Below are 113,099 nucleotides of genomic sequence, written 5' to 3'. Positions count from 1 at the left end.
GCACAGGATGATCCCGGACGCGGCGCAGTACAACGCCTTCAGCAAGATCGTCGAGCACGAGAGCGGCTGGAACCCCAGCGCCACCAACGGCTCCTCCGGCGCCTACGGCCTGGTGCAGGCCCTGCCCGGTTCGAAGATGGCCTCCGCCGGCTCCGACTGGAAGACCAACCCGGCCACCCAGATCAAGTGGGGGCTGGACTACATGAACTCCCGCTACGGCAGCCCGGTCGAGGCCTGGAGCTTCTGGCAGGCCAACGGCTGGTACTGAGCCGCCCGCGCTCCCCGCACCGCACCCGCGTCCGCACCCTCGCCCCGCCCGGCGAGGGTGCGCGCGTATGTCCGCGTGCTGCGCGGCGCCTCACGCGGGGCGCCGGGCCGGGGGAACATGGTGGGCCTGGCACCAGCCCCGTCCGTCCGGCCCACCGGAGGAAGCATGACCACGCCGTCACCGCCCGCGCCGGAGCCGGAGACGCGAGGGGTGCGGCTGGTGACCGTGCTGCTGGCGCTGACCGTGGTGAGCGGCCTGATCGACGCGGTCAGCTATCTGGGCCTGGGCCGGGTGTTCACGGCCAACATGACGGGCAACGTGGTCGTCCTGGGCTTCGCCGCCGCGGGCGCCCCCGGCTTCTCGGTCCCGCTGACGGCGACGTCGCTGGCCTGCTTCCTGCTGGGCGCGGTGGCCGGCGGCCGGGCGGCGGCCCGTTTCGGCGGGCGCTCGCGGCGCGGGTGGGCCCGCCGGATCCTGGCGACGGAGGCGGTGCTGCTCGGCGGCTCGGCCGCGGTCGCCTTCGCCTGGCCGGACACGACCGCCACCCGGTACGCCCTGATCGCGCTGACCGCCTTCGCGCTGGGCCTGCGCAACGCGACCGTCCGCAAGCTGGGCATCGCCGACCTGACCACCACGGTCCTGACGATGACCTTGACCGGCCTGGCCTCCGAGTCCCGCCTCGGCGACGCCACCGGCCACCGCTCCCCGCGCCGCACGGCGGCGGTGGTCGCCATGGTCGCGGGCGCCTGCCTCGGCGCCTGGCTGGTCCTCCACCAGGGACTCGGCCTCCCCCTGCTGGTCGCGGCGGCGGCTTCGGGGGTGCTGGCGGTCGTGGCGTCGGGGCGGGAGTGAGCACTCCCGGGAGCCCGGAACGACCTTCGGAACCCCGGAAACGACCTTCGGAACCCCCGGAAACGACCTTCGGGACCCCCGAAACGACCTTCGGTTGCCCCGATCCGGCGCGACAAGGATCACAACGACAGGTATGCATGACCCGGCCCGAGCGGGCAGGAGTACCTGCATACGCGCCCTTTAGCTGCACTATGCATCGACCCGCGTACGTGACGTAAGCAGGCGAAGTCCGCCTATCGTCGCTTTTCGGCCTGCTGTCCGACACCGCCGTCGCCCGGGCCCTGTCCCCGTCCCCGTCGAGAGGTAGGCGAGTTCCGTTTTGGCGACCGCCACTGCAGTCACCCCGCACCTGAAGACCCCGCGGGCCTCGAAGGCCCACGCCGACGTCACCGTCACCGACTCCGCCATGGTGAAGCGCGCCGTGAAGGCGGCCGCGCTCGGCAACGCCATGGAATGGTTCGACTTCGGTGTCTACAGCTACATCGCGGTCACCCTGGGCAAGGTCTTCTTCCCGTCAGGCAACCCGACCGCACAGCTGCTCTCGACGTTCGGCGCCTTCGCCGCGGCCTTCCTGGTCCGCCCGCTGGGCGGCATGGTCTTCGGCCCGCTGGGCGACCGCGTGGGCCGCCAGAAGGTCCTCGCCCTCACCATGATCATGATGGCGGCGGGCACGTTCGCGATCGGCCTGATCCCGTCGTACGCCTCGATCGGCGTGGGCGCGCCGCTGCTGCTCCTGGCCGCCCGCCTGGTGCAGGGCTTCTCCACCGGCGGCGAGTACGCCGGCGCCTCGACGTTCATCGCGGAGTACGCGCCGGACAAGAAGCGCGGCTTCTTCGGGAGCTGGCTCGAGTTCGGCACGCTGGCCGGCTACATCGGCGGCGCGGGCCTCGTCACCCTGATGACGGCCCTGCTGTCCACGCACGACCTGCTGACCTGGGGCTGGCGTATCCCGTTCCTGATCGCGGGCCCGATGGGCATCATCGGCCTGTACCTGCGGATGCGCCTGGAGGAGACCCCGGCGTTCGCGGCCGAGGTCGAGAAGGCCGAGGCCTCCCGGCCGAAGGTGCCGCTGCGCGAGATGGTCGCGGGCCAGTGGAAGGCGCTGCTGCTGTGCATGGGCCTGGTGCTGGTCTTCAACGTCACCGACTACATGCTGCTGTCGTACATGCCGAGCTACCTGACCAGTGAGCTGAAGTACGACGAGACGCACGGGCTGCTGGTCGTGCTGGGCGTGATGGCCCTGATGATGATCGTCCAGCCGTTCGCCGGCGCCCTGACCGACCGCGTCGGCCGCCGCCCGGTGATCGCCGCGGGCTGCGCGGGCTTCCTGCTGCTGTCCGTCCCGGCCCTGCTGCTGATCCGCCAGGGCAGCCTGGTGGCCGTGGCCCTGGGTATGGGCGCGCTGGGCATGCTGCTGGTCTGCTTCACCGCCGCCATGCCTGCCGCGCTGCCCGCGCTCTTCCCGACCCGGGTCCGCTACGGCTCCCTGTCCATCGGCTTCAACGTCTCGGTGTCCCTGTTCGGCGGTACGACCCCGCTGGTGGTCACCGCCCTGATCGGCGCCACCGGGAACATGATGATGCCCGCGTACTACATGATGGCCGCGGCCGTCGTGGGCGGGTTCGCCGTCTGGCGCATGTCCGAGTCGGCGGGCCGCCCGCTGCCGGGCTCGGCCCCCTCGGTGGAGCGGTAGGCACCGGTCCGTCACCGTCGAGCGGCCCCCGGAGCGCGAGCGCCCGGGGGCCGTTCGCGTCCCCGCCCGCCGGACGATCCGGGCCGCAGGGCACGGCCGACTGCCACGGCCCGCCGTGCCGGCCGCCGTACCGCGCCCGGCGGCCGAGTGGCCGCCCCGCCGCCGGTGCGGTCACCGCCGCCGCTCCCGCCGTCCGCGCCCCTCGGCTGAGACGATGCAGGGAAAGGCCCAAGGAGCCCCGGGAAGAGACTCGGGCGGACACTCGGGAAAGGCAGCAGACGCATGAGCTCGCAGCTCTGGGACGACGTCGACTTCTACTTCAGCAGCCATCTCGCACCGGAGGACGATGCGCTCCAGGCGGCCCTGCGCGACAGCGAGGCCGCCGGGCTGCCGCACATCAGCGTGACGGCCACCCAGGGCAAGTTCCTCCAGCTGCTCGCGGAGATCCAGGGCGCCCGGACCGTCCTGGAGATCGGCACCCTCGGCGGTTACAGCACCATCTGGCTGGCCCGCGCCCTGCCGGCCGACGGCAAGCTGATCTCGCTGGAGTACAGCGCCAAGCACGCCGAGGTGGCGACCCGCAACATCGCCCGGGCCGGTCTGGAGCGGATCGCGGAGGTGCGGGTGGGGCCGGCCCTTGAGTCGCTGCCCAAGCTCGCCGACGAGAACCCGGCCCCCTTCGACCTGGTCTTCATCGACGCCGACAAGTCCAACAACGCCCACTACGTGCAGTGGGCGCTGCGGCTGAGCCGGGCGGGCAGCCTCATCGTGGTGGACAACGTGGTGCGCGGCGGGCGGGTGGCCGACGCCGACAGCAGGGAGCCGGACGTGGTCGGCACGCGCGAGGCCATCGAGCTGATCGCCGCCCACCCCAGGCTGACCGGCACGGCCGTGCAGACGGTGGGCAGCAAGGGGTACGACGGGTTCGCGGTGGCCCGGGTGCTGGGCTGAGCCACCCGCCGGCCGCTCCGGGCCCGCGGCTCAGACCTCGTGGTAGAAGCCGACGTTGACGCTGCGCGGCGCGGTGCGGTCCTGGACGACGACCTCGCCGGAGCCGCCGCGCGGCAGCGTCACGGCCGCGCCGTAGGCGACGGTCTGCGCGTACTCGCCGACGATCAGCCGCACTTCGGCGGACGGCTCGGCCTGCGAGCCGCGCAGCCAGGAGAGCTGCCAGGCGCCGTCGGGGCCGAACCGGAACTCCAGGTGGACGCGGGAGACGAAAAGCCAGTCCTCGGGGGTGACCAGGCGGCACGCGGACGCGTCCCGGCCCACGCGCAGCACGGCGCCCGGCTCGCTGGGCGCGTCGGCCATCGTCATGCCGGCGGTGGCGCCCGTGTCGGCCCCGGAGACGGTGGCCATGGTCAGTTCGAGCACGTGCGTTCCCCCTGAAGATGCTGCGACGCCCAAGGAGCGGCGGCGTCGGAGACGTCCCTGCGCGGTGGCCTGTTTGCCGCACCGCCGCCGCATGATAAAACGCCCGGCGGGGCGGCGTCCGGCACAATGGGCTCATGACCGAGCGAAAGCCACCGGGCGTTCCGTTCGAGTCCTGGGTCGACAAGCAGATCCGGGACGCACAGGGGCGCGGGGAGTTCGAGCGGCTGCCGGGCGCGGGTGAGCCGCTGCCCGCCGACCTCGACTCCACCTACGACGAACTGTGGTGGGTCAAGCGGAAGATGGCCCGCGAGGGACTCGCGGTGCTGCCGCCGGCGCTGGCCCTGCGCAAGGAGGCGGAGGACGCGCTCGTCGCGGCCTACGCGGCGCCCACGGAGCGGATGGTCAGGAAGATCATCGAAGACGTCAACGTGAAGATCCGCGACATGATGTTCAAGCCGCCGCCGGGACCGTATCTGGGCAAGAAGCCGTACGACGTCGAGGAGGTCGTGCGCGAGTGGCGGCGGCGCAGGACCGCCACGAACGCGGAACCGGGCCCGGCGGGCTGAGCCGGGCCCGGGGTGCGCGCCCGGTTCAGAGGTGGAGCAGGCGGTCGGCCAGTTCGCGGTAGTCGCGCAGAGCCAGGCGCAGTTGCTCGGTGTCGGTCCCGTGCCCAGGGCCGTCCTCCTCGCCGTTCTGCCAGGACATGCGCAACGACCTGCGGCGCCGGGTCACGGCCTCGCCGAACCGCGCGGCGATCTCCTCCAGTGTCCGGTCGGCCTCCTCGACGGCCGAGCGGGGTTCCTCCACGAATCCGGCGAGCGTCTGGCGCAGCTGCGCCTCCCACTTCTCCGCCTCCTCGTGCGCGAGGAGCGGGGTGCGGCTGCCGGAGTCCTTGCCCCCGGTGCCGGGCCGGCCGGTGTCGCCGGTCCCAGCGGCGGCGGACCCGAGGTGCCCCGTGCCGGACGCCACGCCGTCGGCCGTCTTCGCGCCGCCCCTCGTGACCCCGTCCGGAACCGGCGCCGCCGGCCCGTCACCGCTCGTCCGGTCGCGCGCGCCGGGGACGCCGAGCGCCTCGTCGCCGCGTACGCCCGAACCGGACTCGCGCCGGTCCGCCACGCCCGCGCCTTCGGCGGCGCCGACTGCGGTGGCGCCGGTGCCGGGAGCATCAGCCCGGGCGGTGTCCGTTCCGGGAGCGCCGGCACGGGCAGCGTCCGTCCCAAGGGTCCCGCCCTCAGGGGTCCTGGCTTGGTGGGTGCCGGCTTCGTGGACCCCGGCTTCGGCGGTGCCCCTTCCGGGGATGCCCGTCTCGGCGGTTCCGGTCCCGGTACGGCCTGTGCCCGCCGCGCTCGTCCCGGTCGTGCCGGCGGCGGCCGCGCCCGAGTGGGCGTCCACGCCGTCCCGCGGTGTGCGGTCGTCTCCCGTCAGACCCTCCCGGCCGGCGCCGGCCTCGCCGCGGAGCGGGCCCGCCCCGTCCTCGGAGCGGTGCACCGACTCCCCGCGTACGGGCCCGTCGGCGAGCCGCTCACCGACCCGGCGCTCGTCGTCGGGGCGCCGCCCGGCGCCGGTGACGTCGCCTTCGGCCGGATACCGCTCGGCATCCGCTGCCGCATCCCTGTCGCGCGCCATGGTCAGACTCCCCTCGGGTGGCTCTTGCCGAAGATGCCGGCCTTGCCGGACGACTGGTGCCGGGTGTCGTCACCCGTCCCGGTGGCGGTCTCGGAGCGGTGGCCGGTGGCCGGAGTGGAGTCGTTCATCAGGTCGTCGAAGAGGGCACGCGCGTCCATCAGGGCGGTGCGCAGCTCCTCGGTTCCGGCGGCGGACTCCCCCGCACCGCCGCCCGGCCCGGCCTGGCCCACCCGGTGCACCCGGCGGTATCCCTCGACGTGCTGGGCGTGGTGCACGGAGAGCGCGGCGACCTGCTCCTCGTAACGGCCGCCCTCCGGGTAGCCGCGGAAGGCGGCGAGGTCCGACAGCAGCCGGTCGGCCTCGGCCACGGCCTCTCGGGGCGCCTCGACGAACCGCTCCTGCACGGCCGTCCAGCGGGCGCTGTACTGTTCGCGCTCGGCGGGCTCCAGGGGGCGCTCACGCAGCTTGCCGTGGCGCTCCAGACGCTCCGTCAGCTCTCGCTCGGCGGCCTTGGTGTCGCCGTCGTGCCGGGCCACGGTCCGCTGGTACTCGGGCCCGAAGCGCCGCTTCAGGTCCGGTCCGCCCTGCCGGCCGCGGCCGCGCATTACCAGGGTGGCGGCGAGGACCAGGGCCGCCACGACCACGATCACAGCGATGATCATGCCTGTTGACATGGTTGCCTTCCGGAATCGGACCGGCCCCGCTGGCCGGCTCTCCTTGCGTGTGACCCGGAAGTCAGCGCACAAACGGTGGCCCACCGGCGAAGCGGCGCGCGGATATCCGGTTGCGCCCGCCACCCGCCGGCACCGGACAATCCCCGGCATGACGTGGACGATCACCCCGGAACCGTTCGACTCCCCGGCCGCCGCCGCCCTTTGGCGGGCGTACTACACCGAGGTCAGCGACCGCTGGTACCTGCTGCACGAGGGGCGCCGCACCGCGCCGGACGAGCTGGAACGGGAGATCGCGGCCCGCACGGGCGCCGAACTCTCGCCGCCCAACGGGCAGTTGCTGCTGGGCCGGTACGACGGTGAGCCGGCCGGCTCGGCGGGGGTACGGCTGCTCACCCCGGACACCGCCGAACTCACCCGGGTGTTCGTGCTGGCGGGGATGCGCGGCCGGGGCGGGGCGGCGCTGCTGGTCGCCGCCGCCGAGGAGGCCGCCCGCGCCCTCGGCGCCACGGCGCTGGTCCTCGACACCCGCGGCGACCTGGTCGAGGCCCGCGCCCTGTACGCCCGGCTCGGCTACGCGGAGACGCCGCCCCACAACGACGACCGGTACGCCGAGCACTGGTTCCGCAAGGAACTGGCGGAGCCGGTCAACCGGTCCTGAGCACCGTGCCGTTGTGCGGCCGCTCGCGTTCCGAGCCGCACAGTTCGCCGGTCAGCTCCTTCACCAGCCGGGTGAGGTCGGTGGACCGGCCGGGTTCCCACCAGTCGCCGAGCAGATCGGCCAGGGACTCCTCGCGGGCCGTGGCGAGCCGTTCGGCGACCTCGCGGCCGGACGCGGTCAGCACCAGGTCCAGGCCCTCCCGCTCGGCCAGGCGCCGCTCCTCGACCTGGCGGGCGGCGGCCAGGACGGCCTGCAGCGGCACGGGACAGCGCTCGGCGAGCACACCGGGCTCCACCGAGCCGTACCTGCGGATGCGCAGCAGCAGCCAGCTCGCGGCGGGCAGCAGGTCGTAGCCGGCCCGCTCGGTGATGTCCCGGTAGATCTCGCGCCGCCCCTCGCGGGTGCCGAGCACGGACAGCGCGCGGCTCACCTCGTCGTGGGAGGAGCGTTCGACCGGGTTCGGCGGGATGGTCTCGGAGGCGTCCGGCGCGGTGACCGAGCCGCGCAGCGGGTCCTCCTTCAGGAACCACGCCAGGAGGAACCCGAGTGCGGCGACCGGGGCGGCGTACAGGAACACGTCGGTGATGGCGGACGCGTACGCGTGCAGGGCCGCCGGGCGCAGCGGGGGCGGCAGGGCGGCGATGCCCCGCGGGTCCGCCTTGAGGGCGTCGGGCGTGGCGCCGGGCGGCAGCCGGACGCCGCGGAAGGCGTCGGCGAGCTTGTCGGCGAGACGGCTCGCGAAGACGGTGCCGAAGACCGCGACGCCGAAGGACGCGCCGATGGAGCGGAAGAAGGTGACGCCGGAGGTGGCGACGCCGAGGTCCTCGTACGACACCGCGTTCTGCACGATGAGCACCAGGACCTGCATGACCAGGCCGAGGCCCAGGCCGAAGACGAAGAAGTAGGCGCTCATCTCCGCGGTCGGGCTGTGCTCGTCGAGCCGGTGCAGCAGGAGCAGGCCGATGGCGGTCACGGCGGTGCCGGCGACCGGGAACACCTTCCAGCGGCCGGTGCGGCTGACGATCTGCCCGGACACCGTGGAGGCCAGCAGTAGGCCGATCACCATCGGCAGCATGTGGACACCGGACATGGTCGGGGAGATCCCGTGCACGACCTGGAGGAAGGTCGGCAGGTAGGTCATCGCGCCGAACATGGCGAAGCCGACGATGAAGCTGATGACGGCGGCCAGGGTGAAGGTGCGCAGGCGGAACAGCGTGAGCGGCAGGACCGGCTCCGCCGCCCGGCGTTCCACCGCGACGAAGGCGACGGCGAACACGACACCGAGCACGGCGAGCCCGACGATCTGCGGCGAGTTCCAGTCCCATGTCGTGCCGCCCAGGGAGGCGACCAGCACCAGGCAGGTGGCGACCGAGGCGATCAGGACGGTGCCGAGGTAGTCGATGACGTGCCGGGCGGTGCGGCGCGGGATGTGCAGGGCGGTGGCGATCACGGCCAGGGCGACGACGCCGACGGGCAGGTTGACGTAGAACACCCAGCGCCAGCTCAGGTGCTCGGTGAACAGCCCGCCGAGGAGCGGCCCGAGCACGCTGGTGGCGCCGAACACCGCGCCGAACAGGCCCTGGTAGCGGCCGCGTTCCCGGGGCGGCACGATGTCGCCGACGATCGCCATCGACAGGACCATCAGCCCGCCGCCGCCCAGCCCCTGCAGCGCCCGGAAGGCGATGAGCTGCGGCATGTCCTGCGCCATTCCGCACAGCGCGGAGCCGACGAGGAAGACGACGATCGCGGTCTGGAACAGCCTCTTGCGCCCGTACTGGTCACCGAGTTTGCCCCACAGCGGGGTCGCGGCGGTGGAGGCCAGCAGGTAGGCGGTGACCACCCAGGACAGGTGCTCGAGGCCGCCCAGGTCACTGACGATCGTGGGCAGCGCGGTCGCCACGATGGTCTGGTCGAGCGCGGCCAGCAGCAGCCCGAGCAGCAGGGCCCCGATCGAGACGAGCGCGTTGCCGGAGACGTGCTCGGCGGCCGTGGCGTCCTTCGCCGCGCCGTGCGTGTCCAGGGCCATGGAGACCTCCCGGGGCTCGATGCACCTCTTCCATCCTGAGTGGTGTCACCACTTATGGCCCGTCGAGTCCTGTGATTGTCCTTTGAGTCCTGCGGTTGTGGAGGAAGTCTGCATATCCTCTGAAGCTCGCGAGGGGACGGGGCGAACACATGACGGAGTCGAGCGGCCACACCTGCCCGGAGTGCGGCGCGCCCAGAGGACCGGACAACACGCCGTCGTGCGACTGCACGGAACGGGCGTCCCGGGCGCTGCGCGAGACGCGCACGGCCGAGGCGGCCGCGGCGGAGGACTTCGACCCGCTGCGCATACGGCCGTACGTGGAGATGGGCGACCCCGACGGAGCCGGCGCGCCCGGACCGGCGGGACAGGGATCCTCGCCGAACGAGCGGACCCCGGCAGGGCTGGGCGGGGAGGCTTCGGCCGGGGACAGCGCCGTTCCCGCGGACGGTGGGGGCGCGGGGGACGCCGTTCGGACGAGCGGGCCGGCGGAGCAGCGGCCCTCACCGGACGGGCGGACCCCGGCGGAACGGCAGTCCTCACCGGACGGGCGGACCCCGGCGGAGCCGGACGGAGACGCCGTTCGGGTGAGCGCGCCGGCGGAGCAGCGGCCCTCACCGGACGGGCGGACCCCGGCGGAGCGGCAGTCCTCGCCGAACGGGCTGACTTCGGCGGAGCCGGGCGAAGACGCCGTTCGGGTGGGCGGGCCGGCGGCGCGGGGGGCCGTGCCGGACGGGTCCGGCGCGAGACGCTTACCGCCGCCCGGGGACTTCGGCGCACAGCCGTTCCCGGGCCCCGCCGGTTCCGCCGGCCGCACCCGCCGGCGCCGTACCGCCCTGCTGTGCATTGCGGGCGCGGGCGTGGTGGCGGCCGCCGTGGGTCTCGCCGGCGGACTGTTCTCCTACCAGGAACCGACCCGGGACCGGTCGGCACCGCAGGTGCGCGAAAGCGTGCCGGAAGAGGCGCCCACGTCGCCGGGCTCCGCCTTCTCGTCCGAGCCCGCGTCCCCGTCGGCCGCCCGCCTGCCCGCGCCCGGGACGTCCGCACCCGGGACGGCGACCCCCTCGGCGTCCCGCGGCGCGTCCCGCCCGGCCCCCTCGGGCACGGCGTCGGCCGGCAGCCCCGGCCCGACCGCCACCGCACTGGTCCTGCGCCGCGGCGACCAGGGCCTCGAGGTCATCGATCTGCAGACCCGGCTGAGCGCGCTGAACCTCTACCCCGACCACATCGACGGCGTGTACACGCGCCCGGTCGAGGACGCCGTGCGCACGTACCAACTGGCCCGCGGCATCAGCGGCGACACGCCGGGGGTCTACGGCCCGGCCACCCGCGCGAAGCTGGAGTCGGAGACCTGGTAGCCCCGCGCACCCTCCTGAGGCGGGCCGCCCTCCACCGGGAGCACTTCGGGCCGGGTGCGACGTCCAGCAGGTGCCGCTTCGAGCAGGTGCGACGTCGATCCGCGTCTCCGAGCGGGGCGACTGCGAGGCGGGCCGCTCCCTCCGAGACCGCGCTTCGGGCCGGGTGCGACCTCCAGCAGGTGCCGCTTCGAGCAGGTGCGACCTCGATGCGCGTCTCCGAGCGGGGCGACTGCGCGGCGGGCCGCCCCCTCCGAGAGCGCCTCGGGCCGGGCGCGCTTCGATCCGCGGCACCGAGCGGACGCAGTGCGGGCGACTCGGTGCCGCTCAGGCCAGGTGCAGCCGGACCGTACCGTCCCCGGCGGGTTCCACCCGTACTCCGGTCAGATCCGGCACCACGACGTCCGGCCCGTGCGCAGCGGCCCGCGGCCCCACGCCGACGACCCGCATCCCCGCGGCCCGTCCGGCCGCGATCCCGGCCCCGGAGTCCTCGAAGACGACACAGTCCGCCGGGTCCACGCCCAGTTCCGCCGCGCCCTTGAGGAACCCCTCGGGGTCGGGCTTGCTCGCCCCCACCGACTCGGCGGTGACGCGCACCTCGGGCAGCGGCAGCCCGGCGGCCGCCATGCGCGCGGTGGACAGGGCGACGTCGGCGGAGGTCACCAGCGCGTGCGGGACACCGCGCAGCGAGGCGAGGAAGGCGCCGGCGCCGGGCACTTCGACCACGCCGTCCATGTCGGCGGTCTCCTCGGCGAGCATGCGGGCGTTGTCGGCCAGGTTCTGTTCCACCGGCCGCTCGGGCAGCAGCACCGCCATGGAGGCGTGGCCCTGCCGCCCGTGCACGACCTTCATCACCTCGTCGCCGTCCAGGCCGTGACGCTCGGCCCAGCGCCGCCAGATGCGCTCGACCACGGCGTCCGAGTTGACGAGGGTGCCGTCCATGTCGAGCAGGAGGGCACGGGCGGTGAGGACGGCGGGCGTGGCGGTCGCCGGCATCGGCGGCTCCTCCTCGGGGTTCCCGGGACTCCCCGGGAAACGAACGAACGGGCTGGGCGGGGTGAAGCGCGGTGGGCGGAGTGGGAGACAAAACGGCCCCGCCCGCCGGTCAGGGAAAACGGGCGGGAGCCACTTTGTTTCTCCACGGTACAAAACAAGTCGCGGCACCGCCACCACCACCGGCGAGGGTTCACCGTCCGTTCGCTCAGCCGGCGACGGCCTCGTACAGGCTCCACACGCCCAGAGCCAGCATCAGCAGCGCCGCGATCTGTGTGATCAGCCGCAGCGGCACCCGCTTCATCAGGGCCTTGCCGCCGACGATGCCGAGCCCGGCCACGGCCCACAGACCGAGGACCGCGCCGACGCCGACGGAGATGGGGTCGTCGTAGCGGGCGGCGAGGTTGGCGGTCATGATCTGCGTGAGGTCGCCGAACTCGGCGACCAGGATGAGCATGAACCCGGTGCCGGCGACCTTCCAGAAGGACTGGTCGGCGGGCTTCTTGACCTCCTCCTCGCCCTCGTCCTTCTTCAGCAGCAGCACCGCCGCGCCGCCGAGGAACAGCACACCGGTGAGCGCGTGCACGATCTGCTGCGGGAGCAGGGTCAGCACGCTGCCGGCCGCGACGGCGAGCACGACGTGCAGCAGGAAGGCGGCGGCGACGCCCGCGAAGACGTACGAGGCGCGGTAGCGGGTGCCGAGGACGAGGCCGGCGAGCGCGGTCTTGTCCGGCAGTTCGGCCAGGAAGACGACGCCGAAGACGATCGCCGTCACGGTGATGCTGATCAAGGTTCCTCAATCGGTCGGGGCTGCCCCACCGAGAGTGCTGTACCTGACTGAGGACACCTCGGCACGGCAGCGCACTCGGCGCCCGCGCCTCGGGGGCACGGGCGTGCACTGCTTGCCGAAGGTCTCGCTGGGCGGTCCACGCGGGATCCGCCTCCGGGCGCCGGCTCAGGCTCGCTGAGCAGTATGTCGACGGTCCGGCGAAGAGCTACTCCCCTTCTGCACCGCCCATGGTACGCGATCGAAAGTTCGAGCCTGAACCTTGTCGTGTCATGCGCACGACACTAACTTCTAACCGAGCGCTCACCGACCGGCAACACGGCAGCGCGAGCATTCCCACGCCCGCGCTCCAACACCCCCACCGCACAAGGGAGTTCGCATGTCCCGGTTCTACGCGCGTCGACGGCTCAGCATACTCGCCGCCCTCAGCGGACTGGTAGCCTCCGTCGCCCTGTTCAACGCGCCGAGCGCCTCCGCGGCCCTGCCCACGCCGGTCAGCGGCGCCACGGCCCGCAGCTACCTCTCCCAGCTCACCGTGGCCACCGAGAACCGCACCGGCTACAGCCGCGACCTGTTCCCGCTCTGGATCACCATCAGCGGCACCTGCAACACCCGCGAGACGGTCCTCAAGCGGGACGGCACGAACGTCGTCACCGACTCCTCCTGCGCCGCCACCAGCGGCAGCTGGTACTCCCCGTACGACGGCGCCACCTGGACCGCCGCCTCCGACCTCGACATCGACCACCTGGTGCCGCTGGCCGAGGCCTGGGACTCCGGCGCGAGCAAGTGGACCACCGCCCAGCGGCAGGCCTTCGCCAACGACCTGACCCGTCCGCAGCTCCTCGCCGTCACCGACAACGTCAACCAGGCCAAGGGCGACCAGGACCCGGCCACCTGGATGCCGTCCCGCACCGCGTACCGCTGCACGTACGTCCGCGCCTGGGTGCAGGTGAAGTACTACTACAACCTGTCGGTCGACTCGGCGGAGAAGTCCGCGCTGACCAACTACCTGGCGAGCTGCTGACCGCCGGCCCCCCACAGCCCTCTCCGGCCGCCACGAGCAGGCGGCCGGGGAGGGCGGCGCCGTTCAGGGCCGCGTCCCAACCGCCCGGGCAGGGCCCACTCTTGAACCGTTACGCCGGCCGCCGCCGGACCAGGAAGCCGGCCGCCGCGCCCGCGCCGACCAGTGCGGCCACCGAGACGCCGGTGGCCAGCCAGGTGGCGCCCAGCCAGCGGGCGCCGAAGTAGCCGAGGGCGACGCTGTAGGCGGCCCAGGACAGGCCGGCCAGCGCGGACCAGGGAACGAAGTCACGGGCCCGGCGGTGCGCCGCGCCGGCACAGAAGGACACCACCGAGCGGCCGGCCGGCGCGAACCGGGCCAGCACCACCAGGGCCCCGCCGCCCCGGGACAGCGCCTCGCCGAGACGTTCCTGCGCGACGGTCAGCCGACGGGAGCGGCCTATCGCCCGGTCCAGGCGCTCCCCGCCCCGCCAGGCCAGCCGGTAGGCGGCGACGTCACCGAGGAGCGAGGCGGTCGCGGCGGAGAGGATCAACGCGAGGATGTCCGGCACCTCGTGCGGGACCTGTCCTGTCGCGGCGCCCGTGCCCGCGGCCGCCGCCGTGGCCGCCGTGATGACGAGGACACCGCTCGGCAGCACCGGCAGGAAGACGTCGAGCAGCACCGACAGGGCCACCATGACGTAGATCCATGGGCCGGCGGCCAGTGACCCCAGGCTCTCCCACACGACTGCTCCCCGTCCCCCGTGACTCCCCCGATGACAGCCATACAGCGTACGCCGCGGGTGTGACAGGAGGTTCTCAGGGGGCGCACGTGATCGTCACCCCGTTTTCCGGGCCTTCACACCGAGCGGACCCGGCGGCGCCCCACCCCGCTTCGGGAGCGGGGTGGGGCGCCGTGTCCGTATGCCCTGTCCGGACACCTTGAAGCAGTGCCCCGGCGGGCTGTGGTCAGGCCGCTATCGGAGCCTGCTCGGCGGAGGGCCGGCGCGCCGCGGCCGTACGCCGGGTGACCAGCCGGTCCAGGCCGAAGGCGCCGGAACCGGTGAAGACCAGCAGCAGGAAGGACCAGCAGAACATCACCGACAGCTCGCCGCCGTTCTGGATGGGCCACAGGGCGGCCTGCTGGTGGACGTCGAAGTACGCGAACGCCATCGAGCCCGAGGCGACCAGCGCGGCGCCACGCGTACCGAGGCCGACCAGGACGAGGCCGCCGGCGACGAGCTGGATCACCGCCGCGTACCAGCCGGGCCAGGCGCCGGCCTCGATGGTCCCGCCGTGGGTGCCCATGGCGCCGCCGAGGACGCCGAACAGCGAGGCGGCGCCGTGCACGGTGAACAGCAGGCCGACGACCACGCGGAACAGCCCGGTGACGTACGGCTGAGCGGAATTGAGACGTGCGGACATGTGGGGGGTCTCCTCTTCGGTTCGGTCGGGCCGGCCGGGGACGGGCCGGTCGTGGGGGCGGCGGTACCGAATGGAGACCCAGGTTAGGTGAACCTAATAGGTGCTTGCAAGTTCAACATTTGGCCATGGTTCCACGCCTCCCGACGGCGCCCTTCCGGGCGCGAGCGCACGTAGCGGGGCCCCGACCGCCGCAGCGCGGACCGAAAGTGTGACCGAATCCACTCCCTGCACAGCTACCCACCGCCGCCACCCGGCCCACGCCGGCCACGGCAAACTCGGCGTCAACCACCCATCGGGCAAAGCCATCTGATCAACCGTCAGGCGAAAGCGGCGACCGGCCCCGAAGCAGGAAGCGGGCAGCACGGGACCCCCGAGCGGCGACCGGCCCACCACCCGGGCCCCTCGGAGCGCGGGGAAGCGCTCCCCTACTCCGCCGCCGTCCGCACGGCCCGCCCCCGCACCTCAAGCCCCCCGAGCAGCTCGGCCGTGGCCTCCGCGACGGCCTCCACGGCCCGCTCGAACACCTCGCGGTTGTGGGCGGCGGGCGCCCGGAACCCCGAGACCTTCCGCACGTACTGCAGCGCGGCGGCGCGGATGTCGTCCTCGGTGGCCTCGTCGGGCAGCACTGGCGGGCGCAGCGTCTTGATACTCCGGCACATGCCCCCAGTCTCACGCAACGCGCCCACCCCTGCGAGGATCACGCCGAAGGCGGCCACCGACCCACGGGGCCGACCGACGAGAGGGAGCCCCTCATGACGACGAAGCAGACCGGGCAGACCGGGCAGGCCGGAAACACGGGACAGGCCGAGCACGCCGGACAGGCCGAGCAGGCCGGGAGGCCGGCGGAGACCGGCCGGCCGGAGCGGACCAGGCGGACCGTGGCCGTACTGGGCCCCGGCGGCGTCGGCGGTCTCCTCGCCGCCCTCCTGTCCCGCTCCGGCCACCGCGTCGTCTGCCTGGCCCGCGAGGACACCGCCGCCATCCTGCGCACCCACGGAATCCAGGTCCGCAGCCGTCAGTTCGGCGACTTCACCGCGGCCGTGGAGGCCGACACCGAACTGCGCGAACCGGTGGACGCCTGCCTCGTCACCGTCAAGCACACCGGCCTGGACGACGCCCTCACCCGCGTCCCGCCCGCCGCACTCGGCGACGCCCTCCTCGTACCGTTCCTCAACGGCGTCGAACACCCCGCGACCCTGCGCGCCCGCTACCGCCCCGACCTCGTGGCCCCGGCCGTGATCCGGGTGGAGGCGACCCGGACCGCGCCGGGCGTTTTCGAACACGACAGCCCCTTCACTGAGATCGACCTGGCGAGCGGCACCGCGCCCCGGCCGCGCCTGGACGCCCTCGCCGCGGTGCTGTCCGACGCCGGCCCCACCGCCCGGGTCGTCGAGGACGAAACGGCAGCGCTGTGGGCCAAGATGGCGTTCCTCGCACCCCTCGCCCTGCTCACCACGCGGTACGGCCTCCCTCTCGGCGACGTGCGCACCCGGCACGACGAGGAACTGCGCTCGCTGGTCGCCGAGACGGCCGCGGTCAGCCGCGCCTGCGGCGCCCCAGCCGACCCGGCCGCGGCCATGGCCAGGTACGCCGCCTTCCCGGCCGGCATGAAGTCGTCCATGCAGCGCGACGCGGAGGCGGGCCGCCCGCTCGAACTCGACGCCATCGGCGGGGCGCTGCTGCGCGCGGCGGACCGGCACGGCGTACCGGTGCCGGTGGCGACGCGGCTCGTGGGGGAACTGCGGGAGAGCGGTCACTGAGCCGATCACCCGTTCGACTGAACCTCGGGAACGAGCTCGCTACTCAAAATCGAACAGGCGTAGCATTGCCGCGTGGGTACGTCCTATGACTTTCCGAGTGACCTGCTCGCCGGTCAGGAGGAGCTGCACCAGATAAGGGCCGAGCTGTCGGCCCTGCTGAGGCGGCTCCCCTGGTCGGTCGAGCCGCTGGACGGCTTCAGCGACGAAAGCGGGTGGCGCAAGATCGAGCGGTCCGCGTCCCCGGGGTGGACGGAGGACGAGCAGGCGGAGGTGGAGAAGCTGCGGCAGCGGGAGCACGAGCTCGCGGTGTTCGTCAGCACCCACCGCTACTGGTCGGACCTGCCCGGCCCGGACCGCGTCGACGCCCGCAGCAGGCTGAAGCACGCCCCCGATACGCCCGAGGCCAACTGACCCCGCGCCGGTGATCACCGGAATCCGGCCGGGCGACCCCCGCCCCATGACCGAAGGCCCAGCCCCTTGCGGGGACTGGGCCTTCTCGAATCCACATGGTGGGCGCGGACGGTTTCGAACCGCCGACATCCTGCTTGTAAGGCAGGCGCTCTACCGCTGAGCTACGCACCCGGGACAGGCCGACAGCCTACATTGTCCCGACGCCTGCCCTGCAAGCCCGCGCGGGCGTGTGGCCAGGGAGGCCCCGCTGTCCGTCCGGTGTGCGTTCCGGCCGCGGCCGGTGAAAGTCCCCGAGCCCACGGCGAACTGATCGGCTCGTGTGTTCGTCTTCAACAGGTGGGAGAATGACAGCAGGTAGGGCGGACCACAGCACGGGAGAGGGATGTGAGGGCGACACCGGGCACGCCATCCACGCAGTCGTACCCGCCGTCGCCGACCGGACGGACCCGGCGTGGGTCCGCGGGGGTGCGTGACGTCCTGACGCTGATGAGTGTGCCGGTGGTGGTAGCGCTGGCGCTGCCGGTCGCGTTCGCCGGGGGCGGCACCCGGCGGTGGTTCGGCGGGCGTGCGGAGGGTCAGCGGGCCGAGGCGCAGGCCGCGAAGGACGCCGCGGCCGCCGCGTTCTACGAACTGGACACCGCCCAGCGGGACCTGCGGATCTCGGTGGAGACCATCACGGCCGTCGACGACTCCCCCGCCGCCCGGCGCGCGGTCGCCGACTTCGAGGCGCTGGGCGCGCGGATCGACGAGGTCAGTCAGCGGTACATCCAGGCCGTCGACGCGCATGATCTCGACCGCGACGGTCTTGAGGCGGCTACGGCGGCCCGGGCGCGGAGCGAGCTGACCGCGGCCAAGGACGAGCTGGTCCGGGTCAAGGAGGAGCTGGACCGTTTCGGCAGCTCGCTGGGGCCGTTGCTGGGCAAGGCCGAGACCCAGCTGGCCCGGTTGGCGCCGGCCGTGGAGCGGGCCCGGCAGGCGCTGCTGGGGGCGAGCAACGCGCTGGACGCCGTACGGGAGAAAGGACTGGCGGCGGACGATCTCGCGGCCCGGCTGGCCGCGCTGTCCCCGGAGCTGACGAGGCTGAACCAGGGCGCCGGGCAGCACGGGGTGCCGCAGACGCTGGAGCGGGCCGAGCGGGTGCAGCGGGAGGCCGCCGCGATCCGGGCCGAGGCCGAGCGGCTGCCGGAGCGGGCGGCGGAGATCGATCACCGGCTGGTCAGCCTGCGCACCCGTGCGCAGGCCCTGACCACCCGGGCGGGACAGGTCGAGCCGGTGCTCAGCGAGCTGCGGCGGCGCTTCACGGCGGCGTGCTGGCAGGACCTGCAGCAGGTGCCCGCGTCGGCCGCGGAGAACGTGCGGCAGGCCGAGTCGAAGCTGCGTGAGGCGCAGGCGGCGCGGGACGCGCAGCGGTGGCCGGACGCCACGTCGCTGCTGTCGACGGTGCGGGCGCTGCTGAACAGTACCGACGAGGCCGTGTCGGCCGCCGGTGACCGGCTCGCCCGGTTGAACGCGGTGCAGAAGGATCCGCAGGCGGAGACGGAGCGGACCCGGTTCGCGATCCGGGATGCCCAGCGGCTGGCCATGACGGGATGTACGACGCCCGATCCGCGGCACGCGCGTCCGCTGGACGACGCGGTGGCCCGGCTGGACCGGGCGATCGGCTCGCTGGAGGGCCGGCACCCGGACTACTGGCACTTCCTGACGGAGCTGGAGGCGGTACGGCGGACGGTGGCCGACGTGGTGTCGCGGATCCGCGAGGAGCGCGGGGGCGGCGCGGGTCACTGAGGCGCTGGGGCGGCGGGGAGCCGACGGCTGGGGCGCCGGAGGCCGTGGGGCGCCGTCACTGAGGCGACGGAGGCGGTGCGGCGCGGGCACTGGGGCGCCGGAGGCCGTGGGGCGCCGCCCCTGAGGCGCCGGGGGCCCGTGCGGCCCGGACGCTGGGGCGCCGGAGGCCGTGGGGCGCCGCCCCTGAGGCGCCGGGGGCCCGTGCGGCCCGGACGCTGGGGCGCCGGAGGCCGTGCGGCGCGGCCACTGAGGCGACGGGGGCGGTGCGGCCCGGGCACGGACGCCGGGGGCCCGGACTGTTGAGGCGTGTGGTGGCGGTTCGGGGTGGGGTGGCGGATGCTGGATGGACGGATGGCCTCCGCTAGCGCCCGGAGGAGGCGGACATGGCCACACACGCAGTGCACAGCAGGCCTCGACGGCGGATCCGGTTCGACGAGCATCTGCCCGTGGACCACCGGCTGAACACGGTCTACCGCGTCGGGGCGGCTCTGATCGGCGCGTTCCTGCTCGTCTTCGGCATTCTGGGGCTGATCGACCAGATCGGTTTCTTCAGCACCGGTGGTGACAGGGTCATCGGGCTGAACACCAACGGCACGCTGAGTGTGCTGTCCATCGTCGTCGGGGTGATCCTGCTGGCGGGCATGGTGATCGGCGGGAACGTGGCGTCGACGCTGAACATGGTGTTCGGGGTGCTGTTCCTGCTGAACGGTTTCTTGAACCTCGCGCTGCTGGACAGTGACTACAACTTCCTGGCGTTCCGGATCCAGAACGTGCTCTTCAGCTTCATCGTGGGGCTGCTGCTGATGACGTTCGGCATGTACGGCCGGGTCGGTTCCTCCCTGCCGCCGGACAATCCGTACTACCGGGCCCGTCATCCCGATCCGGCCACCGAGCCTCCGGGGCGTGAGCACGAGACGGGCACCATGCCGGTGACTATGCCGTTGCCGGGCAAGGAGGAGGGCGGGTCCGGCCGTCCCGGCTTGCGGTGATTCCGGAGCGGGTGCCGGTTACTCTGGGCGCATGCCTCGCTATGAATACCGTTGCCGTACCTGCGGTGACACCTTCGAACTGAGCCGTCCGATGGCGGAGTCCGCCGCTCCCGCAGCCTGCCCGGCGGGCCATGACGACACGGTGAAGCTGCTGTCGACGGTGGCCGTCGGCGGCACGGCCGGCGCCCCGGCCGCGGCGCCGGGCGCGGGCGGCGGGGGCGGCGGCTGCTGCGGCGGGGGCTGCTGCGGCTGATCAGGCCGGCGGGCCGGCGGGTGTCTCGCCGCGGGCGGCCCGCAGGAACTCCCGGGTGATCCGTTCGCCGGCGAGCACGCCCCGCTCCGGCAGTGCGGTGATGGCGGGTGCCGTCCACTTGCCGTCGGCGAGTTCGCCGTGTCCGGGCCGCCAGCCCCGGTCGGCGGCGAGGAGCAGGTCGGCGTCGAGGAGGGAGTCCCCGGCCGCGAGGGTCAGCTCGGCTCCGGTGCGCCGGGCGACTTCGTGCACGGCCGCGCTCTTGGTGAGCGGCTTGGGGACGGCGTAGATCTTGCGGCCCTGGAGGGAGACGGTCCAGCCGCGGTTCTCCGCCCAGGCCGCCAGTTCCTTCATCCACTCGTCGGGCAGGAGTTCGCGCTCGATGACGAGGTAGGCGAAGAGGTCCTCGGCGACCCGGTGCTTGCGTACCCAGACGGGGTCGGCGGTGCGCATCAGGTGCTCGCGGATCTCGTCCAGGGGGGCGCACTCGTCGGCGAGGCGTGCCAGTACGCGCGCGTGCCAGTCGTGGTCGGTGGCTCCGTCGACCAGCAGGTGTCCGCCGTTGGCGCAGATCGCGTAGGCCGGCTGGGGGCCGGGGAGGTTGATGCGCTGGTACTGCTTGCGGGTCCGGGTCGTGGTGGGCACGAAGACGGCCGCGTCGCCGAGGTCGGTGAGGAGCTGGGCCGCCGTCTCGGTCATGTAGGACAGGGGTCTGCTCTCGTGGACCTCGACGCAGAGCAGGCGGGGGGCGCGTGCGTCGGGCATGGTCAGGGCCAGGGCCGCCGCCGAGTAGATGAGGGTGCGGTCGAGGTCGCTCGCGACGAGTACGGGCATCAGACGTTCACCGCCCGGCCGTCGGCGCCGGTGGCGCCGCGGGTGTACTGGGGGTGGATGAGTCCGACGCAGGTGTAGGGCAGTTCGCCGACCTCCTCGACGGGTACGCCGCGCTGTTCGGCGAGCAGGCGTACGTGGTCCAGGTCGGGGCCGGCGCCGGCCTTGGCGAGGATCTTCCAGGGCACGCGGCGCAGCAGTACCCGGGTGGTCTCGCCGACGCCGGGTTTGACGAGGTTGACGTCGTGGATGCCGTACTCCTCGCTGATCCGCTCGACGGCCCGCCAGCCGGCCCAGGTGGGGGTGCGGTCCTCGGTCATGAGTTCCTTGACGGCGCTGTCGACGGTGTCGGCGACTTCCTGGAAGCGGTCGCGGACGGCGTCGAGGAAGGCCGTGGAGACGTCGGCGCCGGCGAGTTCGCGGTAGAACTTCGCGCCGTGGAAGTCGTGCGGGCCGACCAGGTCGGCGCGCAGGACGGTGCGGGAGATCAGGCCGGAGACGGTGGAGTTGAGGCAGGCGGAGGGGATGAGGAAGTCCTCGCGGGTGCCGTAGGTGCGTACGCAGGAGCCGGGGTCGGCGAGGACGGCGATCTCGGGGTCGAAGCCGGTGATGCCGTCCTGCTCCTCGAACGCTTCCACGGCTTGGGCGAGTTCGCGGGTGATGGCGCCCTTCCCGGTCCAGCCGTCGACGAAGACGACGTCCCGGGGGTCGTGGTGGGCGGCCAGCCAGCGCAGCGCGTTGGCGTCGATGCCGCGGCCGCGGACGATGGAGACGGCGTAGTGCGGGAGGTCGAGACCGTGCCGGAACTGGGCCCAGCGGCGCATCAGGATGCCGACGGGGGTGCCGGCGCGGGCGAGCGAGACCAGTACGGGCCGGGGTGAGCGCTCTTGGAGGACGGTCTCGGTGACGACGCCGACGGCGTGCGCGATCCGGGCGGCGGAGGTGTCCAGGGCGGCGTGGAAGAGCCGCTGGTACTGCTCGCTGGGCTGGTACTCCACGGGGAGCGATTCGGCGTAGTGGGCGCCGCCGCTCTGGATGGCCTCCTCCCGCTCCTCGGTCGGCGCTTCGAGGGTGACGTCCGAGAGGTCCCGCAGCAGCCAGCCGACCTCGTCGGGCGGGTACGAGGAGAAGGCGGGGCCGCGGAGGGGCTCGGGCAGCATGGCCGGCCTTTCGGGGGTGGTGGCGGGGGTGGGCACGTGGGAGGGGACGACGGCGAGCAGGACGTGCGGGGTGTGGGCGGCGAGGCGGGCCGTCAGGCCGTCGGGGGCGCGCAGTGCGGGGGTGTCGGCGGCCGAGTCGACCACGGCGACGACGGCGTCGAAGCCGGCGCCTGCGACGTTGTAGGCGTACCGCTCGCCGGGGCCGTCGGCGGGGTCGTCGTGGGCGGGGAAGACCAGGCGGGTGCGGATCGCGTAGCCGGGGTCGTCGACGGCGAGGACGGGTGAGCGGGTGGTGGTGGAGAAGCGCACCCGGGTGTCCGGGGCGATCTGCTCGAGTTCGCGGGCGATGCGCAGCGGGGCGTACATCAGTTCCTCGAAGCCGAGTACGAGGATGTCGCGGGCGTCGGCGGGCAGGGCTTCGGCGATTCTGGCGGCCATGGCGGGCAGGGCGGTTTCCAGGCGGGCGCGGTGCGCGGGGGTGAAGCCGTGGCGGCCGCCGTCGGGCAGGCCGCGGGGCCAGCGCAGGTCTACGCGGGTGATGCGGCCGCGGGGTGGTGCGGGCGTCTCGCCGGGCCGGGCGGCCTCGTGCCGTGCGACCAGTTCGCGGCCCTTGTCGAGGACGTCCTCGGGCAGCCGTACGGTGCCGGAGGCGGCGGCGACGAGGTCGACGCGGGCGCCGATGCCGTCGGCGAAGCGCTGCAGGCGTGCGGTGTCCTCGGGCGAGCGCATGTCGACGAGGGCGACCACCACGTACCGGTCGCGCGGGTGGCGGGCGTGCAGGTCGCGGATGGTGTTGAGGACGGTGTTGCCGGTGGAGAACTCGTCGTCGACGAGGACCAGCGGGCCGTCGCCGGCGAGCAGGGCGGGGTCCTCGGGGAGCAGCAGGTGGGAGGTGGCGTGGGAGTGGGACTCCTCGAAGCCGCCGGCGGGGGTGATGCCGGGCACGGGGCGGCGGGTGGAGTGCAGGTACGGGGCGAGGCCCAGGCCGTCGGCGACCGCGTGGCCGAGGCCGGTGGCGGTCTCCGCGTAGCCGAGGACGACGGCGGTGGCGGCCGCCGTGTCGCCGAGCAGTGCGCGGACCCGGCGGCCCAGCCGGAAGCCGTGGCCGTAGACCACGGACGGCGACTGGGGCACGTGTTTGCCGAGCACGTTGGAGACCAGCAGGTGGGCCCGCTTGGGGTTGCGGCGCAGCGCGAGTCCGAGCAGGTCCGGCAGCCCGTCGTCGCCCTCCAGTCCGACTCCGAGTCGCTCGGCGACCCAGCGGCCGGACCAGACCCCGTCGTTCACTGCGTTGTTCATGCGTTCCTTGGGTTGGGAGGGGTCAGCCGGGTATTCCGGCGGTGAGCAGTTCGACGAAGCCGACGTCCTCGCCGGCGACGCCGAACACCTCGGCGCGCAGCAGGGTGCGTTCGGCCCAGGCGCGGTGCGGTTTCACTTCGTTCATCTTGTTCGTGTAGGCGGACCTGAGTACACCCCCGCCGCCGCGTTCCGGCCGGAGGATGTCGGCCGCGTCGCTGAACTCCTCGTGGCTGACCACGGACAGCGCGTGCACGGGCAGGACGTGGGAGGGGTGGATGCAGGTCTTGCCGAGCAGGCCGTTGGCCTGGTCGAGGGAGATCTCCCGGAGCAGTCCGTCCATCGCGTGCTCGATGAGCTTCTCGCGCAGCTCGACGGCCTGCACCTCGAGGAAGGGGCTCTGCCGCAGTTGTGGCTTGAACATGCGCTCGGGGACGCGGAAGTACTCCCAGACGGGGCCGGTGACGGTGAAGCCGCTGCCATCGGCGCGGCCCAGCATGTTGACCACGTCGGCGATCACCGAGGCGACGACCTGGACGTCGTAGGCGGTCATGTCGGGTGCGCGGCGCAGGCCGTAGGAGGAGCAGAAGTCGGTGACGCCGAGGCGCAGGGCGAGGACCCGGTCGCGGTGCTTGCCGACCGCGCGGGCGATGCCCTCCAGGGTGTCCACGCGGCTCTCGCGGTAGAGCAGCTCGGGCGATTCGAGGACGGGCATGGCGAAGAGCCGGCGGCCGCTCTCGGCCTCGGCGAGGGCGAGGGCCTCGAGGAAGGGGTTGCCGCGTTCCTCGGTGAACTTGGGCAGGACGAAGCCGGACAGCAGCCGTACGGAGGGGCCGAGGCGCCGTACGAGGTCGGGGATCTGCTCGGGGACACGCACCCGGATGAACAGCAGGGGCGGTTCGGTCTCCGTGCGGGAGTCGAGGTCGGCGAACTGCCGGACGAGGTTCTCCTCGCCCGCGGCGACGTCCGCGTCGTCGATGGAGTCCTCCAGGCACAGCACCATCGAGACCACGCCGTTGCCGGCCTGTTTGACGATGTCGTCGGCCAGCTGCGGCCGGGTGGCCGGGCTGTACAGCGTGGCGCCCAGGGCCGCGGAGAGCAGCCGGGCCGGGGAGTCGGCGGTGAACTCGCACGGCTCCTGATGGAACAGACGCCTCCGCACCTCGGGGGCGATGTGCCCGAAATGACGCATACGGCTCCTTCGGTGCCCGGGTCGGACCTTTGGATTGGGTAAAGGGTGGCCGGTAATAGTACGTAGGGAACGATGTCGGAGGTTCCCTGCGGGCGTGAACTTCCGGTAACCGGCCCGCGTCGGCGCCGGTACACCCCGCATTGTCGTGGCCACGGCCCAGAAGGCAGGATGACCGCATGACGCACGCGATGCTGAAAGGGTCCAACGTCCCGCTCGAGGCCACCATGGTGCGCGCCGTGCTGCGCTGGACGCCCGGGCAGGGGGTTCCGGACGTGGACGCCTCGGCGCTGCTGCTGGGCCAGGACGGCCGTGTGCGCTCCGACGAGGACTTCGTCTTCTACAACCAGCCCCGGCATCCCTCGGGGAAGGTCTGGCGGCTGGGCAAGAAGCGGGTCCCGGAAGGCCTGACCGACACCATCCAGTCGGACCTCTCCGGTGTGGAGCCCGGTGTGGGCCGTGTCCTGCTGGTCGCGTCGGCGGACGGCGTCTCCTTCGACCAGGTGCCGGCCCTGTGCATCCTGCTGTACGACGCCGCCGTGGCCGATGGCGAGCCGCTGGCCCGTTTCGAGATCAAGCCGGAGACGGGGGCGGAGACCGCGCTGATCTGCGGTGAGCTGTACCGGCGCGGCGACGGCTGGAAGTTCCGCGCGCTGGGCGAGGGCTACTCGAACGGGCTGCGGGGCCTGGCCACGGACTTCGGGATCTCGGTGGACGAGTCGGAGGTGGAGGAGCCGCGGCAGGCCCCGCCGGAGACGACGTCCCAGCCCCTTCCGCCGGAGCAGCCGACGACCGCGGTGCCGTCCCAGCCGGGGTACGGCTATCCGCAGACGGCGTCGCCCCGGCAGCCGGCGTACGGCTATCCGCAGCCGACCTCGGGGCTGCCCGCCTACGGCTATCCGCAGTCCCCGCCGCAGCCGGTCCCGGCGGCTCCGCTGGACCCGGACTTCCGGCTGCCGCCCCAGGGGCCGCAGTTCATAGGCCGGTAGGGGCTACTGCTCCACCTTCGACTTGTAGCCCCGCCCCCAGGTCAGTCCCCATCCGTAGAGCCGGTCCAGTTCGCCCTGGAAGCCGTAGACGAACTTGACCTCGCGCCGGACGAGCAGTTCCCCCTTCACGTTCTCGATCATCACGACGGCGCAGGACCGGGCCTGGGGGTGGCGTTCGTCCAGGCCTATCTCGATGCGGGGCCCGTTGCTGGGGTAGAGCGTGACGATGGCGTGCGTGCGGTCGAAGGCGGGTGTGCGGTCGTAGATGTACACGAACACCAGCAGCCGCTTGATGGCGTCCCGGTGGTCCAGGTTGACGTACATGGTCTCGCCGGACGCCGAGCCGAACCGGTCGTCGCCGCTGAGCTTGATGTACGGGGGCGCGTTGACGTCGCCCAGGTAGCCGCCGAGGGGCTGGACGACCCCCTTGGTGCCGTCGGTGAGTTCGTACAGGCAGCCCAGGTCGAGGTCGACGTTGACCATGCTCTGGCCGTGGCCGAGCACCTCCGGTGGTTTCAGTGCCCGGAAGGGGTGCCGGAAGAGGCTGGTGCGCTGGTTGACGTCGAAGTCGGAGGTCCGCATCCGCCAGGTCAGGTTGACGCGCAGGTGGCCGGTGGCCGCGTCCTGCCGGGTGAGGGACACCTGCTGGTGCCGCCGGGTCAGTTCGATCGCGTTGCTCGCGGCGCTGCCCGAGTCGAACTCGGCGGCGCGTCCGCCGCGCAGCCCGTCGAAGAATCCCATTCCCGCCCCCAGGTGACTCGTCTCGAACGCCGTCAGGGGCGGCCGACCACGTCGGCCGCCCCTGATCAGAGCGTTCCTCACGGCGCGGGGCGTCACACCCCGTGACGTCCCCGATCTTGCCCTTAGGGGCTTCGCACGGTCCGTTCCGGACGAAGCCCCCTGGGGGCCCGCCAGGACCGTCAGACCCCGGAGGACACCTCCGTCTTCTGGCCGGAGTCCTCGCCCGCGGCCGCGAGGGCGCGGTTGCGGCGGACGGAGGACCAGAAGGACCAGGCGATCAGGACGACGCCGACGAGTCCGGTGATGACCTCGTTGATCTCGTACCGGATGGTGACCATGAGGATCACGGCCAGGGCGCCGATGGCGTAGTGGGCGCCGTGCTCCAGGTAGACGTAGTCGTCGAGGGTGCCCTGGCGGACCAGGTACACGGTCAGGGACCGGACGTACATCGCGCCGATGCCGAGGCCGAGCGCCATCAGGACGATGTCGTTGGTGATGGCGAAGGCGCCGATGACACCGTCGAAGGAGAAGGACGCGTCCAGGACCTCGAGGTAGAGGAACATGAAGAACGCGGCCTGGCCGGCCAGGACGACCGCCGAGCGCTTCTTGCCCGTGCGCTCGGCCTCTTCCTCCTCCTCGTGCTCGCGCTCCTCCTGCTCCTCGAGGCGGTCCTCGAAGAAGCCGGAGAGACCGCCGACGACCATGTAGGTGATCAGGCCGGCGATGCCGGCGATGAGGACCGTCTGCGCCTTGTCGACGTGGGCGCCGCCGTGCTGGTGGGCCTGGGTGGCGAAGGTGAAGGCGGTGATGAGCAGGACGATCAGGGCGATGCAGACCGACAGCATGTCGACCTTGCCGAGCTTGGCGAGCGGCCGCTCGATCCAGCGCAGCCACTGGATGTCCCGGTCCTCGAAGATGAAGTCGAGGAAGATCATCAGCAGGAACATGCCACCGAACGCGGCGATCGCCGGGTGGGCGTCGGTGACGAGCTGCTGGTAGCGGTCCTTGTTGTTGAGCGCGAGGTCGACGGCCTCGATCGGGCCCATGTGGGCGGTGACCGCGACGATCACGACGGGGAAGACCAGCCGCATGCCGAAGACGGCGATGAGGACGCCGACGGTGAGGAAGATCTTCTGCCAGAAGGCGTTCATCTTCTTCAGGATTCCGGCGTTGACCACCGCGTTGTCGAACGACAGCGAGATCTCGAGGATGGCGAGGATCGCCACGATCCCGAAGGCGGTCCACCCGCCGTAGAACGCGGCCGCGACCAGGCCGAGCGCGGTGATCGCGAACGACCAGCCGAAGGTTTTCAGAAGCACTGGCTACCCCATCGTGTTGTGCGGGCACCTCCCAGACGATGTCTGAGGGGAGAGGTTCCCCCGCGCCGTACTCGGCTTTGCTAAATGTTGACCACGAGTCTAGAGGGGCACTGCGCCGAAAGGGTCGGCGAGGGGACCTCCGTCACATCGCCGCAGGTCCCCGCCTCGCACTGTCAGCACAGCTTGACGCCCTCGCGGAGCACGGGGGCGGCGGGGGTGGTCACGAAGCCCCGTCCAAGGGCCTCGTGTCCGGGCTCAGGAGACGTTGACCCCGAAATCGAGGGCGATGCCCCGCAGTCCGGACGCGTACCCCTGTCCCACGGCCCGGAACTTCCACTCGCTCTGGTAGCGGTACAGCTCGCCGAAGATCATGGCGGTCTCGGTGGAGGCGTCCTCGCTCAGGTCGTAGCGGGCCAGTTCCTGGCCGTCGGCCTGGTTGACCACGCGGATGAACGCGTTGGAGACCTGGCCGAAGGTCTGGCCGCGCTCGTCGGCGGCATGGATCGAGACCGGGAAGATGATCTTCTCGCACTGGAGCGGGACCTTGGCCAGGTCCACCAGGATCGACTCGTCGTCACCCTCGCCCTCACCGGTGAGGTTGTCGCCGGTGTGCTCGACCGAGCCGTCGGGGCTCGTGAGCTGGTTGTAGAACACGAACCACTCGTCGCCCAGCACCCGGTTGGCCCCGCCGCACAGCAGGGCGCTGGCGTCCAGGTCGAAGGGGGCGCCGGTGGTGGAGCGCGCGTCCCAGCCGAGCCCGATCATGACGTTGGTGAGGTTCGGTGCGGCCTTGGAGAGGGAGACGTTGCCTCCCTTGGCGAGCGTGACGCCCATGATGCTGGTCCTCCCCTAGTGGTGCTTCTTTGGTTGTCCTGCGCGTCCGGCGCCGCCCGTAAACGGTGCGGCGCCGGACGGTGGTGCTGTGTTGCGTGTCAGACGTTGACGCCGAAGTCCTGGGCGATGCCGCGCAGGCCGGAGGCGTACCCCTGGCCGATGGCGCGGAACTTCCACTCCGCGCCGTGGCGGTAGAGCTCGCCGAAGACCATGGCGGTCTCGGTGGACGCGTCCTCGCTCAGGTCGTAGCGGGCGATCTCCTGCTCGCCCGCCTGGTTCACCACGCGGATGAACGCGTTGCGGACCTGGCCGAAGGACTGCTGGCGGTTCTCGGCGTCGTAGATCGACACCGGGAAGACGATCTTCTCGATGTCGGCCGGCACGCCGGCCAGGTTGATCTTGATCTGCTCGTCGTCGCCCTCGCCCTCACCGGTGATGTTGTCACCGGTGTGCTCGACGGAGCCGTCCGGGCTCTTCAGGTTGTTGAAGAAGATGAAGTGCTGGTCGCTCGCGACCTTGCCGGAGTTGTTCAGCAGCAGCGCGCTGGCGTCGAGGTCGAAGTCGGTGCCGGTCGTGGTGCGCACGTCCCACCCGAGACCGACGATGACGGCGGTCAGGCCCGGGGCCTCCTTCGTCAGCGATACGTTGCCGCCCTTGCTGAGGCTGACTCCCACGGGTCCTCCATGTGGTGTTCTGGGGCCGGAAGCCCCGTCGTGCTTCGGATATGGGATCAACGTGCCGATCCTAGTGACGGGTTCCCGCTCTCCGCAGACCCTGGACCCGGAGGATCACAGGGTGTCGAGCGCCTTCACGTAGTCGTTCAGGTCCCGGGCGTCCGGCAGTCCGTTGACCACGGTCCACCGCACGACGCCCTCCTTGTCGATGACGAAGGTGCCCCGGACGGCGCAGCCCTTGTCCTCGTCGAAGACGCCGTAGGCGCGCGAGACGTTGCCGTGCGGCCAGAAATCGCTCAGCAGCGGGTACTCCAGGCCCTCCTGCTCGGCGAAGACGCGCAGGGTGTGGATGGAGTCGTTGGAGACGGCGAGGAGCTGGGTGTCGCGGTCCGCGAACTTCGGCAGGTTGTCGCGCAGCTCGCACAGCTCGCCGGTGCACACGCCGGTGAAGGCGAAGGGGTAGAAGAGCAGCACCACGTTCTTCTCGCCGCGGAAGTCGGCGAGGTTCACGGTGCGGCCGTGGTTGTCCTTGAGCTCGAAATCGGGCGCCTTGTCGCCGACCTGGATCGCCATCATCGTGCATCCCTTCGGTGGGCCGTTCGGGTCAGAGCGCGGCAAGCGCTCGATTCCACCCTACGCAGCGATCACCGGGAGGCCCGCGGCGGCCGGACCGGACCCTTCGGCCCGGCCCGGCGGCGGTCACTTCTTCGACTTGGCGGCCTTCGGCGTGGCCAGGCGGCTGCCGCTCCAGTCCTTGCCCACGCTGACGCTCTTGGACGCGGTCAGGCCGGCGGTCGTCGCGGCCTCCGAGATGTCGCTCGGCTCCACGTACCCGCTGCGGCCGGTCTTCGGCGTCAGCAGCAGGATGGCACCGCCCTCCTCGATGTACGTCGTGGCATCGACGAGCGCGTCGGTGAGGTCACCGTCCTCGTCGCGGTACCACAGCACGACGGCGTCGGCCACGTCGTCATAGTCCTCGTCCATCAGGTCGCCCTCGACGGCTTCCTCAATGGCCTCGCGGAGCTCCTGATCGACGTCGTCGTCGTAGCCGATCTCCTGGACCACCTGCCCGGGCTGGAACCCCAGCCTGGCGGCAGGGTTCGTCCGCTCCTCCGCGTGGTCCGCGGTCGCGCTCACGGTTTGCCTCCTGATCATGTCTTGTTGAATATCTCAGCCACGCGCGTGCGCGAAGCATTGGCCGTAGTCCACACGGGCGGGACGGATCGCGCAAGTACCCGGCCGTCCGGACCGCCGAAACGGTGACGATCCCGGCCGTGTCGGCGCAACTCCTGGCACCGTATCCCGATTCGCCGCAACCCACATCACACGCTTGTGCCCGCTTTGTTCCATTCGGAATCATCCAGTCAAACGACTCTCGAACAAGTTTGGCAAGCCTGTCACACCCCGGGCGTATCGTTGCGTTTTGACCGGCCCCGTGTGCCGGTTACCCCACGGTAGAGGTGACGTGCGTCTTGCCGAGGTACACGATGGGGAACGGTGTAGGCACGAGTGAAGAAGTGGCCCTCCGACAGGTAAGGAACAGCGTGGCTTCCGGATCCGATCGCAATCCGATCATCATTGGCGGCCTTCCGAGTCAGGTTCCTGACTTCGATCCCGAAGAGACCCAGGAGTGGCTCGACTCCCTCGACGCCGCGGTCGACGAGCGCGGCCGGGAGCGGGCCCGGTACCTCATGCTCCGCCTGATCGAGCGGGCCCGCGAGCGGCGCGTGGCCGTGCCCGAGATGCGCAGCACGGACTACGTCAACACGATCCCCACCCGGGCGGAGCCGTTCTTCCCCGGCAACGAGGAGATCGAGCGCAGGATCCTCAACGCGACCCGCTGGAACGCGGCCGTGATGGTCTCGCGCGCCCAGCGCCCCGGCATCGGCGTCGGCGGCCACATCGCCACCTTCGCCTCCTCCGCCTCGCTGTACGACGTGGGCTTCAACCACTTCTTCCGCGGCAAGGACGAGGGGGACGGCGGCGACCAGGTCTTCTTCCAGGGCCACGCCTCCCCCGGCATCTACGCGCGCGCTTACCTGCTCGACCGCCTCACCGAGCGCCAGCTGGACGGCTTCCGGCAGGAGAAGTCGAAGTACCCCGACGGCCTGTCCAGCTACCCGCACCCGCGCTCCATGCCGGACTTCTGGGAGTTCCCGACGGTCTCCATGGGCCTCGGCCCGCTCGGCGCGATCTACCAGGCGCGGATGAACCGGTACATGGAGGCGCGCGGCATCGCCGACACCTCCAAGTCGCACGTGTGGGCGTTCCTCGGCGACGGCGAGATGGACGAGCCGGAGTCGCTCGGCCAGCTCAGCATCGCCGCGCGCGAGGGCCTGGACAACCTGACCTTCGTGGTCAACTGCAACCTGCAGCGCCTGGACGGCCCGGTGCGCGGCAACGGGAAGATCATCCAGGAGCTGGAGTCGGTCTTCCGGGGCGCCGGCTGGAACGTGATCAAGCTGATCTGGGACCGCTCCTGGGACCCGCTGCTCGCGCAGGACCGGGACGGCGTGCTGGTCAACAGGATGAACACCACGCCGGACGGCCAGTTCCAGACGTACGCGACCGAGACCGGCGCGTACATCCGCGACCACTTCTTCGGTGACGACCACCGGCTGCGCGCGATGGTCGAGAACATGACCGACCACCAGATCCTGATGCTCGGCCGCGGCGGTCACGACCACCGGAAGATCTACGCGGCGTTCAAGGCGGCCGTGGAGCACAAGGGCCAGCCGACGGTCATCCTGGCCAAGACGGTCAAGGGGTGGACGCTGGGCCCGAACTTCGAGGGCCGCAACGCCACGCACCAGATGAAGAAGCTGACGGTCGACGACCTCAAGCGCTTCCGCGACCGGCTGCACCTGCCGATCTCCGACAAGGAGCTGGAGTCCGGCGCGCCGCCGTACTACCACCCGGGGCGCGACTCCGAGGAGATCCAGTACATGCACGACCGGCGCCAGCAGTGCGGCGGGTACGTGCCGACCCGGGTCGTCCGCTCGGAGCCGCTGGCGCTGCCGGACGACAAGGCGTACGCGACCGTGAAGAAGGGCACCGGTCAGCAGTCCATCGCCACGACCATGGCGTTCGTGCGGCTGCTGAAGGACCTCATGCGGGACAAGGAGATCGGCAAGCGGTTCGTGCTGATCGCGCCGGACGAGTACCGCACGTTCGGCATGGACTCGTTCTTCCCCAGCGCGAAGATCTACAACCCGCTCGGCCAGCAGTACGAGTCGGTGGACCGCGAGCTGCTGCTCGCCTACAAGGAGTCGCCGACCGGCCAGATGCTGCACGACGGCATCTCCGAGGCGGGCTGCACGGCCTCGCTGATCGCGGCCGGCTCCGCCTACGCCACGCACGGCGAGCCGCTGATCCCGGTGTACGTCTTCTACTCGATGTTCGGCTTCCAGCGCACCGGCGACCAGTTCTGGCAGATGGCCGACCAGCTCGCGCGCGGTTTCGTGCTGGGCGCGACCGCGGGGCGTACGACCCTGACCGGTGAGGGCCTGCAGCACGCGGACGGCCACTCGCAGCTCCTCGCCTCCACCAACCCGGCGTGCGTGGCCTACGACCCGGCGTACGCCTACGAGATCGCCCACATCGTGCAGGACGGCCTGCGCCGGATGTACGGCGGCGACGCCGAGCACCCGCACGGCGAGGACGTCTTCTACTACCTCACCGTCTACAACGAGCCCATCCGGCACCCGGCCGAGCCGGCGAACGTGGACGTCGAGGGCATCGTCAAGGGCGTGTACAAGCTCAGCGAGGGCCCCGGCGGATCGATCCCGGCGCAGATCATGGCGTCCGGTGTCGCGGTGCCGTGGGCGCTGGAGGCCCAGCGGCTCCTCGCCGACGAGTGGAACGTCAAGGCGGACGTCTGGTCGGCGACCTCGTGGAACGAGCTGCGGCGCGAGGCCGTGGCCTGCGAGGAGCACAACCTGCTGCACCCGGAGGAGGAGCAGCGGGTGCCGTACGTGACGCGGAAGCTCAGCGGCGCCGAGGGGCCGTTCGTGGCCGTGTCCGACTGGATGCGGTCGGTGCCGGACCAGATCGCGCGCTGGGTGCCGGGGACGTACCAGTCCCTCGGCGCGGACGGCTTCGGCTTCGCCGACACCCGGGGCGCGGCCCGGCGGTACTTCCACATCGACGCGCAGTCGATCGTGGTCGGGGTACTGACCGAGCTGGCCCGGGAGGGCAAGGTCGACCGGTCCGTGCTGAAGCAGGCCATCGACCGGTACCAGCTGCTGGACGTGTCGGCGGCGGACCCGGGGGCCGCGGGCGGCGACGCGTAGCACCGCGCGGCCCGCTACAGGGCTTGGGCATGAGGGCGGCGGAGCGGGAGTCTGCGCCGCCCGCACGTCCGCCTTCCCTACGATGCGGGCATGGAGACGAACGCGGCGCAGGCCCGGTGGGAGCGGCTCACCCAACGGCCATTGCTGGCGCTGGCCGTGGCCTTCGCCGTCGCCTACGCCGTGCCCATCGTGGACGGTTCGGCCGGCCACTCGCTGACGGCCCTGTGCACGGGGGTGGAGTGGGCGGTGTGGGGCGCCTTCGCGGTGGACTACCTCATGCGGCTGGCGCTCGCTCCCCGGCGCGGGGAGTTCGTGCGCCGGCACTGGCCCGATCTGTGCGCGGTGGTGCTGCCGGTGCTGCAGCCGCTCCGGCTGCTGCGGCTGGTGTCGACGCTGCTGCTGGTGGGGCGGCGGGCGCGGATGGCTCCGCAGATCCGGCTGACGACGTACGTCGTGGGGTCGGTGATCGGGCTGCTGATGTTCGGGTCGCTGGCGGTGCTGTCGGTGGAGCGGGAGTCGCCGGACGGGAACATCCGGACGCTGGGTGACGCCGTGTGGTGGTCCTTCACGACGATGACGACGGTGGGGTACGGGGATCACGCGCCGACCACCGGGCTGGGACGGATGATCGCCGTCGGGCTGATGCTGTCCGGGATCGCGTTGCTCGGTGTGGTGACGGCGAACATCGCGGCGTGGTTCATCTCGCGGTTCGAGAAGGACGACGTGGAGGAGCGGCGGCAGACGGAGGCCATCGCCGCGCTGACGGAGGAGGTGCGGGCGCTGCGGGCGGAGGTGGCTCGGCTGGCGGCGGAGCGGGAGGGGCAGCGGCGGTGAGGGGGGCTCCGCCGGTTGGCCGGGACTTGTTCGTTGGGTGCCCGGTGCCTGGGTGAGCGTGCGACTTGGTTCGCCTGGTTCGCTGGTTGCCCCGTGCCTCGGTAGGCGTCGCGGGGTTTCGCTTGCCCGCGCTTGCGGGGTGCCGCTGCGCCCACCCGTGCCGCCCCTGGCGGCACGCATGCCCGCAGCGGGGGCGGGCTCGGTGCCCGTCAGCCGGTTGCGGGTGGGCGCTGACCCTGGCGGCACGCGTGCCCGCAGCGGGGGCGGCCCCGATGCCCGTCAGCCGGATGTGGGTCGGCGCCGACCCTGGCGGCACGCGTGCCCGCAGTTGCGGGCGGGCCCGGCGCCCGTCAGCCGGATGTGGGTCGGCGCCGGTCTTGACGGCATGTGTGTACCCAGCTGCGTGGCCGGGGACGGCGACGCCCGCAGCTTTGGGGCTGCGGGCGTTCGGGGTGGGGCCGGGTCAGAGAAGGCCGTGGCCCCAAGTGGCCGCGCCTGCCAGGGCGATGAGGGACAGCAGGGTGTCGATCGCGCCCAGGACCAGGGCGACCACGGCCGGGATGTTGCGGTCGGTGGACCATTTGCGGCCCATGGACTGCCAGCCGCAGAACATCGCCACCGGGCCGAGGATGATGCCCAGTGCGAAGAATCCGGCGACCGCGCAGACGGTTCCGATGATCCCGAGCGTCGCGCGGTCCGGCCCGGTCCGCTGCCACGAACGGCCGCGTGACCGGGGGTACCCGCGCGTTCCGTGCCCGAAGCCAGCCATCATCAACTCCCTGGTCATCCTGGACAGTTCGGCCTCAACGGGCGGGTACCCCGGTTTTCCGCGGGCAGACCTGCGCGCGCTGCCCCCTCCAGCAGCGCGCGCCGCGGCCCGGCGGTCCCCGCATGCCCTGCGGAGGACCTGACCCACTGTGACCTGCGGCGCGCGCCGGGAGCGAGGGATCTTGAGCGGAGTCACCCTGATGAGCGAACCCCGCCGGGAACAGGCACGGAACGGGACGTCAGATGTGACCGACTCCCGCGCCCGCCTCCGCGTTCTCGCCCCGCTTGGTGAGCAGCGCGACGAGCACCGCGAACGCCGCCACGCCGGCCGCGACCAGGGAGGCGAGGCTCATGCCGGAGATGAAGGTGTCGTGGGCGACGCCGCTGATCTTCGCGACGAGAGCCTCCGGCATGCCCTTGGCCACCGGCGGCACGCCCACCTGGACCGCCTCGGAGGCCTGGTCCAGCTGCTCCGGGGTCAGCTTCGGCAGCCCCGCGTCGGCCCAGTTGCCCGGCAGTTCGCTGTCGACCCGGGAGGCCATCACGGCGCCCAGCACGGCCGTGCCGAGGCTGCCGCCGATCTGCATGGCGGCCTGCTGCAGACCGCCCGCCACACCGGACAGCTCCATGGGCGCGTTGCCCACGATCACCTCGGTGGCGCCGACCATGACCGGCGCGAGGCCGAAGCCCAGCAGGGCGAACCAGACCGACATCAGGCCGCTGCCGGTGTCGGCCTTCAGCGTCGACATGCCGTACATGGCGATGGCGGTGGCCGCCATGCCGCCGGCCAGCGGGATGCGCGGGCCGAGCTTGGTGATGGCGGCGCCCGCGAGCGGGGAGCCGACGATCATCATGCCGGTCAGCGGGAGCAGGTGCAGGCCCGCGTCGATGGGGCTCATGCCGTGGACGTTCTGGAGGTAGAACGTCACGAAGAACAGACCGCCCATGAAGGCGATCGCCATCAGGACCATCAGGACGACACCCGCGGACAGCGGGACCGAGCGGAACATGCCCAGCGGGATCAGCGGCTCGGCGACCCGCGTCTCCCAGACCGCGAACAGGACGAACAGCAGCGCCGAGGCGCCGATGAAGCCCCACGTCTTGACGTCGCCCCAGCCCCAGGTCGGCGCCTTGATGAGCGCCCAGACCAGGCAGAACATCGCGCCGGACAGCAGCGCGATGCCCGGCAGGTCGAAGGAGCGCGGCGCGTTCTTGGCGCGGTGGTCCAGCAGGATCAGCAGGCCCAGCAGCAGCGCGAGGACGCCGACCGGCACGTTGATGAAGAACACGGACTGCCAGTTGACGTGCTCGACGAGGACGCCGCCGAGGATCGGGCCGCCCGCGGTGGAGGCGCCGATGACCATGCCCCAGATGCCGATCGCCATGTTCAGCTTCTCGGCCGGGAAGGTGGCGCGCAGCAGGCCGAGCGCGGCCGGCATCAGCAGCGCGCCGAACAGGCCCTGGAAGACGCGGAAGGTGACGACCGCGGCGATGCTGTGCGACAGGCCGATGGCGCCCGAGGCGGCGGCGAAGCCGGTGACGCCGATCAGGAAGGTCTGCCGGTGGCCGAAGCGGTCACCCAGCTTGCCCGCGGTGATCAGGGAGACCGCGAGGGCGAGGAAGTAGCCGTTGGTGATCCACTGGACGTCGGCGAAGCTCGCGCCGAGGTCCTTCTGGATGGCCGGGTTGGCGATGGCCACGATGGTGCCGTCGAGGGCCACCATCATGACGCCTACGGCGACGGTGATGAGGGTGAGCCATGGGTGGCCGCGCAGCCCCGCGGCCGGGGCCGGCCCCGACGGGTCGGCCGATGCCCGGTCCCCCGGCCCCGTCGTGTCGATGGTGGTCTGACTAGTCATACCTTCGAGGCTAGTGTCAGTCACTGACAGTTGACAAACCAATTCACCTGTCGGTAACTGACACGACACCAGCGCATAGCCTGAGCTGGAAGGACATCGCACGGGAGAGGGCCCATGGAGACGCTGCGCGACCGCAAGAAGCGGCGTACTCGGGAGGCGCTGCTGCGGGCCGCTCTCGAACTGTTCACCACGCAGGGTTACGAGCACACCACCGTCGACGAGATAGCGGAGGCCGTCGATGTCTCGCAGCGCACCTTCTTCCGATACTTCGCCGGCAAGGAGGAGGTGGCCTTCGCCGTCCAGGAGATGACGGAGGCGCTCTTCGTGGCGGCCGTACGGGCGAGGCCGGCGCACGAGGCGCCGATGGAGGCGCTGCGGCAGGCGGTCCTGGAGGGCTGGGAGGCGATACGGGAGACCGTCGACTCGGTCGTCCCGGTGGAGCTGTACCTGCGGATGTACCGGACGATCGAGTCGACGCCCGCGCTGCTCGCCGCCCATCTGCGGCGCTCCGTGGCCACCGAGGAGACGATCGCGCGGCTGCTCGCCGAGCGGGAGGGCGTCGACGTGGACGCCGACCCGCGGCCGCGGCTGGCGGTGGCCGTGTTCGGCGGGGTGATGAGGGTCACCGAACGGCAGTGGTGCACGGGCGACGACTTCAGCCTGGAGGCGATACGGCGTCTGACCGCGTCGTACCTGGACCAGTTGGGCTCGGCGCTCACCGGTAACTGGCGTACGGGCTGAGGACGTCTCGGGAGCGTTCGACGGTTACCGAAACGTGATACCCATCACTCGGTTACCCCGAGACCCTCCCGTTCTCCTAGTGTGTCCTCCCAGTGACTTCCTTCGACACCTCCCCGCCTCTCAACCTCTGGCGCGCCCTGCTGGCGCTGTCCGTGGTGTTCGTGATGCTCGCGACCACCGGCTGGACGGCCATGCGCACCCACCGGGAGCCGACCGCGCTGCAGCACTCACTGGAGAAGTGGGAGCACGGCACGCTGCGCGGGGCGCACCTGCCGGACCCCGAGGCGGCTCCCGCGCGCCTCGCCCGGTTCTTCGCCTCGCTCACCCCGCACGAGCGCGGCCGGCTGGCCCACCGCTACCCCTTGGCGGTCGGCAACATGAACGGCGCCCCCGCCGCGCTGCGCTACCGCGCGAACCGCATCGCGCTGGGCCAGGCGCGTGCGGTGGAGCGCGAGCGCATGCGCGACAACCGGATCAGCAGGGCGGGACAGCAGGACGCGGGCCAGCGGATGGAGCGCTACGAGGCGCTGATGCGTCCCGGCCGGCACATCCTCGCCTTCGACCCCGCCGGCTCGGGCCGGGTCGCGGAGGTGTTCGGCAGCCTGACCAAGGCCGACCGGATCTCGGTCGTCGTCCCCGGCGTCGACACCGACCTGCTCACCTTCCAGCGGACGTACCGCAAGTACAGCGCGCCGGTCGGGATGGCCAAGGCCCTGTACGCGGCCGAGCGGGAGGAGAGCCCGGCGACGCGCACGGCCGTGATCGCGTGGGCCGACTACACCGCACCGGACGGGCTCGGTGTGGACGCCGCCACCGGGCTGCGCGCCGAGGAGGGCGCCGTCCGTCTGAACTCGCTGCTGCGCGGCCTGCCCGGCCGGGCGCCGGTGTCGATGTTCTGCCACAGCTACGGCTCGGTGGTCTGCGGGGTGGCCGCGCACGCCATGCCGGCCCGGGTGGCCGACCTGGCGGTGGCGGCGAGCCCCGGCATGCGCGCCGGGAGCGCCTCCCGCCTCGGCACCTCGGCCCGGGTGTGGGCGATGCGGGACGCCAGCGACTGGGTGCAGGACGTGCCGTACCTGGAGCTCGGCGGGCTGGGCCACGGCGCCGACCCGGTGTCCTCGGCGTTCGGCGCGCGGGTCCTCGCGGCCCGGGACGCGCAGGGCCACAGCGGCTACTTCCAGCCGGGCACGGACAGCCTGCGCAACCTCGCGCACGTCGGCGTCGGCGCGTACGACGCGGTGACGTGCGCACGCGAAGACGATGCCTGCAGGGCGGGTCTGCCCCGCACGACGACGGCCGGACGCGCGTAGAAACAGCAGGAAGTGCGGTCTGCGCGGGTGGCGACGGAGGAGCACGTGCCGCATACGATGAGCCGCATGGGTGACGTACTGGCGGGTTTTCATGCCGTATGGGAGTTCGAGTCCGACTCCGTGCTCATCCGTTACGAACGGGGGATCCGGACACCCAGACTGTTCCAGGCGCTGGGCGAGCGGCGCGTTCCGCTGGCCGCGGTCGAGGAGGTGACCCTCACCCCCGGCAAGCGCGGCTCCGTCGTACTGCGGCTGCGGCCGCGCCCCGGCGCCGATCCGCTGATGGACGCGGCGGCCGGGCAACTGCGGGAGGGCTCCGACCCCTACCGGCTGGTGCTGCCGGCCGAGCGGGCGACCCTCGCCGAGTACTACGCCGACGAACTGAAGCCGCTGCTGGCCGGGAACGGGCCGGAACCCGCCGAGCGCTGGCTGGTGGCCGCCCCCGAGGCCCCGCTGCAGTTCAAGGCGTACGACGGCAAGGCGACCTTCGACGGGACCACCGTGCGGTTCCGCTGGTCCTGGACGGGTGCGTCCTCGGCGAAGTGGAAGGCAGGGGACCAGAGTTGGCCGGTCTCCAGCCTCAGCGCGGTGGAGTGGCGCTCGCCGGAGGTCTTCGAGGGGCATCTGCGCCTGGTACCCCGCGAGGGCGGTTCCACCCGTCCCGCGCAGCCCGACCAGGATCCGGCGGCCGTCGTCTTCGGTCTCGGGTACGGACCGGTGCACGAGTCCCTGCCGTTCGCCGCGGCCGTCCTCGCGGCGCTGCGGACCCGCGGACCGGTGCCGGTGGCGCCGGTGCCGGCCCGGCGGGACCCGGCCGACATCGCCGAGCGCATCCGGCATCTTGGCGAACTGCACAGCGCCGGGCTGGTCACCGACGAGGAGTTCACCTCGAAGAAGGCCGAGTTGCTGGCGGAGCTGTAGCGGTCCCGCGCGGGCGGGGACTCAGCGCTCGGTGGCGTAGAAGCTGATCTTGCGGTCCAGGACCGCCAGGGTGTCGTGGAGTTCCGCGATCCGGGCCAGCACGTCCCGGCGGGTCGACTCGAGCAGTTCCTGGCGTTCGGCGTAGGTGCTCTCGCCCTCCCGCACCAGCTCCGCGTAGCGGACCATGTCGGCCACCGGCATGCCGGTCAGCCGGAGCTTGTTCACGAACTCCAGCCAGTCCAGGTCCCGGTTGCTGTAGCGGCGCTGGCCGGTGTGCGAGCGGTCGACGTGCGGCATCAGGCCGATCCGCTCGTACCAGCGCAGCGTGTGCGCGGTCAGACCGGTGAAGGCGACGACCTCGCTGATCGTGTAGTGGTCCTCGCCCTCGGGGCGGGGGTGGCGCCGGGGCGGGGCGGCGCAGATGTCGGCGGGGGTTGCCCGCCCGGCGGCCGCCGGCGTGGTCTGCATCACCGTCATGCCCCCAACGCTATGGCCTTGGAGTGCACTCAAGGCAAGCGGCTCCGGTGAGAAAGGGGTGTGGGGAAAACGGCGCGACGGGCCGGGGGTGCGGTGGCTAGCGTGCGCGGCATGAGTCTCGTACGCCGGGCCGAGCCCGAGGACGCAGCGGAAGTGCTGCGGCTGCGCCAGGTCATGATCGACTCGATGGCCCACGCCGACCGGTCCACCGACTGGCACGCCGAGTCCCTGCCCGTGCTGCGGGCGAGGCTCGCGGAGCCGGAGGGGGAATTCGCGGCCTTCGTCGTGGACCATCCGGAGCGGCCGGGGGCGCTGGCCGCGCTGGTGGCGGGCACGCTGGACTACCGGATCGGCCGGGCGGCCAACCCGCTCGGCACCGTCGGGTACGTCTTCAGCGTCGCCACCGACCCGGACGCCCGCCGACGCGGCTACGCGCGCGCGTGCATGGACGCGCTCCTCGGCTGGTTCCGTGAGCGCGGCGCCGACCGGGTGCAGCTCACCACGTCCTCGGCGGGCGCGCCGCTGTACGCCTCGCTCGGCTTCCGGCCCAAGCCCGACCCGTTGCTGGAGCTGTGGCTCTGAGCGCATAGGCTCGGCCCCATGTCGTTGAACAGCCTGGCGTCGATCGAGAACTGGCCGGTCCCCACCGCCGCGGCGGGCGTGGTCCGCGCGGACGGCACGGTCGTGGGCACCCGCGGCCCGGCCGGGCAGCGGTTCCCCCTCGCCTCGGTCACCAAGCCGCTGGCGGCCTACGCCGTGCTCGTCGCCTACGAGGAGGGCGCGATCGAGCTGGACGAGCCGGCCGGCCCGCCCGGCGCCACGGTCCGCCATCTGCTCGCGCACACCTCCGGGCTGGCCTTCGACGAGCACCGGGTGACGGCTCCGCCCGGGGAGCGGCGGCTCTACTCCAACGCGGGGTTCGAGCAGCTCGGCGACCATGTCGCCGAGGCGACGGAGATCCCGTTCGCCGAGTACCTGCGGCAGGCGGTGCTGGAGCCGCTGGGGATGACGTCGACGGCTCTGGACGGCTCCCCGGCGAAGGACGGCGTGTCCACGGTCGCGGACCTGCTGCGGTTCGCCGCCGAGATCCAGGCGCCGCGACTGCTGGACCCGCGCACCGTCGCCGAGGCGATGACGGTGCAGTACCCGGGCACGAAGGGCGTGCTGCCCGGCTACGGTCACCAGAACCCCAACGACTGGGGGCTCGGCTTCGAGATCCGGGACTCCAAGTCGCCGCACTGGACGGGTGGTTCCTCGTCCCCTCGGACCTTCGGGCACTTCGGGCAGTCCGGTACGTTCCTGTGGATCGACCCGGACGCGGAGGCGGCCTGCGTGGCCCTCACCGACCGCGCCTTCGGGCCCTGGGCCGCGGAGGTCTGGCCGGTGTTCACGGACGCGGTGCTGGCGGACCTGCGGGGCTGAGTTCCGCCGGAGCCGGCCGGGGGCGTTCCGCATGCCCTCGACCGGCGGCGGTCAGGGCATCTCCCACAGCAGCAGTTCCGCCGCCGTGGTCGCGACGGCGTCCAGTTCCCCGGCGTCGGTGATCCGGGCCGAGTCGCCCGCGCCCAGCCCTTCCTCCGCCAGCGTGATCTCGCCCCGGACCACGTGGACGTACACCCGGGGCGCGTCCGGGACCGCCGTCCGCTCCCCCGCCTTCAGGCGGCGGACGTGGAGCATCGCGCCGGCGGCCGGGAGGGCGTACGGGGTGGAGTCGGCGATGCCGCGGACGACGTCGTAGGACGGGTCGCCGCCCGGCTCCAGCGGGGCCAGCCACATCTGGAGGAAGGTCAGCGGCAGCGGGCCGTCGTTGCGTTCCACGTGCCGGACGCCCGCCGCGGCGGCGAGGTGCTGGACGTCGCCGGGGCGTACCTTCGTCTCATGGCCCGTGGAGTCACGGTGGGTCAGTTCGCCCTCGACCACCCACGTCACGATCTCGGTGTGGCTGTGCGGGTGCTCGTCGAAGCCGGCGCCGGGGGCGAGCCGCTCCTCGTTGCAGGCGATCACCGCGCCGAAGCGCAGGTTGTCCGGGTCGTAGTGCGGGCCGAAGGAGAAGGCGTGGCGGGTGGCGATCCCGGCCCCCTCGTCCCCTCCGCGGTAGCGCTCGGCGGCGCGCCGTACGTCCATCACAGGCACCACCGTAGACCGCGCGCGGCACCCCGCCGACGCATGGTCCCGTCCCGATAAGGCAGTCTTGTCCCCGTGCCCGAACCCGTAACCCGCAGCGGCGGACCCGCAGCGCACGCCGTCCACCCGCACTCCGCGACCCTGAAACGGCTGGAGAAGTCCTCCGGGAATCTCGCCGCGCAGGCCATCGCGCGCATGGACGAGACCCTGCCGTGGTACCGGGCCATGCCGCCGGAGAACCGTTCCTGGATCGGGCTCGTGGCACAGGCGGGCATCGCCGCGTTCACCGAGTGGTTCCGGCACCCGGACGCGCCGCAGGCCATCTCCACGGACGTCTTCGGGACCGCGCCCCGCGAGCTGACCCGGGCCATCACGCTGCGGCAGACCGTGGAGATGGTGCGGACCACCATCGAGGTGATGGAGTCCGCCATCGACGAGGTGGCGGCCCCCGGGGACGAGAGCGTGCTGCGCGAGGCGCTGCTCGTCTACGCCCGCGAGATCGCGTTCGCCACCGCCCAGGTGTACGCCCAGGCCGCCGAGGCACGCGGTGCCTGGGACGCGCGGCTGGAGTCGCTGGTCGTCAACGCCGTGCTCAGCGGCGAGGCCGACGAGGGCGCCGTCAGCCGGGCCGCCGCGCTCGGCTGGAACTCCCCCGACCACGTGTGCGTCGTGCTCGGCACCGCGCCCGACGGGGACAGCGAGCTGACCGTCGAGGCCATACGGCGCGCCGCCCGCCACGCCAAGCTGCAGGTGCTCACGGGCGTGCTCGGGGACCGGCTCGTGGTGATCGCCGGCGGCAGCCCCAATCCGCTCGGCGTGGCCAAGTCGCTGATCGGGCCGTACGCCGCCGGGCCGGTCGTCGCCGGGCCCGTCGTGCCCGACCTGCTGGCCGCCACCCGGTCCGCGCAGGCCGCGGCGGCGGGGCTGAAGGCGTGTTTCGCCTGGCAGGACGCGCCGCGGCCGGTCCTGGCGGACGATCTTCTGCCGGAGCGCGCCATCGCCGGCGATCCGGGCGCGCGCGAGCAGCTGGTGGAGGAGATCTACAGACCACTGGAGGAAGCGGGCTCGGCACTGCTGGAGACCCTGAGTGTCTACCTGGAGCAGGCGAGCAGCCTGGAGGGCGCGGCCAGGATGCTGTTCGTTCACCCGAACACCGTGCGCTACCGGCTCCGACGTGTGACAGACGTCACCGGATGGTCGCCCTCGGATGTACGATCCGCGTTCACGCTGCGGATCGCCCTGATCCTGGGGCGTCTGGCCGACGGTGAACCCCAGGCCTAGGGTTTTGTGGGGGGCCCACAAAACCCCTACGTGTTCTTCGTCCCTGTCCCCACGGGCGGCTTCGGCCGTCGACAAGAGAGAGTGTGAGAGTGCTCGTACTCGTCGCTCCCGGCCAGGGCGCCCAGACGCCCGGCTTCCTGACTCCCTGGCTCGAACTCCCCGGTGCCGCGGACCGCGTCGCCGCGTGGTCGGACGCCATCGGCCTCGACCTGGTCCACTACGGCACCCAGGCCGACGCGGACGCCATCCGCGACACCGCGGTGGCGCAGCCGCTGCTGGTCGCCGCCGGGCTCCTGTCCGCCATGGCACTGGGTGACACGGCGGAGATCGCGCCCGGCGCGGTCGCCGGCCACAGCGTGGGCGAGATCACCGCCGCCGCCTTCGCGGGCGTCCTGGACGACACCGCGGCGCTCGGCCTCGTCCGCCGTCGCGGACTCGCGATGGCCGAGGCCGCCGCGATCACCGAGACCGGCATGTCGGCGCTGCTCGGCGGCGACCCCGAGACCTCCGTCGCGCATCTGGAGAAGCTGGGCCTGACCCCGGCGAACATCAACGGCGCGGGCCAGATCGTCGCCGCCGGCACGCTGGAGCAGCTCGCCGCGCTGGCCGAGGACAAGCCCGAGGGAGTCCGCAAGGTCGTCCCGCTGAAGGTGGCCGGCGCCTTCCACACGCGTCACATGGCCCCCGCCGTGGAGGCGCTGGCCGAGGCCGCGGCGCGGCTGGCGCCCGCCGACCCGAAGGTCCCCTACGTCTCCAACAAGGACGGCCGCCAGGTCGCCTCCGGCGCCGAGGTGCTGGACCGGCTGGTCGGCCAGGTCGCCAACCCGGTGCGCTGGGACCTGTGCATGGAGACGTTCAAGGAGCTGGGCGCCACCGCGCTCATCGAGGTGTGCCCCGGCGGCACGCTGACCGGTCTCGCCAAGCGCGCGCTGCCCGGCGTGCGCACGCTCGCCCTGAAGACCCCCGACGACCTCGACGCGGCCCGCACGCTCATCGCCGAGACTGCGACACCTGCCGCTGACGCGGCGAGCGCCTGACAAGGAGCCCAAGACCCATGTCGAAGATCAAGCCCAGCAAGGGCGCCCCGTACGCGCGCATCCTCGGCGTCGGCGGCTACCGGCCGACCCGTGTGGTGCCGAACGAGGTGATCCTGGAGAGGATCGACTCGTCCGACGAGTGGATCCGTTCGCGCTCCGGCATCGAGACCCGGCACTGGGCGGGCCCGGACGAGACGGTCGCCGCGATGTCTGTCGAGGCGGCCGGCAAGGCGATCGCCGACTCCGGCATCGACGCCGAACAGATCGGCGCCGTGGTGGTCTCGACCGTCTCGCACTTCAGCCAGACCCCGGCCGTCGCCACCGAGATCGCCGACAAGCTGGGCACGAACAAGGCCGCCGCCTTCGACATCTCGGCCGGCTGCGCGGGCTTCGGCTACGGCCTGACCCTCGCCAAGGGCATGGTGGTGGAGGGTTCCGCCGAGTACGTGCTCGTCATCGGCGTGGAGCGGCTCAGCGACCTCACCGACCTGGAGGACCGCGCCACGGCCTTCCTGTTCGGCGACGGCGCCGGCGCGGTCGTCGTCGGCCCCTCGCAGGAGCCGGCCATCGGCCCGACCGTGTGGGGCTCCGAGGGCGACAAGGCCGGCACCATCAAGCAGACGGTCTCCTGGGACCGCTTCCGGGTCGGCGACCTCGCCGAGCTGCCCCTCGACAGGGAGGGCAACGTCAAGTTCCCTGCGATCACGCAGGAGGGCCAGGCGGTGTTCCGCTGGGCCGTGTTCGAGATGGCGAAGGTCGCCCAGCAGGCGCTGGACGCGGCCGGAATCAGCCCGGACGACCTGGACGTCTTCATTCCGCACCAGGCCAACGTGCGGATCATCGACTCGATGGTGAAGACGCTGAAGCTGCCGGAGCACGTCACGGTCGCCCGTGACATCCGCACCACCGGCAACACCTCGGCCGCCTCGATCCCGCTCGCGATGGAGCGGCTCCTGGCCACCGGGGAGGCGAAGAGCGGCGACACCGCGCTCGTCATCGGATTCGGGGCGGGTCTCGTCTACGCCGCCACTGTCGTTACCCTCCCCTAGGCACTCCGTGCCGGATCTTGCTTCCGGCGCGGTGCACAACTGCCACAAACCGTCTGGATTATCGAAGAAGGAGCGCCTGACATGGCCGCCACTCAGGAAGAGATCGTCGCCGGTCTCGCCGAGATCGTGAACGAGATCGCCGGGATCCCCACCGAGGACGTCCAGCTGGACAAGTCCTTCACCGACGACCTGGACGTCGACTCGCTGTCCATGGTCGAGGTCGTCGTCGCCGCCGAGGAGCGCTTCGACGTGAAGATCCCGGACGAGGACGTCAAGAACCTCAAGACCGTCGGTGACGCCACCGACTACATCCTCAAGCACCAGGCCTGAGTCACCCCTTAGGCCGTCAGGCTGCTAGGCCCCGCCACCCGGCGGTGGCGCCGTAGAATCCCGTTTTCCGTTGGAGAAAGAATTCCCGTGAGCCCGACCAATCGCACCGTGGTCGTCACCGGTATCGGCGCAACCACACCGCTGGGTGGCGACGCAGCCTCGTTCTGGGAGGCCCTGGTCGCCGGCAAGTCCGGTGTCGGCCCGCTCGAGCAGGAGTGGGCGGCCGAGCTGCCGGTCCGCATCGCCGCGCAGATCGCCGTGGAGCCCGGCGAGATCATCCCCCGCCCGCAGGCCCGCAAGCTGGACCGGTCCGCGCAGTTCGCGCTGATCGCCGCTCAGGAGGCCTGGAAGGACGCCGGTTTCACCGCCAAGGCCGGTGAGGACGCGTCCGTCAACCCCGACCGTCTCGGTGCGGTCATCGCCTCCGGCATCGGCGGCGTGACGACCCTCCTGGACCAGTACGACGTGCTCAAGGAGAAGGGCGTACGCCGCGTCTCCCCGCACACCGTGCCGATGCTGATGCCCAACTCCCCGGCGGCCAACGTCGGCATCGAGCTGGGCGCCCGCGCCGGTGTGCACACCCCCGTGTCGGCCTGCGCCTCCGGCGCGGAGGCCATCGGGTACGCGATCGAGATGATCCGCACCGGGCGTGCGGACGTGGTCGTGGCCGGTGGCACCGAGGCCGCCATCCACCCGCTCCCCATCGCCGCCTTCGGCAACATGATGGCGATGTCCAAGAACAACGACGACCCCGAGGGCGCCTCGCGTCCCTACGACTCGGGCCGCGACGGCTTCGTGCTCGGCGAGGGCGCCGGTGTGGTCATCCTGGAGTCCGAGGAGCACGCGAAGGCCCGCGGCGCCCGGATCTACGTCGAGGCGGTCGGGCAGGGCATCTCCGCCGACAGCCACCACATCACGCAGCCGGAGCCGTCCGGCAACGGCATCGCGCAGGCGCTGCAGAACCTGCTCGACAACACGGACCTGAAGCCGGCCGAGATCGTGCACGTGAACGCGCACGCCACGTCGACGCCGCAGGGCGACGTCGCCGAGATCAAGGCGCTGCGCAAGGTGTTCGGCGACGACGTCGACCACATGGCCATCTCCGCCACCAAGTCGATGACGGGTCACCTGCTCGGCGGCGCGGGCGGCATCGAGACCGTGGCGTCGATCCTGGCGCTGGTGAACCGCACGGCTCCGCCGACCATCAACGTGTCGAACCTCGACCCCGAGGTCGACGCGGACGTGGTGACCGGTGAGGCCCGCGAGCTGCCCGAGGGGCGGATCGCCGTGCTGAACGACTCGTTCGGCTTCGGCGGGCACAACGTGGTCCTGGCCTTCCGGACCGTCTGAGAACACATGTGAGGAGCCCCCACCGGCCGGTGGGGGCTCCTTCGTGCGTGTGCGGGTCCCGCAGGGGCTCAGACCACCTGGTGCAGCCAGCGCACCGGCGCTCCCTCGCCCGCGTAGCGGAACGGCTCGAGTTCGTCGTCCCAGGGCTTGCCGAGGAGCTTGGCGATCTCCGCCTCCAGGTCGGTCTCCTCGCGCTGGGAACGCGTCAGCGCCGCGCGCAGCCGGTCCTCGGGGATGAGGATGTCGCCGTGTATGCCGGTGACCGCGTGGAAGATGCCGAGGTCGGGGGTGCAGCTGTAGCGCTCGCCCTCCGCGGTGGCGCAGGGCTCGGCGGTGACCTCGAAGCGCAGCAGGTGCCAGCCGCGCAGGGCGGAGGCCAGCTTGGAGGCGGTGCCGGCCTCGCCCTGCCAGGAGAACTCCGAGCGCCAGGTGCCGGGGGCCGCGGGCTGCCGGATCCAGTCGAGGCTGACGCGCGTGCCGAGCACCCCGGCGACGGCCCACTCGACGTGCGGGCACAGCGCGCGCGGCGCGGAGTGCACGTACAGAACTCCACGTGTCGTCACCGGAACCTCCGGGCAGAGCGGGACATCTTGCGGACTGGCGGGGCGGCCCAGGCGCGACGGCCGCGTTGATGGCGAGGCTACCCTGCGGCGGGGCAAGGAGTGTGACGTACCGTCGGTCCCGGTGCCAGGAAACCCGTGCCATTCACCCAGGGGGACGCTTGTACGGGGGTGCGGCGTTCCCGGGTCCCCGGTTCGGGAACCTTCGCGCGTTGTCATGGGAGGGAGCACCGCACCGTCGAGCGAGGGGAGCAGCCACATGCGCGAGCGAGGCCACCGGGCGCGGGTCGCCGTCGCCGTGATGACGGCGGCCGTCCTGGCCCTGACGGGGTGTGACGCCTTCGGCGGTGGCGGGGCCGAGGGCAAGAAGGCCCCGGGCACGCCGTCCGCCCGGCCCTCGGCCCGGCCGGCGCCGGTGTGGGACCGCAGCCCGGACTCGATCGCCGCGGTCGGCGACTCCATCACCCGGGGCTTCGACGCGTGCACGGTGCTCTCCGACTGCCCCGAGGTGTCGTGGGCGACGGGCAGTGACGCGGCGGTCGACAGCCTGGCGGTGCGGCTGCTGGGAGCGCGGGGCGCGGCGGAGCGCAGCCGCAACTACGCGGTGACGGGCGCCCGGATGTCCGACCTGCCGGGCCAGATGGCCGGCGCGATCGCCGGGCGGCCCCAGCTGGTGACGGTGATGATCGGCGCGAACGACGCCTGCCGCGCGTCGGTGTCGGCGATGACCCCGGTGGCGGACTTCCGGGCGGACTTCGAGGCGTCGCTGGCCAGGCTGCGGACGGCGCTGCCCCGGACGCAGGTGTACGTGGCGAGCGTGCCGAACCTGCTGCGGCTGTGGGTACAGGGCCGGACGAACCCGCTGGGCAAGCAGGTGTGGCGGCTGGGCATCTGCCCGTCGATGCTGGCCGAGCCCGACGACCTGTCCGGCGCGGCCACGCGGCGCCGGGAGAAGGTGCAGCAGCGGGTGGAGGACTACAACGCGACGCTGCGGGCCGTGTGCGCCAAGGACCGCCGCTGCCGCTTCGACGACGACGCGGTGTTCGACTTCCGCTTCGGCACCGACCAGCTCAGCCGCTGGGACTGGTTCCATCCGAGCCGCGACGGCCAGGCGCGGCTTGCGGAGATCGCGTACCGCACTGTCACCGCGCGGAGACCCTGACTAGGGTTTCCCACATGAGCGAACTTTTCTGCACACTTCCCGACGGCTCACCGGTGCACCGCTGGACGCTGGAGCGCGCCGGGGTACGGGTGCGGGTGCTGTCGTACGGCGGGATCGTGCAGTCGGTCGAGGTTCCGGACCGGGACGGGCGTACGGCCGACGTGGTGCTGGGGTTCCCCGGGGTCGAGGGCTATCTGGAGCATCCGGAGCCCTATCTCGGCGCTCTGGTCGGGCGGTACGCCAACCGGATCGCGGGCGGGCGCTTCGCGCTGGACGGCCGGGCGTACGCGCTGCCGGTGAACGACGGGCCGAACTGTCTGCACGGCGGGGAGCGCGGGTTCGACAAGCGGGTGTGGGAGGCGGAGCCGGCCGGGGACGGCGTCCGGCTGCGCCGGGTGAGCCCGGACGGCGAGGAGGGCTTCCCGGGCCGTCTGGAGGTGTCCGTGACGTACACGCTGGACGGCTCCGGGGCGCTGCGGATCGCCTACGAGGCCGTGACGGACGCGCCGACCGTCCTCAACCTCACCAACCACGCGTACTGGAACCTCGGCGGCTCCGGTCCTACGGGCGGGCACGAACTGCGGCTCGCCGCCTCCCGGTACACCCCGGTGGACGCGGACCTGATCCCCACCGGTGAGCTGCGGGACGTCTCCGGCTCCCGCTTCGACTTCCGCGCGGCCCGTGAGGTCGGGTCCGGCTACGACCACAACTTCGTGCTGGACAAGGGCGTGACGGAGGCCGCCGAGGAGGTGGCCGAGCTGTACGACCCGGGGTCCGGGCGGGTGCTCACCATGGCCACGACCGAGCCGGGGCTGCAGTTCTACACCGCCGACCACCTGGCCGCGCCCTTCGCGCCCGGCGAGGGGGTCGCCCTGGAGACCCAGCACTTCCCCGACTCCCCCAACCGCCCGGAGTTCCCGGGGACCGTGCTGCGGCCGGGCGAGGTGTTCCGGTCCGAGACGGTGTACGGCTTCTCGGCGCGCTGATACGGGGGACGAGCCCCGGTCCGGAGGTCAGGTTTCCGGGCCGGGGCTGCCCACGGGGGACTTGTCCCGGTCCCGACGTTAATCCTCCCGGCCCCTGCGGGGCGCACGATGACCGCCCTCGGAGCGATCCCGTACGAACCCTTCACAAACGGCCAGGCCTCCGCCGCGTCACGCCTCCCGGGCCTGGGCCAGGCATTTGCTCGCCACGCACACCAGGGCGAGGACGGCCGCCCAGGCGTGGGCCCCGGCGGCGTACAGCGCGGCCGCCCCCGCGCCGAACCAGAACAGTTCGAAGACGAGGCGGGCCGTGCCGTGGAGCTTGAACCGCGCCCTCGGTGACGCGAAGAGCCCCCACGACTCGGCGAGCAGCCCCGTCCCGCAGATGCCGAAGAGGAGGCCGGCCGTGCCGCCGTAGGTGATCCCCGAGTACAGAACGGCGCCGAGGACCGCCAGTTCGAGGAGGAAGAGCACGACGAGATTCACGGCCTTCGCTGTCTTCACGCCCGGCAGTATGGCCCGGCGACCCGCGCGGCGACAGGCCGAGCGGGGTTCAGGAAGGGATCGGTTCGGTGGTCTCGGCGGGGGCGGGATCGGCGCTCTCCTCGTCCAGGAGGTCCCGGGCGAGGAGGGTGGCGCCGGCCACCGCGCCCGGCATCAGGAAGACCGCGACGACCGGGAGCAGGAAGGCCAGGCCGAGCGGGGTGCCGAACCCCCAGACCAGGGTCTTGCGGGAGCGGAGCAGGGCGAGGCGGGCGCGCAGTTCGACGCCGCGGCGCTGGAGGGCGATGGCGGTCAGTTCCTCGGTGAGGAAGAACCCGGTGACGAAGAAGCCGATGACCGGGACGACCGTCTGGCCGACGACGGGCAGGAAGCCGGCGGCGAAGAGCAGCACGCCCCACAGCAGGGCCCGGACGAGGATCCGGAGGCTGTCCCGGGCGGATGTCCACAGCTCGCGCCAGAGCGGCAGGCCCGACTCGGGCGCCGTGCCGTCGGGCGAGACGTCCTCGTCGACCTTCTCCGAGAGGCTGTCGTAGAAGGGCTGGCCGATCAGCAGGGTGAGGGCCGTGAAGGTGAGGACGGCCAGCAGCAGGCCCAGGGCGAACAGGACGACCGTCAGGAAGCCGCGGAAGAGGCCCTGCCAGGGGCTCCCCCAGTCGTCGGCGAACGGGGTGGCCCAGCCGACCGCGTCCTGGCCCCACACGGCGAGCACGACCAGCGCCGCCGCGTAGAGGACCAGCGTGATCAGGCCCGGCAGCAGGCCGAAGCCGAACTGGCGGCCGTGCCGGGCGACCCAGCGCTGGCCCGCCACGAGATAACCGAAACCCACCCCGAGATCGCGCATGGCGAAGACTTTACTGGGACTCAGGCGTCCAGCATCCGCCGCAGCAGGTCCCGCAGGGACCGCCGCTCCTCGGCGGAGAGCCCGGCGAGGGGCTCACGGGCGAAGCGCAGGCCCTCGCGCAGGTCCCGGGCGACCTTGCGGCCCTCGTCGGTGGCGGCGGCCAGCTTCACCCGGCGGTCCGCGGGGTCGGGGCGGCGCTCCGCCAGGCCCCGGGACTCCAGGCGGTCGACTATCCCGGTCACGTTCGACGGCTCGCACTTCAGCCGCTGGGCGAGCTTGCGCATCGGCAGCGGCTCCAGCGACAGCAGGCTGAGCAGGCGCGCTTGGGGGCCGGTCAGCGCGTGGGCGGCCGCCGCCTCCTCGTAGTCCGCGTAGAAGCGGGCCACGACGTCCCCGATCAGCTCGACGACCTCCATGGTCAGTTCGTCGGGACGGCGGGTATTCGGTGGTGTGGCCATGCCGCCCAGGATACCCGGTTACTTGACATCATGAAATATTCAGGCCCATTGTTGTTTCAGGTACTGAAGTAAATGAAAGGCGACCCCCCATGATCAACCGCGAGTGGCACCTGCTCAGCCGTCCGGTCGGCTGGCCGAAGCCCGAGGACTTCGCCCTGGTCGAGACGCCCGTCCCGACCCCCGGCGAGGGCCAGGTGCTGGTGCGCAACGAGTACCTCTCCGTGGACCCCTACATGCGCGGCCGGATGTCGGCGGCCAAGTCGTACGCCGCCCCGTTCGAGCTGAACAAGGTCATGCAGGGCGGCGCGGTCGGCGAGGTCGTCGCCTCCGAGGCCGAGGGCATCGCGGTCGGCGACCACGTCCTGCACTTCGGCGGCTGGCGCGAGTACGCGGCCGTGGACGCGAAGAGCGCCGTGAAGGTCGACCCCGAAGCCGCTCCGCTGTCGACGTACCTCGGCGTGCTCGGCATGACCGGCCTGACCGCGTACGCGGGTCTGCTGCGCACCGCCTCCTTCAAGGAGGGCGACAGCGTCTTCGTGTCCGGCGCGGCGGGCGCGGTCGGCAGCCAGGTCGGGCAGATCGCGAAGCTGAAGGGCGCCTCGCGGGTCATCGGCTCGGCCGGCTCCGCGGAGAAGGTCCGGCTGCTGACGGAGGAGTACGGCTTCGACGCCGCCTTCAACTACAAGGACGGCCCGGTGAGCGAGCAGCTGCGCGCGGCCGCCCCGGACGGCGTCGACGTGTACTTCGACAACGTCGGCGGCGAGCACCTGGAGGCCGCGATCGGGTCGCTGAACCTGGGCGGCCGGATCGCCGTCTGCGGCATGATCTCCGTCTACAACAACACCGAGCCGGCCCCCGGCCCGCGCAATCTGGCCCGCCTCATCCAGACCCGCGGCCGCATCGAGGGCTTCCTGGTCGGCGACCACTACGACCTGCAGCCGCAGTTCGTCCAGGAGGTCGGCCCCTGGGTCGCCTCGGGCGCGCTGAAGTACCGCGAGACCGTGGTCGAGGGCATCGAGAACAACCTGGAGGCGTTCCTCGGGGTCCTGCGCGGCGACAACACCGGGAAGATGATCGTCAAGCTCTGACCTGGCCCGGACTTTCCGGCATGCGGTAGCTTCATTCCGAAATCCGCCGTCGATCGTGGGCGCGAGTCGCGGCGGACCGAGGAGGAAGACACCGCCATGCCCATACAGCAGTCCGACGTCCTGTACACGGCCGTCGCCACCGCCGAGAACGGCCGCGACGGCCGCGTCGCCACCGACGACGGCAGGCTCGACGTCGTCGTGAACCCGCCGAAGGAGATGGGCGGCAGCGGCGCCGGCACCAACCCGGAGCAGTTGTTCGCCGCCGGCTACAGCGCCTGCTTCCAGGGCGCGCTCGGCGTGGTCGCCCGACAGGAGGGCGCCGACGTCTCCGGCTCGACCGTCACCGCCAAGGTGGGGATCGGCCGGAACGAGGACGGCTTCGGGATCATCGTGGAGATCTCCGCGGACATCCCGAACGCCGACGAGGCCACCGCGCGGGCGCTGCTCGAGAAGGCGCACCAGGTGTGCCCGTACTCGAAGGCGACGCGCGGCGACGTCACCGTGACGCTGGCCCGGTAACGGTCGTTGCGCAGGGCGGCGGCCGCATCCTTGGACGTGGGATGCGGCCGCCGCCCCGCACGGCGTCAGCCGCTCGCCAGCGCCGCCCGGTGCACCGCCACCGCCAGCCGCCCGTTCTCCGGCGCGGAGCCGCCCGGGAAGGCGAACCGGCGCCTGGTGTAGCCGTAGGCGAGACCGCTGCGGGGGTCGGCGAAGGCCTGGCAGCCGGCGGCGCCGCTGTGACCGATCGCGCCGGCGCCCAGGAAAGGGTGCCAGGTGTCGGCCGTGGCCTGGAAGCCCAGGCCGTAGGACCTGTGGGCCCGGACCACCAGGTCGTACCCGACGGAGTGCGGCTGCCCGAACTCCGCGACCGTGTCCTGCTTCAGCAGCGGCGCCCTGCCGCCGGTCTCGCTGATCATCGCCGCGTACATCCCGGCCAGGCCGCGCGCCGAGGCGACGCCGCCCACCGACGCCGGGCCCCGGGCCCGGACCGCGCGCTCGTTCGGCAGCGACTCCAGGTCGGTCGGCTCCGGCGCGTGGCGGTTGAAGGCGATCGAGGCGAGGGTGTGCGGGCCGCTCGGCAGCGCGTCGAGCAGCGCCTGCTGCCCGGGCGTGGGCAGCATCGGCGCGGTGGTGCGGAAGCGGCTCTCGCGGGCGGCCGGCAGGCCCAGGTGGAAGTCCAGTCCCCACGGGACCCGCACCCGCTCCTCGTACACCTCCTGGAGCGTACGCCCGGTGGCGCGGCGGACGATCTCGCCGGTGAGCGCGCCGATCACCAGGGCGTGGTAGCCGAAGGCCGTGCCCGGCCGCCAGAACGGCCGCTGGTCGGCGAGGCGTTCGGCCAGCGCCCGGTCGTCGGCCAGCTCGGCCGCGCTGAACCCGGTGTCGGTGCCGATCAGGCCGGCCCGGTGCGCGAGCAGTTCGCGCAGGGTCAGCGCGCCCTTGTCCTCGGCCCCGAACTCCGGCCAGTAGTACGTGACCCTGCGGTCCAGCTCCAGCGTGCCGTCCTGCACCAGCAGGGCGACGACGAGGTGCGCGGCGCCCTTGGTGGACGAGAACACGCCGTACAGCGAGTCCCCGTCGGCGCCCTCGCCGGCCCACAGGTCGACGACCCGCCGGCCGTGCACGTACGCGCACAACTGGCCCTCGTAGTCGTCCCGTTCCTCCGCCACGAAGGCGGCGAACTCCTCGCGCACCGCTTCGTAGCCCTCGGCGACCGTGCCGTGCACGGGGGTTGCCTGCGTCATGCGCCCTCCTCGACCGAGCCGCTCGCGCGTCGCTCCCTCTGGTTCGCGCCCGCTCCGGCACCGGGCGTTCCCCGGATCGGTACGGCGAGGGGCACCCGTTCGACTCAACCGTGCCGGGCGCGGACCGGTTTCCCCGGTCCCGGGTCGTGCGTCGCTACCCTGCGGACACGGCCTAGGTGCACCATTAGGTGCACCACCACAGGAACCGGTTGCACGACTTCGTCGGGGACGGGGTGGGCGTCGGGTCCGAGGTCGTCGGGTCGGCCGTCGGGGTGTCGCTGGGCTGGGACGAGGGCGGGGCCGGCGGGGCCGCGGTCGCCGTGCCGGCGTCCGAGGTGGCGGACTGCTCCGCCTTGTCGCCGGCGGCGGCCGACTCGGAGGGCTTGTCCTTCGGCGACTCGGAGGCGGACGCCGACGCCGAGGGGCCGGTGGACGACGAGGCGCTCGGCGCCGTCGTTCCGGCGGAGGCGCCGCGGGCGGGGGCCGCCGTGCTGCCGGGGGACGACGCGGAGGCGCCGCCGCCGTCGGCCGAGGTGTCCCCGGCCGACGCCGACGTGTCGCCCGAGAAGGGCGCGAAGGGGGCGTCGGTGCCGAGTTCGGCGAGGCTCAGCCCGCCGGCGGCCAGCACGAACCCCGAGGCGATCAGCACCGTACGGCGGCGGCGACGCCGGTGCGCGGCGGCCTTGCGGTCCCGGCGGCTGGCGTCGGCGACGGCGGGACCGCCGGCGGCCTCACCGCCCGCGGCGCCCCCACGGCCGCGGCCCCGCGACTGACGCCGGGCGGCCCGCCCCACGGGCTCGTCGGAGCCCTCCTGGTCGTCGTCGTACCCGTCCCGGTCGTCGGCCTCGCCCTCGTCGCCGTCGCGGCCGGGGTCGCCGCCGTGGTCCGCGTGCTCCTCGCGGGCGTCGTACGCGTCGCCCCGGCCGCCGTGCTCGGGGTGGTGGCCCGTGACCGCCTGACCGTCCGCGCCCGCGTGATGCCCGGTCCCGCCCCCGTACGTGTACGCGTCCGGGACCGCGGCGGCGCCGGCCTGCTGCGGTATGCGCACCTCCTGCGCCGCGCCCTGGTGGGCGAAACCGCCGGGGTACTCGGCCGCGTAGGCCGCGGGATGCCCGCCCGGACCGGCGTACGCGTGCCCGGCCGGAACGCCGGTGTGGGCCTCCTGGCCGTACGCGCCCGCGTACCCGGGCGCGACGGACGCGTCCGCGTGCGGGGCGGGGTGCCGGGCCTGTGCGCCACATCCCGGGCAGGCCAAAGCGCCGTTGAGGTGCCGTTGGCACGGGTGGCAGAAGTCCATGACGCCGGAAGACTAGATTCCCCGCCGGTCACGTAACCAGGCACCTCTGTGAAGGTTTCGTGCGGGACCGAAAAGGTTGTCGGCAGCCATGCCGAAACTGTTACCTGTTCGACCCATTGACACCCCCGCCGCACCCTCCTTACTGTCACGCCAGCATTTCGAACGAGTGACGAAATCTCGAACATCCTGAGGGGCAACTGCCGTGCGCATCACCGGAATCAGCACGCATGTGGTGGGGACACCGTGGCGCAACCTGACCTACGTCCAGGTGCACACCGACGAGGGGATCACGGGAGTCGGCGAGACCCGGATGCTCGGCCACACCGACGCGCTGATCGGCTATCTGCGCGAGGCCGAGGCCAACCACATCCTCGGCTCGGACCCGTTCGCCGTCGAGGACCTCGTGCGGCGGATGAAGTACGGCGACTACGGGCGGGCCGGCGAGATCGTCATGTCCGGCATCGCGGTCGTCGAGATGGCCTGCTGGGACATCAAGGGCAAGGCGCTCGGCGTGCCGGTGTGGCAGCTCCTGGGCGGCAAGGTCACCGACCGGGTCAAGGCGTACGCCAACGGCTGGTACACCACCGAGCGGACGCCGGAGGCGTACCACAAGGCCGCCCAGGGGGTCATGGAGCGCGGCTACAAGGCGCTGAAGATCGACCCCTTCGGCACCGGGCACTTCGAACTGGACCACGAGCAGACCGTGTACGCGGTCTCCCTCATCGAGGCCGTGCGGGACGCCATCGGACCGGACTCCGAGCTGATGCTGGAGATGCACGGCCGCTTCTCCCCCGCCACCGCCGTCCGGCTGGCCAAGGAGATGGCGCCCTTCAAGCCGGCCTGGCTGGAGGAGCCGTGCCCGCCGGAGAACCTCAAGGCGCTGGAGAAGGTGGCCGCCAAGGTGGACGTCCCGGTCGCCACCGGTGAGCGCATCCACGACCGCATCGAGTTCCGCGAGCTCTTCGACAGCCAGTGCGTCGACATCATCCAGCCCGACGTCGGCCACATCGGCGGCATCTGGGAGACCCGGAAGCTGGCGGCCACCGCCGAGACCCACTACATGCTCATCGCCCCGCACAACGTGGGCGGTTCGGTGCTGACCGCCGCCTCGCTCCAGGTCGGCTTCACCTCGCCGAACTTCAAGATCCTCGAGCACTTCAACGACTTCGCCGACGCGGACATCAAGAAGGTGGTCAGGGGCGCCCCGGAGGTCGTGGACGGCTACTTCCACCTCTCCGACCGGCCCGGGCTCGGCGTCGAGCTGGACACCGACGTGGCCGCCGAGTTCCCGCAGCAGCAGGCCCGGTTCGACCTGTGGGCCGAGGGCTGGGAGCAGCGCAAGCCCAAGGGCACGAAGTGACCCCGGCCGGTTCGCAGGTCGTCGTCGAGGCGCCGGGCGTCCACCGGGTCGAGGAGCACACGCCCCGGCAGCCCGGTCCCGGCGAGGCGCTGGTCGCCGTGCACGCGGTGGGCATCTGCGGCAGCGACCGCGAGGTGTACCAGGGCAACCGGCCCGAGGGGTACGTCCGTTACCCGCTCACGCCCGGCCACGAGTGGTCCGGGACCGTGCGGGCGGTGGGCGCCGGGGTGCCGGAGGGCCTGGCCGGCCGCAAGGTCGTCGGCGAGGGCTTCCGCAACTGCCAGGTGTGCGACCGCTGTCACGCGGGCGAGACCACGCTGTGCACGGCCGGGTACGAGGAGACCGGGTTCACCCGGCCGGGCGCGATGGCGGCCACCCTCACCCTGCCGGCCCGGCTGCTGCACCCGCTGCCGGACGGCGCCGACCTCACCGCCGCCGCCCTGCTGGAGCCGGCCGCCTGCGTCGCGGCCGCCGCGCTGAAGGCCCGGGCCCTGCCGGGCGAGCGGGTCGCGGTGGTCGGCACGGGCACCCTCGGGATGTTCGCGGTGCAGTTCCTCAAGGCCGTCTCGCCGGCGGAACTGCTGGTCGTGGGCACCGGGAACGACCGGGAGGCGCTCTCCCGGCGGTTCGGGGCGAGCGACTTCCGGCTCAGGGACCAGCCGCTGCCCGCCGACTTCGACGTCGTGATCGAGACCGCCGGATCCGCGTCCGCCGCGCGCACCGCGGCCGCGCTGCTCAGGCGCGGCGGGCGGCTGGTGCTGACGGGCATCCCGGCGCCGGGTGCGGACGGGCTCGACCCGACCGAGCTGGTCGTACGGCAGCTGGAGGTGCACACCGTCTTCGGGGCGCCGCCGGACGCCTGGGCCCACACCGTGCGGGTCTTCGGCGCCGGGCTGCTCGATCCGCTGCCCCTGGTCACCCACGAGCTGCCGCTGACCGAGTTCCCGCAGGCCATCGAGCTGGTGGGGGCCGGTGATCCGAAGGTGGGCAAGGTGCTGCTCCGCCCCTGACCGTACGCCGGCCGGGAGGTGACCCGACGCACGTCCCGGCCGGCGTACACGTGGTCTTCTCCGTACCCAGAGCCGCGAACCTTGTCCGAAATACCGAACACGAAGGACAGCAAGTGACCGACGCTTCCGCTCCGGCAGCCCGCAGGCCCGGCGAGCAGGTGCTCGCCGCTCTCGGCCTGGACGCGCCCGCCCTCGACCCCGCCGACACCTCCGCCCACTCCTTCCCGGGCGGCGGCCGCTGGCGCACCGAGATTCCCTCGTGCGAGGGTCCCGAAGCGCTGATGGTCGTGCTGAAGGAGGCCTCGCGCCTCGACGTGCCGATCCACCGGATCAGCCAGGGCAGCGGCGTGTGGATGCTCACCGACGCCGAGATCACCGAGATGGCCGAGGCGACCGCCGAACGGGACATCGAGCTCTGCCTGTTCACCGGCCCGCGCGGCACCTGGGACATCGGCGGCTCGGTGCGCACCGACTCGCGGGGTGCGGGACTGCGCGCCCGGGGCCACGACGCCGTCGCCGGCTGCGTCGAGGACGCCGTCCGCGCCACCGAGCTGGGCGTGAAGTGCCTGCTGGTCGCCGACGAGGGCGTGCTGTGGACCCTGCACCGGGCGCGCACGGCCGGGATCATCCCGGCCGACACCACCCTGAAGGTCTCCGCGCTGATCGGCCCGGTCAACCCGGCCTCTTACGCGGTCTACGAGCGGCTCGGCGCCGACTCCGTCAACGTGCCCAGCGACCTGACCCTGGACCACCTCACCGAGATCCGCCGGGTCTCCCGCGCTCCCATGGACATGTACATCGAGGCCCCCGACGACCTCGGCGGCTACGTGCGGATGTACGAGGTCGCCGAGCTGATCCGGCGCGGCGCCCCGCTCTACCTGAAGTTCGGCCTGTCCAAGGCCCCCGGCATCTACCCGTGGGGCGCCCACCTGCGGGACGTGACCCTGGACACCGCCCGGGAGCGGGTGCGGCGCGGCCGGCTCGCCCTGGACCTGCTCGCCCGGCACGGCGCGGACGGCGACATGGCGCCGCTCGGCTCCCGGCTGCCCGGGACGCTGCACCGCTTCGACACCACCGTGTGACCCCCTCGACGACGTGACCCCCTCTCAACGACGAGAAGAACAAGGACGGATCACCATGCTCAACCGCAGAGCCGCACTCGCCGCGACGGCCACGGCCGCCTCGCTCGCCCTCACCCTGACCGCCTGCGGCCAGAACAGCGAGGGCGGCAGCGACGCCAAGGGCGGGGACGCCAAGGGCGGCACGATCGGCATCGCGATGCCGACCAAGTCCTCCGAGCGCTGGATCGCCGACGGCAACAACGTCGTGAAGAACCTTCAGTCCAAGGGCTACAAGACCAAGCTGGTCTACGGCGAGGACAACCCGGAGACGCAGGTCTCGCAGATCGAGAACCTGATCACGCAGGGCGTGAAGGGCCTGATCGTCGCGGCGATCGACAACAAGTCGCTGAACAACGTGCTCCAGGAGGCCGCGGACGCGGACATCCCGGTCATCGCCTACGACCGCCTCATCCTCGGCACCAAGAACGTCGACTACTACGCCTCGTTCGACAACGAGAAGGTCGGCAAGCTGCAGGGCCAGTACATCGTCGACCGGCTCGGGCTGACCAAGGGCAAGAAGGGCCCGTTCAACATCGAGCTGTTCGCCGGCTCCAACGACGACAACAACACCAAGTACTTCTTCGGCGGCGCGATGAGCGTGCTCCAGCCGTACATCGACAAGAAGCAGCTCGTCGTCAAGTCCGGGCAGACGAAGATCAACCAGGTCGTCACCCTGCGCTGGGACGGCACCACCGCGCAGAAGCGCATGGAGGACATCCTCACCTCGTCCTACAAGAGCGGCCGGGTCGACGCGGTCCTCTCCCCCTACGACGGCATCTCCATCGGCATCCTGTCCGCGCTGAAGTCGGACGGCTACGGCTCCGGCAGCAAGGCGCTCCCCGTCATCACCGGCCAGGACGCCGAGCTGGCCTCCGTGAAGTCGATCATCTCCGGCCAGCAGACGCAGACCGTCTACAAGGACACCCGGCAGCTCGCCAAGGTCGCCGCCACCATGGTCGACGACTCCCTGCGGGGCAAGAAGCCGCAGGTCAACGACACGAAGACGTACGACAACGGCAGCAAGGTCGTGCCCGCCTACCTGCTCCAGCCGGTCAGCGTCGACAAGTCCAACTACAAGCAGGTCCTGGTCGACGGCGGCTACTACACCGAGTCCGAGCTGAAGTAACCCGCCCCCGCTACCTACGGATTGGAAGGCACGACCATGGCGGGACCCGTCCTGGAAATGCGCTCGATCGTCAAGACCTTTCCCGGCGTCAAGGCGCTGTCGGACGTCACCCTGACCGTCCGGCAGGGCGAGGTCCACGCCATCTGCGGGGAGAACGGCGCCGGCAAGTCGACCCTGATGAAGGTGCTCTCCGGCGTCCACCCGTACGGCAGCTACGAGGGGGACATCCTCTTCGACTCGGAGGTCTGCCAGTTCAAGGACATCCGGGCCAGCGAGCAGCACGGCATCGTCATCATCCACCAGGAGCTGGCGCTGGTGCCGTACCTCTCCATCGCGGAGAACCTCTTCCTCGGCAACGAGCACGCCAGGCGCGGGCTCATCAACTGGAACGAGACCCTGCGGCACGCCACCGAACTGCTGCGCCGGGTGGGTCTGGACGAGCACCCGGAGACCCGGGTCGCCGACATCGGCGTCGGCAAGCAGCAGCTCGTGGAGATCGCCAAGGCGCTGTCGAAGCAGGTGAAGCTGCTGATCCTCGACGAGCCGACCGCCGCGCTGAACGACGAGGACAGCGGCAAGCTCCTCGATCTCATCCTGGAGCTGAAGAAGCAGGGCATCACCTCGATCATCATCTCCCACAAGCTCAACGAGATCCGCCGGGTCGCCGACTCGGTGACGATCATCCGGGACGGCCGGTCCATCGAGACGCTGGACGTGAAGGCGCCGGAGACCACCGAGGAGCGGATCATCGCGGGCATGGTCGGCCGCGACCTCGACCACCGCTTCCCGGACCGCACCCCGCACGAGCCCGAGGAGGGCGCGGCGCCGGCGCTGGAGATACGCGGCTGGACCGTGCACCACCCGATCGACCAGCAGCGCAAGGTCGTGGACGACGTCTCGCTCCACGTGCGCCGCGGGGAGATCGTCGGCATCGCGGGCCTGATGGGCGCGGGCCGCACCGAGCTGGCGATGAGCGTCTTCGGGCGCGCCTACGGCCGGTACGCGGGCGGCACGGTGCTGAAGGACGGCGAGGAGATCCGCACCAAGTCCGTCGCGGAGGCGGTCGGGCACGGGATCGCGTACGTCACCGAGGACCGCAAGCACTACGGCCTCAACCTCATCGACACCATCAACCGCAACATCTCGCTGACCGCGCTGTCCAAGGTGGCCAGGCGGGGCATCGTCGACGAGCACGAGGAGCGGCAGGTCTCCGAGGGCTTCCGGAAAACCATGAACATCAAGGCGCCGACCGTGTTCGAACCGGTGGGCAAGCTGTCGGGCGGCAACCAGCAGAAGGTCGTCCTCAGCAAGTGGATCTTCGCAGGACCCGACGTGCTGATCCTCGACGAACCGACCCGCGGTATCGACGTGGGCGCCAAGTACGAGATCTACACGGTGATCGACCAGCTCGCCGCCCAGGGCAAGGCGGTGGTCTTCATCTCCTCCGAGCTGCCCGAACTGCTCGGCATGTGCGACCGCATCTACACGATGGCCGCCGGGCGGCTGACCGGTGAGGTGCCGCGGGCCGAGGCCACGCAGGAAGTTCTGATGCGCCATATGACGAAAGACACGCAGGACCAAGAGGTGACGCGATGAGCACGGATGTGACCGCCAAGAGCCCGGCCCCCGCGCCACCGGGCGGGAGTGGACCGGCGGCCCGCAAGGGGCTGCTCCAGGTGGTGCTGGACGGCCTGCGCCGCAACATGCGCCAGTACGGCATGCTGATCGCGCTCGGCCTGATCGTGGCCCTCTTCGCCGTCTGGACGGACGGAGACCTGCTGCTGCCGCGCAACGTCTCCAACCTGGTGCTGCAGAACAGCTACATCCTGGTCCTCGCGATCGGCATGATGCTGGTGATCATCGCCGGGCACATCGACCTGTCGGTCGGCTCGCTGACCGCGTTCGTCGGCGCCTTCGCCGCGGTGCTGACCGTGCAGCACGGCGTCTCCTGGCCGATCGCGCTGGTGCTGTGCCTGCTGGTGGGCGCGGCGGCCGGCTCGGTGCAGGGCTACCTCATCGCCTATCTGGGCATACCGTCGTTCATCGTCACGCTCGCCGGGATGCTGCTCTTCCGCGGTCTGACGGAGATCCTGCTCAAGGGCCAGACCCTCGGCCCGTTCCCGGACGGGCTGCAGAAGCTCGGCAACGGCTTCCTGCCGGAGACCGGCCCGGACACCAACTACCACAACCTCACCCTGCTGCTCGGTCTCGTCCTGATCGCGGCCGTGGTGTGGCAGGAGGTCCGGGACCGGCGCCGCCAGCAGGAGTTCGCGCTGGGGGTGCTGCCCACCCGGCTGTTCCTGCTCAAGCTGACCGCCCTGGTCGCCGCGATCCTGGTGCTCACCCTGCTGCTCGCCAGCTACAAGGGCGCCCCGATCGTGCTGATCATCCTCGGCGCGCTGGTCGTGGGCTACGGCTACGTCATGCGCAACGCGGTCTTCGGCCGCCACATCTACGCGATCGGCGGCAACCTGCCGGCGGCCAAGTTGTCCGGCGTGAAGGACAAGAAGGTCACCTTCCTGGTCTTCCTGAACATGGGCGTGCTCGCGGCCCTGGCGGGCCTGGTGGTCGCGGCCCGGCTGAACGCGGCCTCGCCGAAGGCGGGCGTCAACTTCGAACTCGAGGCGATCGCCTCGTCGTTCATCGGCGGTGCGTCCATGAGCGGCGGTGTCGGCACCGTCCTCGGCGCCATCATCGGCGGTCTCGTCCTCGGCGTGCTGAACAACGGCATGAACCTCCTGAGCGTCGGCACCGACTGGCAGCAGGTCATCAAGGGCCTGGCCCTGCTGGTGGCGGTCGGGTTCGACGTGTGGAACAAGCGCAAGTCCGGTTCGTAACTCAGCCCGGGCCCCGCCGGATCCGGCGGGGCCCCTTCCTATGCGCAGGAGCCGCAGATGGAACTGAACAGACGTACGGTCATTGCAGGAGCGGCGGCGGCGGGTCTGGCCGCCACCACCCTCGGGGGCACCGCGCAGGCGGCCCCGGGCCACCGGCCGGTGAAGGAGCTCTTCGGCCGGCTCGCGGACGGCACCAAGGTGTACCGCTGGTCGCTGGAGAACGGCGGCATCCGGATGAAGGTGCTGTCGTACGGCGGCGTCGTGCAGACCCTGGAGGTCCCGGACGCCCGCGGCCGGCACGCCAACGTGGTCGCGGGCTTCGCCGACCTCGACGACTACGCGGCGAAGAGCCCGTACTTCGGCGCGCTGATCGGCCGCTACGGCAACCGCATCGGCAAGGGGCGGTTCACCCTCGACGGCAAGGACTACCAGCTCTCCGTCAACGACGGCGTGAACAGCCTGCACGGCGGCGCCAAGGGCTTCGACAAGCGGGTGTGGGACGTGGAGCCCTTCGCCGACGGCTCCGACGTCGGCCTGCGCCTGTACTACACGAGCGCCGACGGCGAGATGGGCTACCCGGGCACGCTGCGGTCGAAGGTGACGTACACCCTCACCCGGCGCGGCGAGTGGCGCGTCGACTACGAGGCCAGCACCGACCGGGTCACGGTCGTCAACCTCACCAGCCACGTCTACTGGAACCTGGCCGGCGAGGGCGGCGGCACGATCGAGGACCACGAGCTCACGATCGCCGCCGCCCGCTACACCCCCACCGACTCGGGTCTGATCCCGACCGGTGAGCTGGCGCGGGTCGCGGGCACCCCGTTCGACTTCCGCCGCGCCAAGCCGATCGGCCGGGACATCCGGGCCGGGCACGAGCAGCAGGTACTGGCCAAGGGCTACGACCACAACTGGGTGCTGGACAAGGGCCTCACCGCGCGGCCCGAGCACGTCGCCACGCTCCGCGACCCGCGCTCCGGCCGCACCCTGCGGATCGCCACCGACCAGCCGGGCCTGCAGTTCTACTCCGGCAACTTCCTCGACGGCACGCTGACCGGAACCGGCGGCCGCACCTACCGCCAGGGCGACGCGCTGTGCCTGGAGACACAGCACTTCCCGGACTCCCCGAACCACCCCTCCTTCCCGTCGACCGTGCTCCGGCCCGGGCGGACGTACCGGACGACCACGGTGCACACGTTCGGGGCGTGAGAACCGCGCCCGGCGTGAACCGGCTCACACCACCGGTGAGTTGAACGCCACTGGCGCCTCCTCCGTATCCCTGGGTGGCCCGTGCTCCCCCGCACGGGCCACCCTTCGACGGAGGTCCCCTTGCCTGACAACGTCACCTCGTTGTTCCGCAACACCGCCGCGCACAGCCCTTCCATGGCGGCGCTGACGCGGGAGAGCGACGGGTCGGGCCCGGTGGACTTCTGCATTCCGTGCAATCCGTACTTCCCCACTCCCGCCATGTTCGAGGAGATGGCGGTCCGGCTGCGCGAGATCATCACGTACTACCCGAGCGGCGCCGACACCATCACCGCCGAACTGTGCGGTCTGCTCCAGCTCCCGCCGCAGTGCGTGGCGATGGGCAACGGCTCCACGGAACTGATCACCTGGATCGACCACCTGCTGGTCCGGGAGTCGCTGGCCGTGCCGGTGCCCACCTTCGGCCGCTGGACCGACCAGCCCATGGAGACCGGCAAGCGGGTGGACATGTTCCCGCTCCAGGAGGCGAACGGCTTCGGCCTGGACCTCGCGCAGTACGCCGAGTTCATCCGGGCCCGGGGCACCCGGGTTGCGGTCGTCTGCAACCCGAACAACCCCGACGGCGGCTATCTGCACAAGCAGCAGCTCGTGCAGTTCATGGACGCGATGGCGGACCTGGACCTGGTGGTGATCGACGAGTCCTTCCTGGAGTTCGCCGACGCCGAGGCCGAGCCGAGCGTGGTGCAGGAGGCCATGCTCCGCCCCAACGTGATCGTGCTGCGCAGCCTCGGCAAGAACTTCGGGCTGCACGGCATCCGGTTCGGCTATCTCGTGGCCAACCCGGCGCTGGCCGGCCGGGTCCGCTCGATGCTGCCGAAGTGGAACCTCAACTCCTTCGCCGAGCACGTGGTGTTCATGCTGCGCGAGCACGGCCCGGAGTACGCGCAGAGCCTGCTGCAGGTGCGCCGGGACCGCCTCGACATGGCCAGCCACCTCTCCGCGCTGCCCGGCCTCACCGTCTACCCCTCGCAGGGCAACTTCCTCTTCGTGCGCCTGCCCGTCGGCGCGGAAGGCACCGTGGTCCGGGACCGGATGCTCACCGAGCACCGGGTCCTGGTCCGCGAGTGCGGCAACAAGATCGGTTCGTCCAGCCGCTTCCTGAGACTCGTGGTGCGCCCCCAGGTCGACGTGCGTCGCCTGGTGTCCGGCCTGGAACAGGTGCTCTACGGGACCAGGAGGGGAGCCGCCGTACCCGAGCCGGGCACCGGGACCAGCTACAGCTCGGGTACGGCGGCCGTCGACCGGCTGATGCACGAGACCAACGGAGCCGGTGTACAGGGACTGGCGGCACAGGCCGTCGGCACCGGCCCCGCCCCGGCCGCCGGCACCGGTGTGCCGCTCCCCGCCGCCACGCCGATGGGCGGCGGGATGCCGATGCCGGCGGCAGCCCAGGCCCCGCCCGCGGCTCCCGCCCCCCAAGCTCCGGCGCCGGTCCCCCTCCCGGCGCCGGTCCCCACGCCCGCGCCCGCCCCGATGGCCCCGGCCCCGGTCGCGGTGCCCGCTCCGGCCCCGATCCCCGCCCCGGCGCCCGTCCCCGCCGCCCCCACCCCTGTGCCCGTCCCGGCCTCCGTGCCCGTCCCGGCGCCCGCCGCCGCGATGGGGCCCACCCCGCCCGGCGTCCCCGCGCGCGGCGGCCTCACCGCCGCCCAGGTGCGCGGTATGACGGCCCCGCCGCCCGCCACCGGTCTGACCCCGGCCCCCGCGACCGGCTGGCCCAACGCCCAGAGCTGGCCGAACGCGGCCGGGATGGGGCAGACGGGGTAGCGGACGCCTCAGCGGGAGCGCCGCCGGTCAGCCTCTGAAGCGCCGGTCGTAGCCGATCGAGTACACGCCGGCGGTGCCGCTCACCGAGCACGTCGCGGACGACACGCGGTTGCGGTAGACCCATCGGCCGGTGATCGTCCACTTGTGGCCACCGGTGTTGATACAGGTGACCACGGCTCTGTGCTGGCGCACTCCGCTGTTGCTGTCGCACTTCACGTTGCCGGTCTGACCGGAGTCACTCGGGTACGTCGTGCAGCTCTCACTCGCGGCGGCGGTCTCCCAGGCGCCGGAGGCGGCGAGGAGACCGGCCGCGAGGACCGGTACGAGCAGCAGGCGGGCGGACTTCTTGCGGCCGGGCTCGGTGCGACCGGACTCGGTCTGGGTGGGCTTCACGTGGTCGGGGTACTTTCCTGTCAGAGGTTGCGGGTGGTCAGGCGCTTGCCGTCCCGGTCGAGGAGGATGAGGTTCCACGCGGTGGAGCCGTCGCCGTCGTCGCCGTCCCACCAGGTCGCGAACGTGCCGGCGAGCCGCTCGGCGTCGGCCCGGCCGCTCCCGCCGGTGTATGTGGTGGTGAGTTCGACGTCGTAGTCCCGGTCGCCGAGGTGGACGAGGACGGTTCGGTCCACGTGCTCGGCGGACCGCTTGCCCCCGTGCGCGGCGGCCCAGGTGCGGAACCGGGCCAGGAGATCGGGGTCGGACTCTCGGCGCGTCACCTGCCGAGCGGGCGGCCGCCGGTCGGCGCCCGACTTCACCCCCTGCTTGCAGCCCAGCACCCAGGCGCCGCGGTCCTTCTCCACCACGTTTCGCGGCCGGGCCGTGAGGGACCGCCGGACACACCCTCCCCACACCACCTCGCGGACCGCGGCGCCCTTGCCGCCGTCCTCGAAGAGCTGTTTCCCGGTCCGCCAACCGGCGTCGTACGCCGACGCGTAGCCGGGCTCGGCCCCGGCACGGGACGGGGCCGGCTCCGGCTTCCCGTTGCCGTCGCAGGCCACGGCCAGCAGGCTCAGCAGAGCCGTCGCGACCGTGAGCCCGAACAGCCCTGTTCTCGCAGGTGCGTTCATGCCCCGTGTCCCCTCTCAATGCTTCGCGGTCCAGCCTGCTAGAGCGTTCTTGCGAAGCCTTGGTTGCCTCGTGGAATCGCCTTTACGTTCGAGGACGGATGTGGGTAGGGTCCACGATCGCAGCGGACCGGGCCGCGCTGACCAGCGCCCGCGACGCATCCGGACAACAGACGGGCCGCACTGACCAGCGCCCGCGACGCATCCGGACAACAGACGGGCCGCACTGACCAGCGCCCGCGACACATCTGAATCAGGGGGAACTTTGAGGCTGAGACACAGCCTGGCCGCCGCCACCGCGATAGCGGCCGTCTTCATCCCGTCGGCCGCCATGGCCGATTCCACACCCGCCGTGCCGACGGCGAGTCCGAGCGGCTCACCGCTCGACCCGTCGGCGTCCGCCTCCCCCTCGCAGGAGGCGAGCCCGACGGCCACGCCCATCCCGTCCACCTCGCCGTCGTCGGGTTCGGTGCCGGCCACACCGCCGGCCACGCCGTCCGGCCCGCCGACCTCGCCCAGCGCCACGCCGAGCGCCTCGCCGAGCGCGAGCGGCACTCCCGGGGGCGCGGCACCGGCGACCGAGCTGGAGAGGTTCTGGACGCCGGAGCGCATGGCACAGGCCGTCCCGGTGCAGGAGGACCAGCCTCTTCCGGGACAGTCGGGCGCCCGCCGGGGCAAGGCCGTCACCCGGACCTCGCCGTCGCACACCTTCGAGGGCATCAAGGAGGTGGGCACGTTCTTCTGGCAGGACAGCGACCTGCAGTACCGCTTCTGCGCCGGAACCGTCGTCCCCTCCCCGGACAAGGACATGGTGCTGACCGCGGCGCACTGCTTCGACAGCACCGACCAGCAGAAGAAGCTGGTGTTCGTGCCCAAGCACCACCGGGCCGACCCCAAGCCGTACGGACTCTTCCCGATCAAGGTCGGGCAGATCTACGCCGACCCCCGCTACCTGCGCAAGGGCGGTGACCACGACTACACAGACCTGGACTTCGCCCTGCTGAAGACCGAGCCCCGCTCTGACGGCAAGAGGGTGCAGGACGTCGTCGGGGCGATCCCCATCGGTTACGGCACAGGCTTCGATCACCCCACGACCAGGGTCATCGGCTATCCGTGGCTGCCGGACGACGACGGCAAGTACAAGCCCCACCAGGACCCGCTCGACTGCACGTCACCGATGAAGAAGTTCACCGCCGCCAGTTCCGGCGGCTGGAAGGGCGGCACCTTCTCGCAGATCGACTGCGACGGCTACGTCCGCGGCACCTCCGGCGGCCCCTTCATCATCGGAGGCGACCACCCGCAGGTCATCGGCGTGACGGGCGGCTGGCAGACCGGCGGCCACAGCGACGACACGTCCTACTCGTCCTACTTCGATACCGACCTCAAGCGGATCTACGACGCCGCGGTGGCCGGGAAGAAGCCGGCGCCGGTCGTACTGCCGGCCGCGTCGACGTGGCAGCACGCCAAGGACATCGCCTCCGGCTTCTTCGCTCTCGACGGGCCGGTCTCCGAGGACCGCATGGACATGTTCGTGCTGTGGTCCGACGGCGAGCTGACGATCTACCGCGGCGCGGACAAGGGACTGAACTACTTCGACAAGGAGATCAGGGTCCAGAAGCCCAACAAGCTGTGGGCCGAGCACGCCAAGCAGGTGGTGGCCGGTGACTTCACCGGCGACAACGGCTCGGACCTGCTCGTGCTGTGGACGGACGGCGAGGTCACCCTGTACCCGTCGGTGGACGAGAAGGGCTTCCACGGCGAGAAGCAGATCGTGGCGCCGAACGCGACCTGGAAGCACGCCGAGGAGATGACCGCCGGACGGTACGGCGGGAACAAGTGGCAGGACGACCTCGTCGTCCGCTGGTCCGACGGTGAACTGACGGTCTACCAGAACACCGGGACGAGCCTCGGCAAGGAGATCAAGGTAGTCAACCCGAACAAGACCTGGACCCACGCCGTCGAGATCGGTTCCGGCGACTACACGCAGGGCGACACCTGGGACCTGGTGGTGCGCTGGTCCGACGGCGAGCTGACCCTCTACGACGACTTCACCGGAAGCGGCGACACCTGGGGCGAGCACAAGTGGAAGGCCCCCAACGACCTGTGGGAGCACGCCATGCTCGTAACCGGCGGGGACTTCAGCGACAACCCCTGGCCGGACGACACCCTCGTCCGCTGGTCGGACGGTGAGCTGAGCCTCTACACCGAGGGCAACGCCTCCGGGATCGGCAGCGAGCACCAACTCGTCGCCTCCTGAGTCAAGCCCGGAGGGGGCTCCGCGACCGTCGTGGTCACGGAGCCCTCTCCGGCATCCCGACGTCGCGGGGCGGCTGCGCGACTACGGCGATCACCGCGGCCGTGCCGCCGCCACGGTCCGACCGGGTCGGATACCACGGCGACGGCCCGGCGCGAGCACTAGCTGTGCGGGCACTCCTTCCAGGCCAGGTGGTAGACCGTGCTGATGTCGCCGTCGGTCGAGTCCATCGTCATGAAGCTGACCTTGCCGGGGTTGGCGCTGCCCGCGTTCACCCGCAGCTCGGTGTTGATGTTGAAGTTGCGCAGCACCCCGCAGGGCGCCCAGACCAGCTGGGCCCAGTCGGTGCTGTCGGTCGCCTGCCAGTCGTCGTTGTAGGCGCCGTTGAACGGGTGCGTCCTCGACGCGGTGTTGGACGAGCCCTGGAAGTAGTACGACGCCTTCTGGGTGGCGGTCGCGCCGGGCTGGAGGGAGAGGAAGCCCCGGTAGTCCGCGCTGGCGACCGCGTAGGTGAAGCCCTGCGGGACGTGCACGACCAGGTTGAGCTGGCAGTTCTTGCGGAAGGCCGTGGGGTCGGAGTTGCCGCCGGCCTGGGCCAGGTAGTCGCTGTAGGTCACCGTGAAGGCGGTGTTGTCCGGGGAGACGGCCACGGCGGCCGTGCCGGCCGGACAGCCGGAGCCGTTCACCGTGGCGACGTCGATGACGATCTTGTCCGGGGGCGGGTCGTCGAAGACCGACGAGGGGGACTGGGCGGGTAGCGCGGTGGTGAGCAGAGCGGCCAAGGCGCCGCCCAGCAGGAGTCCACCAGCCATGGTTTCTCCAGGTTGTCGAGTGGGGGGTTCGACCTCCGACCCGCCCGTTCACCGTGGAGGAAACTGTGTCGGACCTGTGAAGGACGGGGAGGCGAGGGGAATCGTAGGAAGCCCCACTGCGGCCCGGCAGGGCGAACTCCGGCCATTCACATCCGGCTTTTCACGCACCGCACACCCGGTCCCGCACCTCCGTCACGCGCGCCCCGGCCACACACCCCTGACGCCCCGACCGCCCCTCAGGGGTTCTCCCAGGCCGCCGGTTCCGCCGCCAGCGCCCGTACCGGCTCGGGCAGCGCGCCGGTCGCGAGGTCGGCGACGGTGACGCCCTCCAGGATGCGGCGCACGTTGGCGCGCAGGGCGATCCACAGCGGGAGCAGCGGCTCGGCCGTGCCCGTGTACGCGAGGCCCGTCGGGCGCTCGCCGCGCACCGAGACGATCGGGCCGTCCACCGCCCGGATGACATCCGCCACAGTGATGGCGGCCGCGGCCCGGGCCAGCCGGTAGCCGCCGCCCCCGCCGCGCCGGCTGTCGACGACCCCGGCCCGCCTGAGGTCGCCCAGGATGCCCTCCAGGAACTTGTGGGGAATGTCCTGCTCGACAGCGATTTCCTCTGCCTTCACCGGGCCGTTACCCTCCCGTACGGCCAGCTCCAGAACCGCCCGTACCGCGTAATCCGCCCGCGCCGAGATCCTCATGGGTCCATTGTGGGGCGTATTCCCATGGAGAATGGCCGGACCGCGCCCCCGTAAGATCGCCCGGGAGGATCCACCTTGGCGCTCAGCAGACGTACCTTCAGTGCCCTGGCCGGCTCGGCCGCGCTCGGCTTCGCCCTGGGCGGCAGCGGCGGTCCCGGGGCGCCCTCGGCGTTCGCGGCGCGCAGCGTGCCGACCGGACCGGCGCCGGCCCCGCCGAGCGCCGACGGCGAGCGCCACACAATCGGGTACGACGCCTACTCGCTCCTGGTCGACGGCAAGCGCCTGGTGGTGTGGTCCGGCGAGATGCACCCCTTCCGGCTGCCCAGCCCCTCCCTGTGGCGCGACGTGCTGCAGAAGATGCGGGCGCACGGCTTCAACGCCGTCAGCATCTACGTGGCGTGGAACTACCACTCCCCCGCCCCCGGCAAGTACGACTTCACCGGCGTGCGGGACCTCGACCTGTTCCTGCGCACGGCCACCGAGACGGGGCTGTACGTCCTGCTGCGGCCCGGCCCGTACATCAACGCGGAGGTCGACGGCGGCGGCTTCCCGGGCTGGCTGACGGCCGCCGAGGGCACGGCCCGCACCGCCGACCCGGCCTATCTCCGCCACGTCGACGAGTGGCTGACCCAGGTGAACCGGATCGTCCGGCGGCACCTGTTCACCCAGGGCCGGGGCACGGTCCTGCTCTACCAGATCGAGAACGAGTACGACTCCCACGTCGACGAGGCGGCCGGCCGGGACTACATGTCCCATCTGTACAAGAAGGTCCGCTCCGACGGGATCGACGTCCCGCTCTTCCACAACGACAAGGGCCGCAACGGCCACTGGATCCCCGGCTCGTTCGACACGGGCGGGGAGAAGGGCGGCTGGCTGTACGGGTTCGACGGGTACCCCTCGCCGGCCCAGGCGCCGCCGGACTGGGGGCACTACGGACCCGGCGGCCTCACCGGCGGCGCCACCGCCTCGCCGCACACGCCCGGCTTCGTGCCCGAGTTCGGCGGCGGCTGGTTCGACCCGTGGGGCGGGGCCTGGTTCGACGGCAAGGGGTACGCCGAGTCCCGGCGCACCCGGGACGCGGCCTACGAGCGCCGCTTCTACCTCACCAACCTCGCCAACGGCCTCACCCTGCACAACGTGTACATGACCTTCGGCGGCACCTCCTGGGGCTGGCTGCCCGCGCCGGTCGTCTACACGTCGTACGACTACGGGGCGGCCATCGACGAGGGGCGCAACGTCACCGAGAAGATGGCCCCGATGCACCAGCTCGGGCATCTGCTCCAGCGCGTGCCCGACTTCGCCCGGCTGGACCGGGCGGCCGACGTCGAGGCCGAGGGGCTGAAGGTCTACCACCTGACCAACCCGGACACGGGCAGCCATGTGTACGTGGCCCGCAACGACGGCTCGGCCCCGGTCACCACCGACCTGCCCACCCACGAGGGCAGGGTGCGGATCACCGTGCCCCCGCGCGACGCCCGCATGCTGACCACCGGGCTCTCCCTCGGCAGCCGGACGCTGAAGTACAGCACCGCGCAGCCCGTGATGTGCCTGACCGCCGGCCGGCAGGAGATCGCGGTGTTCGCGGGCCGCCGCGACGACATGGCGGAGCTGGTGCTGAAGTGCCCGGTCGAGCCGCTGGTGATGCGGCTCGACCCGGAGGCGGCCTGGACGTTCGAGAGCGACAGGCTGCATGTGAACGTGCCCCTCGGACAGGGCGGCCTGACCCGGGTGTCGGTGGCGCAGGGCGAGAGCGACACCCCGCTGCTGCTGCTCTTCGCCGACGACGCCACCTCGGTGCGCATGTTCCCGTACGACACCCCGTCCGGGACGCTGCTGGTGTACGGCCCCGCCCTGCTGCGCCACGCCGAGGTGCGCGGCACCGAGGTCCACCTGACCGGTGACGTCACCGGGACGACCAGCGTGGAGGTGTGGGGACCGCGCGGCGTCACGAGCCTGGTGTGGAACGGGCGCAAGGTGCCGACCCGGGTCACGATGTCCGGCAGCCTGATGACGACCGGGCTGCTGCCCGCCGTGCCGGAGGTGAGGCTGCCCGCGCTGGGCGGCTGGCGGATGCGGACGGAGAACCCGGAGGCGGGCCCCAACTTCGACGACTCGAAGTGGCGGGTCGCCGACCGGACCGCCTCGCACAGCAAGACGCCCGTCCCGAAGGGCGGCCCCGTGCTGTTCGCGGACGACTACGGCTTCCACTACGGGGACGTCTGGTACCGGGGCGCCCTCACGGACGCCTCCGGCCTGGAGGAGGTCTCGCTCGCCTACACCACCGGCACCCAGGGCCTGCTGATGGCATGGCTGGACGGGGAGCCGCTGGGCACGCACCGGATGCCGGTGCCGGACAAGAACACCATCCGCAAGGGGAGCTGGGACGCCACGGCGGTGTTCGCGGTGCCCGAGCGGCTGCGCGGGTCCGGCCGGCACGTGCTGTCGGTGCTGGTCCGGCGCATGCAGCACGACCAGGACGGCAAGGCGCAGGACACCCACAAGGTGGCCCGCGGGCTCACCGCAGCCCTCTTCAAGGGCGCCTCGCCGAAGGTGACGTGGCGCATCCAGGGCGAGGCGGCGCCGGACCCGGTGCGCGGGCCGCAGAACAACGGCGGTCTGTTCGGCGAGCGGGAGGGCTGGCACCTGCCCGGCTTCGCCGACCGGGACTGGAAGCCGGCCGCCTTCCCGCGGGCCGAGCGGCGGCAGGGCGTGACCTGGTACCGGACCACGTTCCGGCTGTCCGTGCCGGGCGACATCGACGCCTCGGTGGGCCTGACCCTGGAGGACGACCCGTACCGCGCGTACCGGGCGCAGATCTTCCTCAACGGCTGGAACATGGGCCAGTACATCAACAACGTCGGCCCGCAGCACACCTTCGTGCTGCCGAACGGCATCCTGCGCACCCGCGGCGACAACACCCTGGCGCTGGCGGTCCTGTCGGAGTTCACCACGGAGTCCGGTCCGGGCAAGGTGGGCCTGACCCTGCTGGGCAGGGCGGCCGGCGGGACACCGGTCACCCCGGTGCCCTCCCCCGGCCGCTGAGCCCCGGCGCTACGCGAGCCGGATCACGTTCCAGGACAGCGGCTCCAGCACGGCGGTGAGGACGCCGCCGTCGAGCGCGGTGCCCCGGACCCGGTGCGGGGCGACCCGCTCGGGGTCGTCCAGGGTGTTGCGGGCGTCGGGGTCGGCGTCCGCGAGGGCGCTGTGCTCGGTGACGGTGGTCAGGCCGAGGCCGCCCAGGGCGACTTCGAGCGGCAGCGGGCCCCCGCGGTCGCGGTTGACGGCGAAGACCGTGACCGTGCCGTCCGCCGCGCGCACGGCGGTGGCGTGCAGCAGGTCGGTCTCGCCGTACTTCCGGGTCTCGTAGGTCGGCGAGTCCACGCGGACGTCGAGGACCTCGCCGCGCCCGTACCGGGAGGCCTGCGCGAACGGGAAGAACGTCGTCTGCCGCCAGGCCGGGCCGCCGGGCTCGGTCATGATCGGGGCGATCACGTTGACGAGCTGGGCGAGGCAGGCCACGGCGACCCGGTCGGCGTGCCGGAGCAGGGCGATCAGCAGGGAGCCGAACACGACGGCGTCGGTGACGCTGTAGCTGTCCTCCAGCAGCCGGGGGGCCTCGGGCCAGTCGTCCTGGTCGAAGGTCCGCGCCCGCTCCTCCCACCGGGAGAGGTACCAGACGTTCCACTCGTCGAAGGAGAGGTTGATCCTCTTCTTCGACTTCAGGCGGGCGCCGACGTGGTCGGCGGTGGCCACCACGTTCTCGATGAAGGACTCCATGTCGACCGCGGAGGCGAGGAAGGAGTCCACGTCGCCGTCGACGGGCTCGTAGTAGGCGTGCAGGGAGATGTGGTCGACCAGTTCGTACGTCTCCTCGAGGACCGTCGCCTCCCAGGCCGCGAAGGTGGGCATGGCCTGGCTGGAGGAGCCGCAGGCGACCAGCTCGACGCCGGGGTCGAGCCGGCGCATCGCCCGGGCCGTCTCCGCCGCGATCCGGCCGTACTCCCGCGCCGTCTTGTGGCCGGTCTGCCAGGGCCCGTCCATCTCGTTGCCGAGGCACCACAGCCGGATTCCGAAGGGCTCCTTGTCGCCGTGGGCGGCGCGGAGGTCGGCGAGGGCGGTGCCGGCGGGGTGGTTGGCGTACTCCTGGAGTTGCAGGGCCTCGGCGACGCCCCTGGTGCCGAGGTTGACGGCCATCATGGGCTCGGCCTGGGGTCCGATCTTCCGCAGGAAGCCGATGTACTCGGAGAGGCCGAACCGGTTGGTCTCGGTGGAGTGCCAGGCGAGGTCGAGCCGGCGGGGGCGGTCCTCGACGGGGCCGACGGAGTCCTCCCAGCGGTAGCCGGAGACGAAGTTGCCGCCGGGGTAGCGGACCGCCGTCACGCCGAGCTCGCGCACGAGGTCGAGGACGTCGGTGCGCAGGCCCTCGGCGTCGGCCGCCGGGTGGTCCGGCTCGAAGACGCCCGTGTAGACGCAGCGGCCGAGGTGTTCCACGAAGGAGCCGAACAGGCGGGGGTCGACCCGGCCGACGGTGAAGGCGGGGTCGAGGGTGAAGCGGGCGGTGCGGCTGCTCATGGGTACGCCTCCCGGGGTGGGTGAGTGATGCGTCGTGGGCCGCTCCGTGCCGGGTGCGCGTCCGGCCCGGCCGGCCGGACGGCGGTCACCAGGCGGGCGGGCGTGACGTCCCGCGGCGGTCGCCGGCACGGGGTCGCGCCCGCCCGCGGAGGCCGGGCTCAGCCGGCGAACGCCGGCTGCGGCACTCCCCGCCCGGCGCCCGGCACCACCAGCACCGAACCGGAGACCGGGTGCGGCGCCGGGAGCCCGACGCGGGCGGTGGTGACGTACAGATCGGTGAGGTCCGCCCCGCCGAACGCGCAGGCGGTCGTCAGCGGCGCCGGCACCTCGACCACGAGGTCCAGCTCACCGGCCGGCGTGTACCGCCGCACCGCGCCGCCACCCCACAGCGCCACCCACACGCAGCCGTCCGCGTCGACCGTGAGGCCGTCCGGGAACCCCGCGCCCTCCTCGATCTCCACCAGCGGCCGCCGGCCCCGGATCACGCCCTCCGCGTCGTGGTCGAAGACGTCCACCCGCCGCGTCGGGGTGTCGGCGTAGTACAGCAGCCGGCCGTCCGGGCTCCAGCCCAGGCCGTTGCTGACGGTGACCTCGGGCAGCACCGTCCGCACCTCGCCGGCACCGGTCAGCCGGGACAGCGTGCCGCCGCCCGTCGCCTCGTCGTACCGCATCGTGCCCGCCCAGAGGGACCCGTCCGGGGCCACCGCGGCATCGTTCGCGCGGCGGCCCGGGACCGGCTCGCGGTGCAGCCAGCGCAGGGCGCCGTCCGGGTCCAGCAGGGCGACGCCGTCCCGCAGGTTCAGCACCAGGCCGCCGCCCGCCCTGGGCTTGGCGGCGCCGACGTGCTGCTCGGTGGTGCGCACCGTGCGGCGCCCGGAGGAGGGGTCGTAGGTGTGCACCCGCATGCCGAGGACGTCGACCCAGAGGAGACGGCCCGTCGCCGGGTCCCAGGTCGGGCCCTCGCCCAGCTCCGCCTCGGCGCGTACGGCGACCTCGTACGCCGCGCCCGGCCCGGCCCTCACGCCGTCCCCCGGTGGCCCAGCCGCTCGGACAGTTCGGCCGCGCCCTTGGCGGCCAGTTGCTCCAGTTCGGCCCGGCGCTCCTCGCTCCAGCGGATCATCGGGACCGAGATGGACAGCGCGGCGACCACCCGTGCGGCCCGGTCGCGCACCGGGGCCGCCACACAGGACACGTCCGGGTTGGACTCGCGGCTCTCCACCGCGATGCCCCGCTCCCGGATCTCCGCGAGGGCCTCGCGCAGCGCGCCGGGATCGGTGATGCTGTTCGGCGTCATCGCGGTCAGCTCGGCACTGTCCGGTATCCGTGCCGTCAGCTCCTGCTCGGGCAGCGAGGCCAGCAGCATCTTGCCGACGGAGGTGCAGTGGGCGGGCAGCCGGCGGCCGGCGGCCGACACCATGCGCACGGCGTGCGTGGAGTCGACCTTGGCGATGTAGATGACGTCGGTGCCCTCGAGGATGGCCACGTGGACCGTCTCGTCGCAGGTCTCCGCGACGGAGCGGGCCACCTGCTGGCCCTCGGCCGCGAGATCGAGCTGCTCGGCGTACCGGCTGCCGAGCTGGTACGGGCGCACTCCGAGCCGGTACCGTCCGGGCTGTCCCGGCACGGGCACGATGTAGGAGCGGGCGGCGAGCGTGGTGACCAGCTCGTGCACGGTGGTGCGCGGCAGTTGCAGCCTGCGCACGATGTCGGGGGCGGAGAGCGTCCCGTCACCGTCGAGGAACAGCTCCAGAATGTCGAGAGCCCGGGTCACGGCAGGCACGAGGCGTCCCACGTCCGGCCCCCTCCCTTGGGTTAAGCGCCTTGTTCGAGATTTCAACAGGCGATCGGCATGACGAACACAGGCTAGCCATGCGGGGTTGCCCGGGCAATGGGTCCGACCGTGCCCGGGGCACCATGGGTGTCATGCGTCCCGACTTCCAGCTCGTGCTGCTGCGCCGCATGGCCGACCACAACCCGGACCTGGTCGACGAGGCCCGGCGGCGGCTCGGGGCGTCCATGGCGGAGATGCGGGAGGCCAACAAGCGCTGGCAGGCGATGGTCCGCTCCCCCAGGTCCCGGTCGGCCGCCGCCCGCTACCGCTCCGTCCTCGGCGAGCCGGAGTCCGTCGTCCCGCGCCGCCTCGGGGACGTCGACTGCGAGGCCCGGCGGTGGGCGCTCCCGCTCTGGCCCGACCTGCGCTTCGAGGTGCTGGTCTCGCCCGATGGCGCGGTCTGGAACGAATGGCTGGTGCGCGCGCCCGGCGCGCCCGCCCCCGCGCTGCGCACCCTGGACGACCTCACCCCGTGGTCCTGCACGGTCGACGAGGCCGCCCGCGCCTTCGCCCCGGCCCGTCCGCTGGAGGGCACGGCCCCCACGCGGTGGGGTCTGGCCTTCTCGGCGCCCGGCCGGGACGGCGTCCGGCACGAGGTGGTCGCGGAGTTCACCTGGGGGCTGCTCCAGCGGACGGCGGTCCGGGACTGAACGCGGGCCCCGGGCGGCGCGGGCGGGCTCAGCCCGCGGCGGCCAGGACCGCCGACGTGACGCGGGGCAGGGAGGCGGGGTGCAGGAAGAGGAAGAGGTTCGGCTCCACCAGTTCGAGCTCCATCACCCGGGGCCGGCCGTCCTCGCCGTCGACGAGGTCCACGCGCGCGTACAGCAGTCCGGGCGCGCCGGGCACGCACGCCAGCGCCTTCTCGGCCACGGCGAGTTCGGCGTCCGTGGGCTGCCAGGGCTCGAGGTCGGGATGGGCCACCTTGTCGGCGTCGAAGGGGGTGCCGGGCGCGAGGACGGCGCCCTTGCGGCTGGCGTGCAGCAGGCGGCCGCCGAAGAACTGCAGCGCCCGCTCCCCGCTGACGTCTATGTTCCGCAGGTACGGCTGCACCATCGCGGTGAAGCCCTCCGCGTGCATCCGGGCGAGCTGCCGTACGGCCGTCTCGTGCCGGTCCGGGGTGTAGCGGGCGGCGAACCGGGCGCCCGCGCCGGAGGTCGGCTTGATCACGTACTCGTGTCCGCCGGGCAGCTCGGCGGGCTCGCCCGGGGCGATGTAGCGGGTCTCGACGGTGGGCACGCCGGCCGCCGCCAGCTCGCCGAGGTAGCGCTTGTCGGAGTTCCAGCGGACCACGGCGGCCGGGTTGGCCAGCCGGGTCAGGGCGCCGACCCGCTCCACCCACGCCCCGAACTCCGCGGCCCGCCAGCTGTAGTCCCAGGTCGAGCGGATGAGGACGAGGTCGTAGCCGGCCCAGTCGGCCGCCGGGTCGTCCCAGTACCGGGCCTCGGCGTCGGCGCCGGCCTCCCGCAGGGCGTCCACCAGCACCGGCAGGTCGCGGTCCTTGCTCGGCCGGTCGCCGGGGTCGTAGGTGGCGAGGGCGATACGGGGCACGGCGGGCTCCCTGTCGTACGGCGGTTCGATCGGTTGCGAGGCTAACAACCGCGCCGGGAACCGGGACAGCCCGCTTGACCTTCACCTTCGGGGAAGCCCCAGCATCGGTGGCGGAAGCGAGGAACGCGGCGTTCTCCCGGACGGCGTTCCCTTGAGGACGGGATTCCTGTGGAGCTGAGGTCCGTATGGAGCTGCTGACGATCGGCGCGTTCGCCAAGGCGAGCCGGCTGTCGCCGAAGGCGCTGCGGCTGTACGACGAGCTGGAGTTGCTGCGGCCGGCCCGGGTCGACCCGGACAGCGGCTACCGGTACTACGCCGTGGAGCAGCTCCAGCGGGCCCGGCTCGTGGCCTGGCTGCGGCGGCTCGGCATGCCGCTGGCCGAGATACGCGCGGTGTGCGCCCTGGACGCGGCCGAGGCCGCGCACGAGGTCCGGGCGTACTGGGCGCGGGTCGAGGCGGAGACGGCCGTACGGCGGGATCTCGCCGCCTTCCTCGTCGACCAGTTGACCGGAGAGTCGAGAAGGGACCACACCACCATGCTGGAACTGCGTTATGCCGCCCACTCCGACCGCGGGCACGTCCGCCCGTCCAACCAGGACTCCGTGTACGCGGGCCGCAGGCTGCTCGCCGTCGCCGACGGCTTCGGCCCGGCGGGGGCGCCCGCGAGCAGCGCGGCCGTCGAGGCGCTGAGGTTCCTGGACGAGGGGGAGGAACCGGCCGCCGGCGACGTGCTGAACCTGCTGGAGGACGCGGTGCGTTCGGCGGGCGAGGCGGTGCGGGACCTGGCCGGCGGCGAGCGGGTCGGCACCACGCTGACCGCGATGCTGTGGACGGGTTCGAAGCTGGCGCTCGTGCACATCGGCGACTCGCGGGCGTATCTGCTGCGGGACGGCGGACTGTTCCGGATCAGCCACGACCACAGCGTCGTGCAGTCGCTGATCGACGAGGGGCGGCTGAGCCCCGAGGAGGCGGAGAGCCACCCGCAGCGGGCCATGCTGCTGAAGGCGCTGGGCACCGGCGGGCCCGCGGTGGCCGCCGATCTGATGCTGCGGGAGGCCCGGGCGGGCGACCGGTACCTGCTGTGCTCGGACGGTCTGACGGGGGTCGTGGCCGACGCGCGGATCAAGGAGCTGCTCGCCGGTGAGAGAGACCCCGAGCAGGCGGTACGGGAGCTGATCGACGCGGCCAACGCGGCGGGCGGCCCGGACAACGTGAGCTGTGTCGTGGCCGATGTCGTCCCCGCCGCCGCGCCGGCCGCCCCGGTCGGCTAGAAAGGCCGGATGGCGACCGACGGCACCGACGCGTACAACGGCGCGGCCGGGCTCCCGCCCCTCGTGCGGGACGCCCTGGCCGCCGCCCGCGCCCACGGCTTCCGCTACTCCTGCCGGCCCGAACAGGGCCGTCTGCTGCACGCGCTGGCGGGCGGGGCCGGCGCCCGGATCGGGGAGACCGGCACCGGGCTCGGGGTGGGGCTGGCCTGGCTGGCCTCCGGGGCCCGGCCGGGCGTGCGGCTGTACAGCGTGGAGCGGGACCCCGAGCGGGCGCGGCTCGCCACCGGGGTCTTCGCGGACCGGCCCGGGGTCACGGTGCTCACCGGCGACTGGCGGCGGATCGCGGAGCACGGCCCGTACGACCTGCTCGTCCTCGACGGGGGCGGGCAGGGCAAGGCGCCGGGGGACGAACCGGCCGACGTGGCGGAGCTGCTCGCGCCCGGCGGGACGGTCGTCGTCGACGACTTCACCCCGGCCACCGGCTGGCCGCCGCTGCACGAGGGCGCGGTGGACCGGGCACGGCTGCACTGGCTGGGGCATCCCGCGCTGCGCTCCGCCGAGCTGCGGCTCGCGGCGGACTTGAGCGCCGTCGTGGGAACCCGGCGGCTGGGGTAGGAAGGGAGCACCGAGTCCCCCGATTACAAGGAGTGCGCCGCGTGTCCTCCCTCTTTCCCGCCCTGGTGGACGGTCCGGGCAAGCCCAGCGGTACGGGGGTCCCCCCGGACGAGGTCCGGGGGAGGGTCGCCCTGCGGTTCGGCGAGCGGTCGCTGACATACGGCGCGCTCGCCGGCGCCGCGGGCGCGGTCGCCGCCCGCCTGAGCGGCGCGGGGCGGGTCGCCGTGTGGGCGACCCCGGAGCTGGAGACCGCCGTCGCGGTGACCGGCGCGCTGCTCGCCGGGGTGGCCGCGGTGCCGCTGAACCCGAAGTCGGGCGACAAGGAGCTGGCGCACATCGTCTCCGACAGCGCGCCGGACCTGGTCCTGGCCGCGCCCGGTGACGAACTCCCCTCCGCGCTGGACCACTTGGAGCGGCTGGACGTCGACGCCGGCGGCAGCGCCCCGCCGCCCCCTGAACGGGCCGGCGACGGCGACCCCGCACTGATCGTCTACACCTCCGGCACCACCGGCCCGCCCAAGGGCGCGGTCGTGCCGCGCCGGGCCCTGGCCGCGACCCTGGACGCACTGGCCGACGCCTGGCAGTGGACGGACCGGGACGTGCTGGTGCACGGGCTGCCCCTGTTCCATGTGCACGGCCTGGTGCTGGGCACCCTCGGTCCGCTGCGCCGGGCCGGCTCGGTGCGGCACCTGGGGCGGTTCAGCACCGAGGGCGTGGCGCGCGAGCTGAACGACGGCGCGACCATGCTGTTCGGGGTGCCGACGATGTACCACCGCATCGCCGAGGCGCTTCCCGGCGACCCGGAGCTGGCCAGAGCGCTCGGCGGGGCCCGGCTGCTGGTCTCCGGCTCGGCCGCGCTGCCCGTGCACGACCACGAGCGGATCGCGGCGGCGACCGGTCGCCGGGTGATCGAGCGGTACGGCATGACGGAGACCCTGATGAACACCAGCGTGCGGGCCGACGGCGAGGCCAGGGCCGGGACGGTCGGGGTGCCGCTGCCGGGTGTGGAGCTGCGGCTGGTGGAGGAGGACGGGACGCCTATCACCGAGTACGACGGGGAGAGCGTCGGCGAGATCCAGGTGCGCGGCCCGAACCTGTTCACCGAGTACCTGCACCGGCCCGACGCCACCGCCGCCGCGTTCACCGCCGACGGCTGGTTCCGCACCGGCGACATGGCGGTGCGCGAGCCCGACGGCTACGTCCGCATCGTCGGGCGCAAGGCCACCGACCTGATCAAGAGCGGCGGCTACAAGATCGGCGCGGGTGAGATCGAGAACGCGCTGCTGGAGCACCCGGGGGTGCGGGAGGCGGCGGTCACCGGGGAGCCGGACGCGGACCTGGGCGAGCGGATCGTGGCGTGGATCGTGCCCTCGGACCCGAAGGCGCCGCCCTCCGACGCGGAACTGGCCGACCACGTGGCCCGGCGGCTCGCCCCGCACAAGCGCCCGCGCGTGGTCCGCCACCTGGACGTCCTGCCCCGCAACGAGATGGGGAAGATCATGAAGCGGGCGCTGGTGCCCGATGCCTGAGCGGCTGTCGGCACGGGAGATCCTCGCCCTGGTCGCGGACGAGGCGAGCTTCCGGGAACTCCCCGTCGCGGGACGGGCCCACGAGACCGACGGCCCCCTCGGCTGGGACGGTTACGGCGCGGCGCGCGCCGGTGCCGCCGAGCGCACCGGCGAGGCGGAGTCCGTGGTGTGCGGCACCGCGAGCGTCGGCGGCACCCGGGCCGTGCTGATCGCGTTCGAGTTCGGCTTCCTCGGCGGCTCCCTCGGCGAGCGCACCGGCGACCGGCTGGAGGCCGCCTACCGGCACGCCCGCGCCCACCGACTGCCCGTCGTGCCGCTCGTCGCCACCGGCGGCAGCCGGATGCAGGAGGGCATGCTCGCGCTGACCCAGCTCCAGCGGGTGGCCCGCGAGTCGGCGCTCACCCGGGAGGCGGGGCTGCCGCAGATCGCGGTGGTGCGGGACCCCACGACCGGCGGCGGCTGGGCCACCCTGGGCGCCGGCGCCGACGTGATCCTGGCGCTCCCGGGCGCCCAGGTGGGCTTCGCCGGCTCCCGGGTCCGGCCGCCGGACGCGGACCCGGCCGCCTACACGGCGGAGGCACAGGTGGCCGCGGGTTCGGCGGACGCGGTGGTGCCGCCTGGGCAACTCCGGCAGACGCTCGGCCACTGGCTCCGGCTGCTCACCACCCCGGCGCGGGAGGCGCCGGCGCCGCACGCCCTGGGCGCGCCCGCGCTCCCGGAGACCGGCTGGGAGGCCGTCCTGCGGGCCCGCTCCCCCGAACGCCCGCGCGCCCGGGCCTATCTGGACGCCTACTTCACCCGCCGGGTGGCCGTCCACGGTGACCGCTGCGGGGGCGCCGATCCCGAGGGCATGCTGTGCGGCTTCGGCGAGCGGGACGGCCGCACGGTGGCCTACGCGGCGCAGACGGGGACGGCGACCCGGCCCGCCGGGTACCGGACCGCGGCACGGCTGATCCGGCTCGCGGACCGGCTGGACATCCCGGTGCTGACCCTGGTGGACACACCGGGTGCGGCGAACGACGCCGAGGCGGAGCGGCAGGGCGCCGGGCCCGCGATCGCGGAGGTGTTCGGCGCGGTGGCGGCCGCCCGGGTGCCGGTCACCACGCTGGTCGTCGGCGAGGGCGGCTCGGGCGGGGCGCTCGCGCTGGCCGCGCCCGGCAACACCTGGGCCACCCCGGACAGTTACTTCTCGGTGATCGCCCCGGAGCTGGCGGCGGCCATCCTGAAGCGCCCGCCCGGGGAGGTGGAGGCGACCGCGGGTCAACTGCGCGTGCGCCCCCAGGACCTGGTGGAGCTGGGCGTGATCCGGGGCATCATGTACCACCCCGGCCCCTAGGTCGTGTCCGGCTCGCGGGGCGGGGGCGGCCCGGGAACCGCCCCCGCCGCGACGGCTACCGCACCCCCACCGCCCGGATGATCTCCTGGGTGACCGAGCCGCCCTTGTCGTCCCGGGCCGAGGCGCGCAGGGAGACCTGGGCGGCGTCGCGGGGCACGGTCAGGGTGCCGTGCCAGGAGGCGTTCCGGTCCGCGGTGAGCGGGACCGTCCGCCAGGTGGCGCCGCCGTCGTAGGACACCTCCAGCCTGCCGCCGCCGAGGGTCCCGGTGCCGGCGGCCTTCGCCACGTACGAGGCGGCGATCCCGACCGGTACGCGGTGCCCGGCGGGCACCGTGCCGGCGAGGTCGGTGCCGACGTCGAAGGCGAGGTTGATCAGCGGCAGGTAGGTCCAGCGGTCCTCCGGGGTGGACGCCGACCGGAACGTCCACTCGCTGTGGCCCTTGGTGCCGGGCTTCCACAGGCCGGGGTCGAGGGCGGTGTCGGTGACCACCTTGTAGGTGTGCTCGTCGGCGGGCGCGTCCCACACGTAGGCGCCGGAGCTGGTGCGCCGGTCGACGAGCGTGCCGTCCAGGTAGACGGCGGTGGTCTGGGTCATCCCGCTGCCCTCGCTCCACACGTCGCCGAAGCCGGTGTGGTCGGGCCCGGAGTCGCCCCAGCCCGGGGTGTTCAACTGCATCTGGTTGCCCGCGCGTTGCTGCCCCCAGCCGAGCCCGGTGCCGAGCCACGGGTGCCACACCGGGCGGAACCAGTTCAGCTCCTGCCGTGATCCGCCGTCGTAGCGCACCAGTCCGCTGCGCTCCTCCAGCGCCCCGTCGCGTGCGGTGACGGACTCGTGCCAGAGCTGGCCGGGGCCGGTGGAGACGTAGTCGGTGCGCTCGGAGGGCAGGTCGACGCGCTCCTGGAAGCCGAGACCTATGGGGAAGGTGCCGGTGACCGAGTACCGGAACTCGCCGCCCCCGATCGGCTCCGCGGCGTGGAACCGGCTGTGCACGGTCGCCAGTTGACGCCCCGAGGGCGCGTACGTGAGGTCCCGGTCCGGGATCGCGCCCGGGTGCCCCTCGGACAGGTCGTACACGTACGGGGAGTTGCGGGTGCCGGTCATGTCCACCTTGCCCGCCGCCCGCAGCCGGGCCGCGTCCGCCGCGCTCACGGTGGCGATCTGCAGCCGCCGGTCGGCGTTGTCGTCCGTGCCCCACCAGGCCATCAGCCGGCCGGGGGCGTCGTCCGTGACGAACAGCGCCCTGGCGCCCGCGTCCTGGGCCGCCTGGGCCAGCGCGGCCGGGTCGGCGCCGTCGGCCAGGTGCGCGAGCACCGCCCTGCCCCCGACCCCGGTGAGCGGCCCGTCGCCGACGTCGGTCAGCGGCAGTCTCGTGCGGCCCTCGATCAGCGAGCCGCCCGCCTGCACGGTGGCCTCGCCGATCCCCCTGACCTCCAGCAGCGGCTTGGCGAGCCGCCACACGGTCCGGTACTCGAAGGCGCCCTCGGCGACCTTCTCGGTCGGCGCGGCGAAGACGCTGTCGTAGGTGAGCGGCACCTGGACGGCGCCGAACAGGTCGGCGCCGTTCGCCGTCCGGTCGTACTCCATGAGCAGTTGCCGGGTCTCGGTGCGCCGGCGGACGTCCGCCCTCACCTCCCGCAGCTTCCGGCCGTCGAGGGTGACGTCCCGGTCCCGGTCGAGGGTGATCTCGGGGGCGGCGAGGAAGCCGAGGCCGAGCGAGTCGGCGCCGTGGCCGCCGCGCACGTCGAGGAAGGAGGTCAGGCTGTACGTGCCCGGCTTCAGCCGCAGCTTCAGGGTGCCGGAGTCGCCGACGTGGGCGGGCTGGGCGTCCTCGCCTGCGGCGAGCCGCTGCACGGCGAGGTCGGCCGCGGTGGCCGCGCCCGCGCGGTCCTTGACGTGGACGGTCAGCGTGTACCGCTCCTCCTCCTTGACCAGCCCGAACACGGTGTGCGCGACCGGGGTGCCGTCGGGCGCCGAGGCCACGATCTGCCCGCCGCTCTCACCGACCGGGGCCTTCGCGCCGTCACCGGTGACGGTGGTGGAGGCGGTGCCGTGCGCGGGGACGCTCAGGGCGGGGTCGGCGAGGGTGGCGACGCCCTCCGGCCCGCCCTCGACGGCCAGCGTCAGCCGGATGTCCGCGTCGGAGGAGTTGCGGTAGGTGAGGGTGCGGGTGACCGGCTTGTCCGCGTCGTACGGCCAGGCGTGGAAGCCGAGGTCGGCGCTGCCGGTGGCGGTGACGTCGGCCTTGACGGCGTCCGGCACGCTGACCCGCCCGGCGCCCAGCACGTACGGGGACGCGTCCAGCCGGGTGGAGGTCGACATCAGCGCGTCCTTCAGCCGGGCGCCGGACCAGTCCGGGTGCGCCTGGGCGAGCAGCGCGGCCACCCCGGCGACATGCGGCGTCGCCATGGAGGTGCCGCTCATCGAGGTGTACGGCCCGTCGCCCTCGGTGAGCCGGGAGCGGGCGGCGAGGATGTCGACACCGGGCGCGGAGAGGTCCGGCTTGAGGGCGTTGTCGCCGTACCGGGGTCCGGCGCTGGTGAAGTAGGCCGCCTGGTCGCCGGAGTCCACCGCGCCGACGGTGAGGGCCGCGTCGGCGGCGCCCGGCGAGCCTATGGAGGAGGGCGCGCCGGTGTTGCCGGCCGCGACGACGAACAGGGCGCCGGTCTCCGCGGAGAGGGTGTCCACCGCCTGCGCCATGGGGTCGGTGCCGTCGCTGGCCTCGGTCGAGCCCAGGCTCATGGAGATCACCCGGGCGTGCACGTCCCGCGCCGCCCACTCCATGCCCGCGATGATCTGCGACTCGCTGCCCGAGCCCTGGTCGCTGAGCACCTTGCCGACCGCGAGGGTGGCCCCGGGCGCGACGCCCCGCTCCTTGCCGTCGGAGGCGGCGCCGCTGCCGCCCACGGTGGAGGTGACGTGGGTGCCGTGACCGTTGCGGTCGGCGACCTCCTCGCCCTCGATGAAGCTCCGGCTGTCGGTGACCCGGTCCTTGAGGTCGGGGTGGGTCAGGTCGGCGCCGGTGTCCAGCACGGCGACCTTGACGCCCTTGCCGGTGAGGCCCGCGTCCCAGGCGGACGGTGTCCCGATCTGGGCGTTGCTCTCGGCCATGTCGGCCTTGACGCGCCCGTCGAGCCAGACCTTGTCCACGCTCCCGCGCCGGGTGAAGGACCGCCAGAAGGCGCGCCCCCGGGCGGCGTCGACGGCGGCTCCGCGCAGGCTGGGCAGCGACCGGGTCCGCTCGGCGCCTGCCGGGGTGGCGGCCCGGGAGCCCTTGCCGTAGGTCACGATGAGCGGCAGCGCGTCCGCCTTGGCGTCGGTGAGCCCCTGCCGGATGAGCCCGCTCACGTCGAACAGCCGCCGGTCCAGGCTGCCGGCCCGCAGGTACGGCCGCGCCTCGTCCGGCACGACGGTGATCTCGCCGCCGTTCACCTGGGTCCGCACGGCTCCGGTGGCCCCTCGGGGCCGCCCCACGGTGACGGTCTTCCTCCCCTGCCCCAGGTCCGTGACGGTCACCTTGTCGCCGGTGACGAGGGTGACGGTGGTGGCGGTGTCCGGGGTGCGCCGTGCCGCGGTGACGGCCTGCTGCGCGACCGCGGGCCCGTTCGGCAACAGGGCGATCACGAGCCCCGCCGACAGCAGGGCCGCCCCTCGTCTGACTGGTCCTCTGGTCATCCACGCCTCTTCTCGTGTCGAGCGCGTCGAGTGCTGGGACGAGTGTCATGTGCCGTGTGGTGCACGGGTGTTGACCGGTCGTGGCGGAAAGGCGTCCTGGCGGCTTCCCGCCAGCGACGGCCCCGGCGGGCGGCGGAATCCGGGACAACCGCCGGCGGCGGGCGCGGGACGATGGCGCGGAGGGCATGCAGCGGATTGCCGCCCGGCTGTGCCGTGCACCGAGCGGCGGGGCGGCGCGTCCGTCCAACGCCCGCGTGAGTGGCGGGCGTTGCGGCCCTCCGCCTCGGTGGGACGGCACCCGCCTCACGACCCGGACCTCGGGAGCCTCGCCGTCCGGCGGCCGGGGGGAGCGAGGGCGATGAGCGGAACGGCTCGTACGGAGAGGCCACGAAGCGGCGGGTCGCGTCGAGACCGGGCGCGGTGCGCGCGCCGACGGCGAGGGCCGCCCAGTCCCGGACGGACGGCGTGGCGTGCAGGAGCAGCGGCGCGGCAGTGCCCGGAGGGCGACGGCGAGCCGCCCGGCCGGGCACCGCCCGCGCCGGGGCCGGCGCGGCGCGCGGCGGGATGGAGAGGACGTCGACGACGATAAGCGGTGTGCTGCCCCGCACGACGGGTCCGGCCGGCGGACCGAGCCGACCCTCCGGCCCGCCGAAGGGGAAGTGCCCAGGTCACCGGGTCGGCGCAGAGGCGGTGACCCGCCGGCACGGGGCGGGCCACGGCCCGCGGATCGTCCCGGCGCTCCGTTCCGCTCCCCTGCCGGGTGGAGCCGGACCCACCGCGGAAGCGGACACCGGCGGCAGCCACTGAGGGCGCGACCCCGAGGAGCGGGACCCGCCCGTCCGGCCCGCCGCGCCGGGGACGACCCGTTCAGCGGTGCCCCGCCCGGCCCCCTCCCGCAGGCGGGCCGTCGGCGTCACCCGGAGAGTGGGGAGGAAGCCACCGTCCGGCCTCCAAGGCCCTGCGCACTCGGGAGGATCCGCCGTGACCGTCAGCCTGGAGCAGTTGCGTCGCTGTCACTTCGCCGTCGACCTGGGCGCGGCCCGTACCCGGGTGTATGTGAAGGGTGCCGGGATCGTCGTCGACCAGCCATCGGTCGCGGCCGTGAACACCCGGACGGGCGCGCTGATCGCGGTGGGCGAGTTCGCGGAGCAGATGACGGGGCGGACGCCGGGTTACATCAAGGTCGTGCGGCCCGTCTCCGGCGGCACGGTGGTCGACATCGAGATGGCGCAGCGCATGCTGCGGCAACTGATCGGCGAGAAGGTGCGCCGCGCCCTGCGCCGCAAGCCCCGGCTGCGGGCGGCGGCCTGCACCCCGCACGACGCGGACCCGCTGGCCCAGCGGGCGACGATCGAGACGCTGGTCGGGCTCGGGGCGCGCCGGGTCGAGCTGGTGGACACGCTGATCGCGGCCGCGGTGGGATGCGGACTGCCGGTGGAGCAGCCCGAGGCGACGATGATCATGGTGTGCGGGGCCGCGGCCACGCAGGTCGCCGTGCTCTCGCTCGGCTCGCTCGTGACCGCCGAGCGCATCCCGGTCGGCGGGGAGGCCGTCGACAACGCGATCGTGCAGCATCTGCGGCTCGAGCACCGGCTGCTGCTGCCCAGCCAGGCGGTAAGGCCGCTGCAGGTCGCCCTGTCCGGCAGCGGGCTCACCCCGGACGGGCCGGCCCTGACGGAGATCCACGGGCGGGACGTGGTCACCGGCCTCGCCCGCAGCGTGCGGGTCAAGACGGCGGCCGTTCGCAACGCCATCCAGACCCCGCTGACCTCGATCCTCGACGGCATCGGCAAGGTGCTGCGCGAGTGCCCGCCCGACCTGGTGGCCGACCTCGCCGACCGCGGGATCGTGATGGTCGGCGGCTCCGCCCTGCTGCCCGGCCTGGACCAGATGCTGCGTCAGGCGACCGGCGTCCCCGTGCACATCGCGGAACGGCCGGAGCTGTGCGCGGTCCAGGGCCTCGGCGCGATGCTGGAGGGCAACGTCGAGCCCCTGGTCCTGAACCCGCGCGCCGCCTGACCGGACCCGCCGGTTCCGCGGGGAAGGCCCCGCACGGAGGTCGACAGGGCGGCGCGGGAACGGGACCGACGGCCCCGGCGCGCCCTAGGTACTCGGGCTTTCGGCCGGTGCGGCGAGAGTGCGTGCCGGGCGTCGCGACGCAGACGCGACTTCGCGGACACGGCCTAGCGCGCGAGGTAGCTGCGGATCGTCGTACCGGACGCGGCCGTGTGCGTGCGAACCAGGTCCGACAGGAGGTTGACCAGGAGCAGTCCGCGGCCGCCGCTCCGGCCGTGGGCGGCGGGACGGTGGCCGGTCAGCGGGTCGGTGATGCGGCCCCGGTCCCGGACCTCCAGCAGCACGTGCCCCTCCTCCGCCCACAGCGTGAGCGCGCCCGTGCCGCCGCCGTGCACCACGCTGTTGGTGGTCAGCTCGGCGGCGATCAGGGACAGGTCGTCGAGCCGCCGGCCGGTCAGGCCGAGCCGACCGCCGTGTTCGGTGACGAGGTGCCGGGCCCTGGCGAGGGAGCCGCTGCCGTAGGTGAGGGCGAGGACGGTGGGCCCTGGTACCGGCGTGAGCGGCAGCGGCTGGTTGTAGCGGGCGACGACGCCCTCGGGGTCGTAGGCCTCGCTGGGGCGGGGCTCCGTGCTGCCGGGCGGAATGACGACGGGGTGGGTGGCGTGGGCGTCGGCGAGCGCCCGCTCGTCGAGGCGCGCCGAGTCGTAGGGGCACAGGACGGTGACCTCGCGGCCCAGGAACGCCGCGTTGACGAGCGCCTCGAACTGGGCGCAGGCGGGGTACTCGGCGGCGCTGCGGCCCGCCCACACCGGCTCGCCGACGATGCGCACGGGCCTGCCGGGCGGTCTGCCGTCGGCGAAGGCGTGCAGCACGCCGGGGATGATCCGGCCGGGGTTGCGTCCGGCCTCCCGCATGTCCAGGCACCGCACGGCGTCGGCGTCGGCGCCCAGCGCGTCCCGGATCAGCCGCAGGTTCTCCCCTGGCACCGCCACCGCGACCGGCTCACCGGCGGCCAGGGCGGCGCGCACGAACGGCACGGTGCCGGCGAGGTACTGCTCGGCGTCCGCGTAGAAGAGGGCGGGGTGGGCGAAGGGCCGGGGGGCCGCGGTCATGGCATCGGCGCGCCCGGGCGGTCCGCCGCGGGCAGGCGGTGCGGCGGCGGCCGTCGGGGGCCACGCCGGCTCCGGCACGCTCACGACACCTCCCTGCGGCACTGGGATCACGGGCCCCAGTATGCGCCCCGGCGCCACCGCGCGGGGGTGTGGGGCCCGGGCGGCGAGGGCAGGCGGGGATATACGAGCCAAGAGGACCGGAGCAGGGCGGAGACATGACCTCAGCGGCACGAGACCCCTACACCGGACGCCTTGACGCGCTGGTCGTCGAGGGTCGGACGGTGCGTGACCGGGCTTTACTCCAGGCGCGTGGAGAGGTGGTGCGCGGCGCCGCGGACACGGTGGCCAGAGCCCTGGCCGCCCTCCCGCCGGACGTCGGCCGGGTCGAAGTGGACATGAGCGAGGTGACCTTCATGGACACCTCGGGACTGGAGTGCCTGGACGTGCTCGGCGAGTACGGGCGCCGGCGCGGCGTGCCGGTCGCGGTCACCGGTTGGCGGGGCCAGCCGCGCCGGGTGCTGGAACTGGTGGGCCTGGACGACACCGACCCGCTGCCCGCCGCCCCGTTCGCCGGTTCACCCGTGCGCAACGCCTCCGCGGTGGCCCGTGAACGGGCCGAGCAACTGGGTTCGCTGCGGGCCGAGATAGCGCAGCTTCGGCACGCGATCGACTCCCGCCCGGTGATCGACCAGGCGCGCGGCATCCTGATGGCCGCTCACTCCTGCACCCCCGAACAGGCCTGGCACGTCCTGCGGGAGGCGTCCCAGCGCACCAACACCAAGCTGCGCGAGGTGGCGGGGGCGCTCATCGTGAGCACGGCGCCCGGCAGCCCGCCGCCGTCCGGGGCCCTGCGTGCCGCGCTGCGGGCGGCGGTGGCCCGCCATGTGCCGCCGTCCCCCGGCGGCCGGTGACGGCGGGGACGGCCGGCGGCGGTCAGTACGGGAGGATGCGCCCGGAGGGCGTCCTGCGGTCGATCTCCTGCCCGCGCGGGGCGGCGGGCCGGCGAATGACACGTACCCGGATACGACGGTCCATGACGCCCTCCTCCTGCCGGCGCCGCCCGCGCGGCGGCTTCCGGTAGGAGGTCCGTGCCCAGCGCAGGGCATGTCCAAGCCAAAATCACGGCAAGTCGTGACCGTTCGAGGGCTGTTGGCCGAACCGCTTGACGAATCCGAACGATTCGTCCGGCCTGCCGCGGCCGACCGGACGGCGGCCCGTTGCGCTGATCGTCGGCACGCTCGGCCGGGCGCCGGATGGCGAGACGTTTCTGCGGGAGTAGTGCTGAGTGGGGCGGGTGGGACTCGAACCCACGGCCGACGGATTATGAGTCCGCTGCTCTAACCGGCTGAGCTACCGCCCCATAGCGGCGTGTCGCGTACAAGTGTGCGCGCCGTCTGCCGCAGCATAGCCGCTCATACGATCTCCTGCTTCGGATGGTCGGCTTCCGCGCTGCTTCCTGACCTTGAGGACTTCACCAGGTCGGCGGCGGTTCCCAGGGACATGAAAAAGGACCCCGGAGGGTCCTCGTTCAACGCGCTCCCCCGACTGGACTCGAACCAGTAACCTGCCGGTTAACAGCCGGCTGCTCTGCCAATTGAGCTACGGAGGACCGAAGCTCCCCCGACTGGACTCGAACCAGTAACCTGCCGGTTAACAGCCGGCTGCTCTGCCAATTGAGCTACGGAGGATCGCCTCGTTGCATCGAACGCACCTACCTGGGTATTCGCCAGGGGGCGCGCGCTCGCTGCGACACATACATTAGCGCAAGCAGGGGGGTGCTCCGCCAATCGGTTCTCCCCGGCGCCGACGCCGCACCAGAGACCTCAGACAAAGGGAAGGGTGGCAGCCATGCGCTACCGGCTTACGTTCCTCGCCGGAGTGGCCCTCGGTTACGTGCTGGGCACGAGGGCCGGACGCGAGCGCTACGAGCAGCTGAAGAAATCGGCTCGCCGGCTCGCGGAGAACCCCGCCGTGCGGAACACCGCGGAGACGGCCGCCCAGCAGGGCCGCCAGTACGCGGGCAAGGCGTTCCACACGGTCAGCGACAAGGTGGGCGACCGGGTCCCCGCGTCGGTGGCCCAGCGCGTGCGTTCCCTGCGCGAACGCAACGTGAACGGCGCCCCCGAGGACGACTGGGGCACGAGCAACACGTGACACTCTCGCGGCGCCCCTCCTCCCGCGGCCGAAGCAAGCCCCGCGATGCGGCAGAATTTTCGCCATGGGGATAGTCGCCGGCTTGGACAGCTCACCCGATTTCACGCGCATCGTGGTCTGCGACACGGACACCGGGGCCGTGCTGAGGCAGGGGTACGCCCCGCATCCGGTCGACACGCCGGACGGCGGCGGGCGCCCCAGTGACGTCGACCCGCAGGCCTGGCTGCTGTCCCTGGGCGAGGCCGCGGGCGGCGGGCTGCTGGAGGGCGTCCAGGCCATCGGGGTCTCGACCCAGCAGAACGCGCTGGTCCCGCTGGACGCGCAGGGCAACACCGTGCGGCCGGCTCTGGTCGGCGGGGACAAGCGGGCCCAGGTCGCGGCGGCCGACCTGGTGGACGCGCTGGGCGGCCGGGAGGCCTGGGCCCAGGCCGTGGGGTCCGTGCCGCAGGCGGCGCAGCCGGTGACCAAGCTGCGCTGGCTCGCCAAGAACGAACCCGAGAACGCGCAGCGCACCGCGGTGCTGCTGCAGGCCCACGACTGGCTGGTCTGGCAGCTTCTCGGACGGCCCGTGCGGCGCACCACCGACCGCGGCGGGGCCTCCGGCACCGGGTACTGGTCGGCGGCCACCGGCGGCTACCGGCCCGACCTGGTCGAGCTGTCCCTGGGCCACCAGGCGATGCTGCCCGAGGTGATCGGCCCCTCGGACGCGGCCGGCACCACCCCGGAGGGGCTGCTGATCTCCGCCGGGACCGGGGAGACCATGGCCGCGGCCTTCGGGCTCGGCATCGGGCTCGGGGACGCGGTCGTCTCCCTCGGTGCGTCCGGGTCCGTGATGGCCGTCCACCCGGAGGCCCTCGCCGACCAGTCCGGGATGATCACCTCCCTCGCCGACGCCACCGGCATGCACCTGCCGGTGGTGACCACCCTGAACGCGGTGCGCACCCTGCGCGGCACCGCCGAACTGCTCGGCCTGCCCGATCTGGAGAGCCTGTCCGACCTGGCGATGAAGTCGACGCCCGGGTCGCACGGGCTGGTGCTGCTGCCGTACCTGGAGGGCGAGCGGACGCCGCAGCTCCCGCACACCGCGGGCACGCTGGCCGGACTGCGGCGCGAGTCGATGAAGGCCGAGCACCTGGCGCGGGCCTCGTTCGAGGGCATGCTGTGCGGGCTCGCCGACGCGCTGGACGTGCTGCGCGGACGGGGTGTCGAGGTGCGGCGGGTCTTCCTGCTCGGCGCGGCCGCCGAACTGCCCGCCGTGCAGGCCGCGGCGCCGTCGCTGTTCGGCGCGCAGGTCGTCGTGCCGCAGCCCGCCGACTACGCGGCGATCGGCGCGGCCCGGCAGGCCGCCTGGGCGCTCGGCGTGTCGCAGGGGGCGCTCGACCCGCGCACCCCGCCGGCCTGGCACGGCGCGGCCGCGCAGGTGCTGGAGCCGGGCGAGGAACTGGCCGTGGGGCAGGCGGTGCGGCAGCAGTTCGTGTCGGTCCGGGAGCAGACCCACCCCGGAGCGTTCCGCTCGTGACGGCCCGGGCCTCCGGGTGCCGGGAGCACGCCGATGGCTTAATCGGTTGAGGTAACACGGGTGGAGTGCCCGACGATAGGGGCGAAGGGCGCATCGACCAGCCCCTGTCGCCGACTCCGAGAGACGTAGCGTGCTCATACGACTTCTGCGGACCTATCTCAGGCCCTATAGAAAACCCATAGCGTTCCTGGTGCTGCTGCAGTTCCTGCAGACCTGCGCCACCCTCTACCTGCCCACGCTCAACGCCGACATCATCGACAACGGTGTCGTGAAGGGCGACACGGACTACATCCTGTCCTTCGGCGCCCTGATGATCGGCGTCTCGCTGGTGCAGGTCGTGTGCAACATCGGCGCGGTGTACTTCGGCGCCCGGACCGCCTCCGCGCTCGGCCGGGACGTGCGCGGTGCGGTCTTCGACCGGGTCCAGTCGTTCTCCGCCCGTGAGGTGGGTCACTTCGGGGCGCCCTCGCTCATCACCCGTACGACGAACGACGTACAGCAGGTCCAGATGCTGGCCCTGATGTCGTTCACCCTGATGGTGTCGGCGCCCATCATGTGCGTCGGCGGGATCGTGCTCGCTCTCGGTCTCGACGTGCCGCTGTCCGCGGTGCTCGTGGCGGTCGTGCCGGTGCTCGGCATCTCCGTGACGCTGATCGTGCGCCGGCTGCGGCCGCTGTTCCGTTCCATGCAGACGCGGCTGGACACGGTGAACCGGGTGCTGCGCGAGCAGATCACCGGCAACCGGGTGATCCGCGCCTTCGTCCGGGACGAGTACGAGCAGGGCCGGTTCGGGAAGGCCAACGGGGACCTGACCGAGATGCAGCTCGCCACCGGCCGGATGCTCGCCCTCATGTTCCCGATCGTCATGACGGTGGTGAACGTCTCGTCCATCGCGGTGGTCTGGTTCGGCGCCCACCGCATCGACAGCGGCGGGATGGCGATCGGCGACCTGACCGCGTTCCTCGCCTATCTGATGCAGATCGTCATGTCCGTGATGATGGCCACCTTCATGTTCATGATGGTGCCGCGCGCCGAGGTGTGCGCCGAGCGCATCGAGGAGGTCCTGGGGACCGACTCCAGCGTGGTGCCGCCGGTCGCAGCGGTGACCGAGCTGCGCCGGCACGGGCACCTGGAGATCCGGGGCGCGGGCTTCCGCTATCCGGGTGCCGAGGAGCCGGTGCTGAAGGCCGTCGACGTGGTGGCCCGGCCGGGCGAGACGACCGCCGTGATCGGCTCGACCGGCAGTGGGAAGTCGACGCTGCTCGGCCTGGTCCCGCGGCTGTTCGACGCCACCGAGGGCCAGGTGCTGGTGGACGGCGTGGACGTCCGCGAGGTCGACCCGGAGCTGCTCGCCCGGACCGTCGGGCTCGTGCCGCAGAAGCCGTACCTGTTCGCCGGGACGGTCGCGACCAACCTGCGCTACGGCAATCCGGAGGCCACCGACGAGGAGCTGTGGCAGGCGCTGGAGGTGGCGCAGGCCAAGGACTTCGTCAGCAAGCTGGAGGGCGGGCTCGACGCGCCGATCGCGCAAGGCGGCACCAACGTCTCGGGCGGTCAGCGGCAGCGGCTCGCCATCGCCCGCACGCTGGTGCAGCGCCCGGAGATCTACCTCTTCGACGACTCCTTCTCGGCGCTGGACTACGCCACCGACGCGGCGCTGCGCTCCGCGCTCGGCCGCGAGACCGCCGACGCGACCGTCGTCATCGTCGCGCAGCGGGTGGCCACCATCCGGGACGCGGACCGGATCATCGTGCTGGACGAGGGACGGGTGGTCGGCACCGGCCGGCACCACGAACTGATGGCGGCGAACGAGACCTACCGGGAGATCGTGCTCTCCCAGCTGACGGAAGCGGAGGCCGCCTGATGGCCGGGCCCATGGGACGCATGATGGCCGGGGGCGGCCCCGACCAGCGCTCGATGGACTTCAAGGGCACGGGCAAGCGGCTCGTCGCCCGGTTCAGACCCGAACGGGTCACCATCTGCGCCCTGCTGCTGTGCGTGGTCGTCAGCGTGACCCTGAGCGTGCTCGGCCCGAAGATCCTCGGCAAGGCCACCGACCTGGTCTTCGCCGGCATCGTCGGCCGGCGGATGCCGGCCGGGGCCACCAAGGAGCAGGTGCTCCAGTCGATGCGCGAGCGCGGCCAGGGCCAGATCGCCGACATGCTCAAGGGCACCGACTTCACGCCCGGCCAGGGCATCGACTTCGGCGCCGTCGGGCAGGTGCTGCTGCTCGCGCTCGGCACCTTCCTGGTCGCCGGTCTGCTGATGGCGGTCGCCACCCGGCTGGTCAACCGGGCGGTGAACCGCACCATGTACCGGCTGCGCGAGTCCGTGCAGGGGAAGCTGTCGCGGCTGCCGCTGTCGTACTTCGACAAGCGCCAGCGCGGTGAGGTGCTCTCCCGGGCCACCAACGACATCGACAACATCGGGCAGACGCTGCAGCAGTCGATGGGCCAGCTCATCAACGCGGTGCTGACCATCATCGGCGTGCTGGTGATGATGTTCTACGTCTCCTGGCTGCTGGCGCTGGTCGCGCTGGTGACGGTGCCGCTGTCGTTCGTGGTCGCCACCCGGGTCGGCAAGCGGTCGCAGCCGCACTTCGTGCAGCAGTGGCGCAGCACCGGCAAACTGAACGCGCACGTCGAGGAGATGTACACCGGGCACACCCTGGTGAAGGTGTTCGGCCGGCAGGAGGAGTCGGCGCAGCAGTTCGCCGAGCAGAACGAGGCGCTGTACGAGGCCGCGTTCCGGGCCCAGTTCAACAGCGGCGTCATGCAGCCGCTGATGATGTTCGTGTCGAACCTGAACTACGTGCTGGTGGCGGTCGTCGGTGGCCTCAGGGTCGCGTCGGGCGCGCTGTCCATCGGTGACGTGCAGGCGTTCATCCAGTACTCGCGGCAGTTCTCGATGCCGCTGACGCAGGTCGCGTCGATGGCGAACCTGGTGCAGTCGGGTGTCGCCTCGGCGGAGCGGGTCTTCGAACTCCTGGACGCGGAGGAGCAGGAGGCGGACCCGGTGCCGGGCGTGCGGCCCGAGGAACTGCGCGGACGGGTGTGCCTGGATCACGTGTCGTTCCGGTACGACCCGGAGAAGCCGCTGATCGAGGACCTCTCGCTGACGGTGGAGCCGGGGCAGACGGTGGCCATCGTCGGCCCGACCGGCGCGGGCAAGACCACGCTGGTGAACCTGCTGATGCGGTTCTACGACGTCTCCGGCGGGCGCATCACGCTGGACGGGGTGGACGTGCGGCGGATGTCCCGGGACGAACTGCGGTCCGGGATCGGCATGGTGCTCCAGGACACCTGGCTGTTCGGCGGCACCATCGCGGAGAACATCGCCTACGGCGCCGCCCGCGACGTGACCCGGGGCGAGATCGAGGAGGCGGCCCGCGCGGCGCACGCGGACCGGTTCATCCGCACCCTGCCCGACGGCTACGACACCGTGATCGACGACGAGGGTTCCGGGGTCAGCGCCGGTGAGAAGCAGCTCATCACCATCGCGCGGGCGTTCCTGTCCGACCCGGTGATCCTGGTGCTGGACGAGGCCACGAGCTCCGTGGACACCCGTACCGAGGTGCTGATCCAGAAGGCGATGGCCAAACTCGCGCACGGGCGGACGTCGTTCGTCATCGCGCACCGGCTGTCGACGATCCGGGACGCGGACACCATCCTGGTGATGGAGAACGGCTCCATCGTCGAACAGGGCGCGCACGCGGAGCTGCTGGCGGCCGGCGGGGCGTACGCCCGGCTGTACCAGGCGCAGTTCGCGCAGGCCGTGGCCGAGGTGGACTGATCCGCGGCCGGGGCCGTCCACGCCGTGGGCGGCCCCGGTCAGTCCAGGTAGCCCCGCAACTGGTCCGCGAACGTGTGGTCGCGGAGCTTGTTGAGGGTCTTGGACTCGATCTGCCGTATCCGCTCCCGGGTCACGCCGAACAGGCGCCCGATCTCCTCCAGGGTGCGGGGGCGGCCGTCGGCGAGTCCGTAGCGGAGCTGGACGACCTTGCGCTCGCGCTCGCCGAGGGTGGAGAGCACGGCCTCCAGGTGCTCCCGGAGCAGCAGGAACGCGGCCGACTCCACGGGGCTCGCGGCGTCGCCGTCCTCGATGAGGTCGCCGAGGGCCACCTCGTCCTCCTCGCCGACCGGGGCGTGCAGGGACACCGGTTCCTGGGCGAGCCGCAGCACCTCGCGGACCCGCTCGGGCGGCAGGTCGAGCTGGCCGGCGACCTCCTCGGGCGCGGGCTCGTAGCCCCGTTCCTGCAGCATGCGGCGCTGGACGCGGACGACCCGGTTGATCAGTTCCACCACGTGCACGGGCACCCGGATGGTGCGGGCCTGGTCGGCCAGGGCGCGGGACATGGCCTGGCGGATCCACCAGGTGGCGTAGGTGGAGAACTTGTAGCCGCGGGCGTAGTCGAACTTCTCCACGGCCCGGATGAGCCCGAGGTTGCCCTCCTGCACCAGGTCGAGCATGGTCAGGCCGCGGCCGACGTACCGCTTCGCCACCGACACCACGAGCCGCAGGTTGGCCTCGATCAGCCGGCGCTTGGCCATCCGGCCCATGACGACCAGCCGGTCCAGGTCGTGCGCGAGCCGGCTGTCCAGGTCGGGGGTGCTGCTCAGCTTCTCCTCGGCGAACAGACCGGCCTCCACCTTGCGGGCGAGGTCGACCTCCTCGGCGGCGGTGAGCAGCGGGATGCGGCCGATCTCCCGCAGGTACTGGCGGAACAGGTCGGCGGACGGGCCGCCGGTCTCGGCCCGCGCGGCGACCGCGGGTCCCGCGGGCTCGGCGGGCTCGGCGGCCTCCTCCGGCTCCTCCGTCAGCGCCTCGGCGGGTGGCTCCGCCGGTTCACCGGTCTGCTCCTGGTCCGCCTCGGGGTGGCCGAGGGCGCGGCTCTGCGGGGGGACGGCCACGAGGACTCCGGACTCCGCGCCGGGCCCGTCGGCCGCGGCGCCGGCGCTGCTGTCGGTGTGGGTGAGGGTCTGGGTCTGCACGGGGGCGACCTCCTGGGGCAGGCACCGGAAACTGCCTGGGCGGGCACCGGGGGCCCGGGCACCGCACCCCAGTGTGGGGTAAGACACATCGCCGCCACGAGAGTCGTGCGGTGACTTTTTGCGTCCGGTCCGTGACGCGGTGGTTATCCGATCCGCGACGCGATCATGGTCCGGACCGCTTCCGGGGCGGCAGGGCCCGGCCCGTCACAGGGCGGACGCGCCCCGTTCGCGCAGCGCCTGGTCGTACTGCTGCAGGACCCACATCTCGTTCTGCACGGCGGCCAGTTGGGCCGGGTCGCCGCCGGAGGACAGGCGGGTGAGCTGGGACTGGATGTCGCGGATGCGGCGCTCCACGGCACGGCGGCGGATCTGCACCAGCACCGTGCCGGCGTACGTCTCGTCGACCGTGCGGCGCAGGATCGGCTCGACGGCCAGTTCGGTGACCATGGCGCGGGCGGTGTCGTCGGGCGCGGCGTCGCGCACCCGGACCAGGTACTCCTGGCCGTCCTCGACGCCGTACTCGGCGCCGCCCGCCTCCGCGATGGTCCGGCGCACGGCGGCGTAGGGCGGGGCGGTGAACTCGTCCTCGCCGTACGCGTCGAAGGCCGGGGACACCAGGTCGGGGCGCTGGAGGGCGAGCTTGAGCAGTTCGCGCTCGGCGGCGTAGACGGGGTTGCGCAGAGTGAGGGCCGGGCCGGAGGGGGCCGCGGGGCGGGGCCCGGTCTCCCACTGCTGCTGCGGGCCGCGAGACTGCTGCTGGGGCCCTCCCTTGCCGCGCTCGCGGGCCCAGCGGGCGAGCTGGGCGACCCGCTTGACCACGAACTGGGTGTCGAGGATGCCGAGCATGCCGGCGAGTTGGACGGCGACCTCGTGCTGGGCGCCGCTGTTCTTGATGCGGGCGACGATCGGGGCGGCCTCGTCCAGGGCGGCGGCGCGGCCGGCCGGGGTGTCCAGGTCGTAGCGGGCGACGATCTGGCGAAGCGCGAACTCGAAGAGCGGGGTGCGCGGTTCGGCCAGGTCGGCGACCGCGTCGTCGCCCTTGGCCAGGCGCAGCTCGCAGGGGTCCATGCCGTCGGGCGCGATGGCGATGTAGGTCTCGGCGGCGAACTTCTGGTCGTCCTCGAAGGCGCGCAGGGCCGCCTTCTGGCCGGCCGCGTCGCCGTCGAAGGTGAAGATCACCCGGGCGGAGCCGTTGTCCATGAGGAGGCGGCGGAGGATCTTGATGTGGTCGCCGCCGAAGGCCGTGCCGCAGGTGGCGATGGCGGTGGTGACCCCGGCCAGGTGGCAGGCCATGACGTCGGTGTAGCCCTCGACGACGACGGCCCGGCTGGTCTTGGCGATGTGCTGCTTGGCCAGGTCGATGCCGTACAGGACCTGGGACTTCTTGTAGATCGCCGTGTCGGGCGTGTTCAGGTACTTCGGCCCGTTGTCCGCCTCGTAGAGCTTGCGGGCGCCGAAGCCGACGACCTCGCCGCCGATGTCGCGGATCGGCCACATCAGCCGGCCCCGGAAGCGGTCGATGGGACCGCGCCGGCCCTCCTGCGACAGCCCGGAGAGGATCAGCTCCTTGTCCGTGAAGCCCTTGCCGCGCAGGTAGCGGGTGAGGTGGTCCCAGCCCTGGGGGCTGTAGCCGACGCCGAAGTGGACGGCGGCGGCCTGGTCGAAGCCGCGCTCGGCGAGGAAGACCCGGCCGGTCTCGGCCTCGGCGCCGGTGGCGAGCTGCTCGGCGTACCACTGGGCGGCGACCTTGTGCGCCTCGACCAGGCGGATGCGTTCGCCGCGCTGGTGGGCGGGGTTGTACCCGCCCTCCTCGTAGCGCAGCGTGATGCCGGCCTGGGCGGCGAGCCGCTCCACCGCCTCCGAGAAGGAGAGGTGGTCCACCTTCATGACGAAGGTGATGGTGTCGCCGCCCTCCTGGCAGCCGAAGCAGTGGAAGAGTCCCTTGCTCGGGCTGACCTGGAAGGACGGCGACTTCTCGTCGTGGAAGGGGCAGAGCCCCTTGAGGTTGCCGCCACCGGCGTTGCGCAGCTGGAGGTACTCGGAGACCACGGCGTCGATCGGGACCGCGTCCCGTACCGCCTTCACGTCCTCGTCGTTGATCCGTCCTGCCACGATGCGATTCTACGGGGCTCGTACGACAGTCCCGGTGGCCGCGGAGATCAGGAGCCGAGGCGGTCCAGCGGTACGTGGGGGTCGGCGAGCGCCTCCGTGTCCACCCGGGCCCGGGAACGGATGAGGTTCTGGATGGGCTCTGTGACATCCCACACGTTCACGTTCATCCCGGCGAGGACCCGGCCCTCGCGGACCCAGAACGCGATGAACTCGCGCCGGCCCGCGTCGCCCCGGATGACCACCTCGTCGTACGACCCGGGCGGCGCCCAGCCGCTGTACTCCATGCCCAGGTCGTACTGGTCGGTGAAGAAGTAGGGCACGCGGTCGTAGGTGACGTCTTGGCCGAGCATCGCGCGGGCGGCGGCCGGGCCGCCGTTCAGGGCGTTGGCCCAGTGCTCGACGCGGAGCCGGGTGTCGAACAGGGCGTGCGGGAAGGAGGCGACGTCGCCGGCCGCGTGGATGTCCGGGTCGGACGTGCGCAGCCGTTCGTCCACGACGATCCCGCCCCCGTGCTCCCGACCGGCCAGCTCAAGGCCCGCCGCCTCGGCCAGGGCGGTGCGCGGGGCCGCGCCGATCGCCGCGAGCACCGCGTGGGCGGGGTGCTCCTCGCCGTCGTCGGTGCGGGCGGCGAGGACGACGCCGTCCTGGCCGGCGATCTCGGTCAGCCGCACCCCGAAGCGGAAGCGGACGCCGTGGGCGCGGTGCAGCTCCGCGAAGACGTTGCCCAGCTCGGGTCCGAGGACGCCGTGCAGCGGGGTCGGCGAGGGCTCGATCACGGTGACCTCGGCGCCGTACTCGCGGGCGGCCGCCGCGACCTCCAGGCCGATCCAGCCGCCGCCGGCGATCACCAGGTGGCCGTTGTCCCGGCCGAGCGCGGCCAGGACGCCCTTGAGCCGCTCGGCGTGCGCGAGGCGGCGCAGGTGGTGCACGCCCGCCAGGTCGGTGCCGGGGATGTCGAGGCGGCGGGGTTCAGCGCCGGTGGCGAGCAGCAGCTTGTCGTAGTGGACGAGGGTGCCGTCGTCGCCGAAGCGCAGGGTCCTGGCGGCGCGGTCGATCCGGTCCACGGTCTGGCCGAGGTGCAGCTCGACGTCGTTGCGCGCGTACCAGGCGGGCTCGTGCACGAAGACGCTGTCCCGCTCCTCCTTGCCCAGCAGGTAGCCCTTGGACAGCGGGGGACGCTCGTAGGGGTGGTCGCGCTCGTCGCAGATCAGTATCACCCGGCCGGTGAAGCCCTCCGCACGGAGCGTCTCGGCCGCCTTCGCGCCGGCGAGGCCGCCTCCGACGATGACGAATGTCTGATCCGCGTCGACCACTTGATGCCTCCTCGTAAGGGTGCCGCCACATGCGAGCGTCCCGCACCGGGCGTGCTGCGGGAAGAGGGAGTGCCCCGATCAGGCCACGGGAGGGGCACTTTCCCGGTGGATATGCCCCGTCAGTCTCGCGTGCAGCGAGCGGGCGGAGGCGTCGGTCAGTGAGGCGATCTGGTCGACGATCACCCGCTTGCGCGCGTGGTCGTCGGGCGCCTCGTCGAACAGGGCCCGGAACTGGGGGTCGAGGCCTTCCGGCGCGCGCAGGGTGAGCGCCTCGGCCAGCTCGGCCACGACCACCCGCTGGTCGGCGCGCAGCAGCTCCTGCTCGGCGCGCTGCATGACGAACCGGTCGGCGACCGCCTTGAGCACCGCGCACTCCATGCGGGTCTCGCGGGGCACGACGAGTTCGGCGCCGTAGCGGGTGAGCCGGCCGCCGCCGTACGCGGCCCGGGTGGCGCCCTCGGCGGCCAGGCAGAACCGGCCGATGAGCTGGCTGGTGGCGTCCTTCAGGCGGGCCTGGGCGACCGCCGTCCCGTCGTAGCCGTGCGGCCACCACTCCTGGTTCTGGAGCCGGTCGAGGGCCTCGGCGAGCTCGGCGGGGTCGGTGTCCGCCGGGACGTACCGGCCGACGGCGACCTCGAACACCGCCTGCCGCTCGGGTTCGGCGCGCAGGCACTCCGGGTCGACGTGGCCGGCGTGCAGGCCGTCCTCCACGTCGTGCACCGAGTAGGCCACGTCGTCCGACCAGTCCATGACCTGCGCCTCGAAGCAGGTGCGGGTGCCGGGGGCGGTCTCGCGGACCCAGTCGAACACCGGGCGGTCGTCCTCGTACACGCCGAACTTCACGGACCCCGGGTCGGTGGGGTGGGCGCCGCGCGGCCAGGGGTACTTGGTGGCGGCGTCGAGGGCGGCGCGGGTGAGGTTGAGGCCGACGGAGCCCTCGGGGGTGAACCGCTTGGGCTCGATGCGGGTGAGCAGTCGGAGGGACTGGGCGTTGCCCTCGAAGCCGCCGCAGTCGTCGGCGAACTCGTTCAGGGCCTGCTCGCCGTTGTGGCCGAAAGGCGGGTGGCCGAGGTCGTGCGAGAGGCAGGCCGCCTCGACCAGGTCGGGGTCGCAGCCGAGGGCGGCGCCCAGCTCGCGGCCGACCTGCGCGCACTCGAGGGAGTGGGTCAGGCGCGTGCGGGGACTGGCGTCCCAGGCCTGGATGGGCGTCCCCCCGCTCGAGCGAAGCTGGGAGTGGGGGAGGGTCCCCGGTGTGACCACCTGGGTCTTGCCGGCCAGGCGGCGCAGGGCCGCGGAGTGCAGGACGCGGGCGCGGTCGCGCTGGAAGGCGGTGCGGCCCGGGCGCTTGTCGGGTTCGGGCGCCCAGCGTTCGACCGACGTCGGGTCGTAGGCCGGGGCGGGTGCCGTGCTGGTAGCCGTGGTGCCTTCCATGACTCGACAGTACGGGGCGGTGGTGACAATCGGGGGGCACGGGGCGCCCGATCGGCCTTCGGGGTGTGTCGGGTCCGCGGGCGCCGGCCGCCCGTGTCTCAGGCCGACGCCAGGTCGGCCGCCGGCGCCTGCGCCCGGTCGTAGCGGTGCAGGACCAGGCGGGCCATCGCCTCGTGGGCGCCCAGGGGGGCCGAGGCGATCCACGGCGCCGCCTGCGCGCACTGGGTCGCGAACCGTCCCGGCGCGGTGAAGCAGGAGGCGATCGCCACCCGGTCGCGGCCGCGTGCGGCCAGTGCCCGCAGCGCCGTGGGGACCGTCGGACTCGCCGCCGAGGCGTAGGCGGGGACGACCGGCACGCCGAGGCGCTCGGCGAGGAGGCGGGCCGTGCGGCGGGTGTCGGCGGCCGAGTCGGGGTCGCGGGAGCCGGCCGCCGCGAGGACGACCGCGCCCGTGCGGCGGACGGCGGCGTCCCCGGCCGGGGGCCAGCCGGCCTCCAGCAGACGGGCGTGCAGGGTGTCGACCAGGAGGGGGTGCGGGCCCAGCGGGGCGGCCACGCGCGTGCGGGCCGGCGAGGCGGCGGCCATCTCGGGGATGTCCCGCTTGACGTGGTGGCCCCGGCCGAGGAGCAGCGGTACGAGGATCGCGGGGGCCGCTCCGAGCGCGGCCAGGGTGTCCGGGAGCAGGGGCTCGTTCAGCTCGATGTGGCCGAGGTGGACGGGGAGCCCGGGCCGCCGCTCGCGCACCCGGTCGCGCAGGGCCCGCACGGTCCGCAGCGCGCGCGGGTCGCGGCTGCCGTGGGCGACCAGGACCAGGGCGGGCGGGGCGGGTGCGGGACGGCGGCGTCCGCTCGGTGACACGAGCCGGAGCCGGTCGGCCAGCCGGTCGCCGATGCTGTTCATGAGGTGCGCCGTGCTGTCGAGGTGGAGGGCGGGCTCGTCGCTGAAGGGGTTCGACGCCGTCATGGGATGATCCTGACGTGGGTTCGTTGCGCCGCCGTTGCCGGACGGTCACGGGTGTTTTCCGCGGCTTCACCCCGTTCGGATGCACGCCGTGAGGGCGGACCGGGTCGCCGGAGCGAACCGGATCCCCGTGACCGGCGTCCTCCCGGTCGGAACCGATCAGGAGGGGGCCGCATGAAGACGCGCCGACCGCGGCTGCCGCGCACCCGCAGGGGGTGGCGGCGGCTGGTGCAGTCCGTGATGGCCGGGTGCGTGCTGGCGCTGCTGCCGGTGACCTGGCTGTACGTGTCGACCGCCGACCGGCTGCGGACCGCCGCGGACGTGCCGCGCACCGAGGTGGCGGTGGTGTTCGGGGCCGGGCTGTGGGACGGCGAACCGTCCCCGTACCTCGCGCACCGCCTGGACGCGGCGGCCGGGCTGTACCGGCAGGGGCGGATCGAGGCGGTCCTCGTCACCGGGGACAACAGCCGCGAGGACTACGACGAGCCCGACGCCATGCGGGCCTACCTCACCCGGCACGGCGTGCCGGGAGCGCGCATCGTCAGCGACTACGCGGGCTTCGACACCTGGGACTCCTGCGTGCGGGCCAGGAGGATCTTCGGAGTGGACCGCGCGGTGCTGATCAGCCAGGGCTTCCACATCCGGCGGGCGGTGGCGCTGTGCGAGGCGGCGGGAGTGGACTCGTACGGCCTCGGGGTCGACGCCAAGCACGACGCGACCTGGTACTACGGCGGCACGCGCGAGGTGATCGCGGCGGGCAAGGCGGCTCTGGACGCGGTGTTCCAGCCGGATCCGCGGTTCCTCGGACCGAAGGAGACCGGCGTGGCGCGGGCCCTCGCGTCCGGCCGGTGACCGGGGCCTCACGGCGGGCGGGCGGGCGCGGGGAGGCCGGCTTCCCGGCCGCGTAACAAGGAGCCGCCGCGGGCCGTAACACCGGGGAAGCACGCTGGTCGGCATGGAGACCACCTCGACGCCCACCCACTGCCCGTACTGCGCCCTGCAGTGCGGGATGAACATCACGCCCCTGCCCCAGGGCGGCGTCGAGGTGACCGAACGGCCGGACTTCCCGGTGAACCGGGGCGCGCTGTGCGGCAAGGGCCGTACCGCCGCCCAGGTGCTGTCGCCGGCGGCCCGGCTGACCTCGCCGCTGGTGCGGTCCGGCGGGAAGCTGGTGGAGGCCGGCTGGGAGGAGGCGCTGGACCGGATCGCCGGGGCGCTGTCCGGGGTGCGTGCGCACAGCGGGCCGGACGCGGTGGGGGTGTTCGGCGGGGGCGGGCTGACCAACGAGAAGGCCTACGCGCTCGGCAAGTTCGCGCGGGTGGTGCTCGGCACCTCGCAGATCGACTACAACGGCCGGTTCTGCATGTCCTCCGCGGCGGCCGCCGGCACCAGGGCGTTCGGGCTGGACCGGGGGCTGCCGTTCCCGCTTGAGGACATCCCGCGCACCGGCTGCGTCGTCCTGGTCGGCTCCAACCTGGCCGAGACGATGCCGCCGTCGCTGCGCTTCTTCGGCGAACTGCGCGCCAACGGCGGCACGCTGATCGTCGTCGACCCGCGCCGCACGAAGACGGCCGAGCAGGCCGATCTGCACCTGGCGCCCCGGCCGGGCACCGATCTCGCCCTCGCGCTGGGCCTGCTGCACCTGGTGGTGGCCGAGGGCCGCACGGACGAGCGGTACATCGAGGAGCGCACGTCCGGCTGGGAGGAGGCCCGGGCGGCGGCCATGGCGCACTGGCCGGAGTACGTGGAGCGGATCACGGGGGTGTCCGTTCCCCTACTGCGCCGGGCGGTGCGGATGTTCTGCGAGCCGGAGTCCGCGATGGTGCTCACCGCGCGAGGGCCCGAGCAGCAGTCCAAGGGGACGGACACGGTGGGCGCGTGGATCAACCTGTGCCTGGCGACGGGCCGGGCGGGCCGCCCGCTGTCCGGGTACGGCTGTCTGACCGGGCAGGGCAACGGGCAGGGCGGACGCGAACACGGCCAGAAGGCGGACCAGTTGCCCGGTTACCGCCGGCTGGACGACCCGGCGGCGCGGCGGCACGTGGCCGGGGTGTGGGGCGTGGACCCGGACAGCCTGCCCGGCCCGGGGCGCAGCGCGTACGAGCTGCTGGACGCGCTGGGCACGGACGTCCGGGCGCTGCTGCTGATGGGCTCCAACCCGGTGGTCTCCGCGCCGCGCGCGGCGCACGTGGAGGAGCGGCTGCGCTCGCTGGACTTCCTGGCCGTGTGCGATGTCGTCCTCTCGGAGACGGCCGAACTCGCGGACGTCGTCCTGCCGGTCACGCAGTGGGCCGAGGAGACGGGCACGACGACCAGCCTGGAGGGCAGGGTCCTGCTGCGCCGCCGGGCCGTCGCGCCGCCCGCCGGGGTCCGCAGCGACCTGGAGGTGCTGCACGGCCTGGCCGCCCGGCTCGGCGTGGAGAAGGGCTTCCCGGCCGACCCGGAGGAGGTCTTCGGGGAGCTCCGCCGGGCCAGCGCGGGCGGCGCCGCCGACTACTCGGGCATCACCTACCGCCGTCTGGCGGACGAGAACGGCGTCTTCTGGCCGTGCCCGGAGGCGCCGGCGTGGGAGGCCGACGGCGCGGCCGCCGGGGCCCCCGCGCCGGACGGGCCCGCCTCGCCTCCCGTCCATCCCGGCACCCCCCGCCTGTTCCTCGACCGTTTCGCCACCGACGACGGCCGGGCGCGGTTCGCCGCCGTGGCGCACCGGGCCAGTGCGGAGGAGCCGGACGAGGAGTACCCGCTGCTGCTGACCACCGGCCGGGTGGTCTCCCAGTACCAGTCGGGGGCGCAGACCCGCAGGGTGGCCGAGCTGAACGCGGCCGCGCCCGGCCCGTTCGTCGAGCTCCATCCGCGTCTCGCGGCCCGTCTCGGCGCCGCCGAGGGCGACCCGCTGGCGGTGGTCTCCCGGCGCGGCCGCGCCGTGGCCCCCGCCCGCATCACCACCGCGATCCGCCCCGACACGGTCTTCATGCCGTTCCACTGGCCGGGCGAGGGCCGGGCCAACACCCTCACGAACCCGGCCCTCGACCCGACGTCGAAGATGCCCGAGTTCAAGACCTGCGCGGTGCGGGTGGAGCCCCTAGGGCCACCGGCGTAGGGAGCCGGGAGGCATCCGGGCCGGCCTCCCTCAGCCGCGTGCCAGCCAGTCGCCGCTCGTGATCCGCCGGCCCCCGGCGCGCAGCCGGGCGGCGACGGCGGGGGCCGCCAGGTAGACCCACGCCCGGGTCGTGCCGCCGTCGGGGCGCTCGACGGGGCGGGCGACCCGTTCGTAGAGGTTGCGGGGGTCGCCCGGGACGTACTCCTCCAGGCGGTCCAGCTCGGCCAGGAGTGCGGCGTACGACCGCGCCGAGGCGGTGACGAGTTCGCCGCTGACCGTGCCGCCGGGCTCCTCGACGGCGTAGGGGTAGCCGGGGCCCTCGTACAGCGCCGCGCCCGCGAATCGTCCCGCTTCCTCCCGCTCGGTCCGGCCACGCAGGAACAGGCCGTGGTTGCGCTCGCCGGGGCGCAGGGTGCCGTAGACGAAGAACGGCAGCGGGTCCAGGGCGTCCGAGGTGATCACGGAAACGATTCTCCTCCTGCGCCGCCTTCTCACACATCTCCATGAAGGCGCTATGGACATGACATGTCATGGCCCCTTAAATCTCAGTCAACACAGCGCGCCCCCGCCCCCCACGCCTCGAAGGCGCCTCCCCCAAGGAGACAGATGAGTCGGATACGTCAGCACGTCCGGGGTTCCCGTCGTCTCGCCACCGCCGGCGCCGCCGTCACCACCGCGGCCCTCCTCACCGCCGCCCTCTCCCCCGCCGCCCACGCCGACGGCCGCCCCACCCGGGCCACCGCCGTCCAGAACGCGGCCTCGGCGATCCTGGCACAGGCGCGCAGCCTCGGCCTGACCTCCGCCCAGGACACCAGCGTCCGGGACGTGATCGTCGACGGCAACGGCACCCAGCACGTCCGCTACGACCGTACGTACCATCAGCTTCCGGTGCTCGGCGGCGACTTCGTCGTCCACCTGGCGCGGGACGGTGCGTACCGCGGCGCCGACCGCGCGACCAGGACCAGGATCTCGGTCCCCACCACCACCCCGAAGCTGACCGCGCCCCGGGCCGCCGACCTCGCCGTGAACGCCCTGCGCGCCGCCAACCTGGGCGAGAAGCTCCGGCAGGTCAAGGCCAGGCCCGAGCTGGTCGTCGACGCCCTGCACGGCGCCCCGAAGCTCGCCTGGCGCACCAACGCCGCCGGCCTGGACTCGCTCGGCAACCCGGTCGCCCGGACCGTGCTGACCGACGCCCGCACCGGCGCCCAGATCGACGCCTGGGACAGCATCGAGACGGTCACCGGCGACGGCAAGTCGCTGTACAGCGGGACCGTGCCGATGGAGAGCACGCAGTCCGGCTCCTCGTACCAGCTCAAGGACCCGACCCGCGGCAACACCTACACCGGTGACGCCGAGGGCAAGACCGACCTGTGCTTCTTCGGGATCTGCTTCAGCCGGGCCCCCGCGACGCTGTTCACCGACGCCGACAACCACTGGGGCACGGGCGCCACCGCCGACCGCGCCACGGCCGCCGTCGACGCCCAGTACGGCACCAACGAGACCTGGGACTACTACAGATACGTCCACGGCCGCAACGGCATCGCGGGCGACGGCAAGGGCTCGTACAACCGCGTCCACTACGGCAGCAGCTACAACAACGCCTTCTGGGACGACAGTTGCTTCTGCATGACGTACGGCGACGGTGACGGCACCACCTTCGGGCCGCTGGTGGCGCTGGACGTGGCCGGGCACGAGATGAGCCACGGCGTGACGTCGAAGACGGCCGCGCTGACCTACTCGGGCGAGTCCGGCGGCCTGAACGAGGCCACCTCGGACATCCTCGGCACGATGGTCGAGTGGTACGCGAACAACTCCTCCGACCAGGGCGACTACCTCATCGGCGAGAAGATCGTGAAGCCGGGCTTCGGCAAGGCGGCCCTGCGCTTCATGGACAAGCCGTCCAGGGACGGCAGCTCCGCGGACTACTGGAGCTCATCGGTCGGCAACCTCGACGTCCACTACTCCTCGGGCGTCGCCAACCACTTCGCCTACCTGCTGGCCGAGGGCAGCGGCGCGAAGACCATCAACGGCGTCGACTACAACTCGCCGACGTCCAACGGCTCGACGGTCACCGGCATCGGCCGGGACAAGGTCGGCAAGATCTGGTACCGGGCGCTGACGGTCTACATGACGTCCTCCACGAACTACGCGGGCGCCCGCACGGCCACCCTGAACGCCGCCAAGGACCTGTACGGCGCGGGCAGCGCGGAGTACAACGCGACGGCCGCCGCGTGGAGCGCGGTCAACGTCAACTAGAGCACGACGAGGCGCGTTCGGGCGGCCGTCCCGGTCCATTGGGTACCGGGGCGGCCGCCCTTCTCGCGCGCCGTGCGGCCCGGCGGCCCGCGCCCGCCCGCCGTGGCGGCCGGCCAGGGCGCCCACCAGCCACGCGTGCCGCCCCTCACCCGTTCACCCCCGCCCCGCGCTCCATTCGTGTGCTCTTCCCCGAGCACCTGCGGCACGCCTGTGACCAGGCATGATCCGTCTCCGCTAGCCCGTGTGGGGGTCCCGCGCGCCACCCGTTCAGCACGTTCCTGACCGGGCGTCAGCAAGCGCCGCGGCCCGAGTGCGATTTTCCTCGGAGGAGCAGGGGCGCGCCCCTGGACGAGTCGGAGGAACGAGACGGACAAGCCCTGGGGAGCACCATGCGACGCACCGCCCGTCTGCTGACCGGTACTGCGCTCGCCGTGGCCACGGCGGGACTCGCCACGGCGCCGGCCCACGGCGGCGAAGGCCCGGCGGCGGCTCGCCTGCGGAGCGCTCCGGCCGCGGCCGGGAGCGGCAGCCTGCAGGTGGACCCGGCCACCGCGGTGCCCGGCGGCCAGGTCACCGTGAACACCGCGGCGTGCGGCGAGAAGGCCGGCGCGATCGCCGACGCGGGCGCGGTCGGCGCCGGAACCTTCATGCTGGCGCCCGGCGCGGACGAGGGCGGGGCGAGCGGCGGGTTCCGGGTCCCGCCGGGCGCCCAGCCGGGCACGTACGAGATCGTCGCGAAGTGCGCCGACGGCGCCCGGCAGGTCACGGGCGACCTGGTGGTGGCGCTCAGCACGGCGCGCATGGGCGCGGAGCACGAGCAGGTGCGGCCGCGGGGAAGCGTGAAGACGGGGGTCGGCGGCGCACTCGGCACCGACCCCGTGCAGACCGCGGCGGGCGTGACGGCTCTGGCCGTCGCCGCCGCGGGCGGTACCTGGCTCCTGCATCGCCGGGCGAGAGGCGACGGGATCTGACGGACACCCTCCGCTGTCCGTCCGCCGGTACCGCAGAATCCCGCCCCCTCCGGGTCCGACGCCCCTCGCGGCCCGGAGGGGGAGGGGGTCCGCCCCGTGGCGGGCCGAACCGAATCCGAAGGGCCCGTTCGGGGTGCGCCCCGGGAAGAGGGGATCTCATGCGCAGAGTCGGGGACACCGCCATAGCCGCCGTCACCGTGGTCGCCCTCGGCTCGGGGACGTGGCTGCTCGCCGCTCCGGACGTGACGCACGCGCCGCCGCAGCCGCCCGCAGCCGAGGGCCGGCCCGACCCGGGCGAGGAGCGGCTCGGGGCCACCGCGCTGGCGCCCTCCCCGCCGACCCGCATCCGCATCCCCTCGATCCGGGTGAACGCCCCGCTGACGGGCCTGGGCCTCACCCCCGCGGGCAGCCTGGACGTGCCGCCCGCCGGGAACAAGAACCTCGCCGGCTGGTACGAGGCCGGCACCACACCCGGCGAGACGGGCACCGCGATCGTCGCCGGCCACGTCGACAACGCCGAGGGCCCGGCCGTCTTCTACGACCTGGGCGCCCTGAAGCGCGGAGCCGTCATCGAGATCGACCGGCGCAACGGAGGCGTGGCCGTGTTCACCGTCGACGCGGTGGAGGTGTACCCGGCCAGCGCCTTCCCCGACGACAAGGTGTACGGCGCGGCCGGGCGGCCGGAGCTGCGGGTCATCACCTGCGGCGGCGGCTACTCGAAGGCCACCGGGTACCAGGGCAACGTGGTGGTCTTCGCCCACCTGACCGGCAGCCGCTGACGACCGCCTCCGAGGCCGGCGCGGCGGCCCCGCCCCGGCGTTCACGCACCTCACGGCCCTCCTCCGGCGCCCGCCGGGACCCTCACACGCCCGGCCCCGCACCGCTGAGGGCAGCGTTCCCCCCGGGAAACAGGGGTGATGCGGCCGGGTAACGTCGAAGCCGCACGCTGCGGTGCATGACCTCGAATACGCGTGTGGTGGTGATCGGCGCCGGCCTCGCGGGCGTACGGCTCGCCCGGCGGCTCGGTGAGCTGGGCACGCCCGCGCTGCTCGTCGGCGAGGAGGAGCACCGGCCGTACAACCGGGTGCTGCTCGCCGAGGTGCTGGCCGGGCGGTACGCCCCGGAGGTGATCGCCCTCCCCGTGCCCGGCGGGCTCCGGCGCGCCCGGGTCACCGGCATCGACCGCGCGGCCCGGCGGCTGCGCTGGGCCGACGGCTCTTCGATCGGATACGGCACCCTGGTGCTGGCCACCGGGTCCAACCCGGTGCTGCCGCCGCTGCGCGGGCTGTTCACCCCCGACCGCCGGCTGCCCGAGGGCGTCCACGCGTTCCGCACGATGGACGACTGCCTGGGCCTGTCCAAGGCGGTACGGCCGGGCGCGCGGGCGGTCGTCGTCGGCGGCGGGCTGCTCGGGGTGTCCGCGGCCCGCGCCCTGGCCGTGCGCGGCGCGCAGGTGGTACTGGCCCAGCAGGCGGAGCGGCTCATGGAGCGCCAGCTCGACCCGAGCGCCTCCCGGCTGGT

The 113,099-nt window shown here is 72.8% G+C and carries 102 protein-coding genes and 4 tRNA genes (2 of these 106 cut by a window edge); 57 read left to right on the top strand and 49 right to left on the bottom strand.

The features are described from left to right. The 4 genes from ACZ7JA_RS07465 to ACZ7JA_RS07450 all read left to right on the top strand — a co-directional run. Positions 1-268, top strand: the 3' portion of a protein-coding gene (locus ACZ7JA_RS07465) for an aggregation-promoting factor C-terminal-like domain-containing protein (RefSeq protein ID WP_351659920.1). Its footprint begins 146 nt before the window's first position; 268 of the gene's 414 nt are visible here — the last part of the coding sequence; its start codon lies off the left edge, out of view; the stop codon is at positions 266-268. 165 nt (positions 269-433) lie between these two features. Further along, a complete protein-coding gene (locus ACZ7JA_RS07460) occupies positions 434-1,120 on the top strand; it encodes a YoaK family protein (protein WP_351659918.1) in 687 nt (228 codons plus the stop codon). Between the two features lie 319 nt (positions 1,121-1,439). Beyond that, positions 1,440-2,813, top strand: a complete 1,374-nt coding sequence (proP, locus tag ACZ7JA_RS07455) for a glycine betaine/L-proline transporter ProP (RefSeq protein ID WP_351659916.1) — start codon at positions 1,440-1,442, stop codon at positions 2,811-2,813. A gap of 282 nt (positions 2,814-3,095) precedes the next feature. Next, positions 3,096-3,764 carry an O-methyltransferase gene (locus tag ACZ7JA_RS07450; protein WP_351659913.1) on the top strand — a complete coding sequence of 223 codons (669 nt, stop codon included), beginning with the start codon at positions 3,096-3,098 and terminating at the stop codon, positions 3,762-3,764. 30 nt (positions 3,765-3,794) lie between these two features. Here ACZ7JA_RS07450 and ACZ7JA_RS07445 read toward each other — a convergent pair whose 3' ends face one another. Next, positions 3,795-4,187 (bottom strand): FHA domain-containing protein, encoded by a 393-nt coding sequence (locus tag ACZ7JA_RS07445; protein ID WP_351659911.1) that lies wholly within the window; start codon positions 4,185-4,187, stop codon positions 3,795-3,797. 134 nt (positions 4,188-4,321) lie between these two features. Here ACZ7JA_RS07445 and ACZ7JA_RS07440 point away from each other — a divergent pair, with 134 nt between their 5' ends. Then, a complete protein-coding gene (locus ACZ7JA_RS07440; RefSeq protein WP_351659908.1) occupies positions 4,322-4,753 on the top strand; it encodes a DnaJ family domain-containing protein in 432 nt (143 codons plus the stop codon). Between the two features lie 25 nt (positions 4,754-4,778). On the opposite strand, the gene ACZ7JA_RS07435 is transcribed toward ACZ7JA_RS07440, so the two are convergent. Next, positions 4,779-5,813: a hypothetical protein gene (locus tag ACZ7JA_RS07435; RefSeq protein ID WP_470807594.1), complete on the bottom strand. Its 1,035-nt coding sequence runs from the start codon at positions 5,811-5,813 to the stop codon at positions 4,779-4,781. A gap of 2 nt (positions 5,814-5,815) precedes the next feature. Then, on the bottom strand, positions 5,816-6,487 hold the full coding sequence (locus tag ACZ7JA_RS07430) for a hypothetical protein (RefSeq protein ID WP_389299822.1): 672 nt from the start codon (positions 6,485-6,487) through the stop codon (positions 5,816-5,818). 148 nt (positions 6,488-6,635) lie between these two features. Between ACZ7JA_RS07430 and ACZ7JA_RS07425 the strand changes: the two genes are divergently transcribed. Beyond that, on the top strand, positions 6,636-7,145 hold the full coding sequence (locus ACZ7JA_RS07425) for a GNAT family N-acetyltransferase (RefSeq protein WP_389299819.1): 510 nt from the start codon (positions 6,636-6,638) through the stop codon (positions 7,143-7,145). On the opposite strand, the gene ACZ7JA_RS07420 is transcribed toward ACZ7JA_RS07425, so the two are convergent. After that, positions 7,132-9,171, bottom strand: a complete 2,040-nt coding sequence (locus ACZ7JA_RS07420; protein ID WP_401131106.1) for a DHA2 family efflux MFS transporter permease subunit — start codon at positions 9,169-9,171, stop codon at positions 7,132-7,134. The two genes, ACZ7JA_RS07425 and ACZ7JA_RS07420, sit on opposite strands and share 14 nt — an antisense overlap. 149 nt (positions 9,172-9,320) lie before the next feature. Here ACZ7JA_RS07420 and ACZ7JA_RS07415 point away from each other — a divergent pair, with 149 nt between their 5' ends. Beyond that, a complete protein-coding gene (locus ACZ7JA_RS07415; protein WP_470807592.1) occupies positions 9,321-10,526 on the top strand; it encodes a peptidoglycan-binding domain-containing protein in 1,206 nt (401 codons plus the stop codon). 324 nt (positions 10,527-10,850) lie between these two features. On the opposite strand, the gene ACZ7JA_RS07410 is transcribed toward ACZ7JA_RS07415, so the two are convergent. Together ACZ7JA_RS07410 and ACZ7JA_RS07405 are read right to left on the bottom strand one after the other, a co-directional pair. Then, a complete protein-coding gene (locus ACZ7JA_RS07410) occupies positions 10,851-11,519 on the bottom strand; it encodes an HAD-IA family hydrolase (protein WP_389299810.1) in 669 nt (222 codons plus the stop codon). 205 nt (positions 11,520-11,724) lie between these two features. Continuing rightward, entirely contained in the window at positions 11,725-12,306 is a 582-nt protein-coding gene (locus ACZ7JA_RS07405; protein WP_351659888.1) for a TMEM165/GDT1 family protein, read from the bottom strand. Between the two features lie 376 nt (positions 12,307-12,682). On the opposite strand from ACZ7JA_RS07405, the gene ACZ7JA_RS07400 reads away from it, so the two are divergent. Further along, positions 12,683-13,327 carry an HNH endonuclease family protein gene (locus tag ACZ7JA_RS07400; RefSeq protein WP_351659885.1) on the top strand — a complete coding sequence of 215 codons (645 nt, stop codon included), beginning with the start codon at positions 12,683-12,685 and terminating at the stop codon, positions 13,325-13,327. Positions 13,328-13,436: 109 nt separating this feature from the next. On the opposite strand, the gene ACZ7JA_RS07395 is transcribed toward ACZ7JA_RS07400, so the two are convergent. The 3 genes from ACZ7JA_RS07395 to ACZ7JA_RS07385 all read right to left on the bottom strand — a co-directional run bounded on the left by ACZ7JA_RS07395 (position 13,437) and on the right by ACZ7JA_RS07385 (position 15,386). Continuing rightward, a complete protein-coding gene (locus ACZ7JA_RS07395; RefSeq protein ID WP_351660188.1) occupies positions 13,437-14,000 on the bottom strand; it encodes a DedA family protein in 564 nt (187 codons plus the stop codon). 271 nt (positions 14,001-14,271) lie between these two features. Then, on the bottom strand, positions 14,272-14,727 hold the full coding sequence (locus ACZ7JA_RS07390) for a DoxX family protein (RefSeq protein ID WP_470807590.1): 456 nt from the start codon (positions 14,725-14,727) through the stop codon (positions 14,272-14,274). 425 nt (positions 14,728-15,152) lie between these two features. Then, on the bottom strand, positions 15,153-15,386 hold the full coding sequence (locus ACZ7JA_RS07385) for a DUF2277 domain-containing protein (RefSeq protein ID WP_351659878.1): 234 nt from the start codon (positions 15,384-15,386) through the stop codon (positions 15,153-15,155). Positions 15,387-15,479: 93 nt separating this feature from the next. Between ACZ7JA_RS07385 and ACZ7JA_RS07380 the strand changes: the two genes are divergently transcribed. Together ACZ7JA_RS07380 and ACZ7JA_RS07375 are read left to right on the top strand one after the other, a co-directional pair. Continuing rightward, complete coding sequence (locus ACZ7JA_RS07380; RefSeq protein ID WP_470807587.1) at positions 15,480-16,487, top strand: ketopantoate reductase family protein; 1,008 nt, start codon at positions 15,480-15,482, stop codon at positions 16,485-16,487. Between the two features lie 72 nt (positions 16,488-16,559). Continuing rightward, positions 16,560-16,898, top strand: a complete 339-nt coding sequence (locus tag ACZ7JA_RS07375) for a hypothetical protein (protein ID WP_470807585.1) — start codon at positions 16,560-16,562, stop codon at positions 16,896-16,898. Positions 16,899-16,994: 96 nt separating this feature from the next. Here ACZ7JA_RS07375 and ACZ7JA_RS07370 read toward each other — a convergent pair. Further along, a tRNA-Val gene (locus ACZ7JA_RS07370) sits at positions 16,995-17,069 on the bottom strand. 213 nt (positions 17,070-17,282) lie between these two features. On the opposite strand from ACZ7JA_RS07370, the gene ACZ7JA_RS07365 reads away from it, so the two are divergent. The 3 genes from ACZ7JA_RS07365 (at position 17,283) to ACZ7JA_RS07355 (ending at position 19,925) form a co-directional block, all read left to right on the top strand. Then, a complete protein-coding gene (locus tag ACZ7JA_RS07365) occupies positions 17,283-18,683 on the top strand; it encodes a coiled-coil domain-containing protein (protein ID WP_470807583.1) in 1,401 nt (466 codons plus the stop codon). 383 nt (positions 18,684-19,066) lie between these two features. Continuing rightward, a complete protein-coding gene (locus ACZ7JA_RS07360; RefSeq protein ID WP_351659869.1) occupies positions 19,067-19,672 on the top strand; it encodes a DUF4383 domain-containing protein in 606 nt (201 codons plus the stop codon). A gap of 31 nt (positions 19,673-19,703) precedes the next feature. Beyond that, positions 19,704-19,925, top strand: coding sequence for an FmdB family zinc ribbon protein (locus ACZ7JA_RS07355; protein WP_250402736.1), 222 nt, complete (start codon positions 19,704-19,706; stop codon positions 19,923-19,925). Here ACZ7JA_RS07355 and ACZ7JA_RS07350 read toward each other — a convergent pair whose 3' ends face one another. From ACZ7JA_RS07350 to ACZ7JA_RS07340, 3 genes are read right to left on the bottom strand one after another with little or no spacing between them, the layout of a single operon-like run. Next, positions 19,926-20,756: an HAD family hydrolase gene (locus ACZ7JA_RS07350; RefSeq protein ID WP_389446870.1), complete on the bottom strand. Its 831-nt coding sequence runs from the start codon at positions 20,754-20,756 to the stop codon at positions 19,926-19,928. It lies immediately after the preceding gene. Continuing rightward, positions 20,756-23,212: a phosphoribosyltransferase gene (locus ACZ7JA_RS07345; protein WP_351659863.1), complete on the bottom strand. Its 2,457-nt coding sequence runs from the start codon at positions 23,210-23,212 to the stop codon at positions 20,756-20,758. Before ACZ7JA_RS07345 ends, ACZ7JA_RS07350 begins: the two co-directional genes overlap by 1 nt. Before the next feature lie 22 nt (positions 23,213-23,234). Beyond that, complete coding sequence (locus ACZ7JA_RS07340; protein WP_351659860.1) at positions 23,235-24,401, bottom strand: HpcH/HpaI aldolase/citrate lyase family protein; 1,167 nt, start codon at positions 24,399-24,401, stop codon at positions 23,235-23,237. Between the two features lie 176 nt (positions 24,402-24,577). On the opposite strand from ACZ7JA_RS07340, the gene ACZ7JA_RS07335 reads away from it, so the two are divergent. After that, the gene (locus ACZ7JA_RS07335) at positions 24,578-25,387 is read left to right on the top strand and encodes a TerD family protein (protein ID WP_351659857.1); all 810 of its coding nucleotides are present in this window, start codon (positions 24,578-24,580) and stop codon (positions 25,385-25,387) included. Positions 25,388-25,390: 3 nt separating this feature from the next. Here ACZ7JA_RS07335 and ACZ7JA_RS07330 read toward each other — a convergent pair whose 3' ends face one another. The 6 genes from ACZ7JA_RS07330 to ACZ7JA_RS07305 form a co-directional block, all read right to left on the bottom strand. Continuing rightward, a complete protein-coding gene (locus ACZ7JA_RS07330) occupies positions 25,391-26,128 on the bottom strand; it encodes a TerD family protein (protein ID WP_351659854.1) in 738 nt (245 codons plus the stop codon). A 179-nt stretch (positions 26,129-26,307) separates the two neighbouring features. Next, the gene (locus ACZ7JA_RS07325; RefSeq protein WP_351659851.1) at positions 26,308-27,447 is read right to left on the bottom strand and encodes a DUF475 domain-containing protein; all 1,140 of its coding nucleotides are present in this window, start codon (positions 27,445-27,447) and stop codon (positions 26,308-26,310) included. A gap of 255 nt (positions 27,448-27,702) precedes the next feature. Further along, a complete protein-coding gene (locus tag ACZ7JA_RS07320) occupies positions 27,703-28,281 on the bottom strand; it encodes a TerD family protein (protein WP_351659848.1) in 579 nt (192 codons plus the stop codon). A 98-nt stretch (positions 28,282-28,379) separates the two neighbouring features. Then, positions 28,380-28,955 (bottom strand): calcium homeostasis/redox stress adaptation protein, encoded by a 576-nt coding sequence (locus ACZ7JA_RS07315; protein WP_351659845.1) that lies wholly within the window; start codon positions 28,953-28,955, stop codon positions 28,380-28,382. Positions 28,956-29,069: 114 nt separating this feature from the next. Further along, positions 29,070-29,528, bottom strand: coding sequence for a peroxiredoxin (locus ACZ7JA_RS07310; RefSeq protein WP_351659842.1), 459 nt, complete (start codon positions 29,526-29,528; stop codon positions 29,070-29,072). Positions 29,529-29,654: 126 nt separating this feature from the next. Then, positions 29,655-30,092, bottom strand: a complete 438-nt coding sequence (locus tag ACZ7JA_RS07305; RefSeq protein ID WP_351659839.1) for a DUF3052 domain-containing protein — start codon at positions 30,090-30,092, stop codon at positions 29,655-29,657. 407 nt (positions 30,093-30,499) lie between these two features. Between ACZ7JA_RS07305 and aceE the strand changes: the two genes are divergently transcribed. After that, positions 30,500-33,247 (top strand): pyruvate dehydrogenase (acetyl-transferring), homodimeric type, encoded by a 2,748-nt coding sequence (gene aceE / locus ACZ7JA_RS07300; RefSeq protein ID WP_351659836.1) that lies wholly within the window; start codon positions 30,500-30,502, stop codon positions 33,245-33,247. A 90-nt stretch (positions 33,248-33,337) separates the two neighbouring features. Beyond that, positions 33,338-34,081, top strand: coding sequence for a potassium channel family protein (locus tag ACZ7JA_RS07295; protein WP_351659833.1), 744 nt, complete (start codon positions 33,338-33,340; stop codon positions 34,079-34,081). A gap of 463 nt (positions 34,082-34,544) precedes the next feature. Here the strand turns inward: ACZ7JA_RS07295 and ACZ7JA_RS07290 are convergent, their stop codons facing one another. Beyond that, positions 34,545-34,853, bottom strand: coding sequence for a small hydrophobic protein (locus ACZ7JA_RS07290; protein WP_174266320.1), 309 nt, complete (start codon positions 34,851-34,853; stop codon positions 34,545-34,547). Positions 34,854-35,088: 235 nt separating this feature from the next. Beyond that, positions 35,089-36,708, bottom strand: coding sequence for an MFS transporter (locus ACZ7JA_RS07285; protein WP_351659830.1), 1,620 nt, complete (start codon positions 36,706-36,708; stop codon positions 35,089-35,091). A 114-nt stretch (positions 36,709-36,822) separates the two neighbouring features. Here ACZ7JA_RS07285 and ACZ7JA_RS07280 point away from each other — a divergent pair, with 114 nt between their 5' ends. The 3 genes from ACZ7JA_RS07280 to ACZ7JA_RS07270 all read left to right on the top strand — a co-directional run bounded on the left by ACZ7JA_RS07280 (position 36,823) and on the right by ACZ7JA_RS07270 (position 39,680). Next, positions 36,823-37,449, top strand: coding sequence for a TetR family transcriptional regulator (locus ACZ7JA_RS07280; RefSeq protein ID WP_351659827.1), 627 nt, complete (start codon positions 36,823-36,825; stop codon positions 37,447-37,449). 92 nt (positions 37,450-37,541) lie between these two features. Continuing rightward, the gene (locus ACZ7JA_RS07275; protein WP_351659824.1) at positions 37,542-38,759 is read left to right on the top strand and encodes an alpha/beta hydrolase; all 1,218 of its coding nucleotides are present in this window, start codon (positions 37,542-37,544) and stop codon (positions 38,757-38,759) included. A gap of 66 nt (positions 38,760-38,825) precedes the next feature. Then, positions 38,826-39,680 (top strand): DUF4429 domain-containing protein, encoded by an 855-nt coding sequence (locus ACZ7JA_RS07270; RefSeq protein ID WP_351659821.1) that lies wholly within the window; start codon positions 38,826-38,828, stop codon positions 39,678-39,680. Positions 39,681-39,701: 21 nt separating this feature from the next. Here the strand turns inward: ACZ7JA_RS07270 and ACZ7JA_RS07265 are convergent, their stop codons facing one another. After that, positions 39,702-40,157 (bottom strand): MerR family transcriptional regulator, encoded by a 456-nt coding sequence (locus ACZ7JA_RS07265; protein WP_389299770.1) that lies wholly within the window; start codon positions 40,155-40,157, stop codon positions 39,702-39,704. Between the two features lie 111 nt (positions 40,158-40,268). Here ACZ7JA_RS07265 and ACZ7JA_RS07260 point away from each other — a divergent pair, with 111 nt between their 5' ends. Both ACZ7JA_RS07260 and ACZ7JA_RS07255 read left to right on the top strand, forming a co-directional pair. Further along, positions 40,269-40,739: a GNAT family N-acetyltransferase gene (locus tag ACZ7JA_RS07260; RefSeq protein WP_351659816.1), complete on the top strand. Its 471-nt coding sequence runs from the start codon at positions 40,269-40,271 to the stop codon at positions 40,737-40,739. Between the two features lie 18 nt (positions 40,740-40,757). Further along, entirely contained in the window at positions 40,758-41,579 is an 822-nt protein-coding gene (locus ACZ7JA_RS07255; protein WP_450742816.1) for a serine hydrolase domain-containing protein, read from the top strand. 51 nt (positions 41,580-41,630) lie between these two features. On the opposite strand, the gene ACZ7JA_RS07250 is transcribed toward ACZ7JA_RS07255, so the two are convergent. Then, positions 41,631-42,281, bottom strand: coding sequence for a pirin family protein (locus ACZ7JA_RS07250; RefSeq protein ID WP_450750349.1), 651 nt, complete (start codon positions 42,279-42,281; stop codon positions 41,631-41,633). A 75-nt stretch (positions 42,282-42,356) separates the two neighbouring features. Between ACZ7JA_RS07250 and ACZ7JA_RS07245 the strand changes: the two genes are divergently transcribed. The 5 genes from ACZ7JA_RS07245 (at position 42,357) to fabF (ending at position 47,328) form a co-directional block, all read left to right on the top strand. Then, entirely contained in the window at positions 42,357-43,562 is a 1,206-nt protein-coding gene (locus ACZ7JA_RS07245; RefSeq protein ID WP_351659808.1) for a PucR family transcriptional regulator, read from the top strand. Between the two features lie 89 nt (positions 43,563-43,651). Next, positions 43,652-44,599, top strand: coding sequence for an ACP S-malonyltransferase (locus ACZ7JA_RS07240; protein ID WP_351659805.1), 948 nt, complete (start codon positions 43,652-43,654; stop codon positions 44,597-44,599). A 17-nt stretch (positions 44,600-44,616) separates the two neighbouring features. Next, a complete protein-coding gene (locus ACZ7JA_RS07235) occupies positions 44,617-45,648 on the top strand; it encodes a ketoacyl-ACP synthase III (protein ID WP_351659802.1) in 1,032 nt (343 codons plus the stop codon). 81 nt (positions 45,649-45,729) lie between these two features. Then, complete coding sequence (locus ACZ7JA_RS07230) at positions 45,730-45,978, top strand: acyl carrier protein (protein ID WP_018545314.1); 249 nt, start codon at positions 45,730-45,732, stop codon at positions 45,976-45,978. A gap of 87 nt (positions 45,979-46,065) precedes the next feature. After that, positions 46,066-47,328, top strand: coding sequence for a beta-ketoacyl-ACP synthase II (fabF, locus tag ACZ7JA_RS07225; RefSeq protein WP_351659799.1), 1,263 nt, complete (start codon positions 46,066-46,068; stop codon positions 47,326-47,328). A 68-nt stretch (positions 47,329-47,396) separates the two neighbouring features. On the opposite strand, the gene ACZ7JA_RS07220 is transcribed toward fabF, so the two are convergent. Beyond that, positions 47,397-47,891, bottom strand: a complete 495-nt coding sequence (locus tag ACZ7JA_RS07220) for a DUF3145 domain-containing protein (protein WP_351659796.1) — start codon at positions 47,889-47,891, stop codon at positions 47,397-47,399. Positions 47,892-48,147: 256 nt separating this feature from the next. On the opposite strand from ACZ7JA_RS07220, the gene ACZ7JA_RS07215 reads away from it, so the two are divergent. Continuing rightward, a complete protein-coding gene (locus tag ACZ7JA_RS07215; RefSeq protein ID WP_389446858.1) occupies positions 48,148-49,050 on the top strand; it encodes an SGNH/GDSL hydrolase family protein in 903 nt (300 codons plus the stop codon). A gap of 14 nt (positions 49,051-49,064) precedes the next feature. Beyond that, entirely contained in the window at positions 49,065-50,036 is a 972-nt protein-coding gene (locus ACZ7JA_RS07210; RefSeq protein ID WP_470807572.1) for an aldose epimerase family protein, read from the top strand. Positions 50,037-50,204: 168 nt separating this feature from the next. Here ACZ7JA_RS07210 and ACZ7JA_RS07205 read toward each other — a convergent pair whose 3' ends face one another. The 3 genes from ACZ7JA_RS07205 to ACZ7JA_RS07195 are packed head-to-tail and all read right to left on the bottom strand — an operon-like array spanning position 50,205 to position 51,836. Next, positions 50,205-50,537, bottom strand: a complete 333-nt coding sequence (locus ACZ7JA_RS07205) for a YrdB family protein (protein ID WP_389299756.1) — start codon at positions 50,535-50,537, stop codon at positions 50,205-50,207. Between the two features lie 49 nt (positions 50,538-50,586). Beyond that, a complete protein-coding gene (locus tag ACZ7JA_RS07200) occupies positions 50,587-51,378 on the bottom strand; it encodes an EI24 domain-containing protein (protein WP_351659785.1) in 792 nt (263 codons plus the stop codon). Between the two features lie 20 nt (positions 51,379-51,398). Further along, positions 51,399-51,836, bottom strand: coding sequence for a MarR family transcriptional regulator (locus tag ACZ7JA_RS07195; RefSeq protein ID WP_351659782.1), 438 nt, complete (start codon positions 51,834-51,836; stop codon positions 51,399-51,401). An 89-nt stretch (positions 51,837-51,925) separates the two neighbouring features. Here ACZ7JA_RS07195 and ACZ7JA_RS07190 point away from each other — a divergent pair, with 89 nt between their 5' ends. Together ACZ7JA_RS07190 and ACZ7JA_RS07185 are read left to right on the top strand one after the other, a co-directional pair. Further along, a complete protein-coding gene (locus tag ACZ7JA_RS07190) occupies positions 51,926-52,924 on the top strand; it encodes an NADP-dependent oxidoreductase (RefSeq protein WP_351659779.1) in 999 nt (332 codons plus the stop codon). Positions 52,925-53,020: 96 nt separating this feature from the next. Then, entirely contained in the window at positions 53,021-53,443 is a 423-nt protein-coding gene (locus ACZ7JA_RS07185) for an organic hydroperoxide resistance protein (protein ID WP_351659776.1), read from the top strand. A gap of 65 nt (positions 53,444-53,508) precedes the next feature. On the opposite strand, the gene ACZ7JA_RS07180 is transcribed toward ACZ7JA_RS07185, so the two are convergent. After that, positions 53,509-54,669 carry a serine hydrolase domain-containing protein gene (locus tag ACZ7JA_RS07180; RefSeq protein ID WP_351659773.1) on the bottom strand — a complete coding sequence of 387 codons (1,161 nt, stop codon included), beginning with the start codon at positions 54,667-54,669 and terminating at the stop codon, positions 53,509-53,511. A gap of 184 nt (positions 54,670-54,853) precedes the next feature. After that, a complete protein-coding gene (locus ACZ7JA_RS07175) occupies positions 54,854-55,966 on the bottom strand; it encodes an SCO2400 family protein (protein WP_470807564.1) in 1,113 nt (370 codons plus the stop codon). A 202-nt stretch (positions 55,967-56,168) separates the two neighbouring features. Between ACZ7JA_RS07175 and ACZ7JA_RS07170 the strand changes: the two genes are divergently transcribed. From ACZ7JA_RS07170 to ACZ7JA_RS07135, 8 genes are all read left to right on the top strand, one after another. Then, positions 56,169-57,326 (top strand): mandelate racemase/muconate lactonizing enzyme family protein, encoded by a 1,158-nt coding sequence (locus tag ACZ7JA_RS07170; RefSeq protein WP_470807562.1) that lies wholly within the window; start codon positions 56,169-56,171, stop codon positions 57,324-57,326. Next, positions 57,323-58,336 carry a zinc-dependent alcohol dehydrogenase gene (locus tag ACZ7JA_RS07165; RefSeq protein ID WP_470807560.1) on the top strand — a complete coding sequence of 338 codons (1,014 nt, stop codon included), beginning with the start codon at positions 57,323-57,325 and terminating at the stop codon, positions 58,334-58,336. Before ACZ7JA_RS07170 ends, ACZ7JA_RS07165 begins: the two co-directional genes overlap by 4 nt. A 113-nt stretch (positions 58,337-58,449) precedes the next feature. After that, positions 58,450-59,418: a hypothetical protein gene (locus ACZ7JA_RS07160; protein ID WP_403678576.1), complete on the top strand. Its 969-nt coding sequence runs from the start codon at positions 58,450-58,452 to the stop codon at positions 59,416-59,418. Between the two features lie 55 nt (positions 59,419-59,473). Next, positions 59,474-60,583: a multiple monosaccharide ABC transporter substrate-binding protein gene (gene chvE, locus ACZ7JA_RS07155; protein ID WP_351659758.1), complete on the top strand. Its 1,110-nt coding sequence runs from the start codon at positions 59,474-59,476 to the stop codon at positions 60,581-60,583. Between the two features lie 36 nt (positions 60,584-60,619). Then, positions 60,620-62,179, top strand: a complete 1,560-nt coding sequence (mmsA, locus tag ACZ7JA_RS07150; protein WP_351659756.1) for a multiple monosaccharide ABC transporter ATP-binding protein — start codon at positions 60,620-60,622, stop codon at positions 62,177-62,179. Further along, positions 62,176-63,420 carry a multiple monosaccharide ABC transporter permease gene (mmsB, locus tag ACZ7JA_RS07145; RefSeq protein ID WP_389299736.1) on the top strand — a complete coding sequence of 415 codons (1,245 nt, stop codon included), beginning with the start codon at positions 62,176-62,178 and terminating at the stop codon, positions 63,418-63,420. The genes mmsA and mmsB overlap by 4 nt, the downstream gene beginning before the upstream one ends. A 57-nt stretch (positions 63,421-63,477) precedes the next feature. Further along, a complete protein-coding gene (locus ACZ7JA_RS07140; protein WP_470807557.1) occupies positions 63,478-64,626 on the top strand; it encodes an aldose epimerase family protein in 1,149 nt (382 codons plus the stop codon). 120 nt (positions 64,627-64,746) lie between these two features. Next, a complete protein-coding gene (locus ACZ7JA_RS07135) occupies positions 64,747-66,447 on the top strand; it encodes a pyridoxal phosphate-dependent aminotransferase (RefSeq protein WP_351659747.1) in 1,701 nt (566 codons plus the stop codon). A gap of 27 nt (positions 66,448-66,474) precedes the next feature. On the opposite strand, the gene ACZ7JA_RS07130 is transcribed toward ACZ7JA_RS07135, so the two are convergent. The 3 genes from ACZ7JA_RS07130 to ACZ7JA_RS07120 are packed head-to-tail and all read right to left on the bottom strand — an operon-like array spanning position 66,475 to position 68,120. Next, complete coding sequence (locus ACZ7JA_RS07130) at positions 66,475-66,840, bottom strand: hypothetical protein (protein WP_351659744.1); 366 nt, start codon at positions 66,838-66,840, stop codon at positions 66,475-66,477. A gap of 20 nt (positions 66,841-66,860) precedes the next feature. Further along, positions 66,861-67,511 (bottom strand): hypothetical protein, encoded by a 651-nt coding sequence (locus ACZ7JA_RS07125; RefSeq protein WP_351659741.1) that lies wholly within the window; start codon positions 67,509-67,511, stop codon positions 66,861-66,863. Between the two features lie 15 nt (positions 67,512-67,526). Next, entirely contained in the window at positions 67,527-68,120 is a 594-nt protein-coding gene (locus ACZ7JA_RS07120) for a hypothetical protein (RefSeq protein ID WP_470807555.1), read from the bottom strand. Here ACZ7JA_RS07120 and ACZ7JA_RS07115 point away from each other — a divergent pair. Then, positions 68,119-69,765, top strand: coding sequence for a trypsin-like serine peptidase (locus tag ACZ7JA_RS07115; RefSeq protein WP_389446839.1), 1,647 nt, complete (start codon positions 68,119-68,121; stop codon positions 69,763-69,765). The two genes, ACZ7JA_RS07120 and ACZ7JA_RS07115, sit on opposite strands and share 2 nt — an antisense overlap. A gap of 158 nt (positions 69,766-69,923) precedes the next feature. Here the strand turns inward: ACZ7JA_RS07115 and ACZ7JA_RS07110 are convergent, their stop codons facing one another. After that, positions 69,924-70,574 (bottom strand): DUF4360 domain-containing protein, encoded by a 651-nt coding sequence (locus ACZ7JA_RS07110; RefSeq protein WP_351659732.1) that lies wholly within the window; start codon positions 70,572-70,574, stop codon positions 69,924-69,926. A 236-nt stretch (positions 70,575-70,810) separates the two neighbouring features. Beyond that, positions 70,811-71,269, bottom strand: a complete 459-nt coding sequence (locus tag ACZ7JA_RS07105) for an RrF2 family transcriptional regulator (RefSeq protein WP_351659729.1) — start codon at positions 71,267-71,269, stop codon at positions 70,811-70,813. Between the two features lie 75 nt (positions 71,270-71,344). Here ACZ7JA_RS07105 and ACZ7JA_RS07100 point away from each other — a divergent pair, with 75 nt between their 5' ends. Next, positions 71,345-74,311, top strand: a complete 2,967-nt coding sequence (locus ACZ7JA_RS07100) for a glycoside hydrolase family 35 protein (protein WP_470807552.1) — start codon at positions 71,345-71,347, stop codon at positions 74,309-74,311. Positions 74,312-74,320: 9 nt separating this feature from the next. Here ACZ7JA_RS07100 and arfA read toward each other — a convergent pair whose 3' ends face one another. From arfA to ACZ7JA_RS07085, 3 genes are all read right to left on the bottom strand, one after another. Beyond that, positions 74,321-75,841 carry an arabinosylfuranosidase ArfA gene (arfA, locus tag ACZ7JA_RS07095; RefSeq protein ID WP_389446835.1) on the bottom strand — a complete coding sequence of 507 codons (1,521 nt, stop codon included), beginning with the start codon at positions 75,839-75,841 and terminating at the stop codon, positions 74,321-74,323. 158 nt (positions 75,842-75,999) lie between these two features. Next, entirely contained in the window at positions 76,000-76,863 is an 864-nt protein-coding gene (locus ACZ7JA_RS07090) for an SMP-30/gluconolactonase/LRE family protein (protein ID WP_450750334.1), read from the bottom strand. Next, positions 76,860-77,633 carry an IclR family transcriptional regulator gene (locus ACZ7JA_RS07085; RefSeq protein ID WP_351659717.1) on the bottom strand — a complete coding sequence of 258 codons (774 nt, stop codon included), beginning with the start codon at positions 77,631-77,633 and terminating at the stop codon, positions 76,860-76,862. Before ACZ7JA_RS07085 ends, ACZ7JA_RS07090 begins: the two co-directional genes overlap by 4 nt. Before the next feature lie 131 nt (positions 77,634-77,764). On the opposite strand from ACZ7JA_RS07085, the gene ACZ7JA_RS07080 reads away from it, so the two are divergent. Beyond that, positions 77,765-78,322 (top strand): hypothetical protein, encoded by a 558-nt coding sequence (locus ACZ7JA_RS07080; protein ID WP_351659714.1) that lies wholly within the window; start codon positions 77,765-77,767, stop codon positions 78,320-78,322. Between the two features lie 28 nt (positions 78,323-78,350). On the opposite strand, the gene ACZ7JA_RS07075 is transcribed toward ACZ7JA_RS07080, so the two are convergent. Further along, a complete protein-coding gene (locus tag ACZ7JA_RS07075; protein ID WP_351659711.1) occupies positions 78,351-79,220 on the bottom strand; it encodes an ATP-grasp domain-containing protein in 870 nt (289 codons plus the stop codon). A 185-nt stretch (positions 79,221-79,405) separates the two neighbouring features. On the opposite strand from ACZ7JA_RS07075, the gene ACZ7JA_RS07070 reads away from it, so the two are divergent. The 4 genes from ACZ7JA_RS07070 to ACZ7JA_RS07055 are packed head-to-tail and all read left to right on the top strand — an operon-like array spanning position 79,406 to position 83,971. Next, the gene (locus tag ACZ7JA_RS07070; protein WP_468894324.1) at positions 79,406-80,491 is read left to right on the top strand and encodes a MerR family transcriptional regulator; all 1,086 of its coding nucleotides are present in this window, start codon (positions 79,406-79,408) and stop codon (positions 80,489-80,491) included. 9 nt (positions 80,492-80,500) lie between these two features. After that, positions 80,501-81,106, top strand: a complete 606-nt coding sequence (locus tag ACZ7JA_RS07065) for an O-methyltransferase (protein ID WP_351659705.1) — start codon at positions 80,501-80,503, stop codon at positions 81,104-81,106. Positions 81,107-81,147: 41 nt separating this feature from the next. Continuing rightward, complete coding sequence (locus ACZ7JA_RS07060; RefSeq protein ID WP_389299710.1) at positions 81,148-82,635, top strand: acyl-CoA synthetase; 1,488 nt, start codon at positions 81,148-81,150, stop codon at positions 82,633-82,635. Continuing rightward, positions 82,628-83,971: a carboxyl transferase domain-containing protein gene (locus tag ACZ7JA_RS07055; RefSeq protein ID WP_470807549.1), complete on the top strand. Its 1,344-nt coding sequence runs from the start codon at positions 82,628-82,630 to the stop codon at positions 83,969-83,971. Before ACZ7JA_RS07060 ends, ACZ7JA_RS07055 begins: the two co-directional genes overlap by 8 nt. A 55-nt stretch (positions 83,972-84,026) precedes the next feature. Here ACZ7JA_RS07055 and ACZ7JA_RS07050 read toward each other — a convergent pair whose 3' ends face one another. Beyond that, positions 84,027-87,644: a S8 family serine peptidase gene (locus ACZ7JA_RS07050; RefSeq protein WP_470807548.1), complete on the bottom strand. Its 3,618-nt coding sequence runs from the start codon at positions 87,642-87,644 to the stop codon at positions 84,027-84,029. Positions 87,645-88,625: 981 nt separating this feature from the next. Between ACZ7JA_RS07050 and mreB the strand changes: the two genes are divergently transcribed. Then, positions 88,626-89,663: a rod shape-determining protein gene (gene mreB / locus ACZ7JA_RS07045; protein ID WP_351659694.1), complete on the top strand. Its 1,038-nt coding sequence runs from the start codon at positions 88,626-88,628 to the stop codon at positions 89,661-89,663. Between the two features lie 164 nt (positions 89,664-89,827). Here mreB and ACZ7JA_RS07040 read toward each other — a convergent pair whose 3' ends face one another. After that, on the bottom strand, positions 89,828-90,772 hold the full coding sequence (locus tag ACZ7JA_RS07040) for an anti-sigma factor RsbA family regulatory protein (protein ID WP_389447064.1): 945 nt from the start codon (positions 90,770-90,772) through the stop codon (positions 89,828-89,830). Positions 90,773-90,987: 215 nt separating this feature from the next. Here ACZ7JA_RS07040 and ACZ7JA_RS07035 point away from each other — a divergent pair, with 215 nt between their 5' ends. Next, complete coding sequence (locus ACZ7JA_RS07035; protein WP_470807546.1) at positions 90,988-91,683, top strand: ANTAR domain-containing response regulator; 696 nt, start codon at positions 90,988-90,990, stop codon at positions 91,681-91,683. A gap of 375 nt (positions 91,684-92,058) precedes the next feature. Here ACZ7JA_RS07035 and ACZ7JA_RS07030 read toward each other — a convergent pair. The 3 genes from ACZ7JA_RS07030 to ACZ7JA_RS07020 form a co-directional block, all read right to left on the bottom strand. After that, a tRNA-Ile gene (locus ACZ7JA_RS07030) sits at positions 92,059-92,132 on the bottom strand. A 176-nt stretch (positions 92,133-92,308) separates the two neighbouring features. Beyond that, a tRNA-Asn gene (locus ACZ7JA_RS07025) sits at positions 92,309-92,381 on the bottom strand. Between the two features lie 6 nt (positions 92,382-92,387). Next, positions 92,388-92,460 (bottom strand) — tRNA-Asn (locus ACZ7JA_RS07020). A 160-nt stretch (positions 92,461-92,620) separates the two neighbouring features. On the opposite strand from ACZ7JA_RS07020, the gene ACZ7JA_RS07015 reads away from it, so the two are divergent. The 4 genes from ACZ7JA_RS07015 (at position 92,621) to ACZ7JA_RS07000 (ending at position 98,237) form a co-directional block, all read left to right on the top strand. Further along, positions 92,621-92,926 carry a YtxH domain-containing protein gene (locus tag ACZ7JA_RS07015; RefSeq protein WP_351659688.1) on the top strand — a complete coding sequence of 102 codons (306 nt, stop codon included), beginning with the start codon at positions 92,621-92,623 and terminating at the stop codon, positions 92,924-92,926. A gap of 64 nt (positions 92,927-92,990) precedes the next feature. Then, complete coding sequence (locus tag ACZ7JA_RS07010) at positions 92,991-94,445, top strand: FGGY family carbohydrate kinase (protein WP_470807545.1); 1,455 nt, start codon at positions 92,991-92,993, stop codon at positions 94,443-94,445. A gap of 130 nt (positions 94,446-94,575) precedes the next feature. After that, entirely contained in the window at positions 94,576-96,309 is a 1,734-nt protein-coding gene (locus tag ACZ7JA_RS07005) for an ABC transporter ATP-binding protein (RefSeq protein WP_351659683.1), read from the top strand. After that, the gene (locus tag ACZ7JA_RS07000) at positions 96,309-98,237 is read left to right on the top strand and encodes an ABC transporter ATP-binding protein (protein ID WP_351659680.1); all 1,929 of its coding nucleotides are present in this window, start codon (positions 96,309-96,311) and stop codon (positions 98,235-98,237) included. The genes ACZ7JA_RS07005 and ACZ7JA_RS07000 overlap by 1 nt, the downstream gene beginning before the upstream one ends. Before the next feature lie 38 nt (positions 98,238-98,275). Here ACZ7JA_RS07000 and ACZ7JA_RS06995 read toward each other — a convergent pair whose 3' ends face one another. The 5 genes from ACZ7JA_RS06995 to ACZ7JA_RS06975 form a co-directional block, all read right to left on the bottom strand. After that, positions 98,276-99,508, bottom strand: coding sequence for an RNA polymerase sigma factor (locus tag ACZ7JA_RS06995; protein ID WP_404025469.1), 1,233 nt, complete (start codon positions 99,506-99,508; stop codon positions 98,276-98,278). Positions 99,509-99,640: 132 nt separating this feature from the next. Next, positions 99,641-101,548 carry a DNA primase gene (gene dnaG, locus ACZ7JA_RS06990; protein ID WP_351659677.1) on the bottom strand — a complete coding sequence of 636 codons (1,908 nt, stop codon included), beginning with the start codon at positions 101,546-101,548 and terminating at the stop codon, positions 99,641-99,643. Between the two features lie 47 nt (positions 101,549-101,595). Next, positions 101,596-102,861 (bottom strand): NAD(P)/FAD-dependent oxidoreductase, encoded by a 1,266-nt coding sequence (locus tag ACZ7JA_RS06985; RefSeq protein WP_470807543.1) that lies wholly within the window; start codon positions 102,859-102,861, stop codon positions 101,596-101,598. A gap of 78 nt (positions 102,862-102,939) precedes the next feature. Then, positions 102,940-104,292, bottom strand: a complete 1,353-nt coding sequence (locus tag ACZ7JA_RS06980) for a deoxyguanosinetriphosphate triphosphohydrolase (protein WP_389299687.1) — start codon at positions 104,290-104,292, stop codon at positions 102,940-102,942. Between the two features lie 98 nt (positions 104,293-104,390). Next, positions 104,391-105,254 (bottom strand): sirohydrochlorin chelatase, encoded by an 864-nt coding sequence (locus ACZ7JA_RS06975; RefSeq protein WP_470807542.1) that lies wholly within the window; start codon positions 105,252-105,254, stop codon positions 104,391-104,393. A 171-nt stretch (positions 105,255-105,425) separates the two neighbouring features. Between ACZ7JA_RS06975 and ACZ7JA_RS06970 the strand changes: the two genes are divergently transcribed. Continuing rightward, positions 105,426-106,103, top strand: a complete 678-nt coding sequence (locus tag ACZ7JA_RS06970) for a SanA/YdcF family protein (RefSeq protein WP_470807541.1) — start codon at positions 105,426-105,428, stop codon at positions 106,101-106,103. 103 nt (positions 106,104-106,206) lie between these two features. Beyond that, entirely contained in the window at positions 106,207-108,351 is a 2,145-nt protein-coding gene (locus ACZ7JA_RS06965; protein ID WP_450742783.1) for a molybdopterin oxidoreductase family protein, read from the top strand. A gap of 30 nt (positions 108,352-108,381) precedes the next feature. Here ACZ7JA_RS06965 and ACZ7JA_RS06960 read toward each other — a convergent pair whose 3' ends face one another. Continuing rightward, entirely contained in the window at positions 108,382-108,810 is a 429-nt protein-coding gene (locus ACZ7JA_RS06960; RefSeq protein WP_351660178.1) for a gamma-glutamylcyclotransferase family protein, read from the bottom strand. Between the two features lie 147 nt (positions 108,811-108,957). Here ACZ7JA_RS06960 and ACZ7JA_RS06955 point away from each other — a divergent pair, with 147 nt between their 5' ends. From ACZ7JA_RS06955 to ACZ7JA_RS06940, 4 genes are all read left to right on the top strand, one after another. Beyond that, positions 108,958-110,607 (top strand): M4 family metallopeptidase, encoded by a 1,650-nt coding sequence (locus tag ACZ7JA_RS06955; protein ID WP_389299678.1) that lies wholly within the window; start codon positions 108,958-108,960, stop codon positions 110,605-110,607. Between the two features lie 389 nt (positions 110,608-110,996). Further along, entirely contained in the window at positions 110,997-111,578 is a 582-nt protein-coding gene (locus tag ACZ7JA_RS06950; protein ID WP_389299675.1) for a hypothetical protein, read from the top strand. Between the two features lie 158 nt (positions 111,579-111,736). Then, the gene (locus ACZ7JA_RS06945) at positions 111,737-112,357 is read left to right on the top strand and encodes a class F sortase (RefSeq protein ID WP_389299672.1); all 621 of its coding nucleotides are present in this window, start codon (positions 111,737-111,739) and stop codon (positions 112,355-112,357) included. A 176-nt stretch (positions 112,358-112,533) separates the two neighbouring features. After that, positions 112,534-113,099 carry the 5' end (the start) of an NAD(P)/FAD-dependent oxidoreductase gene (locus tag ACZ7JA_RS06940; protein ID WP_470807539.1) on the top strand. It continues 652 nt past the right edge of the window, so 566 of the gene's 1,218 nt are visible here — the first part of the coding sequence; it begins with the start codon at positions 112,534-112,536; its stop codon lies beyond the right edge, outside the window.

The sequence above is a fragment of the Streptomyces sp. NPDC038135 genome, assembly GCF_055601245.1.
The sequence above is the reverse complement of the archived record's forward strand: the minus strand, read 5'-3'. Positions and strand labels throughout refer to the sequence as shown.

Coding starts and splice junctions, on each gene's coding strand:
- ACZ7JA_RS07125 (WP_351659741.1), bottom strand. CDS start 67,511: ATGAACGCACCTGCGAGAACAGGGCTGTTCGGGCTCACGGTCGCGACG.
- ACZ7JA_RS07350 (WP_389446870.1), bottom strand. CDS start 20,756: ATGCCCGTACTCGTCGCGAGCGACCTCGACCGCACCCTCATCTACTCG.
- ACZ7JA_RS07270 (WP_351659821.1), top strand. CDS start 38,826: ATGGGTGACGTACTGGCGGGTTTTCATGCCGTATGGGAGTTCGAGTCC.
- ACZ7JA_RS07390 (WP_470807590.1), bottom strand. CDS start 14,727: ATGTCCGCACGTCTCAATTCCGCTCAGCCGTACGTCACCGGGCTGTTC.
- ACZ7JA_RS07425 (WP_389299819.1), top strand. CDS start 6,636: ATGACGTGGACGATCACCCCGGAACCGTTCGACTCCCCGGCCGCCGCC.
- arfA (WP_389446835.1), bottom strand. CDS start 75,841: ATGAGCAGCCGCACCGCCCGCTTCACCCTCGACCCCGCCTTCACCGTC.
- ACZ7JA_RS07015 (WP_351659688.1), top strand. CDS start 92,621: ATGCGCTACCGGCTTACGTTCCTCGCCGGAGTGGCCCTCGGTTACGTG.
- ACZ7JA_RS07110 (WP_351659732.1), bottom strand. CDS start 70,574: ATGGCTGGTGGACTCCTGCTGGGCGGCGCCTTGGCCGCTCTGCTCACC.
- ACZ7JA_RS07000 (WP_351659680.1), top strand. CDS start 96,309: ATGGCCGGGCCCATGGGACGCATGATGGCCGGGGGCGGCCCCGACCAG.
- ACZ7JA_RS07410 (WP_389299810.1), bottom strand. CDS start 11,519: ATGCCGGCGACCGCCACGCCCGCCGTCCTCACCGCCCGTGCCCTCCTG.
- ACZ7JA_RS07335 (WP_351659857.1), top strand. CDS start 24,578: ATGACGCACGCGATGCTGAAAGGGTCCAACGTCCCGCTCGAGGCCACC.
- ACZ7JA_RS07250 (WP_450750349.1), bottom strand. CDS start 42,281: ATGGACGTACGGCGCGCCGCCGAGCGCTACCGCGGAGGGGACGAGGGG.
- ACZ7JA_RS07355 (WP_250402736.1), top strand. CDS start 19,704: ATGCCTCGCTATGAATACCGTTGCCGTACCTGCGGTGACACCTTCGAA.
- ACZ7JA_RS07265 (WP_389299770.1), bottom strand. CDS start 40,157: ATGACGGTGATGCAGACCACGCCGGCGGCCGCCGGGCGGGCAACCCCC.
- ACZ7JA_RS07010 (WP_470807545.1), top strand. CDS start 92,991: ATGGGGATAGTCGCCGGCTTGGACAGCTCACCCGATTTCACGCGCATC.
- ACZ7JA_RS07050 (WP_470807548.1), bottom strand. CDS start 87,644: ATGACCAGAGGACCAGTCAGACGAGGGGCGGCCCTGCTGTCGGCGGGG.
- ACZ7JA_RS07055 (WP_470807549.1), top strand. CDS start 82,628: ATGCCTGAGCGGCTGTCGGCACGGGAGATCCTCGCCCTGGTCGCGGAC.
- ACZ7JA_RS06950 (WP_389299675.1), top strand. CDS start 110,997: ATGCGACGCACCGCCCGTCTGCTGACCGGTACTGCGCTCGCCGTGGCC.
- ACZ7JA_RS07230 (WP_018545314.1), top strand. CDS start 45,730: ATGGCCGCCACTCAGGAAGAGATCGTCGCCGGTCTCGCCGAGATCGTG.
- ACZ7JA_RS07115 (WP_389446839.1), top strand. CDS start 68,119: ATGGCACAGGCCGTCCCGGTGCAGGAGGACCAGCCTCTTCCGGGACAG.
- ACZ7JA_RS07210 (WP_470807572.1), top strand. CDS start 49,065: ATGAGCGAACTTTTCTGCACACTTCCCGACGGCTCACCGGTGCACCGC.
- ACZ7JA_RS07360 (WP_351659869.1), top strand. CDS start 19,067: ATGGCCACACACGCAGTGCACAGCAGGCCTCGACGGCGGATCCGGTTC.
- ACZ7JA_RS07310 (WP_351659842.1), bottom strand. CDS start 29,528: ATGGCGATCCAGGTCGGCGACAAGGCGCCCGATTTCGAGCTCAAGGAC.
- ACZ7JA_RS07385 (WP_351659878.1), bottom strand. CDS start 15,386: ATGTGCCGGAGTATCAAGACGCTGCGCCCGCCAGTGCTGCCCGACGAG.
- ACZ7JA_RS07180 (WP_351659773.1), bottom strand. CDS start 54,669: ATGACGCAGGCAACCCCCGTGCACGGCACGGTCGCCGAGGGCTACGAA.
- ACZ7JA_RS07290 (WP_174266320.1), bottom strand. CDS start 34,853: ATGATGGCTGGCTTCGGGCACGGAACGCGCGGGTACCCCCGGTCACGC.
- ACZ7JA_RS07140 (WP_470807557.1), top strand. CDS start 63,478: ATGGAACTGAACAGACGTACGGTCATTGCAGGAGCGGCGGCGGCGGGT.
- ACZ7JA_RS07040 (WP_389447064.1), bottom strand. CDS start 90,772: ATGACCGCGGCCCCCCGGCCCTTCGCCCACCCCGCCCTCTTCTACGCG.
- ACZ7JA_RS07235 (WP_351659802.1), top strand. CDS start 44,617: ATGTCGAAGATCAAGCCCAGCAAGGGCGCCCCGTACGCGCGCATCCTC.
- ACZ7JA_RS06975 (WP_470807542.1), bottom strand. CDS start 105,254: ATGACGGCGTCGAACCCCTTCAGCGACGAGCCCGCCCTCCACCTCGAC.
- ACZ7JA_RS07435 (WP_470807594.1), bottom strand. CDS start 5,813: ATGGCGCGCGACAGGGATGCGGCAGCGGATGCCGAGCGGTATCCGGCC.
- mmsB (WP_389299736.1), top strand. CDS start 62,176: ATGAGCACGGATGTGACCGCCAAGAGCCCGGCCCCCGCGCCACCGGGC.
- ACZ7JA_RS07280 (WP_351659827.1), top strand. CDS start 36,823: ATGGAGACGCTGCGCGACCGCAAGAAGCGGCGTACTCGGGAGGCGCTG.
- mmsA (WP_351659756.1), top strand. CDS start 60,620: ATGGCGGGACCCGTCCTGGAAATGCGCTCGATCGTCAAGACCTTTCCC.
- ACZ7JA_RS07175 (WP_470807564.1), bottom strand. CDS start 55,966: ATGGACTTCTGCCACCCGTGCCAACGGCACCTCAACGGCGCTTTGGCC.
- ACZ7JA_RS07430 (WP_389299822.1), bottom strand. CDS start 6,487: ATGTCAACAGGCATGATCATCGCTGTGATCGTGGTCGTGGCGGCCCTG.
- ACZ7JA_RS07260 (WP_351659816.1), top strand. CDS start 40,269: ATGAGTCTCGTACGCCGGGCCGAGCCCGAGGACGCAGCGGAAGTGCTG.
- ACZ7JA_RS07185 (WP_351659776.1), top strand. CDS start 53,021: ATGCCCATACAGCAGTCCGACGTCCTGTACACGGCCGTCGCCACCGCC.
- ACZ7JA_RS07330 (WP_351659854.1), bottom strand. CDS start 26,128: ATGGGATTCTTCGACGGGCTGCGCGGCGGACGCGCCGCCGAGTTCGAC.
- ACZ7JA_RS07400 (WP_351659885.1), top strand. CDS start 12,683: ATGTCCCGGTTCTACGCGCGTCGACGGCTCAGCATACTCGCCGCCCTC.
- ACZ7JA_RS07215 (WP_389446858.1), top strand. CDS start 48,148: ATGCGCGAGCGAGGCCACCGGGCGCGGGTCGCCGTCGCCGTGATGACG.
- ACZ7JA_RS07320 (WP_351659848.1), bottom strand. CDS start 28,281: ATGGGCGTCACGCTCGCCAAGGGAGGCAACGTCTCCCTCTCCAAGGCC.
- ACZ7JA_RS06970 (WP_470807541.1), top strand. CDS start 105,426: ATGAAGACGCGCCGACCGCGGCTGCCGCGCACCCGCAGGGGGTGGCGG.
- ACZ7JA_RS06955 (WP_389299678.1), top strand. CDS start 108,958: ATGAGTCGGATACGTCAGCACGTCCGGGGTTCCCGTCGTCTCGCCACC.
- ACZ7JA_RS07285 (WP_351659830.1), bottom strand. CDS start 36,708: ATGACTAGTCAGACCACCATCGACACGACGGGGCCGGGGGACCGGGCA.
- ACZ7JA_RS07120 (WP_470807555.1), bottom strand. CDS start 68,120: ATGCGCTCCGGCGTCCAGAACCTCTCCAGCTCGGTCGCCGGTGCCGCG.
- ACZ7JA_RS07195 (WP_351659782.1), bottom strand. CDS start 51,836: ATGGCCACACCACCGAATACCCGCCGTCCCGACGAACTGACCATGGAG.
- ACZ7JA_RS07380 (WP_470807587.1), top strand. CDS start 15,480: ATGACGACGAAGCAGACCGGGCAGACCGGGCAGGCCGGAAACACGGGA.
- ACZ7JA_RS07035 (WP_470807546.1), top strand. CDS start 90,988: ATGACCTCAGCGGCACGAGACCCCTACACCGGACGCCTTGACGCGCTG.
- ACZ7JA_RS07340 (WP_351659860.1), bottom strand. CDS start 24,401: ATGCGTCATTTCGGGCACATCGCCCCCGAGGTGCGGAGGCGTCTGTTC.
- ACZ7JA_RS07440 (WP_351659908.1), top strand. CDS start 4,322: ATGACCGAGCGAAAGCCACCGGGCGTTCCGTTCGAGTCCTGGGTCGAC.
- ACZ7JA_RS07395 (WP_351660188.1), bottom strand. CDS start 14,000: ATGGTGGCCCTGTCGGTGCTGCTCGACGTCTTCCTGCCGGTGCTGCCG.
- ACZ7JA_RS07415 (WP_470807592.1), top strand. CDS start 9,321: ATGACGGAGTCGAGCGGCCACACCTGCCCGGAGTGCGGCGCGCCCAGA.
- ACZ7JA_RS06980 (WP_389299687.1), bottom strand. CDS start 104,292: ATGGAAGGCACCACGGCTACCAGCACGGCACCCGCCCCGGCCTACGAC.
- chvE (WP_351659758.1), top strand. CDS start 59,474: ATGCTCAACCGCAGAGCCGCACTCGCCGCGACGGCCACGGCCGCCTCG.
- ACZ7JA_RS07200 (WP_351659785.1), bottom strand. CDS start 51,378: ATGCGCGATCTCGGGGTGGGTTTCGGTTATCTCGTGGCGGGCCAGCGC.
- ACZ7JA_RS07105 (WP_351659729.1), bottom strand. CDS start 71,269: ATGAGGATCTCGGCGCGGGCGGATTACGCGGTACGGGCGGTTCTGGAG.
- ACZ7JA_RS07065 (WP_351659705.1), top strand. CDS start 80,501: ATGGCGACCGACGGCACCGACGCGTACAACGGCGCGGCCGGGCTCCCG.
- ACZ7JA_RS07295 (WP_351659833.1), top strand. CDS start 33,338: ATGGAGACGAACGCGGCGCAGGCCCGGTGGGAGCGGCTCACCCAACGG.
- ACZ7JA_RS07460 (WP_351659918.1), top strand. CDS start 434: ATGACCACGCCGTCACCGCCCGCGCCGGAGCCGGAGACGCGAGGGGTG.
- ACZ7JA_RS07345 (WP_351659863.1), bottom strand. CDS start 23,212: ATGAACAACGCAGTGAACGACGGGGTCTGGTCCGGCCGCTGGGTCGCC.
- ACZ7JA_RS07450 (WP_351659913.1), top strand. CDS start 3,096: ATGAGCTCGCAGCTCTGGGACGACGTCGACTTCTACTTCAGCAGCCAT.
- ACZ7JA_RS07070 (WP_468894324.1), top strand. CDS start 79,406: ATGGAGCTGCTGACGATCGGCGCGTTCGCCAAGGCGAGCCGGCTGTCG.
- ACZ7JA_RS06965 (WP_450742783.1), top strand. CDS start 106,207: ATGGAGACCACCTCGACGCCCACCCACTGCCCGTACTGCGCCCTGCAG.
- ACZ7JA_RS07255 (WP_450742816.1), top strand. CDS start 40,758: ATGTCGTTGAACAGCCTGGCGTCGATCGAGAACTGGCCGGTCCCCACC.
- ACZ7JA_RS07420 (WP_401131106.1), bottom strand. CDS start 9,171: ATGGCCCTGGACACGCACGGCGCGGCGAAGGACGCCACGGCCGCCGAG.
- ACZ7JA_RS07190 (WP_351659779.1), top strand. CDS start 51,926: ATGATCAACCGCGAGTGGCACCTGCTCAGCCGTCCGGTCGGCTGGCCG.
- ACZ7JA_RS07080 (WP_351659714.1), top strand. CDS start 77,765: ATGCGTCCCGACTTCCAGCTCGTGCTGCTGCGCCGCATGGCCGACCAC.
- ACZ7JA_RS06945 (WP_389299672.1), top strand. CDS start 111,737: ATGCGCAGAGTCGGGGACACCGCCATAGCCGCCGTCACCGTGGTCGCC.